This window comes from Vibrio sp. 1-1(7), from assembly GCF_013048485.1.
In the GTDB taxonomy this organism is placed as follows: domain Bacteria; phylum Pseudomonadota; class Gammaproteobacteria; order Enterobacterales; family Vibrionaceae; genus Vibrio; species Vibrio fujianensis.
Window position 1 is genome coordinate 57672 of the sequence record NZ_VHSP01000004.1, and the last position, 115343, is coordinate 173014.

Below are 115343 nucleotides of genomic sequence, written 5' to 3' on the forward strand. Positions count from 1 at the left end.
CTTGACCGGAATCCATATCAATCGGAGAAATGTCACCTTTCAGTTGTACATCGTTTAGTCCAATATGCCCTTGCACTTGTGGATGCAACATCGCGCCTTGTAGGACTAGATCCGCGGTGATGGTCGATTTTGCTTGGCTATACTCTCCAATTAAGGGAGCCAAAAAATCAATATTAAATGGGGTAAGCTTAATCACGGCTGCCAATTGCTTCTCTTCTTGAGTCACATCTGGAATGCTCATTTGGCCAGAAAAATCGCCATTATCTGTGATATTAAAATGCCAATCTGCCTTTAGGGTATTGCTCGCAAGTTGAGCATTGATGTCGATATTATCCCAAGCCAACCGGATCGGTTGTTCGAGCGTTTGCTGAATTTGTCCTGCCGGAAGCTGTAACGAGACATCCACTTGAGGGGGGGAATCTGGTGACCATTTAGCCGCCAGCCGTCCATTCACTTGCCCTTGAAGTTGTGTATCTTGAGGAAGATACACGGCTATTTGTGGAAATGAAAACTGCTTAATCGCTAAATCAACGTCCCCTTGTTGACCAACTGTTGCTGGCTGAGTGAGACACAAAGATGAATCCGCTTGTAACCAACAATGAGGTTCAATAATCACAGCTTGCTGTTCAAGATCAGCATGTATATCGGTCGCTTGATTCAACACCCAACGCCCTTGCTTGGAAGTGACATCCATCCGCTCCAATTGCCCTTGCCAGATCAGGTGAGGCTCCTCTTGCAACATGCCTTGGATAGCTAAGTGAGTTGAAACCTGTTCAGAATCAACCTCCAGCGTTAAGTGATGCTTTGGCAATAGGCCATTTACCGTCAGCCTGACGCTGTCTATCGTTTGATCTTGATAGTCGATCTCATTGACCGCTAAACGCAGATTCGCCTTAAGCTCTGGCATTGGCATCACATCACCGACTAAATGCACTTGTTTAATGCTTGCTTGATCTTGCCAAATCAGTTGATTCGCGTGTAACGCTAAATGAATATTCGGCTCAGAGATGGCTCCGCGCAGTGCGATATCGCCTTGAACTTGGCCAAAAAGCTCCGGGAACGTTTTATCCAGTGCTTGCAAGTTTAATGCGACATTCATATGCCATGCTTTATCCAACTGGCCTTTAGCCGTTAGTGAATTGGGGCCATGAGCTAGCGAAAGTCCTGAAGTGGCGATGCGAAATTCGCCACGCCCTGCCATATCATCCGCCGTTAGATCGCCTTTAATATCGAGAGGAAATCCTCGGACTTTTCCCTGAATATCTAAAAGCGGTAAATCAACTTTCCACCCGCCTTGCTCAGTCAGTTGTCCCGATGTAACGAATTGCCCCTGAATGACTCCCGGCAGTTCCGGCCATTGCATTTCAGGTTGAATATCACTCATATCAAGTTTGGCGTGCCACTCAATTAAATCAGCCCAATCCGCCGTCACCTGTCCTCGTATTTCACCGCCTAACGTTTTCAACTGTAATTGATGCAAAGCTAGGTGGCTCATTGAACCTTCACCTTGCAAAACAAATGCTGAATCAGGCAGATCGCGCCCAGAAAAAGTACTCTCTAACTCCAGTCGGTAAGCCGTCAATGAGCCTTTAGCGCCAATATGGGGAGCCGTAATAAAATATTCTCCATCACCATTCAATGGCCACTGAGCGTCAAGTTGTTCAATGCGAACCTCAAAAGGCAATTTAGTTTTCAGCGGTTGTAAATGGGCATACAGTTTGGCTTTTGCCCGACCTGACAATTGAGCAGCGAGAGTAAGATCGGCAACACTACCGGTTGCGTTTAATTGTAGAGTTTGCCCTTTTAGCGCTTGCTGTTTCAATAACGAACTCAGTGTCAGGTGGAGAGGATAATCGCCACTTAAGGTGGTTTTAGCCGCTAATGTTGCCGCTAACTGCGGCATATCTAGTGCTAAGTTTTTCACTTCCACTTCAGACTTAAAGGCACGAGCCTCTAACGACAACTGATTAATTTGTATTGGATTTTCTTGCTGTAGTATTGCATCTTTCAATTCAAAGCCGCTCAACTCAACCCGCAAAGGTATGCTCACCTCCGGCAATGTAAGTGGCATATTCGCCATTGAAGAGGGAAGCGTTTCATCGGATGGTGAGGCCTCGGCCAATGTGATACGAACGCCGTTCCATTGTGTTGGGTCAATTCTTAAGCGATTATTTTGCAGCATTCCCCCCGTTGCAAAATGTTGCCAAGCGATATGATGACCAAGCAAATTAAGCTCAACATTATTTAGCGTTAAGCGCCCAACTCTGATCGGAATCGGACTTGAAAAGTGAGTCATGGGATCAGGAGATGACGCTGTAGTACCGTGCTCTTCTGCCGTCGGTAATTGCGGTAGCTTGACCGCTAAACCAGAAACAATAACGTCATTAATACAGACCATGGGCTCAAGCAAACAATTGGCGTTTATCGCAAGCGTTAGCTGTTCAAGAGTGACCTGCAGCGACAAGGCCTTATCGTTGAACGTGACATTATGTAAGGTAAAACGGGGAAATAAAGCACCTTCACTCTCGCTAACAGAAAGTTCAGGTAACGCTTTATGTACTCCCCATAACACAACATTTAAGCCTGGATGAGTAAACAATATACCAGCCAGTAACAAAAGTAGCATGATCACCACTCCTGCGAGGCTGGCAGACAACCATTTGCTCCATTTGATTGCCCGCTTTATCATAGTTCAGGCCCTAAAGTGAAGTGGATCTTAAACTGGTCGCCAGGGTCAGCATCTAATCCCCAAGCAAAATCAAGCCGCAGCGGCCCCACGGGAGAAATCCAACGCAAGCCAAAACCGGTTCCGGTTTTCCAATCAGGATTGTCGTTAAAAGCATCCCCAGAGTCGACAAATAAAGCCCCCCACCAATTACCGGTTAAACGATATTGATACTCAAGTGAGCTGGTCGCCATGTATTTGGCTCCAGTTAATGAATTACTTTCATCACGTGGTGAGACGGACTGATATCCATAACCTCGCAAGTTATTATCCCCCCCGGCAAAAAATCGTAGCGAAGGCGGGAGTTTCTCGAATTCCTCGGCGAAATTCGCCCCCCCATTGACTCGTATTAAACCACGATGGTTATTACCGATACTGCGCAACCAAGAACTGCCAGCTTGAACTCGCGTAACCCGTGTTTCAGAAACAAATTCAGGATCACCATATTCAATCGTGATGCTCTGTTTATCTCCCCAGGTTAATAAAGCACGATCCATCCGAGTCCGAGTCCGTGTGTAAGTCAACCCTGGCAATACAAATTGTACGCTATCGTCAAGGACACCTTGCTCATAGTTTTCTATCAAATAACGAACAAACAAAGTTCGCTGCCAACCACTGTCTAATCGCCAATGTCGCTCGAGCGATAAGTTAGATTCAAGGCTTTTCGTATCTCGATTATCGACATGCTTCATCCCATATTGGATACGATAATACTGGTGTAACACATCTTGTAACGGGATTTTATAACCGGCAGTAATACTCTGCTCTGGATCGGAAATCGAAAAACTACTATCAAAACTGTGTCCTAAATCGTTCACCCACGGTTTTTTCCATTTCAAAGAACCGCGCACGCCAACATCAGTCGAATAACCTATCCCGGTTTCTAATTGATTACGTGCTTGAGGTGCTAAAGAAACGATCATGGGGAGTTGCCGTTGCCCCGAGTCAATGTGACTAAGATCGGGCTTAACAAAAACGGAAGAAAACCAATCGGTATTGGCTAAGTTAAGATTGAATTGACCGACTTGCGAGACTAAATAAGGATCGCCTTGCTTAAACGGTTGCAATGAATGCACGCGTACCTCTTCAATTTGACTGCCAGAAATTGTCGTGGCCCCAAAATGATAACGAATACCGCTATCAAAATGTAATCGTACAAAAGCCTGATGCAGGTCAGGAACGACTTCTAATCGACTCAATTGAAAGTCACCGTCAAAATAGCCTTTTTGTAGGGCCAAATTACGCAAGGATGACTTTAAACTCTCATATTGGCTATGGTTAAGTGGTTGACCAACCGTTAATCCACTTCGTTCAATTAAGCGCATAAAATCAGCATCTTGTTGTGCTTCACCGTCAACAGTAATCTCAACAAGCGCTAAACGAACCACCTCTCCAGGATCGACACGCACAGTCATCGCTTGATCAGGCTCTGTCACTTCAAAAATAAAGGTCGGTTGGTAATAACCCAACGCCTTTAATGCTTCGGCCATTCTTCGCTCTAAACGAGATTGAAAACGTAATTGAGTCGAATAATCACTGTCCGCTATCGAAGACAAATAGGCATCAACATTATCTTTTAGATCCCCACTCAAGCCTCGAATGGTTAAATCAACCTTCGCCAGCACAGTGCAAGAGAAGCATAAAGCAACGAATAGGATAGAGAATCGAAGTGATTTCATATTCAACAGTGATGAAGCGCCTTACCGCAAGCTAGGTTAATAGACATAAAATCATACCGACTCTAAGATAAGAAGTCTGTAGGATAACCCCTCATAAGCTTATCGATAACCATAAAAATCGTCATAAAGAGAGCGAACTTATCCAAACAATCATTGAATGATAAATGTTGATGATTGGATAAATCATTTCAGTTGATCTCACTACCGCAAGATGTTTTTATCCAACTCTGCCAGTGAGACACAGAATTTCACTCAACGTTCCATTGACTATAATGAATAAGGAATATCCCATGCTCAACAAATCTTCGCTTATTTCAGCGGATCAAGCCTTACCTGGCCGAGAGACTCCCATCGAGTTTGAAGACAAACACTTTATCCATCACACCCCTCTGCGCAGCCAACCTAGCGCGGGACAAGAGCAATTACTGATTGGGATGGGCTGCTTTTGGGGCGCTGAGCGACTATTTTGGCAACGCCATGGGGTCGTTTCGACGTCTGTCGGTTATGCGGGCGGCTTTACTCCAAATCCTACTTATCAAGAGGTTTGTACCGGCCAAACTGGCCATGCAGAAGTGGTCCGAGTGATCTACGATCCCGAGGTTCTACCTTTTAAAAAACTCCTGCAAACCTTTTGGGAAAATCACGATCCGACCCAAGGCATGCGGCAAGGTAATGATTTAGGCACTCAATATCGTTCGGTGATCTACACTTACACCGATGAACAACAAACGCTGGCCGAACAGAGCCGCGCAGAATATCAAGCATTGCTCAGCCAACACCATAAAGCGGCGATCACCACCGAGATTACTCCTGCTGGCGCTTATTATTTTGCGGAAAGTTCTCATCAACAATATCTAGCTAAAAACCCGCAAGGATATTGCGGCCTAGGTGGTACCGGGGTGTGCTTTTTATAAGTAATCATCCCTCGGACTAATGTAACGCTCGCTTCAGTAATACCAATGAAGCGGGTTTATCAATCGCTGGTTGAATGATAAAAGAGCCTTCTTGTATGAGCCATTATTTAAGTACGAGCATAATTTTTACTCTTTGCTATAGCCTGCCAGTTTGCGCTATTGAGCTCAATCTGGGTCTACAATTAACCACCAATAACATTGATGTGCGTGACGAGTCAGCTCAAAACATTGCACAAATGAGCAACAAGCTCGCTCTGTCTCCAACAGTCTCTCTCTTATCAAAAGGCTATTATCTTTCAGAGCAAAGTTCATTCGGTGTACAGTTTCAACTCGATGGCAACCTGATCAAAGTTGATCGACAAACGCTTCATCAAAACAATCAGCTAACCAATCTTGATACCAAAATATCTGGTTATGCTTTTTATGCCATGCCACTATTTTTTTACCATTTTAATCGCCATCAGCCAGATGAATGGCAAATAAAAACTGGAGTTGGGGTTGGTTTGGGATACCTTAATCTACGCGGTAATTATCAAATTACTCAACCATCTCATCCTGAATTTGGCGAAACAAAAAACATTCGATTTAGTAAATTTGGTGAGGCGATTGGGGTCTATTTGGAAGTCAAAAAAGGCAAACATGCGTTCTTGCTCTATAATTTTAGTCCTTACGTTAACAACAGTGATTACCAATTTCAGGAACATAATGCGGTTCTCGCTTACCGATATACCATTAACTTAAACCATTTATTGGTTAAAACGGACTCACCATGATAAAAAAAACATTGCTCACGCTACTGCTCTCTAGCTATACCTTAGTCACATCGGCACATAATTTAATGCTTGGCCAACCACTTCCACCCGTGAATGTCGAAAAATATGGCGAAGTAGTTTTAAAGGGAAAAGAGCCTCAGTTTGTGCCTTGGAGTAGTACACAATTAGCCGGTAAAGTCAGAGTGATTCAAGCCCTGGCTGGACGAAGTGCAGCAAAAGAGATGAATGCTCCGTTGATGGCAGCGCTGACAGCAGCACAATTTCCACCGCAACACTATCAAACAACCTCAATCATTAATCAAAATGATGCCATTTGGGGAACCGGATCATTTGTGAAATCATCAGCAGAAGAGAGTAAAAAATCATTTCCTTGGTCCTCTATTGTTCTCGATGCCTCTGGTGTTGTCGCACAAAGCTGGGCATTACCCGAAAAGTCATCAACGATTATTGTGTTAGATAAACAAGGGTTAGTCATATATATCAAACAAGGCGCTTTAAATGACGATCAAATTAACCAAGTGCTCACATTAATTCAAACGCATTTAACCTCATCATAACTCATCGCTGCCACTCTTTGCTTGCTTGCCAACAGAATTGTTATATTATAACAGTTCTGTTTTTCTTATACGGTGAATTATGAAGCTCAGCTTGCAACATTTGCGTCTTAATACTCAGGCTGTCGCTTTAGTTGCTGTCTTATTGAGTCTATGGCTAAATGTCGCTTCGATCATTCATCAATTGGATATCGACCCAAGCCATCATGAGCATCATCACTGTCAATTATTTTCAGTGGCTCAACATGGGTTAAGTCATGTGATGGCGACTCCTCCCATTTGGCCAAACCGGTACCCAACTGCCCGTTTTTTTCGTCTGTTTTCTAGCGTACTGAATCAGTTTGCTTATTTAGCACGCTCCCCGCCCAGGTCTGATTTTCTATTTTAATTTATGCTTTCCCCCTGATTATAGGGGCCAACTTATTTTATTATGATGGAATTGATGACTATGTTCACTAAACCTTTACTCGTGTTAAGTCTCTCTGCTGCTTTATCCGGCGGGGTTTTCGCTCAGGATTTTCGCCAACATGATGCCCATGTTCATGGACATGTTGAACTCAATATTGCACAAGATGGGCACGACTTATTGATTGAAGTCACTGCGCCAGGTGCTGATGTGGTTGGATTTGAACATCCACCAGAAACCGATCAAGAAAGACAAAGCCTAAACCGTGCCCTAGAAATTCTAGAGCAGGCCAATGGCTTATTTAACTTAACGACCCAAGCAAACTGTCAATTGGAAGAGGCACATATTACTCATTCACTCGATGGCGAAAAACATCATACTGATCAACATCACCATGAGCATGAACATCATCACGACCACGACCACGACCACGACCACGACCACCAGCATGGTGAATTTAACGCCCAATACCACTACCATTGTGAAAATATTTCTGACCTTCGTCACATCGACAGCCAGTGGTTTAAGTTATTTCCAAGCACAGAAAAAATGAGTGTAAATTTGCTGACAGATAAAGTACAAACCGCCTTAGCGTTGACGCCAAAACAAACACGTATTTCACTCTAACGTTTATTTGGGTAAGTAAATACTTACCCATTTTTCTGTAAAAGGAACCGTGATGAACGCAACCTTTCCCAATACCACCGCCGCAATCATTGAATTGGAGCGAGTCAAATTTCAGTGGCCAAATAACAACCAAGTGACTTTAGATATTGAAAAACTCTCTGTTTCAGCCGGAGAGCACTTATTTATTAAAGGGCCAAGTGGCTGTGGTAAATCTACCTTGTTAAGCTTACTGACAGGAATTCATGTTGCCAATCAAGGTCAAGTCCGTCTACTTGGACATGATCTTGCTCAATTGAAAGCGCAACAACGCGATCGTTTTCGAGCCGATCATATTGGCTACATATTTCAACAATTTAATTTATTGCCTTATCTCTCGCTGGTTGAAAATGTCATCCTTCCTTGTCAGTTTTCATTACCGCGCCGAAAAACCATCCAAGGCAGCCTGAAACATCGAGCCATTGAATTACTGACTCAATTACACTTACCAACATCGCTATTGCATAAACCAGTGTTGGAGTTAAGTATCGGTCAGCAGCAACGAGTCGCGGCAGCCAGAGCATTAATCGGGGAACCGGCTTTATTAATCGCAGACGAACCGACCTCCGCCTTAGATTACGATAACCGTACCGCTTTTATTGAACTGTTATTAGAAGAGGCTAATCGGATTGGTTCAACATTGGTATTTGTCAGTCATGACCCAAGTTTAGAAAAACTTTTCCAGCGTAGTGTGTACTTACCTTCCTTAAATCAGGCACGAGGTATCGAATGAATGTTATCTATAATTTAGCTTGGAAAAGCTTACTCAATAGAAAAGCAACGGCCTTATTAACGTTATTAACTGTTGCGATTTCCGTGATGCTTCTTGTGGGAGTTGAACGAATTCGAACTCAAGCTAAAGCAAGCTTTGCAAATACCATTTCAGGCACAGACCTCATTGTCGGCGGACGTTCAGGCCAAGTGAACTTACTACTTTATTCAGTCTTTCGTATCGGTAATGCGACCAATAATATTGACTGGAAAAGCTATCAAGAATTTAGTCAACACCGAGCCGTAAAATGGGCCATTCCAATTTCCTTAGGTGATTCTCATAAAGGATTCCGAGTGATGGGAACAAACCATAGTTACTTTGAACATTTTCGCTATGGACATAAGCAACCACTCACGCTTGCCAAAGGAAGAGCTTTTACTGGTTTATTTGAAACGGTTCTCGGTGCAGACGTTGCCAAACAACTCGGTTATCAATTAGGTAGCGAAATTATTATCGCTCATGGCATCAGTGATGTGGGTTTTAGTCGACATGATAACTTACCTTTTACCGTCGTCGGAATTTTAGCGCCAACAGGAACTCCAGTGGATAAAACCGTCCACGTTTCTCTTGAAGCCATTGAAGCCATCCATGTAGGCTGGGAATCGGGGGCCAACTTAGGCCACACCCCCAATAAGCAGCAATTAGAACAATATCAATTTACGCCAAAGCAAATTACCGCCATGCTACTTGGTCTAAATTCGAAAATTCAAACCTTTGCCTTACAAAGACAAATTAATCAATATCGGGATGAACCACTTAGTGCTATTTTACCTGGCGTCGCCCTGCATGAACTTTGGGGCATGATGTCGGTTGCAGAACAAGCGTTAAAGGCTGTTTCTATCTTTGTGGTCATTACCGGACTACTTGGAATGCTGAGTAGTTTACTCACTAGTCTACAAGAGCGACGAAGAGAAATGTCTATTTTACGTGCTATGGGCGCACAACCTAAGCATGTTTTTATGTTATTAATTAGTGAAGCAACGGTTTTGACTTTTTTCGGGATTCTGACCGGAATCATTGGCTTATATACTCTACTAGCCTTCGCCGCACCGATCATAGCCAGCCAGTATGGTATTCAGTTATCGTTGCAATCATTGACGACTTATGAATGGCAGCTACTGGCTTATGTGCAGATCGCGGGGACCATGATCGGCTTTATTCCGGCTCTGCGCGCCTATCGACAATCACTGAGTGATGGTATGACCATTAGACTTTAGGAGATCTTGATGTACAAAGGATTACTCAGCCTAACTTTAACGATACTGATGCTGTTTGTACCTCGCGCTTATAGCCATGGTGAGGTTCTCAAACTCGATTGGATTGATCTTATTCCAGAACATGAACGCCACCTAGTGGATAAAATAGGCATGCCCATGGTGGATCATAACCGTGAATTACCCGCCCAGCAGAATCAGATCGGCAGTGTTCGCTCTGAACTTAATGGCAGCAAAGTAAAAATACCAGGGTTTGTGATCCCTTTAGAAGGTGATGAAAATACTGTCACTGAATTTTTACTTGTCCCTTACTTTGGTGCCTGTATTCATGTCCCGCCACCTCCCCCGAATCAAATTGTTTATGTGAAATTCCCGCAAGGCGCTCCAGTACAACAATTATGGGATGTGGTTTACGTTATAGGCACGCTAAAAACACAGATCGTCAGCGTTGATATCGCAGAAACGGGCTACCTTATCGAAGGCGAGGCACTGGCCGATTATGATGATATGTAACTATTAGTTATAAAAATGATCACCTATCGAGCCATCTTATTTACACAAGATACTTGGCCAGATAACTAAGTAAGCCCAAGTAAACCATGAATAGTAATGTGGCCGATAGGTATTTAAACCAGCGACTTCCTTTATTGCACTTCATCATCACCCCACAAATATGATAACAATTTTAACAAATTATTATCATATTTGATAGGGCAAATTTGTGCGCTATCACCAAGAGTTTCACTAGTCCCCTAGCTCAATCCAAGGTACATTTTATTCTATTGTTTCGATGATGAAATTTGGTACCACATGGCCGAGCTAAAATCCTCTGTCGTGATTGAACACCCAACCACGACCGAATCTCATAAAGAAAAAAAATCCAGCTATCTCAAAGATAGCGCGAGCCGCATTTCTACCATTGCTAAGCAACATGGACTTGATGCGCTATTGCTCTCAGAAAAACCACAAAAAACCGCCTTAGATCGGGCACTAAAACGTGAGCGAGATCGTAAAGAGCAGCGCCAAAAAAATTTAGAGCACATTATTCAACTGGCACATGTGGCATGTCACAACGAAACGGCCGGTGATCCGGATCAAGATTGGTTATATCGCTTCTTCGATATGGCTCAGGACATTCATAACTCCTCCATGCAGCGTCTTTGGGCTCAAGTACTCAAGCGAGAAGTCACAAATCCAGGCTTTACCTCCATGAAAGCATTAACGGTACTGCAGAGTATGACACCAAAAGAAGCGCAAATTTTACAACGCGCAGCCACATTAGCATGTAGCTTTGGTAGTGATACCAGCTTGAAGGTACTGTTTGGATTAAAAATAAATAATGGTCTTTTTAGTTTAGGAAAGCGCAACTCGACCATTACACTAAATATTGGTAGCCACCAATTGCCTTATTCCAGCTTACTGGTGTTAATTGAACTCGGCTTATTGCACGCCACGGAACTAGAGTCCGGAGAAATTGAGCTCGACCCACCGCTTAGCTTCAATTATCAAAATAAGCACTTGACGCTTAATGCCACTTCGAAAGGCGTCCATTTACTGTATTATCGTTTCACTCCAACAGGCAATGAATTGTGTCGACTGCTTGGTAATAAACCCAACATGAGCTATTACGATCAACTGATTGCTCTACTTGGTCAGAAATTTGTTGTCCACAGCGATAGCGCCAATACCATCCATCATACAGTCTAACCATCACAAGCCGTAACAGTCGGTTGCTATTGTTGGGCGATCAAGGCTTAGTTCAGATGAATGACACCACGTTGATGCAAATAGTCTAAACAGGTTTCTACTAAGGTCTCAACGCCTGCTTCTCCTGCCGGTAAATCGAGTTCGGCTGCCAAAGGGGCTTCATAAACTGCATCAATACCAGTGAAGTGAGTTATTTGACCCGCACGAGCCTTTTTATATAATCCTTTAGGATCTCGTTGTTCACAGACCGCTAATTGAGTATTAACATACACTTCAAAAAATTCTCCTTCTGGTAATAGCGCTCGCACTAACTGCCGCTCTTCTCGATAAGGTGAAATAAATGCGGTCAATACAATTAATCCCGCATCCGCCATGAGTTTGGCTAACTCACCAATTCGGCGAATATTCTCTCTCCTATCTTGTACAGAAAAGCCTAAATCGCCACACAAACCATGACGCACATTATCGCCATCCAATAAATAGGTGTGGTAGCCTAATTGTGCAAGCCGGTTTTCTAAAGCCCCAGCAATGGTTGATTTTCCTGCACCAGACAGCCCAGTAAACCACAATACCGCAGGACGTTGATTTTTAAGCTCTGCCCGGTATATTTTATCAACCTCGTGATGATGCCAAACAATATTGTCCTTTATTTGACTCATAAACGCTCCTTCAACATTGAAAGATCACGAGCGTTCCAATGTGGGAAATGTTTACAAATCAGCGTATTGAGTTCTAACTCAAACGCTGAAATAGAATGGCGTTCTGGTAATATGCTAGTTAACGACTCACGAACCAATCCAGCTCCAACCGTGACATTGGTTAAGCGATCAATAATAATAAAGCCACCAGTATCGGCACAATCTAAGTAGTGATCCAACGCGATTGACTGATGAAATGTCCACTCACATCGACCAATACCATTCAGTGACAATGCTTCACTAGCAAAGGTCGAGAGCTGATTAATATCATATTGATAACGAATCGATTCCACCCGCCCAACCGTTTTCTTGCCGGCGATTTTAATATCGTATTCATATCCAACTTGTAACGGTTGCTCTGTCATCCAGACAACATCAGCCAATAAGTGCTGCGTACTCTGTAAAGAGGCATCGGCTAATACCAATAGATCACCACGGCTAATATCAATTTCATCGGCCAAGGTCAGAGTCACAGCCTGACCGGCACTCGCTTCTGATAAATCACCATCAAACGTCACGATACGAGTCACCGTTGACGTATTACCTGAAGGTAATACTTTGATCGTATCGCCCACTTTCAACGAACCAGAGGCAATGGTGCCAGCAAAGCCACGAAAATCAAGATTAGGTCGATTAACATACTGCACAGGAAAACGAAATTCACCGTTGCCTTTTTCCTGTTTAATATCAACGCGTTCAAGTAGTTCTAGCAAAGATGGGCCTTGATACCAGTCCATGTAGACACTTTTATCCACCACATTATCACCTTCAAGCGCCGAAAGTGGAATGATTTGAATAGTGACATCACCTTGCAGGTGCTTGGAAAACTCAAAGTATTCAGCTCGAATCTCTTCAAAACGCGCTTGGGAGTAATCGACCAAATCCATTTTATTGACCGCAACCACAAAGTGCTTCAATCCCAATAAATTAGAGATGAACGAATGTCGACGCGTTTGATCTAAAACACCTTTACGCGCATCAATCAGAATCACCGCCAGATCACAGGTTGATGCCCCCGTCGCCATGTTACGCGTGTACTGCTCATGCCCCGGAGTATCGGCGATAATGAACTTGCGCTTCTGGGTTGAAAAGTAACGATACGCCACATCAATGGTAATCCCCTGCTCGCGCTCGGCCTGCAAACCATCGACCAGCAGCGCTAGGTCTGGTCGCTCGCCCGTCGTCCCAACACGTTGACTGTCGCAATGCACCGCCGCAAGTTGATCTTCATAAATCTGTTTTGAGTCGTGAAGCAGGCGACCAATTAACGTACTTTTTCCGTCATCCACTGAGCCACAAGTGAGGAAGCGAAGTAGCGATTTGTGTTGGTGCTGATTGAGGTACCCTTCAATACCGAGCTCTGCAAGTTGAGCGTGAACTGCACTATTCATTTTCTTTCCTTAGATCAAAGGATCTATTGACCCTAAAAGTAACCTTGACGTTTTTTCAATTCCATCGATCCAGACTGATCATGGTCGATTGCTCGGCCTTGGCGCTCACTCGATGTCGCCACTAGCATCTCTTCGATAATTTCTGGCAACGTGTTGGCGTTCGATTCAATCGCACCGGTGAGTGGGTAACAGCCAAGCGTACGAAATCGTACACTCTTATACTCAACCTTTTCATTCGGTTGCAGCTTCATTCGGTCATCATCGACCATAATCAACATCCCCTCTCGCTCAACCACCGGACGAATATCTGCCAAGTACAATGGTACAATGTCGATCCCTTCTAGATAGATGTATTGCCAAATATCGAGTTCAGTCCAATTGGATAGTGGAAAAACACGAATACTTTCGCCTTTATTGATTTGACCATTGTAAGTTTTCCATAATTCAGGTCGCTGAGTTTTTGGATCCCAAGTGTGGTGCTTATCTCGAAAAGAGTAGACGCGCTCTTTAGCACGCGATTTTTCTTCATCACGGCGCGCACCACCAAAAGCCGCATCAAAACCATACTGATCCAGAGCCTGCTTCAATCCTTGGGTTTTCATAACATCAGTATGTTTGGCTGAACCGTGATCAAACGGATTGATCCCCATTGCCATTCCTTGTGGATTTTTGTGCACCAAGAGCTCAAAACCGTATTTCTTTGCCATCGCATCACGAAACGCGATCATATCGCGGAATTTCCAATTGGTATCAACGTGTAACAATGGGAATGGAATCTTTCCCGGATAAAATGCTTTACGCGCCAAATGAAGCATGACCGAAGAGTCTTTACCAATCGAATACATCATCACAGGATTGGCAAATTCCGCAGCCACTTCACGAATGATATGAATACTTTCAGCTTCAAGCTGTTGTAGATGAGTTAAGCGGGGTTGATCCATTGTCCGTGCTTCCTTTTCGCTACCTAATGGCCGGAAAGCCCCATCACTTGGGCTTTTCAATTTAAAGAATAAAATTACGCGTACTGGTATTGCATTGATGAGCAAGTCTCTCGACCAAACCAAGCTAATTTGTCGGCCAAAGCCACCACTTCACCAATCACGATCAGCGACGGTGACTGAGCTTGTGTCGCGAGTTGCGGTAAATCACTCAGTGCACCGCGAAACACTTTTTGTGCTGCCTGTGTACCACGTTCGATAATCGCAATCGGTGTATTAGCACTGCGACCATGTTCAATTAACTGCTGAGTCACGATACTCGACTTCATCAATCCCATATAAATGACCAACGTTTGTTGGCTGCGCGCTAAGGTTGACCAGTCCATATCATCCACGGCGTCATTTTTAAGATGACCGGTAATAAATACTGCTGATTGCGCGTAGTCTCGGTGAGTCAATGGAATCCCCGCATAAGCCGTTGCGCCTGCTGCCGCAGTAATCCCAGGAATAACCTGAAAGCGGATCCCGGCCTCAACCAAAACTTCTAGCTCTTCGCCTCCTCGTCCGAAAATAAAAGGGTCCCCCCCTTTGATACGGACAACTCGATAACCTGACCGAGCAAAATCGACCAATAGCTGATTGGTTTTTTCTTGTGGCACACTGTGATGACCAGCACGCTTACCAACACAAACCAATATCGCTTCAGCAGGAATTAAGCTCATAATTTCATCGGAAACCAAACAGTCATAAAGAATGACATCCGCTTGCTGGAGGTAATTTAAGGCTTTGACCGTTAATAATTCAGGGTCACCAGGTCCGGCCCCAACTAATGCGACTTCTCCGCTTTGTAATTGACTACGCGAAAGACGAGTAAAAGGATGAACCGATGCCCGTCCTTCTAATGCTACTAATGGGGTTGGGGAGTTGCCCCTTGTGTTAACACGCTTTGAACCCGCCATACTTGTTATCCATAACTCAACCGATGCACTGCATTATGAGCCGTTCTATTTATTACCTGAAATTCTAAAATTTCATTTTTTATACTAAAATATGATAAGAAAAAGACTAACAAGCAAAACCGTCGCTCACTTTGATGATCTGCCAGCAAATCCCTTCCTAACACTTAAGCGGTAATAAATCACACTTTGTGATGCGTTAAGCTTCTTGTTGCATTACTATTTGTTACCTTTGTCGAGAGACATCTTCACTCCCTTCAAATAGATAGGAACCTCATCATGAATTCAGCACTCAAGCCACTCTCAATCGCTCTCTTCGGTGGGCTATTGTGTCTGGCAAGCTCAGCGATAGCCGATACCATTCAATTGAGAATCATAGAAACAACCGATATTCATACTAATTTAATGGATTATGATTACTACAAAGACAAACCATCTCAGCAACTGGGGTTGGCTCGGGCAGCCAGCTTAGTCAAACAAGCGCGAGCTGAAGTGAATAATGCGGTGTTGGTCGATAATGGGGATTTAATCCAAGGTAGTCCAATGGGGGACTACATGGCTGCCAAAGGTATTAGCTCTGGCGAAATTCATCCAGCGTACAAAGCCATGAACCAATTGGGCTATGATGTGGGCAATATTGGTAACCATGAATTTAATTATGGTTTAACGTTTCTCCGCCGAGCCATTGAGGGGGCACAATTTCCTTATGTAAATGCTAACGTGTTTGATCAAGCAACCGGTAAACACTATTTCACGCCTTATCTCATCAAAAATCATACGGTTACAGATAATGATGGCAAACGACATACGATTAAGGTCGGATACATTGGTTTTGTCCCGCCTCAAATCATGATATGGGATAAAAAAAATTTACAAGGCAAGGTGTTCACTAAAGATATCAAACAAACCGCGCAACAGTTAATACCACAAATGAAACAAGAAGGTGCCGATGTCATTATCGCCATCCCTCACTCTGGGGTTTCCGCTGATCCTTATCAAGTTGGTGCTGAAAATTCAGTCTACTATCTCACGCAAATAGAAGATATTGATGCCATTACATTTGGCCATTCACATGCCGTTTTTCCAAGCAAAGACTTTGCTCAATTACCCGGAGCCGATATTGAACAAGGGACAATCAACGGTGTCGCTGCGGTCATGCCTGGACGATGGGGAAGTCATGTGGGAGTTATCGATCTCACATTAGACAATACACAAGGAAAATGGCAAGTCATCCAAAGCCACTCGCAAGCTCGCCCCATTTTTGATAAACAGAGCAAGACATCTCTCGCTAAAGCCGATGCAGGAATTGTGAAAGCACTGGCAACCGATCATCAAGCAACGCGTCAGTTTGTCAACCAACCAATCGGCCAAACTGATGATGTGATGTACAGTTTTTTAGCGCTTGTGCAAGATGATCCGACCGTACAAATCGTAAATTTTGCACAAAAAGATTATGTGGAACGCTTTATTCAAGGCGATCCAACTTTAGATGGTTTACCCGTTCTTTCGGCAGCAGCCCCCTTTAAAGTTGGTGGTCGTAAAGATGATCCCCAGGGTTTTACTGAAGTCGAAGCGGGTCAATTAACATTTCGCAACGCAGCAGACCTCTATCTGTATCCCAATACATTAGCCGCGTTAAAGATGACTGGAGCAGAGGTTAAAGAGTGGTTGGAATGTAGCGCCGGACAATTTAATCAAATTGATATCAATGATACCGCACCTCAATCGCTGATTAACTGGAGTGGCTTTCGTACCTATAATTTCGATGTCATGGAAGGGGTGAATTACCATATTGATGTCACTCAGCCAGCAAAATATGACGGTGATTGTAAAATCATCAATCCCGATGCCGAGCGAATTATTGACCTGACTTACCAAGGACAGCCAATAAATCCACAACAAATATTTTTAGTCGCAACGAATAATTACCGAGCGTACAGCAATAAATTTGCCGGAACGGGTAGCGAGCACATTGCTTTTGATTCTCCCGATGAAAATAGAACGATCGTCGCCAGCTATATTCAAAAAGTCAGCCAAGAACAGGGCAAAGTTCGCCCAAGTGCTGATAACAATTGGTCATTTGCTCCGATCAGCAGCAAAACCAAGCTGGATATTCGCTTTGAAACCTCACCAAGCGATAAAGCCACCCAATTTATTAAAAAATATGGTCAGTATCCGATGACCTATCTCAATACCGATGACATCGGATTTGCTGTTTATCGCATCGACTTACAAAAATAGGCACCGATAACCCAATATTGAAGCGGTAACCAACTCTACTGCGGCTTCAAGTCACTTGGGTTATCACGTAAAGTAGACAGCCACCTAGAGTGGCTGTCTACTTTTCTATGAGGCTTTTATGCAAGCACAGTTTCACGCTTATCTAAAACAGCATGGTTTTTCCGATGCCGAATGCACGCAATTACAAAATGTCGCTCAGCCACTTGAGCTGCCAACACGACATGTGTTAGTCGCACAAGGTGAAACCACTCTCTTTGCCTATTGGGTGCTCGCAGGGCTGTGCCACGCTTGCTATCTCACCGAAGAGGGCAAAAGTTTCAGTAAAGAGTTCTATTGGGAGCAAGACTGGGCGATTGGTTTTGAAAGCTTGCTGCGTGAGCAAGCCTCGCCCTTTATGCTGGAAAGCTTATCACCTGTACAGCTGATGGGCGTACCAATTGATGTATTGCGTGCATGGCGCACCAGCGGTCACCCGCTCTATCAACGTTTACTTGAGACGCAATTGTTGCACAAGGAGCAAAAAGAGCGCTTTATGCTGCTCTATCGCCCAGAACAGCGTTACCAAGTGATGTGCGCTCAGTTTCCAGATTTGATGGCGCGGCTTTGCGATCATCACATCGCCGCGTATTTGGGGATCACGCCAATTAGCCTCAGCCGCATCAAAGCTCGGCTAAGACAGGATGCATGAGATTATTTGAGTAAGCGAGCGCGGAACTGGCGTCCCTTCATCTTACCGTTGACGATCTTATTCAGTGCTTTGGTGGCGATTTTCTTGTGCACGGCTACATAAGCGCGCATCGGGAACAGGTTAATCTTGCCGATATGCTCCGCGGTCAGTTCGCCATCACCGGTCAGCGCGCCAAGAATATCACCGGGACGCACCTTGTCTTTCTTACCACCGTCAATTTGAATGGTGACCATATTCGCCGCGTAAGGACGTGCGCCTGCAGCAGATTGCGGCAAGGTTGAAGGTTCAATCGCGATGTCCATGTACTCATCAATTTGCGCCACACGGTAGCTCTCGTTGTCACTAAAGAAGCTAAACGCTAAGCCTTTACTTCCCGCTCGACCAGTACGGCCAATGCGGTGTACATGTACTTCAGGATCGCGAGACAGATCATAGTTAAACACAGCATCAAGGTTATCGACATCCAAACCACGTGCCGCGACATCGGTCGCCACCAGAATTGAGATGCTCTTATTAGCAAACTGCACTAAGGCTTGGTCGCGCTCACGCTGCTCCATATCACCATGCAGTTCAATCACACTAAAGCCACTTTGATGCAAGGCATCGGCAACATTTTGTACTTCACGTTTGGTATTACAAAACACCACCGAAGAAGTCGGTTGATGGTGTAAGAGCAACGTTTCCAGAGCCTGATCACGCGCAGCACTGCCTTCGACTTTGTAGAAGTATTGACGAATGCTTGAGGTATCGTGGGTCGCCTCAACTTTAATCATCAGCGCATTGCGAGTCACGCTTTGCGCAATCTGCTCAATACTGGCGGGGTAAGTTGCACTAAACAGCAAGGTTTGACGCTCGGCTGGCGCGGCAGCAATAATCGCCTCCAGCGCTTCTTGAAAACCCATTTCTAACATGCGATCCGCTTCATCCAACACCAAGGTATTGAGCTCACTGAGATCGATACGATCTTTGCTCAAGTGATCCAAAATTCGTCCCGGCGTTCCGACCAAAATATGCGCACCATGCTCTAGTGAACCAATTTGTGGGCCCATCGGCATACCGCCACATAGTGTTAACACTTTGATATTATGGATTGAGCGTCCAAGAGTGCGAATATCACTCGCGACTTGATCGGCCAATTCTCGGGTTGGGCACAGTACCAATGCTTGCACCCGAAAGCGCTTAACGTTTAGATTCTGCAACACCCCCAGACCAAACGCAGCGGTTTTTCCTGAACCCGTTTTCCCCTGACCGATCACATCTTGACCGTTGAGAATGGCTGGCAATGATTGAGCCTGAATAGGCGTCATATGAGTAAACCCCATCGTATCGAGGTTAGAAAGCAGTTCTGGCTTTAAATGCAAAACAGCAAAAGATGATGGATTCAAAGGAGTATCCTTAGGTCAGACGAAAAAGCGAGCAACTATTATCATTATTTTAATCGTCAGCACCAGTGAATATTGATTTAATTTTCTAGCAAAACTTAACCTTTGTTAATGATGATGCTCAAGTGCCCTGCTAAAGTGCATGGCAAATCATCTCAAGGAGTAATCTATGGTCACTTGGCAATGGCTTTCTTTTGCAGAACTTAATAATCACCAACTGTATGAACTACTCAAACTGCGGGTTGATGTTTTTGTGGTAGAGCAATCGTGTCCATATCCAGAACTGGATAACAAGGATAGAATTACCGGCGTCAAACATCTACTGGGTTATCGTGACGGACAACTGATCGCTTGTGCGCGCCTGTTACCACCCGGTATTAGTTATCCGAGCGTCAGTATCGGTCGCATAGCCACTCATCCATCTGTGCGCGGTGACGGTCTTGGCCACCTGTTACTCACGCAAGCACTGCAACAATGCCAAGCCTTGTGGCCAGAGCAAGCCATTGAAATCGGCGCGCAGCAATACCTCGCGAAATTTTATTGTCGATATGGATTTGTACCCACATCACAGCCCTACCTCGAAGATGGCATTTTACATATCGATATGAAACGCAGCGAATGAATACATATCGTATAGCACTTTGGTTGTTGATTCTCGGCAATCTAGCGGCATCCCTATCAGATGTCTCCGTTAAAATGCTTCATGGTGATGTCGGGCCATTTCAGTACATGTTTTTACGCCAATTCATTTCTTTTACTGCCATTTTACCACTATGGTGGCGACAACCACGCGCACAACGTGCGCTGCATAATCCTGGCATCACCGCACTACGCGGGCATCTAGTCTTAATGGGGAGTGGTTGCATGTTGATGGCAGTTACCTATTTGCCACTGGCAACGGCCAACGCCGTATTTTACGCTTCGCCCCTATTGATGCTCCCGCTGTCAATTATTCTCCTGAAAGAAAAACCTGGGCTCGGAAAAGTAGTCATGACGGTGTTAGGTTTTATTGGTGTATTAGTTGTCATTCGTCCTAGCCAATTCCATTGGGCAGTAATGTTTGCCCTCGGCACCGCCATAACACTGGCACTGTTTAATATTTTAGCGCGTCAAATTCCAGCCGAACAAACGGTAATTACGACACTCATGTGGACGTCACTTTTTTCGTTACCATGCTCTGGTACATTTGCGTTATGGCAATGGCAACCTATCGATCAGATACAATTGGGTTGGGTGATAAGCAGCGCATTGCTGATATTGACGTACAATGGATTAGCCGTCGCCGCCTACCAGCGCGCACCAGCAAGCCAGATCGCACTAGCAGAGTATTCTGGGCTAATCTTCGTGGCATTAATGGGGACTTGGTGGTTCAACGAGATGCCTGATACTCTCACCTGGCTAGGCATCACACTGATTATACTGCCACTCTTACCGGTCCGAGTATTGCAACGAGCAAACATAGCAAGAAACTATTTACTGCGCCCGAAATCACCATCGGACAAACGGAAAAACATAACCGACTGATTGTTTTTTTCCACTTGCAGAATATCGAGTTGGCCATCACTGGCAAGTTTAAAACGGATTAATTGGCCTTGTTGAATCTGACTAAGAGGCTTATCACTGCCTTCAATCTTGACTAATGCATTGAGATCTGACAGCGGTAAATCATTGCTACGAAAAACTTGTGATAATGTATCCCCCCGCTGAACAATATACTCATGCCAAACTTTTTCAGCGGTTGGTACAGAGAGCGGTTTATTCTGCTCACTTAACCCTTGAGTATTCACTGCGACAGGTACCCGGTGATGAGTCGATTTAGGCTGTTCGTTTTGAGCAGGGGATTCTTTTGATGGCCATGGTGCAACCAGTAAAATGACCACCAAAGGAATGAGCACCATTAACGCCCTTTGGTGATAAATAGGCAGCCGCAGCCACAAAGCTCGCGAGCGATTAACATTTTTATGCGCGGCGAAACGCTGAAATTTACTTTTCAACTTAATGGATGACCAGTGACGTACCATCAATGCAAAGTAATCCGTTTGCTTTTTCTTCTTATGTCGACGATTCATTTCTATCCGTCCCTCAAATGCTTGGTACAGTATAAAAACTCACGAGCCAAGAGTATAGAGTATGACCTTGCTTCTACCAAAGGTTGACACAATCTTGAAGTTTTTCGTCTTAGATCCTGCGTTGAGTCACACCTTAACACCTTTCTAATCTGTTTTCCTGGCAAGCATTTCATCCAAACGCTGAAACTGGTATTCTGTCGGCTTTCTTTTTGTGACAAAGAGTGACACTTATGTCTGACGTAAAATTTGAAACAGTAGAGCAAAAAGCCAGCTACGGCATTGGTCTACAAATGGGCCAGCAACTAGCAGGAAGCGGCTTAGAAGGTTTAAATGTAGACGCGATCGCTGCGGGGATTGCTACCGCTTTAGTCGGTGAAATGCCTGCAATTGAAGTGGATGAAATTAACCAAGCTCTACAAACTATTCACATGCGTGCGGAAGAAGCGCGCCAAGAAGCGGCCAAAATTGCCGCTGCAGAAGGGGATAGTTTTTTAAAAGATAATGCGCTACGTCCAGAAGTGACTGTCTTAGAATCTGGCCTACAATATGAAATCATCAATGTAGGGACAGGCGAAATACCAAGTGCTGATAAATCCGTTCGCGTACACTACCATGGTGAACTGACTGATGGTACGGTATTCGATAGTTCAGTTACTCGTGGCCAACCTGCCGAATTCCCAGTAACAGGCGTGATTAAAGGCTGGGTTGAAGCACTGCAACTGATGCCTGTCGGCTCAAAATGGAAATTATATGTTCCGCACGACCTTGCTTATGGCGAGCGTGGTGCTGGTGCAGCAATTCCACCTTTTGCTGCTCTAGTATTTGAAGTTGAGTTACTAGATATTCTGTAATCAAAAGCAATTCATTATTCTAATGTCAGCGGTGCTAATAAGCGCCGCTTTTTTATGCAATTGAGAAAATATCGCTTCCTCTCGATTTAAACACCACCAAGTCATATTAGACAGATCAAGGCGTAATCAAGAAAAAATAGTGAAAGAAAAAGGACTAAAACATATTACGACGTGATCGCAAAGCCAGATATTAAAGTTTCATAATATACGGCTAGCAAATATCAATAAAAAAGCCGAGCGTAATGCTCGGCTTTTTATTCGCGAACTGATTACTCAGCAGCTTCTTCAGCAGCTGGGCGATCAACAAGCTCAATGTAAGCCATTGGAGCTTTATCACCAGCACGGAAGCCAGCTTTTAGGATACGCGTGTAACCACCCTGACGAGCAGCAAAACGTGGACCAAGTTCGTTAAATAATTTTGCAACAACTTCGTTATCACGAGTACGTGCAAATGCTAGACGACGGTTAGCAACACTGTCAGTCTTAGCTAATGTAATCAAAGGCTCAACGACGCGACGCAGCTCTTTCGCTTTTGGCAAAGTAGTCTTGATAACTTCATGACGTACTAAAGAGCTAGCCATGTTGCTGAACATCGCTTTGCGATGACTGCTGTTGCGGTTGAGTTGACGACCACTCTTACGATGGCGCATGACCAAATCCTTCTAACTAATATCGATTAATCTTCAGCGATAGACGCTGGTGGCCAGTTTTCTAGGCGCATGCCCAGAGACAAGCCACGTGATGCAAGCACGTCTTTGATCTCAGTAAGAGATTTCTTACCAAGGTTAGGCGTTTTCAGTAGCTCAACCTCAGTGCGCTGTACTAGATCACCGATGTAGTGAATCGCTTCTGCTTTCAGACAGTTAGCAGAGCGAACTGTTAGTTCAAGATCGTCTACAGGACGCAGTAGGATCGGATCGAATTCAGGCTTCTCTTCCTTCTCCTCAGGAACACGTACATCGCGAAGATCTACAAACGCATCCAACTGTTCAGCAAGAATCGTTGCTGCTCGGCGGATAGCTTCCTCAGGTTCTAGAGTACCGTTCGTTTCCATATCGATAACGAGCTTGTCCAAGTCAGTACGTTGCTCAACACGAGCAGCATCAACCGAGTAGGCAATTTTGTCTACCGGGCTAAATGTTGCATCAACAAGCAAACGACCGATAGGACGTTCATCTTCTTCGGTATGAATACGAGCAGAAGCAGGAACATAACCACGACCACGTTCAACTTTAATACGCATAGCGATTTCAGCGTTATCACTGGTTAGGTGACAAATAACGTGTTCAGGGTTTACGATCTCTACATCACCGTCATGGGTGATGTCACCTGCAACCACAGGGCCCGAGCCTGATTTGTTTAATGTAATGAACACTTCATCTTTATTTTCGCCTAAGCGAACTGCCAGCCCTTTCAGGTTAAGGAGTATCTCTAGGATATCTTCCTGAACGCCTTCTTTAGTGCTGTACTCATGAAGTACGCCTTCAATTTCTACCTCTGTTACGGCACAACCCGGCATAGAAGATAGAAGAATTCGGCGAAGTGCATTACCAAGAGTATGGCCGAAACCACGCTCTAATGGCTCAAGAGTTACTTTTGCGTGTGTCGTGCTAATCTGTTCGATATCAACAAGACGTGGCTTAAGAAATTCTGTTACAGAACCCTGCATTGTGTCCTCTCTTTAGTTTAAACCTTACTTAGAGTAAAGCTCGACGATCAATTGTTCGTTGATGTCAGCTGATAGATCAGAACGTTCAGGCAAACGCTTGAATGTACCTTCCATCTGGCTTGCATCTACTTCAATCCAAGTTGGTTTTTCGCGTTGTTCTGCAACTTCAAGAGCTGCTTTAATGCGAGATTGCTTTTTCGCTTTCTCACGGATTGCAACAACGTCGTTAGCCGCAACATTGAAAGAAGGTACGTTTACAACGTTACCGTTTACTAGGATAGCTTTGTGGCTAACTAGCTGACGTGCTTCTGCGCGAGTTGCACCGAAGCCCATACGATAAACGACATTGTCTAGACGACCTTCAAGAAGCTGAAGTAGGTTTTCACCTGTGTTGCCTTTCAGGCGAGCAGCTTCTTTGTAGTAGTTACGGAATTGCTTTTCTAGAACGCCATAGATACGACGAACTTTTTGCTTCTCACGAAGCTGAACGCCATACTCAGATAGACGACCGCGACGAGCGCCGTGTACACCTGGTGCGTTATCGATTTTACACTTGGTATCAATCGCACGAACGCCCGACTTAAGGAACAAGTCAGTACCTTCGCGGCGGCTAAGCTTCAGCTTAGGACCCAAATATCTTGCCATGATCTTTCTCCAATGTTCCCAGAAACGTTAAACGCGACGTTTCTTAGGTGGACGACAACCGTTATGAGGGATTGGTGTCGCATCAACGATGTTTGTGATACGGAAACCAGCAGCGTTCAGTGCGCGAACAGTAGACTCACGACCTGGACCTGGACCCTTAACCATAACCTCAAGGTTCTTTAGGCCATATTCTTTAGCCATTTCAGCACAACGCTCAGCAGCAACCTGTGCAGCGAACGGTGTTGATTTACGAGAACCGCGGAAACCTGAACCACCAGCAGTAGCCCAAGCTAATGCGTTACCTTGACGGTCAGTGATGGTTACGATTGTGTTGTTGAAAGATGCGTGGATATGCGCTACGCCATCAGCAACTTGCTTGCGTACGCGCTTACGAGCGCGTGTTGGTTGTTTAGCCATTGTACTCTACCCTTCCCGACTATTTCTTGATCGGCTTACGCGGACCCTTACGGGTGCGAGCATTGGTTTTAGTACGCTGTCCACGTAGTGGTAGACTGCGACGATGACGAAGACCACGATAACAGCCAAGGTCCATTAGACGCTTAATGTTCATGGAAACTTCACGACGTAGATCACCCTCTACAGTGTATTTAGCTACACCATCACGCAGTTGATCGATCTGCTCTTCAGTTAGTTCACTGATCTTAACACTTTCAGCAATACCCACATCAGCTAGAATAGCTTGAGAGCGGGTTTTACCAATACCGTAAATTGCAGTTAGAGCGATTACAGCATGTTTTTGATCAGGAATGTTAATGCCTGCTATACGGGCCACTATGCACTCCTAGTACTTTCTATAAAGAATTATCCGCAGCAAAGCCCGTCGAGGATACGCTGCGGGATACTACTTCTTTTGCACGCAAAAGGTAGGCCGAGGAATATACTCGACCAACCTTTAATTTTCAAGTAAAAATTTCTGCTTATTAGCCTTGGCGCTGCTTATGCTTTGGCTCACTGCAAATCACGCGAACAACACCGTTACGCTTGATAACTTTACAGTTACGGCAGATTTTTTTAACGGAAGCACGAACTTTCATTGCTAAACTCCGTAAATCTAACTTAAATGGCGGCCATATTAACGGCCATAGCCTTTTAAATTTGCCTTTTTCAACACAGAATCATATTGATTTGACATCAAATGAGTCTGTACCTGTGCCATAAAGTCCATGATCACCACAACGACAATCAGTAATGATGTACCGCCGAAATAGAAACGTACGTTCCATGCGACCATCATGAACTCAGGGATCAGACAGATAAAGGTAATGTACAAAGCACCGGCTAAGGTTAACCGTGTCATTACTTTATCGATGTATTTTGCAGTCTGCTCACCTGGGCGGATACCGGGTACGAATGCACCAGACTTCTTCAGGTTATCTGCTGTTTCACGTGGGTTAAACACCAACGCGGTATAAAAGAAACAGAAGAAAATAATTGCTGCTGCATAAAGCATTACGTACAGGGGTTGGCCTGGACTTAAAGCCAAAGAGACATCAGTTAACCAACCGAATGTCTTACTTTCACCATTTTGACCAAACCACTGTGCCAATGTTCCAGGGAACAAAATAATACTTGATGCAAAAATTGCAGGAATCACACCAGCCATGTTGATTTTCAACGGCAAGTGTGTGCTTTGTGCTGCAAATACCTTACGTCCTTGCTGACGCTTCGCGTAATTAACGACGATACGACGCTGACCACGCTCCATGAAAACAACGAAATAGATAACAGCAAAAGCCAATACTGCAATTAACAGTAGAAGAAGCACATGCAGTTCACCTTGACGCGCTTGCTCTATCGTTTGTCCGATTGCTTTTGGCAAACCAGCAACAATACCTGCAAATATCAAAATGGAAATACCATTCCCAATTCCTCGCTCTGTAATTTGTTCACCTAACCACATTAAGAACATGGTACCGGTTACTAAACTCACGGTCGCAATCAGGGTAAACATGGTTTGGTCGATAACGACCAGATTATTGACCATATTTGGTAAACCTGTTGCAATACCTATTGCTTGAAATGTTGCAAGTACAAGCGTGCCGTAGCGTGTATATTGGCTAATCTTACGACGGCCTGCTTCACCCTCTTTCTTGAGCTCGGCTAACGCTGGATGAACTACAGTCAACAACTGGACAACAATCGAAGCCGAAATATACGGCATGATGCCCAGTGCGAATATAGATGCACGCTCAAGAGCACCACCAGAGAACATGTTAAACATTTCAATGATGGTGCCTTTTTGCTGTTCGAACAAATCGGCAAGTACAGCTGCGTCAATACCAGGGATCGGCACAAAAGAGCCCGCTCGGAATACTAAAAGTGCACCAATTACGAATAATAAGCGCGACTTTAACTCACCTAAGCCGCTCTGAGCACTGCGAAAATCTTGTCCTGGTTTCTTAGCCATCTGTACCTCAATCCTCGAGATTATTCCTCGATTTTACCGCCTGCAGCTTCGATTGCAGCTTTAGCGCCTTTCGTCACGCGTAGACCTTTAACAGTCACTGCTTTGTTGATCTCGCCAGAAAGAACAATTTTTGCAAACTCAATGTTTTTAGTCACAACGTTTGCTGCTTTCAAGCTGTTAAGATCAATAACGTCACCGGTTACTTTCGCTAGCTCAGCTAGACGAACTTCTGCACTCACTAGGCTCTTGCGAGAAGTGAAACCGAATTTTGGTAGACGCTGTTTCAGAGGCATTTGACCGCCTTCAAAACCTGGACGAACGCTGCCGCCAGAACGTGACTTTTGACCTTTGTGGCCACGGCCACCTGTTTTACCAAGGCCAGAACCGATACCACGACCTAAACGCTTCTTAGAAGGCTTAGAACCCGCAGCCGGCGATAGAGTATTCAAAAACATTATGATTACTCCTCAACTTTAACCATGTAGTGAACCTTGTTGATCATACCGCGTACACACGCTGTATCTTCAAGTTCCACTGTATGGTTGATTTTACGAAGACCTAAACCGCGCAAAGTAGCTTTATGCTTTGGCAGGCGACCAATTGAGCTTTTAGTTTGAGTTACTTTAATAGTTGCCATGTGTTCTTACTCCGAAATCGCTTCAACAGTTAGACCACGTTTAGCTGCAACCATTTCAGGTGACTTAACGTCAACTAAAGCGTCGATCGTTGCACGAACGATATTAATAGGGTTTGTTGAACCGTATGCTTTAGATAAAACGTTATGTACACCAGCAACTTCAAGTACTGAACGCATCGCACCACCGGCGATAACACCCGTACCTTCTGCAGCTGGCTGCATGTAAACTTTAGAGCCCGAGTGGCGACCTTTCACTGGATGGTGAAGAGTGCCTTCGTTAAGCGCGATAGTAACCATGTTACGACGTGCTTTTTCCATTGCTTTTTGAATCGCAGCAGGTACTTCACGAGCTTTGCCGTAACCGAAACCTACACGACCATTACCGTCACCAACCACAGTTAGTGCAGTGAAGCTCATGATTCGACCACCTTTAACCGTCTTAGAAACACGGTTAACGGCGATTAATTTTTCTTGCAAATCATTCGCTTGAACTTGTTGTTCTTTAGCCATCTTCCAACCCTACCTTAGAATTTCAGACCAGCTTCGCGAGCAGATTCTGCTAGCGCGGCTACTCGACCGTGGTATTGGAAACCAGAACGATCAAATGCAACTGATGCTACGCCTTTTTCTAGCGCGCGCTCAGCAACAGCTTTACCCACTGCTTTTGCTGCATCGATGTTTCCAGTATTCTTCACTTGCTCACGGATCGCTTTTTCTACAGTAGAAGCTGCGGCGATAACCTCAGAGCCATTAGCTGCAATCACTTGAGCGTACACGTGACGAGGAGTACGGTGTACTACTAGGCGAGTTGCACCCAGTTCTGCAATCTTACGACGTGCGCGTGTAGCACGACGGATGCGAGATGCTTTCTTATCCATAGTGTTACCTTACTTCTTCTTAGCTTCTTTAGTACGCACATTTTCATCTGCGTAACGAATACCTTTACCTTTATAAGGCTCAGGTGCGCGGTAAGAACGAATGTCAGCCGCAACTTGACCAACAACTTGCTTATCGCAACCAGTTAGGACAATTTCAGTTTGGCTTGGACATTCGGCTTTAACACCCGCTGGCAACTCGTGCTCAACTGGATGAGAGAAGCCTAGAGTTAAGCCTACAGCGTTGCCTTTCATAGCAGCACGGTAACCTACACCCTTAAGAACGAGCTTCTTAGTAAAGCCTTCAGTAACACCAACAACCATGTTGTTCACTAGAGCACGGGCAGTACCTGCTTGTGCCCAAGCGTTTGCGATACCCTCACGAGGACCGAACGTTAGGTTGTTTTCTTCCTGAGCGATCACGACGCCAGTATGAACTACACGAGATAGCTCACCTTTAGGACCTTTAACCGTGATCTCTTGGCCGTTTAGTTTCACCTCTACGCCAGCTGGAATAGCGACAGGTGCTTTAGCAACACGAGACATGTTCTACTCCTATTAAATTAAGCTACGTAGCAAATGATTTCACCACCAAGACCTGCTTTACGAGCAGCGCGGTCTGACATCAGACCCTTGGAAGTGGAAATAACAGCAACACCAAGACCGCCCATCACTGATGGAAGCTCATCTTTCTTCTTATAAACACGAAGACCTGGACGAGAAACGCGTTTGATTTGCTCAATTACTGGTTTTGCTTGGAAATACTTAAGTGTGATTTCCAGCTCAGGTTTTGCTTCGCCTTCAACAGCGAAGTCTGCGATATAACCTTCAGCTTTAAGTAGTGCAGCAATTGCAACTTTCAGCTTTGAAGAAGGCATTTTTACAGCAACTTTATTTGCTGCCTGACCGTTACGAATACGGGTCAGCATATCCGAAATCGGATCTTGCATGCTCATAGACTATACTCCAAATGATTAAGTGGCAATTACCAGCTAGCCTTACGAAGTCCAGGAATCTCGCCTTTCATGCAAGCTTCACGAACTTTGATACGGCTTAGACCGAATTTACGTAGGTAACCGTGTGGACGACCAGTTTGGTTGCAACGGTTGCGCTGACGTGATGCACTTGAATCACGTGGAAGAGTTTGCAGTTTCAGAACTGCATTCCAACGATCTTCTTCTGATGCGTTTACATCGCTGATGATAGCTTTAAGCGCTGCACGCTTTTCTGCGTACTGAGCTACGAGCTTGGCACGTTTAACTTCACGTGCTTTCATTGATTGTTTAGCCATAACAGTAACCCTTCACCTTACTTACGGAATGGGAAGTTAAAGGCAGCCAGCAGAGCACGGCCTTCCTCATCGGTACTAGCAGACGTCGTGATAGTGATATCAAGACCGCGTACACGATCGACTTTATCGTAGTCGATTTCCGGAAAGATGATTTGCTCGCGAACGCCCATGCTGTAGTTACCGCGTCCATCAAAAGACTTAGCGCTAACACCGCGGAAATCGCGTACACGTGGTAGAGCGATAGCAATCAAACGCTCTAGAAAATCCCACATGCGTTCGCCACGCAAGGTTACTTTACAACCGATTGGGTAGCCTTCACGGATTTTGAAACCAGCTACAGATTTGCGTGCTTTCGTGATAAGTGGCTTTTGACCAGAGATCGTTGCCATATCAGACGCTGCATTTTCAAGTAGTTTCTTATCGTTGATAGCTTCACCAACGCCCATATTGAGGGTGATTTTCTCAATTCTAGGGACTTGCATGACGCTTGTGTAACCGAACTGTTTGGTCAGTTCAGCGACTACAGACGACTTGTAGTAATCATGCAGTTTCGCCATAGTAGAACTCCAAATTACTCTATTAGTTAGAAACGATTTCGTTATTAGACTTAAAGAAACGAACTTTCTTACCATCTTCGAAACGGAAACCGATACGGTCCGCTTTGCCAGTTGCTGCGTTAAAGATTGCAACGTTAGAAGCATCAATTGCTGCTTCTTGTTCAACGATGCCACCTTGTTGACCTAGAGCCGGAACTGGCTTTTGGTGTTTTTTAACAAGGTTGATACCTTCAACGATAACTTTACCGGTTGCGAGAACCTTAGTTACTTTACCTTTCTTGCCTTTGTCTTTCCCAGCAAGAACGATCACTTCGTCATTACGACGGATTTTAGCTGCCATTGTTTGCCGCTCCTTACAGAACTTCAGGTGCTAGTGACACAATCTTCATGAATTTCGCATTACGAAGTTCACGAGTCACTGGACCAAAGATACGTGTACCGATTGGTTGCTCAGTATTATTGTTAAGCAATACGCAAGCATTTCGGTCGAAGCGAATGACAGAACCGTCTGGACGACGTACGCCTTTACGGGTGCGAACTACCACTGCCTTCAATACATCACCTTTTTTTACTTTACCGCGAGGAATTGCTTCCTTAACAGTAACTTTGATGATGTCGCCCACATGGGCGTAACGACGGTGAGAGCCACCCAGAACCTTAATACACATTACGCTGCGAGCGCCTGAGTTATCAGCTGCGTCCAGCATACTTTGCATTTGGATCATGTTAGTGCTCCGCTAAATATTAAAAAAACTAGACCCATCTCGGGTCGGGCTGCCTCTTTAAAGGGACGCGAATTGTACCACCCTTTTTTGTGATTGGGTAGTCAAAAAACAAGCGGCCCCAAAAATAATTGGGGCCGCTGTATTCGCATCAAAAGCTCAATTAAATTTTGGCTTTTTCTACTACTTTAACCAATGTCCAAGACTTAGTCTTAGACAGAGGACGACACTCACAGATTTCAACGGTGTCGCCAATGCCACACTGGTTGTTTTCATCATGTGCGTGTACTTTAGTCGTGCGACGAACGAATTTACCGTAAATTGGGTGCTTCACGAAACGCTCGATAGCAACAACAATAGACTTATCCATCTTGTCACTAACAACACGACCTTGTTGGGTACGAATTTTGTCGCTCATTATGCGCCTGCCTTCTCAGTCAAAACAGTTTTCACACGTGCGATATCACGGCGGACAGCTTTCAGAGTATGAGTCTGTTGCAGTTGACCAGTTGCCGCTTGCATGCGCAAGTTGAACTGTTCTTTTAGCAAACTCAGTAGCTCAGAGTTAAGCTCTTCAACGCTTTTTTCGCGTAGATCTTGTGCTTTCATCACATCACCTGCTTAGTTACAAATGTAGTCTTGAATGGCAGTTTACGCGCCGCTAGGCGGAACGCTTCACGAGCCAATTCTTCAGGTACACCATCAACTTCGTACATCACCTTGCCAGGTTGGATTTGGGCTACCCAGTACTCAACGTTACCTTTACCCTTACCTTGACGAACTTCAAGTGGTTTTTCTGTGATTGGTTTGTCTGGGAACACACGGATCCAGATTTTACCTTGACGCTTAATATGACGCGTCATCGCACGACGTGCCGCTTCGATTTGACGAGCAGTTAGACGACCACGGCCTACAGCTTTCAAACCAAAGGTGCCGAAGCTGACTTCAGTACCTTTTGCTAGGCCACGGTTACGACCTGTATGAACCTTGCGGAACTTAGTACGTTTAGGTTGTAGCATCTGTCTACTCCTTACTTACGGCCTTTACGCTGCTTCTTAGGCTTGTCAGCCTTTGGCTCTACTGCGTTAGCAGCTGGCATACCGCCTAGAATCTCACCTTTGAAGATCCAAACTTTAACGCCGATTACACCGTAGGTGGTGTGAGCCGAAGAAGTTGCGTAATCAATGTCAGCACGAAGAGTGTGTAGAGGCACACGGCCTTCACGATACCACTCAGAACGTGCAATTTCAGCACCGCCTAGACGGCCACTTACTTCCACTTTGATACCTTTAGCGCCTAGGCGCATTGCGTTTTGTACTGCGCGCTTCATCGCACGACGGAACATAACGCGACGCTCTAGTTGAGACGCGATGCTATCAGCCACTAATTGACCGTCTAGCTCAGGTTTACGCACCTCAGAAATATTGATCTGAGCTGGTACACCTGCGATTTTAGCCACAGCTGCGCGTAGCTTCTCAACGTCTTCACCTTTTTTACCGATAACCACGCCTGGACGAGCAGTGTGAATAGTCACACGAATGCTTTTCGCAGGACGCTCAATAACGATGCGTGATAAAGACGCTTTTGCCAATTCCTTAGTGAGGTATTGACGTACCTTGAAGTCGCCGTCTAGGTTGTCAGCGAAATCTTTGGTATTAGCAAACCAGGTAGCATTCCAAGGCTTAACGATGCCTAGACGAATACCATTTGGATGTACTTTCTGACCCATTGCTTACTCTCCTAGTCTCTTAGCGATCTGCGACAACCACAGTAATGTGGCTTGAACGCTTCAAGATACGGTCCGCACGGCCTTTAGCACGAGGCATAATACGCTTCATGATTGGGCCCTCATCTACGAAGATTTTAGCGACACATAGATCGTCGATGTCAGCACCTTCGTTGTGCTCCGCGTTAGCGATTGCTGACTCAAGAACTTTCTTGATCAATTCAGCTGCTTTTTTGTTGCTGAATGTTAGAAGTTCTAGAGCTTGGTCTACTGACTTACCACGAATTTGATCTGCAACTAAGCGAGCTTTCTGAGGCGAAATGCGAGCAAAGTTATGTTTAGCGAATGCTTCCATCATCTACTCCTTAACGCTTCTTAGCTTTCTTATCCGCAGCATGGCCACGGTAAGTGCGAGTTGGGGCAAATTCACCCAGTTTGTGACCGATCATCTCGTCAGTTACGAAAACTGGAACGTGTTGACGACCATTATGGACAGCGATGGTCAAACCGATCATTGTAGGAATGATCATTGAACGACGGGACCAAGTCTTAATAGGCTTTTTGTCTCCGCTTTCCACCGCTTTCTCTACCTTCTTCAGCAAGTGTAGGTCAATAAATGGACCTTTCTTGAGAGAACGTGGCATGGCTTATCCTCTTAAATAGATTACTTAGTGCGACGACGTACGATGTACTTGTCGGTGCGTTTGTTTTTACGGGTCTTGAAGCCTTTCGTTGGCATACCCCATGGAGATACTGGATGACGGCCACCAGAAGTACGACCTTCACCACCACCATGTGGGTGATCAACTGGGTTCATTACCACACCGCGAACGGTAGGGCGAACACCACGCCAACGGCTAGCACCCGCTTTACCTAGTTCACGCAGCATGTGTTCAGCATTGCCAACTTCACCGATTGTTGCACGGCCTTCAGCAAGTACTTTACGCGTTTCACCAGAGCGTAGACGGATAGTGACATAAGCACCATCACGCGCTACAAGTTGTGCATATGCACCCGCAGAGCGAGCGATCTGCGCACCTTTACCAGGCGTTAATTCAACGTTATGAATGGTTGAACCCACTGGGATATTGCGCATTGGCAAAGCATTACCTGCTTTGATTGGCGCATCAACACCAGACTGGATAGTATCACCAGCTTTGATGCCTTTAGGTGCAATGATGTAACGACGCTCACCGTCTGCATACAGAACTAGAGCAATATTTGCGCTACGGTTTGGATCGTATTCTAGACGCTCAACTTTCGCTGGGATACCGTCTTTAGTACGTTTGAAATCAATCAAACGATAGTGTTGTTTGTGACCACCACCGATGTGACGTACTGTGATACGACCGTTGTTATTACGACCACCATTCTTAGAGTTTTTCTCTAGAAGAGGGGCGTAAGGCTTACCCTTGTGCAGGTCAGCGTTAACAACTTTAACAACGTGACGACGACCAGCCGAAGTCGGCTTACATTTAACAATAGCCATTTTTCAACTACTCCTGTTATTCCGCGCCGCCAACAAAGTCAAGATCTTGACCTTCTTTCAAAGTAACGTACGCTTTCTTCACGTCTGAACGACGGCCTTGGCGTAGACCTTGACGCTTGGTCTTACCCTTAAGAATAAGAGTATTTACAGACTTAACTTCAACTTCAAATAGCTTTTCTACAGCTGCTTTGATCTCTTTTTTAGTGGCATCTTTTGCTACTTTAAAAACGATAGTGTTCGCTTTTTCAGCAGCCATGGTTGCTTTTTCAGAGATGTGCGGTGCACGTAGAACTTTTAGTAGACGCTCTTCACGAATCATGCCAGCATCTCCTCAACTTGCTTAACTGCAGCAGCAGTCATAAGAACCTTGTCAAATGCGATGAGGCTCACTGGATCAATCCCAGCAACGTCACGCACGTCAACTTTGTACAGGTTACGAGCAGCTAAGAATAGATTTTCGTCTACTTCGCCAGTAACGATAAGCACATCGTTAAGCTCAAGTTCTTTAAGCTTAGCTACTAGCTCTTTTGTTTTTGGTGCTTCAACTGAGAAGTTATCAACAACGATCAAACGCTCTTGACGAACAAGCTCAGAAAGAATGCTTTTCATAGCACCACGGTACATTTTTTTGTTTACTTTAACGCTGTGATCTTGTGGTTTCGCAGCAAAAGTAACACCACCTGTACGCCAGATTGGGCTACGGATTGTACCAGCACGTGCACGGCCAGTACCTTTTTGACGCCATGGCTTAGCGCCACCGCCAGAAACTTCTGAACGTGTCTTTTGAGCACGAGTACCTTGACGAGCACCTGCTGCATAAGCAACAACTACTTGGTGTACAAGAGCTTCGTTGAACTCACGTCCGAAAGTAGTTTCGGAAACAGTTAGTGCGTTAGCACCTTTAACCATCAATTCCATTACTTACTCCTAGACGTTATGCTTTAACAGCTGGTTTGACGATCACGTTAGCGCCAGTTGCACCTGGGACTGCACCTTTAATAAGAAGCAGATTGCGCTCAGCGTCAACACGTACGATCTCTAGGTTTTGAGTCGTTACACGCTCAGCACCCATGTGACCTGCCATTTTTTTGCCTTTAAATACGCGACCTGGAGTTTGACATTGGCCAATTGAACCCGGTGCACGGTGAGACAAAGAGTTACCGTGAGTCATATCTTGAGTGCGGAAGTTCCAGCGCTTAACAGCACCTTGGAAACCTTTACCCTTAGATGTACCAGTAACGTCTACTTTTTTAACTTCGTTGAACAGTTCAACCGTTAGTTCAGCACCAACTTCGAACTCTTCGCCGTTTTCTAAACGGAATTCCCAAAGACCGCGACCAGCCTCAACACCTGCTTTCGCAAAGTGACCAGCTTCTGGTTTAGTTACGCGGCTAGCTTTCTTTGTACCAGCAGTTACCTGGATTGCTGCGTAGCCGTCAGTCTCAAGCGTTTTCACTTGAGAAATACGGTTCGCTTCAACCTCAACAACAGTTACTGGGATAGAAACGCCTTCTTCAGTAAATACGCGGGTCATACCCACTTTACGTCCGACTAGACCAATCATTATTCTAATCTCCCTTAACCTAGGCTGATTTGCACATCAACACCAGCCGCAAGATCAAGACGCATTAACGCATCTACCGTCTTGTCAGTGGGTTCGACGATGTCGATCAGACGCTTGTGAGTACGAATTTCGTACTGATCACGTGCATCTTTGTTTACGTGTGGAGAGATAAGAACAGTGAAACGCTCTTTACGAGTAGGTAGTGGGATTGGACCACGAACCTGTGCGCCGGTACGCTTAGCTGTTTCAACGATTTCCGCAGTAGAAGCATCGATCAATTTGTAATCGAAAGCTTTAAGGCGGATACGGATGCGTTGGTTCTGCATGAGACAGAGCTCCAATAAGTAAAAATTACACAAACAATATCGCCATTCGAACCTGCTAATGCGGGTGAATGCCGATTGATTTATGTGAAACCGTAGTACCCAGATTGGGCACATTGTCAGCTAATTAAATTAACCAAAGCTAATCATATTAACTGCGAACATAAGCTGAGTATACGTTACCTCACTTGTGTTGCCACAAGCTTGCTCCTCGCTGCTCATTGGTTCACAACTGGCTTAACCAGTGGGAGTGCATTATACAGATCACAGATTCTCTTGCAAGGGGTGTTTGAAAAATAAACGAATAATCGTGTAAAAGGCGCTAGAACCTCGCTTCTAGGTTCTAGCTAAAATTATAGCCTAGACTAGCTATGACCACGTTGGCGGACTGCTTCAAATAGGCAAATGCCTGTAGCAACCGAGACATTGAGGCTCGACACGCTACCCGCCATTGGAATTTTGATCAAATCATCACAAGTTTCACGCGTTAAACGGCGCATACCATCCCCTTCTGCGCCCATGACAATCGCTAAAGGGCCAGTGAGTTTGCTCTGGTAAATATCATGCGTAGCTTCACCTGCGGTACCAACAAACCAAACCCCTTGCTCTTGTAGAGCACGCATCGTGCGTGCCAAATTGGTCACTCGAACTAAAGGGACAGTTTCTGCTGCGCCACAAGCCACCTTGCTTACGGTTGCCGTCATTGGAGCGGATTTATCTTTAGGGACAATCACCGCTGCAACGCCTGCGGCATCAGCATTACGTAAGCAAGCCCCCAAGTTGTGTGGGTCGGTTACGCCATCCAGCACTAATAACAAAGGCTGCTCATGCTGGCTCAAAATTTCTTCTAAGTCATGTTCATTGAGCGCTTTTGCCGGGCGAACTTTGGCGATCACACCCTGATGATTTGCCCCTTGTGCTTTGTCATCTAAGGCTTTACGCCCCATTTCCTGAATAGACACACCTAAACGCAACAATTCATTCAGTACAGGCAATAACCGGTCATCTTGGCGACCTTTTAATACATACGCTTCGATGATGCGCGCAGGGTCACGCTGCATCACAGCGCTGACCGAGTGAATACCATAAATTAATTCGTTACTCATGACTTACCTATTTCGATTTCGAGCGACTTTTTGCCGTTTTAGGGCCCGATTTAGCTTTCTGAGATTTAGCTTTCTGAGATTTATTCGGTTTAGCTCGTTTTCCTTTCGGGCTTTTTCCCGTTTCTTGTTCATCTGGGCGTTTAATAGGCTCTATCATCGGAACCGCTTTTGCACCACGATTAGCCGCCGCTTTTTTTCCTTTTGCTTTGGCTTTCGCTTCCACTGCGCGTTTTTTGGCAGTTTTTCCTTCGCCGCGTAGCTTACGACTAGTCTCGATTAATTCAAAATCAATTTGTCGATCATCTAAATTAACCGATAATACTTTGACCTTAACGGCGTCACCCAAGCGATAAATATTACCAAAAGATTCTCCGATGAGTCGTTGTCCTATTGGATCAAATTGATAGTAATCATTGGCCAATGTTGAGATATGTACCAAACCATCGATATGTAATTCAGTGAGTCGAACAAAAAAACCAAATCCAGTCACATTCGCGATCACGCCATCGAGTTCTTCTCCGACATGATCTTGCATATACTCACATTTAAGCCAGTCAGACACTTCTCGCGTTGCATCATCAGCGCGACGCTCAGTGGTCGAGCATTGTTCGCCGTAAAAATCCATATCATCAAAAGAATAATGATAACCACCAGTCGGTGTCCAACGATCCTGATTGCGTCCTTCTTCTTTGGCAATCAAGTACTTAATAGCTCGGTGCAGTAATAGATCAGGATAACGACGAATGGGTGAAGTAAAGTGTGCATAGCGTTTTAGTGCTAAGCCAAAGTGACCGGCATTGTCTGCATTATAAACGGCTTGTTTCATTGAGCGAAGCAACATAGTTTGAATCAATTCTTTATCTTGCCGCTCACCGATTTGCTTCATGAGATGCGCATAATCGGTCGGCGATGGCTCAAGCCCTCCTCCCAAATCTAAGCCAAGTTCGCCTAAGAAGTCTCTAAAGCCCATTAAGCGTTCTTCACCCGGAGACTCGTGAACTCGGAAAAGAGCAGGCTCTTTGGCTTTTTCAACCAAAGAAGCCGAGGCAATATTGGCCATGATCATACATTCTTCAATCAGCTTATGGGCCTCATTACGAATGACAGGTTCAATGCTCTCGATCTTACGTTGAGCATTAAAGATAAATTTGGTCTCAACCGTTTCAAACTCAATCGCCCCTCGCTGATCTCTTGCCTCTTTAAGTACAAGATACATCTTATGCAGCTCTTCAAGATGGGGGACTACCGCTTGATAACGTTCACGTAGCTCTTCATCCCCTTGCAAAATCTCATGCACTTTGGTGTAGGTGAGGCGGGCATGTGAATTCATGACGGCTTCGTAGTGTTTATAACCCGAGAGCTTTCCAGTGTCTGAAATCGTCATTTCACAAACCATACACAAACGATCAACTTGCGGGTTAAGTGAGCACAGCCCGTTGGAAAGAACCTCAGGTAACATAGGTACCACTTGTGAAGGGAAATAAACCGAGTTGCCTCGATTAATGGCTTCTTTGTCTAACGCACTATCTGGACGAACGTAGTAACTGACATCAGCAATCGCCACCCATAAACGCCATCCACCCCCTTTTTTCGCTTCACAATACACGGCGTCATCAAAATCTCGCGCATCTTCACCATCGATCGTCACCAGTGGTAAATCGCGTAAATCGACTCGCCCTTGTTTAGCTTCTTCTGGCACCTCTTCGCTAAAGTTTTCAACCTGCTTAAGCACTTCTTCAGGCCACTCGTGAGGGATCTGGTGAGTTCGAATAGCGATTTGGGTTTCCATGCCGGGTGCCATATTTTCACCGAGCACTTCAACCACTTTCCCCATCATGCCTCGACTACGTGAGCCGCGATCGGTAATTTCAATTACCACCACGTTACCCATCCGAGCGCCTTCGCGATGTTCGTTAGGGATTAAAATATCTTTATGGATACGAGAGTCATCCGGCACCACATATGAATAGCCATGTTCCAAGAAAAACCGACCAACAATCTGAGTCGTACGCGCTTCCAAAATACGCACCAAGCGCCCTTCTTTTCTTCCTCGTTTATCGGTGCCCGTTGGTTGAACTAAAACAAAATCGCCATGGATCAAGGTACGCATTTGGTGATGAGGTAGTAAAATGTCGTTTTCTTTATTAAGGCTACCTTCCGGGCGAACCCAACCATGGCCATCTTTGTGACCGATAACGACCCCTTTTACCATTTCTAGTTTTTCGGGTAAGGCATAACATTGACGACGGGTAAAAACCAATTGGCCATCGCGTTCCATCGCGCGCAAGCGACGACGCAGGCCTTCGTATTGATCTTCACCATTAAGTTCAAGCGCGGCAAATAAGTCATTACGATTCATCGGTACATTGGCTTGAGTAAGAAATTCTAAAATGTATTCTCGGCTTGGAATAGGGTTTTCGTAGTTATCAGCTTCACGATCCGCAAAAGGATCATTATGGGTATTATCAGACATAGGCAGACCTGCTATTTTAGGAAGGTACATAAAGTATATCCTACTGTGTTCTTAAGCTTAATAGCTAATCCCAACCGGCAGAAGCGTAACAACTTTGTGTATTACGTGACCGGAATCAAGTTGTCACTATAAATAACGAAACCTTGAATCGTGAGTATGATGACAGGATGTTGAGAGAAAGTGGTAAAGCGAGCGTTAGACGCTAAGTAGGAAATAATAAGATAGGATTGAGTATTAATAATATTCTATTTCTATCACTTACTGCATGGCAATCATCCAGTAAGCGGAAGAATCATAGAGTTAAAAGCTAAGATAAACAAGCTTTATTTACCAGAAGCTGCCACGCCGCTTAGCACGAGCAATAATATTTTCTGGCATTCTCATTTCTAATCCCTGTCGCAGCAAGGTAATCCGGTTGTGGGTTCGTTGATCAGCGGTGACAGAATTATACAGCCAACGATAGGCATCTTCGTAATCGAGCGGGCTACCATGATCTCGGAGTAAAAGTTCAGCCAAATGAATACGAGCATTTAAATTTCCCATCGCCGCGGCTTCGCGTAAATAGGGAATCGCACGTTCTTTGTCTTGCTGTACTAAAGTTCCTCGCGAATAGTAACGACCAAGTTGCTCTAGAGCCGTAGGTAAACCTTGATGCGCCGCGCTTTCCATATAATATAAACCGAGCTCAACGTCTTGCTCGACACAAACCCCCCATGCCAGCATATCACCATAAAGAAATTCATAAGCAGGCAGGCTAATCCGTGTTGCCCGAGCAACAATGTCTTCAACTAACTGGCAATGATCTGCTTTAACTCGCGTTAAATGTTTATTTTGTTCAATCAGTTTGATTAGCTCAGCTTCAGAATAAATCGGCACGGGCTCTCCGACATCCGCCACGTTAGCGTGACTGAACGCAGAATGTAATGCAAAAAATAATGAAGCAACTACCGTACGTAGTTTCATACAGGCACTCTTAGTTAACTTCGATAGCCACCATAATAGTATAGTGTGGCTACGCACAAAGATTTAGTTTGATCCTTATATCGGCCAGTCGATAGCAGGCTTTAACAAAAGTTTCCTTTAGGCGGCAATTTTTTGCCTCTCAATAAAACTCGTTCTACGGCCTATAAAAAAAGCTGACTCATTGGCCAGCTTTTATGTTTTAAAACGGAGTTACACGTTAAATGGGTGCACTTTGATAATAGTTTCGTTGCGATCTGGGCCGGTGGAAATAATATCAATCGGTACGCCAGTCAACTCTTCAATACGCTTAATGTAGTTAAGTGCTGCTTGCGGAAGATCCGCCAATGATTGCGCACCGAAGGTATTTTCTGACCAACCTGGCATGGTTTCATAAATAGGCGTCACCGCTTCAAAAGCGTCCGCCGCCATTGGCGAAACCTGAGCGACAGAGCCATCTGGCATTTGATAGCCGGTACAGATTTTTAGCTCTTCAAGCCCATCCAACACGTCAAGTTTAGTCAAACAAAAGCCAGTCACTGAGTTAATTTGAATGGCACGTCGCATAGCGACCGCATCAAACCAACCGCAACGACGCTTACGCCCGGTAGTGGCACCAAATTCATGGCCTTTCGTGCCCAGATGATTACCGATATCATCATCTAATTCTGTTGGGAATGGGCCCGCACCAACACGAGTACAATAAGCCTTAGCAATACCAAGAATATAGCCTAAATGACGAGGGCCAAAACCAGAACCTGCCGCGACACCACCAGCCGTCGTATTAGAAGAGGTTACATAGGGATAAGTACCATGGTCGATGTCCAGCAATGTACCTTGAGCACCTTCAAACATGATTTTATCACCACGCTTACGAGCAGCATCAAGTTCATCAGTAACATCAATCACCATAGCAGTGAGTAGCGCTGCGTAAGATTCAACTTGCGCTAACACATCATCATAACTCACTGGTTCTGCTTTGTAGAAATGCTCTAATTGGAAGTTATGGAAATCCATCACCTCTTTGAGTTTTTCAGCAAAGGAAACCATATTGAACAAATCACCAACACGCAAGCCACGACGCGCGACTTTATCTTCATAAGCCGGGCCAATACCACGACCTGTGGTACCGATGGCTTTTTTACCACGAGCCGCTTCACGAGCTTGGTCAAGCGCAATGTGGTAAGGGAGAATCAAAGGACAAGCTTCAGAAATGAAAAGGCGTTCACGAACGGGAATGCCACGCTCTTCGAGAGGTTTCATTTCCTTGATGAGTGCATCCGGTGAAAGTACGACCCCGTTACCGATAATGCATTTTACATTATCACGGAGAATACCGGATGGAATTAAATGAAGAACGGTTTTTTCACCGTCGATAACCAGAGTGTGCCCAGCATTATGACCGCCTTGGTAGCGAACCACATATTTAGCATCTTCTGTTAAAAGGTCTACGATCTTACCTTTACCTTCGTCACCCCATTGGGTGCCTAGAACGACAACGTTATTTCCCATCTTTCCAAATCTGATTGCTAGTTAAAAAAGGATTCTAGCACCGAATTTCCTTTCTTGCAGTCCTTTTTTAGACGTATTCCTACCCAGTTCAAAGAACATAAGTCACCGGCGAAAGTAACGGCTTATTTGCTATGATTTTGTCTTGATACCTCATTCATCCGGATCAATGTGAATACGACATTCACCTTGTCGGTTAATACTCGCGCGATACATTGTCGGCCCATTCACTGCAAAATAAATCTCTCCTTGTCGATCCAACCCAACCACTCCTGCTTGAGGCTGTAAATCTCTTTGCATCACGCTTGCACACGCTGTTGCCATATCCTCCTTTAAATAACGCATTCTGGCAGCAATTTCACTGGTGGTTCGGTATTTGACTAACTCCTCCCGTGCACCAAAAGCCGATAAAGCAACCTCGTTGTTATCGACCAAAGCACCAACACCGAGCATCGCCGCTCCCCCAACTTGACCACACGCTTTATCACAAACACCACCAGTACTGGTGGCCGCCGCTAAATCACCGAATTGATCAAGAGCGACTGCGCCAACAGCGCCAATGGTTTGCTCACTAGGCAGGAATGGTGCGGCATTTTTAATAGCGAATAATTGCTGGTAACGAGGTTCCGTAAAAAAGTAGTCTTGTTCGGTATAATGATGCCCGAGCTTAAAAGCAAATGCTTCTGCCCCTTCACCAATCAAAAACTGCTTACCCTTTTTCAACACATCACAGGCAAGGGTTATCGGATTTTTGATATGTCTAAGTCCAGCGACAGCGCCTACAGCATGAGATTTTCCATACATCACCATCGCCTCCATTTCGACCATTTCTTGGTGAGTAAGTACCGAACCTTTACCCGCATTGAAGAGGGGAATATCTTCCAAAACTTTCACCGCTTCGACCACCGCATTTAACGCATGATGACCGTCTAACAACTGTTGGTAACCTGCTTGCACGGCACGCTCTAAACCGTTAGTGATCTCTTGTCTAACTCGCTCATCCATCTTCGCCTTTACCAACGTTCCGGCACCCGCATGAATAGCAATAGCAAAAGGTTGGCTCATTCAAACCTCCAGATAAAAACAAAGCGTTAATCGCTTTGGCAATTAACGCTTTTTACATCAGTCCACCACACTTATCGACATGATGATATGGGATAAGATAGTTTGATAATGTTGATTAATGGGAACCGCAGTTACCGCCGCCACAACAACCATCGTTTTTACCATGATGATGTCCGTGACCATGGCCTTCACCACCACAACAACCACCTTCATGGTCGTGATCGTGGTCATGACCACAACCGCCTGATTGGTGGATATGACCATGAGCTACTTCATCTTCAGTAGCAGCACGTAAAGCAACGACTTCAACATCAAACGTCAATGTGTGGCCAGCGAGCATATGGTTACCATCAACCACGACTTCATCACCATCTACTTCAGTAATTTCAACTGGGATTGGACCTTGATCAGTATCCGCTAAGAAACGCATACCAACTTCAATTTCATCGACGCCTTGGAATACTTCGGCAGGAACACGCTGTACAAGCTCGTCACTGTGTTCACCATAAGCGTCTTCAGGAGCCACTGTTGCGCTGAATTTATCACCGGCAACTTTGCCTTCTAATTCACGCTCAAGGCCTGTGATTAGGTTGTTGTGACCATGTAAGTACTCCAGCGGGGCTTCCGCTGTGGATTGGTCTACCACAATGCCATCTTCAAGTTTGACTTGGTAGGCAATGCTAACAACCACGTTTTTTTCAATTTTCATAACGGCTCCAAGGAGGTTGGTTTGGTTCTCTCACATCAGTTGGAAAAAGAGTGAGTTAAGCAATATTATGGCGATTATACACAGAAACTCAATTATTCTGGCTTAAAAATCCCGATCATTTGTCCATCTGCGTGCACAGTTTTAGTCACCGATTGCGGTTTTCTCTGTTCTATGTAGTGGCACTCGACACACTCAACCCATTCAATGTTATTTTCTATCCACCAACGGAGGGTGTCTTGCATTTGACATTGCGGGCAATTCGCGCCAGCAATAAAGCGTTTTTTTTCTTTCACGGCTTAGTCCTACTTTTTTCCCAATCATCTCGGGTTTGGCGATCATTCGCCATTTCACGGCTAAAAATCTCTTCTAATTCTTTTCGAGCCTCTTTGGTTCTTAACGTTAAGGCTTTGTCGTTGTTATGTTGAGGTAATAATTCTTTTAACATCACGGTATCTAAACGACAAAAATGAGCTTGCGCACGCTTGGCTTGATAAGGATGCATGCCAAGTTTTATCAACACTTGACGCCCTAAATCTAATGCACCTAAAAACGTTTCTCTTGAGTAGCCTTGGATACCTTGATTCAGTAACTGATACGCCTCAACCCGGCTACGGGCTCGAGCGAGAATGCTCAACTGAGGAAAATGTTGCTGACATAACTGGGTAATGCGCATCACTTCATCGGGATCATCGGTACAAATTACTATCGCCTGTGCTTGTTCTGCCCCTGCCGAACGCAGTAGTTCTAGATGAGTTGCATCTCCATAGAACACCTTATAACCGTACTTGCGTAGTAGTTTGATTTGACTGGCATCATTCTCTAATACAGTGATTTTAATTTTATTGGCATACATTAATCGACCCACAATCTGACCAAAGCGGCCAAAACCGGCCACAATAACTTGCGGAGTCTGGTTATCAATCGTGCTCTCTGGCTCTTCTTCCGGGCCATTTAAGGTCTGATGATAGTAAAAGGTTTGGAGTTTGAGCAGCAATGGGGTAGTCATCATCGAGACACTGATCACTAAAATCAGTAATGCTGATTGATCAGCCGTTAATAAAGCCCCCTCCGTAGCTGATGTTAAAATCACAAAACCAATTTCTCCACCTTGACTTAAGATTAAAGCACTACGGCTACGCGCTTTAGAACGTACTTTAGCCATTCGAGCTAAACCATACATGATCGTCATTTTGATACTGATTAGCCCCGTCACCAGTAGACCAACCAGCCACCACTCTTGCCATAAAAGGGTCATATTCACCGACATCCCCACCGCGATAAAAAATAACCCCAAGAGCAAGCCTTTGAAAGGCTCAATTGCTGTGCTGAGTTCATGACGAAATTCACTTTCAGCCAGTAGCATGCCCGCTAAAAAAGCGCCTAATGCCATTGATAAACCGAGCTTTTCCATCAATAAGGCCATCGCTATCACTAACAATAGCGAAGCGACGGTAAATAGTTCGCGCACTTGACTATTGACGACCCAACGAAATAAAGGCTGTAATAAAAAATGTCCTGCGATTAATAACCCAATTACCCCCGTTAACATCCAAACTAATGGTAGGCTTTCGCCGGTTTGTTGCCCTGAAAATATGGTGACTAAAGCTAAGGTGGGTATAACCGCTAAGTCTTGAAATAAAGAGACGGCAAAGACCGTGCGTCCTGTGTCACTCAAGGTTAAACGCATTTCATCAATGGTACGCAGTGCGATTGCGGTCGATGATTGAGCGAGGATCAGCCCAATACAAAGACTCACAGGCCAAGGGAAACCGTATACCCACAAGCCACTCGCCAGTATGACGCTAGACACTAGCATCTGTGAGCCACCTAGCCCGAGGATCGGCCCTTTCATACGCCACAATCGCTTAGGGTTCAGCTCTAACCCAACTAAAAATAGCAATAGCACCACACCAAATTCGGCAAAGTGTAAAATTGCATTCACGTCATTAATGAGTTTTAAGCCCCAAGGTCCAATCACTATCCCAGCAAGTAAATACCCTAAAATCGCCCCAAGGCCTAGCCGCTGAGCAATCGGCACCGCGACCACAGCGGCCATCAAAAAAATCACCGAACTAGATAGCCAATCAGTCATCATGACATAACCCTTCTAGCCAAGAGACATATTGTGCGGCATGTTGTCGGCGTTCAGCATCACTGATATGCCTTGCCCAATAGATCACCAATGGGTCAATCCACTGCATACGACATAATGCTGCGGTTAATTCAAACGGCTGCAAAATGTCACTCAATGGATAACGATTGTAACCTTGCTCACTAAAAGCCTCTTGTTGTCCTCCGACGGTAATCACACTGCGCCAATATTTACCCCGCAACGCACTTTCAGGCCCAAAAGCGAAACCTTTGCCTAACACCATATCCATCCACTCTTTCAGTAAAGCTGGGCAAGAATAAAGATAGAGTGGATGCTGAAATACAATGACATCGTGAGCAAGTAGTCTCTGATGTTCGCGGTGAACATCAATGAAGAAATCAGGATATGTTGCATAAAGATCAATAAGTGTGACATGTGGTAACGTCGCGATGTGCTCGATCATCACCTGATTAGCCACCGAATGATCCGGATCAGGGTGAGCATAAATAACTAAAACCTTTGGCTTAACATCAGCCTCGCTCATTCTTAACTCCCTCGATAAGCAAATGAAGCGTAAAATACAGCACTCTCTTCCTAGAGCCTGTTCTTCCTAAGGTCTGTTGACCTTTCTCGATTAAATTTTGTTCAAGATAAAAACCACACGTTTTAATAAAAAGAATACATTAATTAATCACTTTTTATTAACAAACTATATATCAAAACAACTTAAAGTTGCAGATTAACCGCAAGTAAATCATGGCTCATAAAGATAGATAAGGGGGAGCATTGGGATAAAAACCATCGCCAATAATATTGAGATTCAAATACAAAAGCGATAAGCATCATAAGGACATACGAATGTATAATGTTCGACATTTATCCTGATTGCCCCTACTATTCGCGACGACACAATCACGGCTAACTAGATACGATTTATTATGATTACCTTCTCTGACATTCAGTTACTTCGCGGTGGGAAACCTCTCCTTGACCAAGCTTCTGCTACCATTCATCCTGGCGATAAAGTCGGACTAGTCGGAAAAAATGGCTGCGGTAAATCGACATTATTCGCTCTGCTCAAAGACGAACTATCCATTGATGCTGGATCGTTTAGCCTGCCTGCACATTGGGAAATGGCTTGGGTTGCTCAAGAAACACCAGCGCTTGAGCGTCAAGCCTTAGAGTATGTGATTGATGGCGATAGAGAATACCGTCAACTGGAAAAACAACTCAGTGAGGCTGAACGATTAGATAACGGCACACGAGTGGCTGAACTACATGGGCAAATCGAAACCATCGGTGGCTATAGTATTAAAGCTCGAGCTTCAGAACTGCTTGATGGATTGGGCTTTAACCAAGAGCAGATGGGGTGGAACCTCACTCAATTTTCTGGTGGCTGGCGTATGCGTCTTAACCTTGCTCAAGCTCTTATTTGCCGCTCTGACTTACTATTACTTGACGAGCCCACTAACCACTTAGATTTAGATGCCGTGATGTGGTTAGAACGTTGGCTACAAAGTTATCCCGGTACCTTATTATTAATCTCTCATGATCGTGATTTTCTAGATCCAATCATTAATCGCATTATTCATATCGAAAATCAGCAGCTTAATGAATACACCGGAAACTATTCCTCTTTTGAAGTCCAACGTGCTCAAAAACTGATGCAGCAGCAAGCACAATTTCAAAAACAACAAAAACAGATGGCTCATATGCAGAGCTATATTGATCGTTTTCGTTATAAAGCATCTAAAGCACGCCAAGCCCAAAGCCGAATTAAAGCACTAGAAAAAATGGAAAAAGTGCTGCCAGCACAATTTGATAACCCCTTTAGTTTTGAATTTCGAGAGCCCAGCGCCTTACCCAATCCTATTTTAATGATGGATAACGTCAGTGCAGGTTATGGCGATCATCTTATTTTAGAAAAAATTCGTCTTAACTTGGTTCCCGGTAGTCGCATTGGTCTGCTTGGCCGTAACGGTGCGGGGAAATCCACGCTAATTAAACTGCTATCAAGCGAGCTAACCGCTCTAGGGGGCGATCTCACTTATTCTCAAGGAGTCAAAATTGGTTATTTTGCTCAGCACCAACTCGAGACCTTACACCCAGAAGAAACGCCACTACAACATATGATGCAGCTTGCGCCTGAGAAAACCGAATTAGAACTACGTAATTATCTTGGTAGCTTTGGATTCCATGGCGATAAAGCACTCGAAAAAGTTGCCCCTTTCTCGGGGGGTGAAAAAGCACGCTTGGTGCTGGCGTTAGTGGTATGGCAAAAGCCAAATCTGCTACTGCTTGATGAACCAACCAACCACTTAGATCTAGATATGCGCCAAGCTCTCACACTGGCTTTACAAAGTTTTGAAGGCGCGATGGTGATCGTCAGTCACGATCGTTATTTACTACGAGCCACCACCGATGATCTTTATCTGGTTCATGATCGACAAGTCGCACCTTTTGATGGCGATCTGACCGATTACTATAAATGGCTCACTGATCAACAAAAAGCTGCACGTAAAGAAGCACAAGTAGCTCAACCCAATAAAGACAGCAGCAATAGTGCGGCCGCCAAAAAAGAACAAAAGCGTCGAGAAGCCGATTTTCGTAAGCAAACGGCACCAATTCGCAAAAAACTGACACAGCTCGAAGAAAAAATGGATACGTTGAATGCAATTTTAGCTCAAATGGAATTCACGTTATCTGATACCACCTTATATGACGCGGAAAATAAGGCTAAACTGACAGAGGTACTCGCCACACAAGCCAGTAGTAAATCTGAATTAGAATCGGTTGAAAGCGAATGGATGAGCGCACAAGAAAACCTCGAACAGATGGAACAGGAATTCAACAGTCAATGAATGATATGCACGCCACGTCTTTACTGACCCTGGAAAGCCTATGGCAATTCAGTTTACGCTATTACAGTGTTCGAGAAGTCAAAGAGGCGTGCTTATGCTTGCAAAATCAGTTTCATGGCAATGTAAATTTACTATTGTTGCTCAAATGGTTAGATGAGAAACAACTGACCTTCCCTGAATCGGCTTGGGCAACAATTGCCAGCGCATTAGCGCAAACTGAAGATCTTATCGAACATTACCGAGAACTGCGTCGTAAGCTAAAGTCTCACCTACCCGATACACTATATCGCGAAGCCCTACAATTTGAATTGCAGATAGAAAAACAGCAGCAAGCCGATCTCATCGCCTGTATTCATCAGCTCCCAATGACCACATCAAGCGAGATACCCCTCACTACAAACTACTGTCAGCAGCTAGGAGCATCACATTTGAGCCAACGATTCTCGTCCCCCGTCAACATCGGCTAAAGCAAAGCAAGCCGAACATCATGGTTCTCGTTAGGAAGGGCATATGACTTCGGTGTATACTGGCGCGATAAATTATGAGTTAGGGTCAAATAATGCATCCATTCGTTGCCGCCAGCGGTTTACAAAACCCACACTTACAAACACTGCTCCCCCGTTTCATTCGCAAAAAGGCACGGTTTGAACCCACGTGGCAAACACTCGATACCCCCGATGGTGATTTTCTCGATCTCGCTTGGAGTGAAGCGCCGGGCACAAAAAAGGCGCAAAGCAAACCTATTTTTATTCTATTCCACGGTTTGGAAGGCTCTTTTTATAGCCCTTATGCCAATGGATTAATGGATGCCTTTGCCAAACAGGGCTGGCTTTCGGTCATGATGCATTTTCGCGGCTGTAGTGGTAAACCGAATCACTTAGCTCGTGCTTATCATTCTGGAGAAACTGCAGATGCCCGCTGGGTACTTGAATATTTACGCCAACAATTTCCCCAACAACCGATTGTCGCTACCGGAGTATCCTTAGGCGGTAATATGTTGATCAATTACCTTGCGGATTATCAAACGGATCCCATTGTTACCGCTGCCACGGCCATTTCAGCTCCTTTGGACTTAGCCGCTTGCTCACAACGTATTGAACAAGGTTTTTCCAAACTCTATTGTCGTTATTTGCTCTCATCATTAAAACGCAACGCGTTGAAAAAGCATCGCTTACTCCAAGACACACTCGGACTTTCAGAAAACGGTATTCAACGAATCACAAAACTGTATGACTTTGATCAGCTCATTACCGCCCCACTGCATGGTTTTAAAAATGCGCATGATTACTATCAACGCTGTTCTGGTATGCAGCGATTGAAAGAAATCCGCACCCCAACCCAGATCATCCATGCCAAAGATGATCCATTTATGACCGATGCCGTCATTCCTAAATTTTCGCTGCCCGACAATATAGATTATCGACTATTTACCAATGGTGGCCATGTCGGATTTATCTCCGGCACCCTCACACAACCGGAGTTTTGGTTAGAAAAGGCCCTCCCCAACTACTACGCAGGGCTGTAAGCCTTTTCATTCGCCTGACCACAAAGCTCGCTGTTTATCACTTTTATCATTCTAAAACTGTGGCTCACCGATTGATCTTCGAACATAAAATAAATTGAGGTATTTATGATCGTACCTTGGCAACAGATCGCCAATGAAACCTTAGAGAATTTAATCCGAGAATTTGTATTAAGAGAAGGGACAGACTACGGTGAAACAGAGGTGAGCTTGCAAGATAAAATCGAGCAAGTAAAGCACCAACTGGAAACAGGAGATGCGGTGATCGTCTATTCAGAATTACATGAAACGATCGATATCAAAAGTAAAATTCGCTAATTGAGTATGAATCTGCCATTTTCTGCGGCGAATTTTCCATGATATAGTGAAAACTAACAACACGGTCACTGTGGCCTGTTGAGGATTTTAGACAAGGTTTGTCATGTCAGCAAAGTACCCTATTATTGCCGTCACTGGCTCTTCAGGCGCAGGAACCACCACGACATCAGAAGCATTTCGGAAAATGTTCAATATGATGAACATTAAACCCGCTTGGGTCGAAGGAGACAGTTTTCATCGTTTTACCCGCCCAGAAATGGATATTGAAATTCGAAAAGCGCGTGAACAAGGTCGCCACATCAGTTATTTTGGCCCACAAGCGAATGATTTTCCCGCGCTACAAGAATTTTTTCGGGAATATGGTAAATCAGGTACGGGTCAAATTCGCCGTTACCTGCATACGTTTGATGAAGCCGTTCCCTATAATCAAATGCCCGGTACCTTTACCCCGTGGCAACAGCTGCCTGAAGATACTGATGTATTGTTTTATGAAGGACTTCATGGCGGAGTTGTCGATGGCGAAATCAATGTTGCGCAGCATGTTGACTTTTTGATAGGCATGGTACCGATTGTCAATTTAGAATGGATTCAAAAATACGTTCGAGATACCCGTGATAGAGGTCATTCGCGAGAAGCGGTCATGGACTCCATCGTTCGCTCAATGGATGATTACCTTAATTACATCACGCCACAATTTTCTCGCACGCACATTAACTTTCAACGTGTTCCAACGGTTGACACGTCTAATCCACTGAACGCCAAAGGCATTCCTAGCTTAGATGAAAGTTTTGTGGTGATTCGACTGCGAGGGATCAAGAATGTCGATTATCCTTATCTATTAGCGATGATAGACGGTTCATTTATGTCTCGCCACAACACCATCGTTGTCCCCGGTGGAAAAATGAGCTTTACCATGGAGTTAATCGTTCGACCACTACTGCAACAGTTGATTGAATCGGGCAAAATTGGTTAATCATTCCGTGCTAATGACGATTACTTTTCATACCGTGATCATGTGCACACTTTTGCTTAGATTATCCGTACTTTGATACGATTAAAATCAAGAAATCGCCTGAGAAAAAGGATACTATTCCATACCGAACACAAGATAGCTTGCAGCAATTAGGAAGTCCTCTTATTCTAGTTAACCCATTAAGGCTTCGCTAAAATATATGGACAGCAGCGAGCATACCCTGCAGAGGAAGTGAGATATTATGGTTCTAGGTAAACCTCAAACCGACCCAACACTAGAGTGGTTTCTTTCACATTGTCATATTCATAAGTACCCTTCTAAAAGCACGCTGATTCATGCGGGCGAAAAGGCAGAAACTTTGTACTACATTGTCAAAGGGTCTGTTGCGGTACTGATTAAAGATGAAGAAGGTAAAGAGATGATTCTTTCTTACCTTAATCAAGGTGATTTCATCGGCGAGCTTGGTTTGTTCGAAGAAGATCAAGAACGTACCGCTTGGGTTCGAGCTAAATCGCCTTGTGAAGTGGCAGAGATCTCATTTAAAAAATTCCGCCAATTGATTCAAGTTAACCCTGATATTCTGATGCGTTTGTCAGGCCAAATGGCCCGTCGTCTGCAAGTCACCAGCCAAAAAGTTGGCGACCTTGCCTTCTTAGACGTGACTGGTCGTATTGCGCAAACGCTTCTCAACCTAGCAAAACAACCTGATGCAATGACTCATCCTGATGGGATGCAAATCAAAATCACTCGTCAGGAAATTGGCCAAATCGTCGGTTGTTCACGTGAAACTGTGGGTCGTATTTTAAAAATGCTGGAAGAGCAAAACTTAATTTCAGCACACGGCAAAACCATTGTCGTTTACGGTACCCGCTAGCGATATTAAATAACAGATGCACAAAGCTACTTTATTCATTTTAAAGTAGCTTTTTATTTGGTCACGACTTTCTATCTGTGCTCTCAAAAATTTTATCGGCAGAAGCGGCAACAAAGCCTTGATAGAGTTGTCCATTTACCATTGGATAACGTTTAGCAAATTCATAAAAACCACCAGGAATCACTTCAACACCTTCGTGAAACGATACTGGCACCTTATCGGCCATGGTCGAGGACTGTTCTAGTAATACTTCTGGGGTTCCTTTCACTTCACCGCCATGTTCGTTAATGGTGAAGCCTGCCTGACGTAAATGGTCATTGACCGCTTTAACCTGATTGAATGCCTTGAGCTGATTCACACTGACCGTAAAGTGATTTGCCCCATAGCCATGAGCCGCTAACCATGCCGCATATTCGCTCTCTTTGGCTAAGATTTGATAATCAGCAAACGAGAGATCCCATAGACGGCCTACGTAAAGAAAGTCAACATGATCAAAACGAGACATATCCACTTGAGCCACTAACTTAGCGACTATCGCTTGTAACTCAGCTGAACACGCTTCAACTTTTAATTCACTAATAAACACTTTCGGCTGCTTAGGATCTGAGTGCTCGTAATGCTTAGCGACTAACTTTTTGCTCTCAAACAAATAATCACCACACGCTTGATAACCTAAGGCTAGAAAAGGCTGAGCTAAAGTATTCATGCCCAGCGGTGCGATATTAAAGGTTCGTAAAGCAATATGGTCATTGATTAGCGGAAAACCTTCTTGTAGTAACTGATGCACTTGCTGCGCAGAAGGACAAAGTCGTGTGGTGTAATCAGCCCATAAGGCTTGGAATAATTCATCAACAGTCATAGCGTCTCCTTATTTTTACCCAACCATTTACTCGTTTATAGGATAAGCTCGATCCCAGGCGCTAAAGTCGCGGGCAATTGTGTGCTTTCCCCTTCCATCGAAGCCATAGGATAAGCGCAATAATCTGCCGCATAATACGCACTAGGACGTAAGTTTCCAGAAGCACCGGGGCCACCAAAAGGCGCATCACCACTGGCTCCGGTCAATGGGCGGTTACGGTTGACAATTCCGGCACGAATATGATCGATAAAATAGCGCCACTCTGTATCGTCGGTAGAAATCAGCCCCGCAGACAACCCAAAACGAGTCTGATTCGCAAATGCGACAGCTTGCTCGAACGTCTGATAACGGACCACTTGCAGCAATGGGCCAAAATATTCTTCATCGGGTAAATTATCGATCTCCGTCACATCAAGAATGGCGGGAGTAACAAACGCAAAATGAGACAGCTGAGCCGCCAACAATGGCTTAGCTCCGAGCGAACATAAATGTTCCTGTGCTTGAATCATTGCCCGTGCTGCGGCAACCGAGATTAACGGCCCCATAAAAGGAGCAGGCTCGGCAAACGGTTCATCAATGATTAAATTGGCCGCAGTACTAACCAACTTCGCTAGCAGTCGATCGCCAGATTCATCAGCAGGAAGATACAAGCGACGAGCACAAGTACAACGCTGCCCTGCACTAATAAAGGCAGATTGAATAATAGTATAAACGGTGGCATCAATCTCACCATACTGCTTCGACACCACCAACGGGTTGTTACCACCCATTTCTAATGCCAACATTTTCTCAGGTTGACCAGCAAACTGACGGTGTAAGAGGTGGCCAGTATTGGCGCTCCCCGTGAACAGTAATCCATCAATATTCGCAGAACTTGCTAGCGCAATGCCCGTCTCTTTACCACCTTGCACAAGGTTCAGCACACCATCGGGTAATCCCGCTTGTTGCCAAAGCTTGGCCGCTAATTCGCCACACCAAGGTGTTTGTTCTGAAGGTTTAAACACGACCGTATTACCCGCCAATAAAGCCGGAACAATATGTCCATTCGGTAGATGAACAGGAAAGTTATAAGGGCCAAATACCGCCATGACTCCCAGCGGGCGATGACGTAACACTAGTTGACTTCCCGCAGTTGCACGGTGTTGTTCCCCTGTGCGATCTTGATAAGCCCGAATGGAAATGGCAATTTTTCCCGCCATCGCTGCAGCTTCAGTGCGTGCTTCCCATAACGGTTTTCCGGTCTCTTTAGCGATGATTTCTGCGATATTTTCACTATTGGCTTGAACAAGATCAGCAAAGCGGAGCAGGATTTGCTCTCGCTCATGATAGGGACAATTTTTCCAACGAATAAAGGCCGAACGGGCCGCTGCAATCGCTTGCTCTACTTGAACTTGACTCGCACTATTTCCTTGCCAAATTACGCAACCGTTATATGAACTGAGTGAGGAAAAAACCTCTCCATCACCAGCTAACCATTGCCCATTAATCCATTGTGTCATGATCTTGCCCCTTTATTTTATTGCGCTAGAATCCGCAACCAGTCTCCTTGCTCGACCTCTAGTACTTTCGCGACGTCAGGTGTAATGATCACCACCTCACGTTCTCGGTTATAGCCCGCCTTGGCTGCCGTTGCCCGAAAATTCTCAAAGGTACAATTACACATTAAGTAATCTTGCCCACTAGCATGGCGAGCCACTTCAACTCGAGCCCGTACGGAGTGACGCACAGACTCAATGTGACGAAGGTCACATTCTACTGTTGGGCCGGCATCAAAAATGTCGACATAATTACGACAAGTAAACCCCTCTTGTTCAAGCAAAGCTAATGCTGGTCGAGTATTGTCATGCACTTGCCCGATCACCGCTTGCGCTTCTGGACTGAGCAAGTTGATATAAATCGGTAGCTTTGGCATCAAATCAGCAATAAAACCTTTTTTACCAATACCGGTCAGATAGTCAGCCAGTGTAAAGTCAATCGAGAAAAAGTGCTGTTGTAACCACTGCCAGAAGGGAGAGTTACCCTTGTCATCCGAAACGCCGCGCATTTCCGCAAAAATAGTTTGCGAGAAGCGCTCTGGATGCTCTGCCATCATTAAAAAACGGCTTTTCGATAATAAACGGCCATTTAAGCCTTGGCGGTAAGGCTCACGTAGGAATAATGTACATATTTCACTGCACCCAGTGTAATTATTGCCAAACGTCAACAGTTTAACCGTATTATGCACCCCCAACTTATGAGATGAATGGACAATGGTACTGATATGATAGGAATAACTCGGGCGATCCCAACCAACAGCCGCTTCAATTCCGGTTGTCCCCACCACCTCACCCGTCTCTGAATCCACCCCAACCATCAGATAGCCTTCATCACTCGGATATAACACCTCTGCTTTGGCAAAGCTATATTCTGAGTGTTCGATGCGTTTCGTTAGCAGTTCTTGATTGACCGGCAATGAAGTAAAGCCATAACCGGACTCTACCGCACAAGTATGTAAAGCGTCGAAGTCTGAGATGGCAATTGGACGAATAACTAGCATCAATATTCCCTCCTGACGCATGAAGAATCTAGGGTTTGTTGACCTTTCGCGATTAAACTTTGTTCGAAAGGTCAACTGCCCCTAGGGAGAGAGATGAAACCTAGAGGCACACCCACCGGCTCCATGGTGGATGTAGTGAATCAAGCGATCTAAACCAGTGAAGCAATCGCTTGATCCAATTTTTCCAAACCAAGTTCGATCTCTTGCTGACTAATAATCAGCGATGGGGTAATGCGTATTACACTGGCTCCCGCCACCAAGATCATTAAACCTTGCTGACCGGCTGCGACAAGAATCTCTCTTGCTCGGCCTTGCCATTGCTCATTAAGCTCGGCACCAACCAATAGACCTTTCCCTCGAATTTCTTTAAAAACTTGATACTTATCGTTTATTTTAGCCAAACCTTGACGGATCCATTCGCCACGCTTAACAACCCCCGCTAGCGTCTCTGGCTGACTCACAATCTGCACGACCGCTTCTGCAACGGCACATGCTAATGGATTTCCACCATAAGTTGACCCATGCGTACCGACACTTAAATGTTTTGCCAGCTTATCGGTCGTCAACATTGCGCCAATGGGGAAACCTCCTCCGAGCGATTTGGCCGTACTAAGAATATCAGGTTTCACACCGATACCTTGGTAGGCATAGAAATCTCCCGTACGTCCATTGCCCGTTTGAACCTCATCAAAAATCAGCAATGCATGGTGTTTATCACAAAGCTCTCGTACGGCTTGAATAAATGGAGCAGAGGGTGAAATTAGACCACCTTCACCTTGTAAGGGTTCCATCATCACCGCACAGGTACGATCAGAGATCTGCGCTTGTAATGCACTGATATCATTATAAGGAAGATGGGTGACATTGCCCGGCTTCGGGCCAAAACCATCGGAGTATGCGGCTTGCCCCCCAACCGTGACGGTAAAAAAGGTTCGGCCATGAAATCCCTGAGTAAAGGCAATAATTTCTGATTTTTCCGGGCCAAAGTTATCCGCCGCATAACGGCGAGCCAACTTTAAGGCGGCTTCATTCGCTTCCGCGCCTGAATTAGCAAAAAAAACTTTTTCAGCAAAGCTGAGCTCAGTTAACCGCTTCGCTAAGCGTAAAGCTGGCTCATTAGTCATTACATTACTCAAATGCCATAACTTATTGGCTTGGTCTGTCAATGCTTGAACCAAAACGGGATGACAATGGCCCAAGCAACTGACCGCAATACCGCCAGCAAAATCGATATATTCACGCCCTTGCTGATCCCAGACTCGGGAGCCTTGACCTTTGACTGGAATAAATTCCATCGGGCTATAGCAAGGTACCATCACCTCATCAAATAAAGCACGATCCACATGTTTTTCTACCGTCATCACAGATTCCTTCTCGATACTACATGCCAAGCAGCGCAACGATGGCGTGACAAAATCCCCATAAAAGATTTTGTATTGCATTCTAGCCTACCAAGCATTTTATTTACAAAATATTAACCAATTCAATAGTGAATTATGCTTTTTAACTGTCTATCAAACAGACTAGTATGACCCAATGTGATTATTTATGCATTAAATCACAAATTTTATGAAGCTTTTTTTCTCTTTAACAAAAAACAGTTCCCAAAGGACAATAAATTCAGAGAATGGATAGAACAGCAGAAAATCTGGCGCATAAGTTGTCAAAACTTAAAATGGCTTATAAAAGAAGGATAAATGTAAAAAAAGTGATCAAACAGAGGATTAGCGACGTAAAAAATTGGCCAATAATTGGTGGCCTTGCTCGGTTTTTATCGATTCGGGATGAAACTGAACCGCATCAATTGGCCAAGTTTTATGGTGATACCCCATAATCTCATCCATTGCTCCATTCGCATGCTCAGTCCAAGCGGTCAATTCAAACTGATCGGATAAGGTGTCTGGTGCTACGACGAGAGAGTGATAACGAGTTACGGTCAGTGGATTATTTAATCCAGCAAACACACCGCTTCCCGTATGGCGAATTCGCGAGGTTTTACCATGCATGACTTGTCGAGCGCGAACAATATCGGCCCCAAAGACTTGTGCAATCGCTTGATGACCGAGACAAACCCCCAAAATCGGTAATTTCCCAGCAAAATGTTCAATCGCGGCGAGAGAGATCCCAGCTTCATTCGGTGTACCAGGCCCGGGGGAAATCACTAAATGGCTAGGTGCTAAGGCCTCGATTTGCTGAATATTGATTGCATCGTTACGCACAACATCAACCTTTACCCCCAATTGGCAAAAGTACTGGTATAAGTTATAGGTGAATGAGTCGTAATTATCGATAATCAGTAACATAGATGGCGATGAGCAAACGAATGATGAGAAAAAAAGAAAACAGGCCAGTTACACTGACCTGCCAAACCATTAAACGCGAGCAACAAAGCCAACCGCATCAAATACCTTTTTCAAGGTTGTTAATGCTTGGGCTGACGCTTTCTCGGCCCCTTGACTCATCACACTGTTAAGATAACTGCGGTCATCACGAATTCGATGATATTCTGCCTGGACGGGTTCGAGCATCGCAACCAGTGCTTCTCCGACATCTTTCTTAAATGGGCCATACATTTCAACCCCAGCATACTGGGCTTCAATATCTGCAAAAGATTGACCCGTTGCCGCAGAGAATAAGCCCATTAAGTTAGAAATACCGGCCTTATTTTCCACATCGTAAGCGATACGTGGTGGTGTCTCGGTATCAGTTTGTGCTTTGTTGATCTTTTTAATGATAGATTTAGGATCTTCCAACAAAGTGATCACGTTTTTGCGATTATCATCCGACTTCGACATTTTCTTCGTCGCATCCTGTAAGCTCATCACTCGCGCATTCACTTTGGGTATATACGGCTCTGGAATAGTAAAAATTGGCGTTTCAGAATCTGGACAATATATATTATTGAATCGTGTTGCAATATCGCGGGCCAATTCCAAATGCTGTTTTTGATCGCTACCGACCGGCACCTGATGCGCGCCATACAATAAAATATCCGCAGCCATAAGTACCGGATAGTCAAATAGCCCAGCATTGACATCGTTAGCGTAACGCGCTGATTTATCTTTGAATTGAGTCATACGGCTCAATTCGCCCATTTGCGTGTAACAGTTAAGAATCCAACCCAATTGAGCATGTTCTGGTACATGAGACTGAACGAATAATGTGCTCTTTTGAGGATCAACACCAACCGCTAAGCAGATTGCCAATGCATCTAAGGTTGCTTCACGCAATGCTTTCGGATCTTGACGAACCGTGATCGCATGGAGATCAACCACACAATAGTGACAATCATAATCGTCTTGCATCTGTTGCCATTGACGTAGAGCACCCAAGTAATTACCGATACTTAGTTCACCAGACGGTTGAACACCACTCAATACGATGGGTTTGCTCATGGGTATGATTCCTTGTTACTGAATACGAAATAAGACAGAAAACTCTGTGAAAAACAGTGCCCGCCGATTGCGGGCACAAGATAGCAGTGTACTCATTGATGAGTATTTTACTAGTGGCAAGTGATAATTTTTAAGCGCAAACCATAACGACATCAATGAGCTGAGCAATATCATCTGCCACCACATCAGGTTCAGCAGCCGAGATAGGCTCACCGTGGTTGTAGCCATAAGTCAAACCAAACGATGCGCATCCGGCATTTTTCGCAGCTAGAATATCATTTTTAGAATCACCTACCATTAACATCTGTTGCGGAGCTAGTCGATATTTAGCTAATAACCACTCTAATGCCATCGGATTCGGTTTTTTCTCAGCAAATGTATCACCACCAATGATATCGCGGAAAAATTCACGGATTCCATGTTGGGTTAATACATCTGGGACAAATTTACTCGGTTTATTGGTTACTAACGCTAAGATAAACCCCGCTTGATGAAGTTCGGCTAAGGTTTGCTTTACATGTGGGTAAAGGTGACTCTGTTGATGGCCGGTTTTTGCGTAATAATCATCAAATAACTCGCGAGCTTGATGACAGATAGCCGGATCTAATGCTGAATCAACCTGTAAACCTTGGCTCAAACAGCGAGCAATGAGTATATCTGCACCATTACCGACATAATCACGCACTTGCTGTTCAGAAACGCTAGGAAACCCTAACGCTTGCACTGCTTGATCCGCAGCAATGGCTAAATCAGGTACGCTATCGAGTAAGGTGCCGTCGAGATCAAAGGCAATTAACTTTATTGGTTGCAAAACTTATTCCTAATGAGTGAATGAGGGATTACTTAACCTTGGCCAATTCCGCACGCATGGCATTAAGTACCGCTTGATAATCTGGCTGACCAAAAATAGCCGATCCGGCGACAAACATATCGGCACCAGCTTGGGCAATTTCAGCAATGTTATCTACCTTCACACCACCGTCAATTTCCAAACGAATAGAGCGACCACTTTGTTCAATTCGTTCCCGAACAGCACGCAATTTGTCTAACGTGTGCGGTATAAATGATTGACCACCAAACCCTGGGTTTACCGACATCAGTAGAATAAGGTCAACTTTATCCATAATATAGTCAAGATGACTGAGCGGAGTGGCTGGGTTTAATACCACTCCGGCTTGACAGCCGTGTTCTTTGATCAGCTGTAAAGTACGATCGACATGATCTGAGGCTTCAACATGAAAGGTAATCATTGATGCCCCCGCTTTGGCAAAATCAGGAATAATTCGGTCAACGGGTTTTACCATCAAATGAACGTCGATAGGCGCGGTAATTCCATAATCACGTAGTGCTTGACAGATTGGAGCACCAAAGGTGAGGTTCGGCACATAATGATTATCCATCACATCAAAGTGAATAACATCTGCCCCAGCTGCCAGAACTTTTTCAACATCGTCGCCTAGACGAGCAAAATCTGCCGAGAGAATGGATGGAGCAATAAGGAAATCTTTCATGGCTAACCTCTTTGGTGATGGAATGCACAGAACGGCGGTAACGCATTCTACCCTAAGGAAGCGATGAGATCCTAGGATCTGTTGCCGAAAAATAATTGATCAATCAGCAAACAAACCCTTTGTTCGGGGTAAACAATGCGAGCAATTCGTCCACTTTATTGCGTCCAGCACCATTACGGCTAATGGTGCGTTTCACTTGAACGGCATTCAGTTGGGCACCATGATAGAGGCGACGAGTTAAAATTGTGTCATGGTTAGAGATAAGCACAGGAATACCTCGTTCTTGCGCGGTTTTTTCTGCAATATCAGCCAATGCAGCTTGATCATCAAGTGAAAAACCATTCCCCGCATACGAGGTAAAATTTGCGGTCATAGACAAGGGGGCATAAGGGGGATCACAGTAAATAACACTCTCTTGCGTCGCTTGACTGAATGTTTGATGATAACCGGCACAAATAAAGGTTGCTCGCTGTGCTTTTTCAGCAAAAAACTCTAACTCAGCTTCAGGAAAGTACGGTTTTTTATACGAACCAAAAGGCACATTAAACCCTCCTTTTTTGTTATAACGGCATAAACCATTAAACCCAAAACGATTCATATAAAGGAAGGCCAATGAGCGGTACATGATGTCATCACAGCTGTTGAACTGTTTACGGACATCCAAATAAGCTTCTTTGCGATTATTCTCCGGTGTAAACCAACGTTTTGCTTCGCGAATGTAATGATCCGGTTCCGTTTTTAACAGGTTATATAAATTGATTAAGTCAGGATTAATATCCGCCAACAAATAATGCTCAAAATCACTATTGAGAAAAATTGACCCAGCCCCGACAAAGGGTTCAACCAACTCTCGGGCGGATGGCAAATGGCGTTGGATCTCTTCGACTAGGCCAAACTTACCCCCAGCCCATTTCAAAAAGGCACGCTGCTTTTTCATCTACCGCTCTAATCAATCACCGAAAAAAATAAGGAGCGGAATGTAACATATTTTCCGCCCAAACTCAGCGTTATTTCGCACGTTCAATCTCTCGGTGTACTTGACTGAGTGATTTAGCCCATGGACCTAACGTTTGAATAGCGGTAGGCAAGGTAGCAACGGCGTCACGCGCTAACTGAATGGTTGGATAATTCTGGTAAGTCACGATATACCAATCAACGTCATTGCGTAAGGTAGGATAAACATTCACCTGCCCCTCTAGCTGGTATTGATCGATAAACGCTTGAACTTCTTGTAATGAGTTAACTGCGGCCAATTGCAAAGTGTAGCTGCGAGGTGACATGTCAAGCAACACTTCTCTAGCAAACGAAAAACGAATCAACCCAGGTTGCTCGGGAGGCTCAGTTAAAGCAACGGGCTCCAGTGGCATATCGGCATTATCCGCCTGAATATTGACTGCAGGCTGTACCTCACTGGCACTTGTCTCAACGAGCTGCTGAGGCTTTCCTTCTAACAAGGCATCGACCACATCAGAGCTAATGACCACTCGTTGATGAGCAGAATCAGCAATCCCCACTGCTTCTGAACTTTCTTTCACATCCGGAGGTAGTGCTGCTGAATCATCATCCATACCAGTGAAATCGGGCTGGGATGAGGCCGCATTCTCGACAAGTTCTGGTTGGCTCAACTCGATGTCATGTGGGGGTAGTGTCGGAATCACCGTTTGCTCGATGGTTTTTTGGCTGTCAATGAATTGCTGACTTTTTTCATCCGCAGAGGGTTGCAACCACATCCACCAATACCCCCCACCAATCATGAGTAGCAGCAAAACAGTCACCAGAGCAATATTTATTGGTGAGGCAATAATAGAACGAATAATGATCCGTTTTTCATTTTTCTGTTCAGTTAAAGCCATAATCTCCCCCGGAAGCAGTTTTACTTTTTTATAGGCGGCGCGAACCTGACGTTCGAGTTCAGGCTCGATATAGCGCATGACTCGTTGTTCAAATAACCGATCAGCCTCATATTGACTCAGAGGTTCAATGTCTAATTCTATCGGCTTATGCTCTTGCCCGTAGGTTAAGCGTGTTAACAAGGCATCAAGACGGTTTGCCTGAGCAAATAGCACAACATTAATCGTCCAACGAGGATGACTTTGCGCTTCCAACACCCACATCCATAATTCGGAAAGTAAAGCATCCGATAATAGATGAGCATCATCAATCGCAATCACCATATCGCATTCATCTTCACCAATCAGATAGCAAAAGCTATCGAGCAACGCATCACTCGGATTGAAGAGAGGCTCAGAGACCAATTGATTCAAAATGGTGGTTCTACGTTGCTCATCGCTTTGACTAGGATGACAAAGCAATAAGGATTGGTTCTTGTCTTCAGCCCAATGCTCTAGATAGCGCTGCGCAAGCCAAGACTTCCCGGCACCCAGTCCACCATAAACGTTAACAAAATTAGAACCAAAACGAGTAAGAAGCTGCAAACGTTCAAGCAGCTCGGTCTGAGAATCTAACTCTAATTCATGTGCTAAACTCATCAACTATCCTAATGATCCCAATCAATTGATTATTAATTACGACACGCTTCAATGGCTTGCTTTATCACCGCTTGAGGAACGCCTTTCACCACTTCTGCACGGCCAATGGCGGTTGGTAATACCAAGCGCAACTCTCCCGCCAATACTTTTTTATCTCGCATCATATGCTGAATAAAATTCTCAAACGTCATGCTCTCAGGGGTGTGTACTGGCAGATGTGCTCTTTCCAGTATGGCACGGATACGCGCTTGCTGCTGCTCAGTAATCAACCCTTGTAATTGTGCTGTCACGGTCGCCATCATGGTACCAGCAGCAACGGCTTCACCATGTAACCAACACCCATAGCCCAGCTCGGCTTCAATCGCATGACCAAAGGTATGGCCTAAATTAAGTAACGCGCGAATGCCTGATTCTTTTTCATCCAAAGCCACCACTTCCGCTTTAATTTGGCAGCAGCGAGCAATGGCATAGGATAGTGCTTGCTCATCTAACGCATATAAGGCTTCCATATGCTCTTCTAACCAGACGAAGAAATCGTGATCATAAATAATGCCATATTTGATCACCTCAGCCATTCCAGCAGCAAATTCACGTGCTGGTAGCGTGCTTAAGCACTGAGTATCAATAATGACAGCTTTGGGTTGATAAAACGCGCCTATCATATTTTTACCCAAAGGGTGGTTTACCGCGGTTTTTCCACCAACAGAAGAGTCTACTTGAGCCAATAATGTGGTAGGTATTTGAATAAAGTCGATCCCTCGCTGATAACAGGCCGCAGCAAAACCGACCAAATCCCCTATCACGCCTCCACCCAACGCAATAACCGTTACATCACGGCTATAATTATGCTCCAGCAAATAACTCATGATGGTATTAAACGTTGCTAGACTTTTATACTGCTCACCATCAGGCAATTCTAACACTGCGGATAAACAGCCTCGCTGTTCAAGTAACGAAAGAATACGTTTTGCATATAACGGAGCAACCGTGTGGTTAGTGATCACCAACACGTGTTGTTTTGCAGAAAGAGGAAGAAGGGCCGGATTATTAAATAATCCGGCACCAATTGAGATGGGGTAGCTACGCTCACCTAAACTGACCGTAATCCGTTCCATGGTTTGCACTCCAAATAAAAGAACTGGTTAATGTTCTTCTAGCATTTTTACGATCTGGTTGGCTACCACTTTTGCACTTTGATCGTCGGTACGTACAGTAATATCCGCAATTTCTTCATACAGCGGATTACGTTCACCAGCCAGTGCTTCTAAAACTTCACGAGGGTTATCCGTTTGCAGCAACGGACGTTTTTTATCACGGTTAGTCCGTGCTAATTGTTTTTCGATCGTGGTTTCTAAGTAAACAACCACACCACGAGCAGAAAGGCGATTGCGATTTTCTTTGCTCATCACCGAACCGCCACCCGTGGCGAGAACAATACCTTGTTCTTCAGTGAGATCATTGATCACCGCTTCTTCACGTTTACGGAAGCCTTCTTCACCTTCAACATCAAATACCCAAGCGATATCTGCGCCGGTGCGCTCTTCAATGACAGTATCAGAATCAACAAACTCCATATGCAGTTGTTGAGCTAAGTGTCTACCAATTGTACTTTTGCCAGCACCCATTGGGCCGACAAGAAAAATATTGCGTTTCTCAGCCATGTTTAGCAGTAATTTACAACGTTAATTCAATGACATCGCCACAAAGTTCGCCATACTAATGTTAGCGATGGGAATGCTTGTGGCACCGATTCCTCACAGATAATTCGTGATAAGACCCGAAATTATCTAGATAAGGTGCCACTAATGCAACTTTAATTTCACTTTAGCGAGAACAATGACGCTAAGTCATTGAATTACCACCTTGGGTGTCACGAAAATGAGTAACTCACTTTTGCCCAATTGCTGATAACTACGACGAAATAGCGCACCAAGAAACGGTAAGTCTCCCAATAATGGCACTTTATCTATGGTATTAGTCAGACTATGTTGAAAAATACCACCAAGCACAACCGTTTCTCCATTATTGACTAAAACTTGCGTGCCAATCCGTTGGGTATTAATCGCCACGGCCTCCCCCGTTCCAGTTTTAACCACATCACCAGGACGGTCTTGTGTGACACTTAAATCCAGCACCAACCGGTTATCCGGAGTAATTTGCGGTGTAACTTTTAAACTGAGCACCGCTTTTTTAAACGCCACTGTCGTTGCGCCACTGGAAGATGATTCTAAATAGGGTATTTCTGTCCCTTGTTCAATGTAAGCTGGTTTTTTATTGGTAGTGATCAAGCGTGGGCTAGAAATGATCTCCGCTTTCGATTCACGTTGCATCGCCGATAGTTCGAGATCCAGCAAAGTACCAGAGCCAAGTTTAGCAACCTGAAAAGCAATGCTTGAGGCGTTAGCAGCCGTGGCTCCCAAATTCACGTTCAAGAAATTATTGATCCCTTCGGTACCATCTTCCGGTTCATATAAACCTATCGTGTTCATATTTCCTTCAATTGATCCGCCCACCGTATGGCTACCGTTTTTCGATGACATCCCCCATCGGATCCCTAATTCGTCCAAATTACCCTCATTCACCGTAACAATTCGGGCTTCAATCTGAACCTGTTTGACCGGGATATCGAGCGATGCAATGATTTCACGAATCACTTTAATATTTTCCGGCAACTCACGGATCAACAGTGCGTTGGTTCGCTCATCGATACTAATCGAACCGCGCTCAGAGAGCATATTTACCGCGCCACTTCCACCTATCATTTCCGCGATATCGGAGGCTTTGGCAAAATGCACTTTAATAATATCGGACTGTAAATCACCTAATTCTTCCGCCAACCGCGCTTTTTCTAATTGCTGCTTCTCTCTTAAATCTAACTCTTCTTTCGGTGCCACAAGAATAACACTGCCATCGACTCGCTTATCGAGCCCTTTAACTTGCAAAATAATATCCAGCACTTGCTGCCAAGGCACACCATCTAAGCGAAGGGTTAAGTTTCCTGTGACCGAATCGGAAACAACCAAATTGAATTGGTTATAATCCGCAATCAACTGTAAAACATTTCGTACTGGAATGTCTTGAAAGTTAATGGAAATCAGCTTGCCTTGCTTTTCCATCAAGCTTGGAGGTGGTGTTGGTTCTGCTTGTTTGAGTTCAGTAATAACAACCTCTAAGTATTTTCCTCGTAAGGCATAATCATACTTAAACGGCCCTTGAATAGTCACTTGCAGTAAAGTACTCGGCTCTTGACGAAAAACCTCAACACTCTCAACAGCGGTCGCAAAGTCTTTCACATCTAGTAGGTAGAGTTGATCATCTGCGACATCGGTTTTAAGCAGTTCAATCGCTAGCCCTGGCTCTGTTTTTTGTACATCCACCACAGTAGAGGGAGAAGCCAGCTCAACCACTAAAACGGCCGCTTTATCTTTATTTAAACGAAAATCAATATTTTTTAACTGATTTGCTTGTGATAATTCGCTAGCCACAACACTGGTTGCTAACAGCATCCATATCCCAATACACAGATAACGCATATTACGTACCATGGTTGAATTTAATCCTTTAATCATAGTTAGGTCTCTACACTGAAAAACTTACTTTAAAGCCAATTTGACATTGCGCTGATTCCAACACCCTAGGCCATCTGGCAAGGTTTCTTTTATCAGCAAATAATTATCGGCAACCCGAGTAATTCGGCCATTATTTAAACCGATATACTGCCCAGCTTTTACATTGACGACGGTACCATTCGGCGTCTGAATGAGAGCGGAAATATGACCGCCACTACTGATCACACCTCTTAAACGCAACTGATTAAGAGGATAACGTTCTAAAGCGCCACTCTTATTGCGAGCGGCAGGTTGCCAACAATCAGACTTGGTTACCGACTGATTTTGTACTAGCGCTTCTTGTGGCAAGACAAATGGCTCTCGCTTACCGTGTTGTCCATAATGAAAAGCTTGAAAATGAACGGCGGGCGCAAGCTGAGTGACTTGTTTTTGCGTCTCTAGCTCAACCATGCGTAAATAATCATCGAGGGAGTCATCATTCGCCTGGCATCCAACCAATAACCAAGCACATACCCCACCTAGAAGAAAACAGAACCTATTTTTCATCGCTCACCTCCGCTTTAAACTGGTAAGTGTATGCGCGAACCCTGAAGTGTAATGTGCTACTTTCTTGGCTGACTCTTTGCCAATCAACATCTTCAAAGCTAATTATTCTCGGTAGTTTGGCAATGGCTTCCGAAAAATCGCCAATGTTATGATAATTTCCGGTCAACTCAATATTGAGTGGAAGCCGATAAAGAAATTCTTGGTTGAGTTTTTCCCCCCAATCAATTCGAGTGAAGGTGAGCGAATTTTGCAGACCTAACTCATTCACCGACGCCAACATACTGGCTAACTCTTGTTGAACGGGTAATTGACGTAATAAATAATCGTAACGCTCGCTCAATTCATTGAGTTGTGCCTGTAATTGGGGTAAGGCAGCGACTTTACTGGCCTTGATTCGAACAGTCGATTTTAGTGTTTGCTCTTGCTGCTTTAATCCCTCTAACGTTTCTTGTTTCGGTAAGAGATAAAACCAATATCCCACCGCTTGAATGACGATGATCAGTAATGCGATAACCACCAACTGAGCCGTTCTAGGCCATTCCATTAACTCGTCAAAATCGAGGTCACGCGCCTTAGTCATGAGTTCCTACCTCCTTGACCGGTTTTAAAGCCACTTGCTCGGAAGCATGGAATAAGAAAGAGACTTTGAAGCTCTGAAACTGTTTACCAAAACGACGGTTGCCCGATACAATCGAATGCATGCCCACTTCCGATAACTGTGGCGATTTTTCCAAATGATCTAACATGGTGGCTAAACGAGCCGTACTATCGCTGATGCCGCTCATTTCCACTTCTTGCCCATTCATTTTGATTTTATCGACATAGACACCTTCTGGAATTAAATCAGGCATCAGGTGCATAAACTCAGTACTTTTATTGCGCTTTTGCTGTAACGCCTCTACCACGTTTAAGCGCGTTAGTAAGGCCTTATGTTCTTGCTCGGTTACCTTTAATGCATTGAGGCGCTGATCTAATTGCCGGATATGTTGATTCAGAAAATCGAGCCGCCCCTGTTGTTGCTGGTTTTGTTGTTCAAAATAGCTACCGGCCAGCCATTGTGCTCCCAATGCGAGCAGTACACCCAGAATCAATAAATGGATAAAATGCTGACGATAGTTTTCTCGCTGCGTTTCTCGCCACGGCAATAAATTAATGGTATGCAGCATGTTCACCCTCCAGCCATTCAATGCCTCGTAACGCTAATCCCGCCGCGGTACTAAACTTTTGTTGTTCATCAAGTGCTCGCCTACGCTTACTCAATTTATGGCTAAATACCGAGAGCGGCATAAAAATCTCACAGGGTAGATTCAACCGCTCAGTAATGGCATCCGTTAACCCAGAGATTGTCGCACCCCCTCCAGACAGCCATATGCCGGCCAGACTTTGCGGGCCATGCACTGAAGTTAAGAGCTGAATTTGACGAGCCAACCGATCGATAAACTCTTGAGTAAAGGTATCAATTCCGCTTATGCCTTGCTCATGTTGCCGAGTTTGATCAAACCAACGCGTTCCTAATGGAATATCCTTACAAAATGGATCCTTATCGCTAAAGTCGAGGCATAAAGAACTTTGGCTATAGCCGATATCCAATAGCATCCAGTTTGTTCTTTGCTGGGTCTTACTCACTTGCTGCCAAATACGAACAAGACTATGCATCTGCACGTCTAACAAGACAGGCTCAAGGCCAGCTTTTTCTGTCGCGGCAACCCGACTGTCAACCACTTCACGACGCGTAGCATAAACTTGATAGGTCGCACTGCTGCTTCTTGTTAGTGCTTTTTCCGTTACTTTGACAAAATCTAAACTGAGTTCTTCAATCGGCAATGGCGATTGATGAGAAAATGTCTGATAAATAGCAAACTCCTGCTCTACCGGATCCAGATCACTCTCGATCTGCAAAATCTTGCTGATCACCGCATTATCAGGGACTGCGATCGAAACCTTACGGCTAAACAGGGGTAAGCTCTTTTTTAGTTCTTTGAGTTTCTTTACAATTTTCTGATAATCAAGTGTGTAGTTATCGGCGAAAATATCGTCCGTTACGACGATTTCCTTATAACTAACCAGCGAATATGTTTCGCCGCTTAGTTTTAACACCACAGCTTTAATACTGTGATGTCCGATATCCACACCTGTAACTAATGATTGACTCATGCGATTAACTCCAGTAACAACACCAGCATCGAGCGATAATTTAAAAAAATACTCGCTCATTATTTTTAAGTGTTGAGGTTTTAGTCTAGAGTACAGGGGTTTGCATCAAGACAGCCTCTACTAAACAGGGATTCTCCGGTGAAGTTCATAAAGCGTTTACTTATATTTTCATTGATTTGCATTATTCTTGGAGTCACTACAATTTTTGGCTTCTACTTTTATGTGAAATCTGATTTGCCCGATGTGGCGACACTCAGAGACGTCAAACTGCAAACCCCCATGCAGGTCTTTAGCCAAGATGGTCAATTGATGGCGCAATTTGGTGAGAAACGACGTATTCCGCTGAAACTAGACGAGATGCCAAACGAATTACTTGAGGCGATTATTGCAACCGAAGACTCTCGCTTTTACGAACACTATGGATTTGACCCCATTGGAATTACTCGTGCCGCTTTTGCTGTTGCCGCCTCTGGCAGTGCCTCACAAGGTGCCAGTACCATTACTCAGCAATTGGCGCGAAACTTCTTTTTATCTAATGAAAAGAAGATTATGAGAAAAATCAAAGAGATATTTATCGCCATCCACATAGAACAGCTCTTAACAAAAGATGAAATTCTAGAACTTTACCTTAACAAAATTTATCTCGGTTACCGTTCTTATGGGGTAGGCGCAGCCGCTCAAACCTATTTTGGTAAAGAGGCAAAAGATTTGACTTTAGGTGAAATCGCGATGATTGCCGGATTACCCAAAGCCCCCTCAACCATGAATCCGATCTATTCAGTAGAACGAGCAACCCAACGTCGCAATGTGGTACTACTGCGTATGTTGTCTGAAAAGTACATCAGCGAACAAGAATATGAACAAGCACGCAACGAAGTGCTTGACGGCAAGTTTCATGGTGCAGAAATCGAACTACACGCACCTTATGTCGCCGAAATTGCCCGCGCTTGGATGGTTGAACGTTATGGTGAAGAAGAAGCCTATACTTCAGGAATGAATATCTACACCACTATCGATTCCACACAACAACAAGCCGCGAATCAAGCGGCGATCAATAACTTACTTGCCTACGATGAACGCCATGGTTACCGTGGAGCCGAGAAAGTACTATGGAAAACCGGACAAACCGCTTGGGAAGAAAATAAACTCAATACCCATCTTCGTAATCAACCAATATATGGCGATCTTTTCCCCGCGGTAGTCCTACAGGTTGCAGAGCAATCGGCACAGGTGTGGGTAAGAAATCATCAGTTAAACACCATCGCTTGGGAAGATATGAATTGGGCCAGACGCTTTATTACTGACAATAAGCAAGGGCCATTACCCAATAAAGCGAGTGAAATTTTAAGTGAAGGCGAACAAATTTGGGTCCGACGGATGACCGATCCTGAAACGCAAGAGATACATTGGAAACTAAGCCAAGTCCCGAATGCTAATACCGCCTTTGTGGCGATGAATCCAGACAATGGGGCAATTTTAGCGCTAGTAGGTGGGTTTAACTTTGTACACAGCAATTTCAACCGAGCCACACAATCTATTCGACAAGTTGGCTCTAGCATTAAACCATTTATTTACTCCGCTGCCCTTAATAAAGGTCTGACCTTAGCCACTCTTATTAACGATGCTCCGATTAACCAATGGGATGAAAGCCAAGGAACCGCATGGCGACCTAAAAACTCCCCTCCAACCTATGTCGGCCCAACTCGCCTACGAGTTGGCTTAGCACAATCGAAAAACGTCATGGCTGTTCGGGTACTACGTGAAGTCGGTTTAGATGAAACTCGCCAATACCTAACTCGCTTTGGTTTTGAATTAAGCCAAGTTCCTCGCTCTGAAACGATTGCACTCGGTGCGGGGAGTTTAACCCCAGTGAAAATGGCTCAGGGTTACTCAGTTTTTGCCAATGGTGGTTACTATGTTGAGCCATTCTATATCAGTAAAGTCGAAGACGCCTATGGACAACTTGAGTTTACTGCGACCCCAAAAATCGTTTGTCATCATGACTGCCAAACCGCTGATCACGGATTTGATGAACAAGATCTAGACTCACATTATGCCCCCCAAGTCATCTCCGAACAAAATGCCTTTTTAGTTCGCGAAATGCTTTATAGCAATATATGGGGAGGTGGCAACTGGCGAGAAGGGACGGGTTGGAATGGAACAGGCTGGCGTGCTCAGGTTTTAAAGCGGCGCGATATTGGTGGAAAAACCGGCACCACGAATGATTCGAAAGATGCTTGGTATAATGGTTTTGGGCCTGGAATCGTGGCAACGGCCTGGGTTGGTTTTGATGATCACACCCGGAATCTAGGGCGAAGTGTTCCAAATCCGAATACTGAAGATGATATCTCTGGTGCAGAGGCTGGCGCTAAAACAGCTCAGCCCGCTTGGATTGATTTTATGCGTTCTGCGTTAGAAAACATTGCGGTAGAAAAGCCGTCCATCCCCGACAACATCGTGCGTGTCCGAATTGATCGTGAAACTGGGCTACTCACCAACAAACTTGATGGAAGCTCGATGTTTGAATACTTTATTCAAGGTACCGAACCGACTGAATATGTAGTAGAAGAGGCACAAAGCCTCTACTCCACTGACAGTGAAAGCGAACTGTTTTAAGTAAACAAATAGCCATCCTCATGGGGATGGCTATTGAGCAAACCAGCGGATTATCGCCCATTGAGACAGTTTTTCATCGCTTGGGCTAACTGTTCAAAACGTTGTCGTAAAGGAGAGCCGGGACGATAGACTAATACTATCCGGCGTGAAGGCTCTGGATTGACCGCTTTGATGTAGCAAACGCCATCTTTCACCTTCTCTTCAGGCAATGAAAGCTGAGGCAGTAACGTAATACCAGAGCCCGCAGCAACCATATTACGTAAAGTTTCTAAGCTCGTAGCTTTGAATCGTTCATCATCCTTTGCGCCAGCAGCAAAACAGAATCCCAATGCTTGATCTCGCAAACAATGCCCATCCCCTAGAGCCAATACCGTTTTCCCATTGAGTTCCAACATGTCAATTTCATTCCGATTGGCCCACTCATGATCACATGGCACAGCAATACTCATTGGTTCACAAAAAATATCAATCGCTTTAAAAGACTCGGTCTCTTCTACTGCTGCAAGCACTAAGCAGTCCAACTTTCCTTCTTCTAATTGTTGCACTAATTGATGGGTCTGTGCTTCATATAAATACAACTCTAGTTCAGGGAAGTTTTCTTTCAGGCCCGGAATGATCCGAGGTAGAAGATATGGGCCTAAGGTTGGAATAAAACCGATATGCATAGGGCCATTCATAGCACCACCTTGCTCACTGGCCATATCTTTAAACGTTTTAATTTCCATTAAAATGCGTTTCGCTTGCTCAACCAGCTGTAATCCCGAGTCGGTAAACAAAACGCGCCGACTGCTTCGTTCAAGCAATACCGCACCTAATTCATCTTCCAACTTACGAATTTGGCCGCTGAGGGTCGGCTGACTGACAAAACAGGCTTCTGCCGCTTTACGAAAATGCTTATGTTCCGCAAGAGCGACTAAGTATTCAAAGTCTCGAATATTCATTTTCTTTCCAGATAGGGGTTACCTATTAAAACCATAACATCTTACGATTATGACTATCAAAGTTTTTCTTTTCTTCCCATTCTTCTCGTATACTGTCGACAGATATTTTTACTGCAAATATGACACAAACGATGACTTGTAATGATTGTCGAGAGCACTGGTTTTGGAAAAAAATAGGCCGTTGTCAGCGCTGCATGGATCAACTCACTTTATTCTCCGTCGCTTGCTGGGTAATTTGGTTTTGGTTATTTAGAGATGAGCCGCGTAGCATTGGGTCAATTAGCCTTCTCTTTGCCGGTTTCGCATTTAACGGTTTACTCTTCCTACACTTGTGGATGAAGTTTGTGGTATTGCCTTGGCGTAAACGACAAACAAAAAAGCCCTAAAACGAAAGGAGTTTTAGGGCTCTCTTAGATCATTCTAAGAAAAAGCAGTGGTACAGTTATAGACTCAGCTTTTTCTTAATGGTTCCCAAAAAAATCGATCTTTATTGATCTTTTTTATCTATACGTCTTTTATACCCACGTTGTTTTTATTAGTCGCTGTTCAACTAAGTTCACTTCTAATGCCACTTCATCGCAGGCATGCTGGCGTGGACACTGGCCACAATCTTTGAGGACTTTCTCCGGCAACAAGGTTTTTGAGGTAGGAATGAAATCCAACTTCATAAAAAATTCTGGGGTACGCGTGAGCACAAAAACTTTTTTGATTGCCATTTGCCGAGCTTTTCTTACTAAATATTCAACAATGGCAGAACCCTGCCCTTGGCCTTGCCAGCCCGCCTCCACACCTAACGAGCGAATTTCCGCTAATCCAGAGTCATACACATATAATGAAGCACATCCGGTGATCTCACCGTTATGTTCAGCAACGACAAAAGAACCAATATCTCGAACAATTTCATTGCGTGAACGCGGAAGATTTTCGCCCATATTGGCCCAATAAGCGACCATGCCTTCTAAGGTTTCAATATCGGTCAAACGAGCTGAGCGTACCTTGACTGAGGTCGCATCTCGTTTTGCTAGCCGTTTTTCTGCCGCCCCTACAGCGTAAGCGACTTGATGAGGTGCGACCCCACCTAAAGCACTGCGCTTTTCTAAACAAGAGTCGATAGTTAAAATTGCGTATACATCCTCTTCAATAACCGCAGAGAACGCTTTTAACTCTTCCAGAGATAGTTCTTCTAATGCACAGCCTTTGCCTATCGCGCCTACAACTGCGACACCGACGATATGATGAGCTTCACGGAATGGGATACCTTTGGCAACTAAATAATCGGCTAACTCTGTCGCGTTCGCGTACCCTTGTTTGGCCGCTTCTAAGGTGCGCTCGCCATTAACTTTGATGCCATCAAAACACAAGGCTGCCATTTCCATACAGTCATTCCAAGTATCCAACGCATCAAATAGGCCTTCTTTGTCCTCTTGCATGTCCTTGTTATAAGCAAGAGGCAATGCTTTTACGGTCATCATCATACCAGCCAACGCGCCATAGACTCGGCCTGTTTTTCCTCTAATCAACTCTAATGCATCTGGGTTTTTCTTTTGCGGCATTAAAGATGAGCCTGATGTCACAGTATCTGCCAATTCAATAAAACCAGCTTCGCCGGAATTATAGAAAATCATGTCTTCTGCTAAGCGAGAAAGGTGCAACATAGAAATAGAAGCAATCGACATCAGTTCCATCACATGATCACGATCTGACACTGAATCGAGTGAATTTCGCGTTGCGCGACGAAAACCTAAGTTATAAGCTAATTTATTACGATCAATAGCATAAGCCGTACCTGCCAATGCGCCTGAGCCGAGCGGGCAAGTATCTAAACGCTCAATCGCATCGTTGAGCCGTGAATAATCCCGTTCAAACATTTCAACATAAGCGAGACACCAGTGAGCAAAGGTCACCGGCTGAGCACGCTGTAAATGAGTATAGCCAGGCAATACGGTACCTTGATGTTGCCGGGCAACCATCACCATCTGACTCTGTAACCGATCAAGCGTCAACAACAACTGCTGCCCTTGTTGACGGCACCAAAGTTTTAAATCGGTTGCGACTTGATCATTACGCGAACGCCCGGTATGTAACTTTTTACCTAAATCGCCAACTTTGTTAATTAACTGCTGCTCAACCCACGAGTGAATATCTTCTGCATCAGATTGTAAAATTTGCTGAGGATCTTCCATCACAGCTAATTTTAACTCATTCAATGCCAGCTCTAATTTTTGTTGTTCTTGTTCGGTCAACACGTTAACCGATAACAGAGCTTTAGACCAAGCAATGGAACCAACAATATCTTGTTCAGCCAATCGATAGTCAAAGCGCAATGAATCATTAAACTGTTTGAATCTTGTATCTGCCGCTTGGGTAAACCTTCCGCCCCACAATGCCATTGCGTTTCTCCTAATGCTCACTATTGACTTGCTACACCACTGCATTATCTAGCCTGAATCAGGCAAGGATTGCTTCTTGCAAAGTTACGGTAAGTGGAGCAAAAAATAAAGTAAAAATTCACTTTTAAAACATATTTATTCAAATGAGTTTGAATTTATTTACAAAAACAAAACCCGCATGCAAAGCAATACGGGTCATAATTATCACATGATGCGGCTGATTGATTGTTAATACGCTTTTTTGTTTCCTGCATTGAGCGCTTTAATACGGCTGGATAACGAGTAAAGGCGAATAAACCCAGCGGCATGACTTTGGTCATAAACATCATCAGCACCAAAAGTCGCAAATTCTTCCGAATATAAGCTATTTTCTGAACGTTTTTGCGTTGCTATCGCTTGCCCCTTATAAAGTTTAATGACCACCTCACCATTGACATCTTGTGCTAGCGTTTCCGCTGCGGCAAAAACGGACTGACGTAGCGGCGTAAACCAGCGACCATCATAAACCAGATGTGACGCTTTAATTCCGAGTTCCTCGCGGAATTCAAACGAGGCTTTATCTAACACTAATTGTTCAACGGCACGAAGCGCTTCCATCATAATGGTACCTCCCGGAGTTTCATAACACCCGCGAGACTTCATTCCGACTAAGCGGTTTTCGACGATATCAATACGCCCAACCCCGTGTTTCGCTCCTTTTTCATTCAAACAGACTAAAGCTTGATAGGGAGAAAGTGGCTGGCCATCCACGGCGACCACTTCACCTTTTGCGACTTTTAGTGTGACATATTCAGCCTCATTGGGTGCTTGCTCAGGATCCACCGTCCATACCCAGCAATCGTCATTCGGTGCATTCCATGTACTTTCTAATACTCCCCCTTCGGTCGAGATGTGCCAAGCATTGGCGTCACGTGAATAAATTTTAGTCAAAGAAGCCGCACAAGGAATATTACGCTCGGCAAGATAATCAAGACACGCTTCACGGCTAACAAGGTCCCATTCCCGCCATGGCGCAATCACATGGAGATCAGGGGCAAGCGCTGCAAACGCGCCTTCAAAACGAACTTGGTCATTACCCTTACCGGTACAACCATGTGCCAGAGCATCAGCCCCCACTTTACGTGCAACGTCTACTTGTGCTTTGGCAATCACAGGGCGAGCCATCGAAGTACCCAACAGGTATTTACCTTCGTAATAAGCGCCCGTTTTCAAAGTCGGATAAATATACTCTTTGACCAACTCGTCTTTTAGATCCACCACATAACATTCTGAGGCACCAGAGGCGATGGCTTTTTCTTCAATACCGACTAATTCTTCCGCGCCTTGCCCAACATCCGCGACAAAAGCAACCACATCACAGTGATAGTTTTCTTTCAGCCATGGAATGATCACTGAAGTATCTAAACCGCCAGAATAGGCAACAACGACTTTTTTGACTTGTACTTTACTCATTTTATCTCTCCAAATCCTGGCGCTGCGCTTGGCGGTTAGTGCTCAGGGTGACGTCCATTAATTGATAATCTCTTTCTTTACTCAATTCTTTTCTTAGCCAAAAGTTAACAGGGCAAGAAACGCGTTCCAATACTTTGCCCAGCAAACAATTTGCTCAGCTTGTCAGGATATCGCCAACTCGCGACTTCAATCGGGCGACCAAGATCGTTGGCCGCACTCAATGCCGCTTTCACTTTAACGATCATGCCATCGGTAATCACTTGCTGGGTAATCAGCGCACTCGCTTGTGGCTCATCGAGGCTAGTAAGCAGATGTCCTTTTCCATCCAGCACACCACTGACATCGGAGAGCAACACTAATTCCGCATCCAATGCTCCAGCGACGGCAACGGCAGCTTGGTCAGCATTGACATTCATCATCTCACCGTCATTAGTTAAGCCAATCGAGCTGATGATTGGCAGGCCACCAAGGTTAAACAGCGCTTGAAGTAGCGCTGGATTACCCGGCGTGGCCAGACCTACCGCCCCCAATTCAGGGTCTAGCTGCTCTATATGACATAACCCGCCATCCGCTAAACACAAACCAATGGCATTAAGCCCATTTTTGATCGCCTGCCCTTGCAACATCTTATTCGCCGTTCCAGCCAGCGCGCCGGCAATAAAAGAAATCTGCTCATGGGGTGTTACGCGTAGGCCATCTTTTTTTATGGTCGTTAACTGTAGCTTTGCCATCAGCTCATCCACTAGATAGCCTCCCCCATGGACGATAACAATCGGCCGCTGGGCTTGCTCCTGGTACTGAGCGATAGCGCCAAATAACTTACTCAATGTTTCACTGCAAGAAAGCGCAGCGCCGCCTAATTTAACCACCAATGGACTTTGCTGATTCGTCATGTTTATTCCCTCACACTAGAGCAGTGAACTGATCAAAACCATAATGAATATTTAAACACTGCATGGCTTGGCTCGACGCACCTTTCAACAGGTTATCGATCGCAGCAACCACCACAATGTGCTCTCCACTAACCTTCCAGCCGACATCACAAAACGGTGTGAACACGACATCCTGAATACGAGGCAGGGTTGTCTTATGTAATCGAACTGCAGGTTTATCCTGATAAGCATGGATAAAGGCTTCTGCCACCTGCTGTTCGCTGACACCTTGAGCCAACTTCATGGTAATCGTGGCCAAAATTCCTCGTTTGAAATTACCTAAATGAGGGGTAAATATCACCTCACAGCCTAGGTGAACGGCAATTTCCGGCTGGTGTCGATGAGTAAAAACACCGTAAGGTTGTAAACTGACTTCACAAAAACTATTCGTCATGGTTGCTTTGCGCCCAGCACCGGAGACACCACTCACCGCATTAATCACCGGCCACTGAGACGGATCAACCATTCCTGCAACCAATAAAGGTTTAATCGCCAGTTGGCAGGCCGTCGGATAACATCCAGCAACTGCCACTAGCTGACTTTCCGTAATAGCAGCAGCATGCCATTCAGCTAAGCCATAAGCCGCTTTTGCTAGCCATGTAGGATGCTGATGTTTAAAACCATAAAATTGTGTATAGAACCCCTCATCTTGAACACGATAAGCGCCTGATAAATCAAACACCTGACAGCCTTGCTCTAGAAACAATGGTGCAAGATCATGGCTCACCTCATGAGCAGTCGCTAAAAAAACGACATCACACGATTTCGCCACAGCTGCAACATCCACGAGAGGCTGTACTGGCATGTCAAGTAAGCCCGCTAATTTGCCATGTAACTGACTGATCGGTTTTCCTGCATCAACACTATTGGCGGAAACATATAAACCTGATAGCGTGAGCTTTGGATGTTTTTTTACCATCAGTGCGAGTTCAGCTCCGGTATAACCACTGGCACCGATAATTGTCGTTTTTAGCATCTCAACACGTCCAACATTAGAATAAAAACACCATCAGAAAATGATTATTAATTTAAACAAATAGAGCTTTAAATGGTTTTTTATTCATAAAAAGTGATTTAATATGTGTTTTACATTCTTAGCGTTATTCTGTCAATAGTAGGAGCAAAGATAATATGTCATTACCCAGTTTCCTTGAGGTCTATGAAGGTCTCATTTCAACCTCATCGATCAGCTCCACCGATCCTCAGTGGGATCAAAGTAACGAGTTAGTTATCGCTAAATTGGCGGATTGGTTGTCGGCGCTCGGATTTCAGGTTGAAATCAATGAAGTTGCTCCTGGTAAATACAACTTACTGGGAAAAAAAGGGCAAGGTGAGGGAGGATTACTACTGTCTGGCCATAGCGATACTGTTCCTTTTGACGAAGGGCGTTGGAACTTCAACCCTCACGCTCTGACAGAAGCTAATAATCGTTTTTACGGCTTAGGAACGGCTGACATGAAAGGTTTTTTTGCTTTTATTTTTGAAGCCGTCAAAACACTCGATTGGAGCCAACAACAAAAGCCATTGTATGTGTTAGCAACCTGTGATGAAGAAACGACAATGCTGGGTGCGCGCCATTTTACCCAACACACGCCTTGCCATCCCGATTACTGTATTATTGGTGAACCTACCGGTTTAATCCCGGTTTATGGTCATAAAGGCCATGTTGCTAATGCGATTCGAGTTACCGGTCAATCGGGCCATTCCTCCAATCCCGCACTGGGCGTTAACGCTATAGAGATCATGTATGAGGTGATGTTTGCATTAATGCAACTGCGCGATAAGTTAATTAAAACGTATCATCACCCAGGCTTTGAAATTCCCCACCCAACGCTAAACCTCGGCCATATTCATGGTGGCGATAGCCCTAATCGGATTTGTGGCTGTTGTGAACTCCACTACGACGTGCGACCGCTACCTGGCATCAGTTTAGATGGATTAGACAACCTACTGCGTGGCGCACTCAAAGAGGTGCAAGAAAAATGGCCGGGACGAATTGCTATTGAGCCGCTGCATGATGCCATTCCCGGTTATGAATGTCCGCATGACCATCCATTTATTCATGCCGTCAGTGAACTTTGTCAGCAACCCTCTCAAACCGTGAATTACTGTACCGAAGCCCCATTTTTACAGCAGGTCTGTCCCACCTTGGTATTAGGCCCGGGTTCGATCGATCAAGCGCATCAGCCAGATGAGTTCTTAGCGTTTGAATTTATCGAACCCACCATCCACATTCTTCGTCAAGCGATGCGCAAGTACTGCTTTTAATGGCTAAAATTGATATTGCAGCGGCGTGTCCAGTCGTCACAAAGCTGCAATACGTAAGAAAATTTCAACAAATTTCGATATTTTATTACATATTGTTCAATGTTCATTCCTTACTGATAAATGAAATCTTAGTCTACTTTGTTTGACTCTACTGGACAAACTTAGCTAGATTGTGTAATAAAACACAAGAACATTGGATGTAATTTTTTTACAAGGCAGGATGACAATGAACGAAAAGTACGCCGCTCTGAAAAGTAATGTGAGCATGTTAGGTCGACTACTGGGCCAAACCATCCGAGATGCCGATGGTGAGGTTATTTTGCAGAAAGTAGAGACCATCCGACAACTTTCCAAATCGGCTCGTGCAGGTAATCAAGCTGACCGTGAACAGCTGATTGAAGAAATTAAGAATCTCAATAACGATCAATTAACCCCCGTTGCTCGTGCATTCAATCAATTTCTCAATCTGACCAATATTGCCGATCAATACCATACCATTTCTCGTCATGGAGATGAGCACTCAAATGAGCCTGATCCACTGCAAAGCTTATTCACAAAGTTAGCCACTCATAACATTAGTCAATCAGAGAGCGCACAAGCGATTCGCGATCTGAATATTGAACTGGTTCTTACCGCCCATCCGACCGAAATTACTCGTCGAACCATGATCAACAATTTGGTTAAGATCAACGAATGTCTCTCCGAATTAGAATTAACCGACCTTTCCACGAAAGAACGCCATAAAACTGAGCGCCGCTTAGAACAACTTATCGCTCAAGGTTGGCATTCAGATGTCATTCGTAAGCAACGCCCAACTCCGCTTGATGAAGCGAAATGGGGGTTTGCTGTGGTTGAGAACTCGTTATGGCAAGCGGTACCCGAGTTTTTGCGTGAGTTAGATGAAAGCGTAAAAGGCTACCTTGGTGAAGGGCTTCCTGTTGATGCGCGACCTGTGCACTTCACATCTTGGATGGGAGGCGACCGGGATGGCAATCCATATGTGACCCATACCATTACTCGTGAAGTGTTACTACTGTCTCGTTGGAAAGCCGCTGATTTATATCTTGCGGACATTAATGAGTTGATCAGTGAACTTTCCATGGTCAAATGTAATGATGCATTGCGAGCATTAGCAGGGAAAGATGTTCACGAGCCTTATCGTGCCGTTCTCAAAGAGGTACGCACACTACTACAAGAAACGTTGACGATTTTAGACAGTAAAATCCATGGTCAAAAACTTGCGGTCAAGGCACCACTACAAAACATTAGCCAACTTTGGGATCCCCTTTACACTTGTTACCGTTCATTACATGAATGTGGCATGGGGGTCATTGCCGATGGCTCATTGCTTGACACTTTGCGCCGAGTGAAAGCATTTGGAATTCATCTAGTGCGTCTTGATATTCGTCAGGAAAGTACCCGCCACTCTGATGTGCTCTCTGAATTAACCCGTTATCTGGGCATTGGCGATTATGACCAATGGAGTGAACAAGATAAAGTCGCCTTCTTAGTTAATGAACTCAGCTCTAAGCGCCCACTGTTGCCTCTTGATTGGCAACCATCAGAGCCTGTAAAAGAAGTATTAGACACCTGTAAAATTATCGCGGCTCAATCGCGTGATGCCTTTGGTGCTTATGTCATCTCGATGGCAAGAACCGCCTCCGATGTGTTAGCCGTTCATTTATTATTGCAAGAATCTGGCTGCCCTTATCGTATGGACGTCTGCCCTTTATTTGAAACATTAGACGATTTAAATAACGCAGAAAGCGTCATTAAGCAATTAATGGGCATCGACCTTTACCGTGGTTTTATTCAAAACCATCAGATGGTGATGATTGGCTATTCTGACTCGGCAAAAGATGCGGGAGTGATGTCTGCTGGCTGGGCGCAATACAGCGCCATGGAAGCCTTAGTGAAAGTCGCAGAAGATGAAGGGGTTGAGCTGACCCTCTTCCATGGTCGCGGAGGTAGCATTGGTCGCGGTGGAGCCCCAGCTCATGCGGCTCTGCTCTCTCAGCCACCCAAAAGCTTACACGGCGGGCTGCGAGTAACCGAGCAAGGTGAGATGATTCGCTTTAAACTTGGTTTGCCTGAAGTGGCAATTAATAGCCTTAATCTCTATGCCAGTGCGGTGTTAGAGGCAAACCTACTGCCGCCACCCGAGCCAAAACAAGAATGGCGAGATCTCATGGACGTGCTATCTGAAGTCTCTTGTGAAGCCTACCGAGCCGTAGTCCGCGAAGAACCAGACTTTGTCCCATACTTCCGCCAAGCCACACCAGAACAAGAGCTTGGCAAACTACCGCTTGGCTCTCGCCCTGCCAAACGCAACCCGAAAGGGGGGGTAGAAAGTTTACGTGCTATTCCGTGGATCTTCTCATGGAGTCAAAATCGATTAGTCTTGCCGGCTTGGCTGGGTGCTGGAGAAGCCATTCAGTACTCCATTGATAAAGGACACCAAGCATTACTCGAAGAAATGTGCCGTGAATGGCCCTTCTTCTCAACCCGGTTAGGTATGCTGGAGATGGTTTACACCAAGTGTAATATCGATATTTCTCGCTACTACGATGAACGTTTAGTGGATCTCTCTTTACGTCCATTGGGTGAACGCTTACGTGCTCAGCTACAAAAAGATATTCAAGCTGTTTTAAACGTCGAAAATAATGAAAACCTAATGCAAAGTGATCCTTGGGGACATGAATCGATCCGATTGCGCAATATTTATATTGAGCCACTCAATATGCTACAAGCCGAGTTACTCTATCGAACTCGTCAATCGGAAACCTCTGGCCCTGAATTGGAAGAAGCTTTGATGGTCACCATCGCAGGGATTGCAGCAGGGATGCGCAACACAGGCTAGCAAAGCCAGCATAAAAAACTAAAAAATTAAAAATGGCCACCTTGTTGTGGCCATTTATTTTAACTTACTTACCTTACTGAGAATAATATCAGCTTTTTAAGTTAAATAATTTTTTTATTCCACTTTATGCTTATTATTTAGATATACTACTGCGCTATTGCGATATTCTTTTAAATACTCCAAATCGCAGTCAGATATGCAAAGACATATTAATTCTAGGTGATAACGGCTTTAAAGGTGACATAACCCCAGTACTGATGTCTGGGAAAAGACTGATACCTTACGTCACAGTGTGCCAATAAGAAGCCCACGAGATGGTTAAGTCTATTTGTGCAGTTTATTAACCATTTGGATTGAAGACATGTCATTACCACACGTTATACTCACCGTCCTTAGTACCCGTGATGCCACTGGATACGATATTACTAAAGAATTCTCAGCCAGTATTGGCTATTTTTGGAAAGCAAGCCATCAGCAAGTTTATCGTGAGCTAAATAAAATGGCTCAACAAGGTCTGGTCACTTGTGTCCTAGAACCTCAAGAAGGTAAACCCGATCGGAAAGTTTACTCTATCACTGATACTGGTCGAGTGGCTTTGGGAGAATGGTTTGATCAGCCAACCGCTCACCCAACCGTGAGAGATGAATTTAGTGCAAAACTGATGGCTTGCTCCGTGCAATCTGCCACGCCTTATATTAATCAACTACATGAATTAATCGAAGAATCACGCAAGCTGGTTACTCATTACCAAGACATTGAAGCGGCTTATTATGCCAACCCAGCAAAAATGAACAAACAACAACGTTTGGAACGTTTAACCCTACGCCGAAATCTGCTGGCTCGCCAAGCTTGGATTAGTTGGGCGCAAGAAGTCATTGATGAATTTGAAAATATGGCCTAAATACCATGATAAAAAAAGATGATGTCATTAAGGCATCATCTTTTTTATATAATGGACAAAAAGACTTAAATGCCATCTCCCCCGATAAAGGTTTGTGAACGGCCATTAAAATTTTGATCCATCTCCAGCGAGGGTTTATCTGTTTTCGGTCGCCCAACAATTCGTGCCGGAACCCCAGCAACAGTGGTATGAGCAGGAACAGGTTGTAATACCACAGAACAAGAACCTATTTTAGCGCCTTCTCCAACTTCAATATTACCGAGTATTTTCGCTCCAGCGCCAATCATTACCCCTTCGCGAATTTTAGGATGACGATCACCACTTTCTTTGCCTGTCCCGCCCAAAGTTACATCTTGTAAAATAGAAACATCATTGCCAACGACTGCCGTTTCACCAATAACAATACCGGTGGCATGGTCAAGCATTATGCCACGACCGATCTTAGCCGCGGGATGAATATCCACCTGACACGCGACTGAAATCTGGTTTTGTAAATACGTGGCCAAGGCAATTCGCCCTTGCTTCCATAACCAGTTAGCCACTCGATATCCCTGTAATGCGTGGTAACCTTTTAAATAAAGTAACGGCATAGAATACATAGAGACGGCTGGGTCACGATTAACCGTTGCACAAATATCGCAAGCGGCAAATTCAGCAATCGTAGGATCAGAAGAAAAGGCTTCCTCAACCACTTCACGCACGGCCATCGCAGGCATCGAGGCCGTGCTGAGTTTATTGGCCAAAATATAACTTAATGCGGCAGGTAAGCTGTCGTGCTTAATGATCGTCGCATGATAAAAGCTCGCGAGCATGGGCTCTTGATCCGATTGATCTCGCGCCTCTTTAATAATGGTTTGCCAAACTTTGACTTGTGCGCAATGTTTCATTTTTCTCTGCCTTTACTAAGCTTCATCACAGCTTATGATTAACCTTGGCCGAACCCTTCGCTTTAAATTCGTCCGTCACGGATAGACTGACATATCTGCCGTTACCGCTCCGCTTTTTTATCTCGTGCAAGTAAATCTTGCGCCGCTAAGCGAGTCGCTTTTCCTTGATACAATACTTGATAAATTTGTTCAACAATAGGCATCTCAACGCCGACGCGCTGGGCCAGCAACCACACCTCTTTGGTATTGCGGTAGCCTTCCACCACTTGGCCAATATCTTGCTGCGCTGATTCAACATCTTGACCTTGCCCTAACGCTAAGCCAAAACGTCGATTACGCGATTGGTTATCAGTACAAGTAAGCACTAAGTCACCCAATCCTGCCATTCCCATGAACGTTTCCGCTTGTGCACCTAATGCAGCGCCTAGGCGAGACATTTCAGCTAACCCTCGAGTAATCAGTGCGGTACGAGCATTGGCACCAAAGCCGATCCCGTCTGATATTCCGGCACCAATAGCAATGACATTTTTTACCGCTCCACCAAGTTGCATCCCAATAAAATCATGGTTGGCATACACGCGGAAGGTTTTACTACAGTGGATTTTTTCTTGTAGATCTTCTACAAATTGTGCATCAGGCGAAGCAACCGAAATCGCCGTTGGCATTCCCATCGCTAACTCTTTAGCAAACGTTGGCCCAGAAAGTACCGCGAGAGGAATATGCCGCCCCACTACGTCATAAGCGACTTCCTGCAACAGTCGCCCTGTTTCAGGCTCTAGCCCTTTGGTCGCCCAACAAATCCGGCTATCTTCACGCAAATGTGGCTGCAAGCTACGCAACACCATACCAAATACATGGCTGGGAACAACCACGAGTAGATCTCGACTCGCTTTTACCGCACTAGCAAGGTCTGACTCAACCATTAAGCTGGGGGGAAATTCAATACCAGGAAGAAACTCATGGTTTGCTCTATCGGCTTGTAGCCGGGCCATATGCTCAGGTTCATGCCCCCATAGTACAATATTGGCACCATTACGAGCCAAAGAAATAGCAAGAGAGGTTCCATAAGAGCCTGCACCGATCACCGTCATGCTAATTGCGTTTGCATTGAGATTATTTGCCGTTGGAGTTGTCATTTTTCCACCTGATAGATAGCCATCGTGTGATTACCGATATCGGGTTACTGCGCATATCGATAAGGGTAAAGGGGAATCGTCATTTGATTCTAGAAAAAATAAAAAATGCACATCGCATCGCTCAATGAGCTGCTCTGTGCATTCTATTTTACCTTACATTAGACAAGAAATCGTAGTGGATTACGCCTCGCTTGGCGTCTCACTTGCAGCTTGTTGCTGTAGGTAGTTCATAAATAGCGCGTCAAAATTAACTGGAGCCAAGTTAAGCTGCGGGAAAGTTCCTTTTACTACTAGGCTAGAAATGGTTTCACGAGCATAAGGGAACAAAATGTTAGGACAAAATGCGCCAAGGCAATGGGCTAATTGACCGGCTTCCATCTGTTCTGCAGTGAAAATACCGCCCTGTTGCACTTCGCATAGAAACGCAGTTTCTTCTGCATTTTTCACAGTAACCGTCAAGCGTAAAACCACTTCATAAACGCCTTCGCCAAGTTCACGGCTTTGAGTGTCAAGATCCAATTTTACATCAGGGTTCCACTCTTTTTGGAACATGGTTGGTGAATTTGGTGCTTCAAAAGAAACATCTTTTAGGAAAATGCGTTGAATCGCAAAATTTTGCTGTGGTGCTTGTTGTTGTGCGGCTTCAGCCATGATTTCATCCTTAATACTGATCAATTCGGATATAAAAATTAATGTCCTGAGGAGACTAAACGAGTGTGAAGCAAATCACTAGATGAAAAACCGAATACGTGGCAAACATCACAACTCGAGTCAAATAGGTGCCGATTTATTGATCACCTAACCAGAACTGGCGGCAAGAACTATTTCTTGCCACGGACAAGAGGTAACTTAGCATCGCTCCATGCGACTAAACCATTTTTTAGTAAGCTAACGTTCTCAAACCCTGCTTTAACGAGAGCAAGAGCAACGTCACGAGCCGCATGACCAGTTTTACATACCACAATAATGGGGTCAGCTTTATGCTTTTCAATCCCTGCGAGATTTCCCGCTTTGATGTCGGACGGTAAAATATGAACAGCATCCGTGATATGACCCTGTTTAAACTCATCTTTAGTGCGAATATCAATCACAATACCGTTCTCACGGTTCATCAAATGAGTCAGTTGAGACGGGCTAATTTCTTTAAAAGCTGCTGTTGAAGACTTATAAATATTAAGAATTAATGCAACCAAAACGCCTACCCAAGCGAGAGATAAGATCATATTTTGTTGGAAAAATTGTATGTACTCTTGCATATTGTGTGCTCTTGCAATGGTGGTTCAAAATAGTGATGAAGTATAACGAGGTTACCCGCCTGACGCGAGTGCTAAGCTCGAGGAAACGCAAAAGCCGTGACCTTATCGATATGATCTTCTGCTAAAGCAAGCATAATAAGACGATCAACCCCCAAAGCAACCCCAGCACACGCCGGTAACCCCGCGGCTAATGCCGCAATAAAGTGCTCATCAATCGGTTGCTCAGCTAACCCCATTATCCGACGTTTGGCATTATCCTGTTCAAAACGGATGCGTTGCTCTTGTGGATTATCTAGCTCATGGAAGCCATTGGCTAATTCAAGCCCCTTAAAATAAACTTCGAAGCGATCCGCTACACGAGGGTCGCGTGGATTAACTTTAGCTAGCGCTGCCTGTGATGCCGGAAAATCGTACACAAAAATCGGCTTCTGCTGACCAATGTGCGGTTCAATACCAAGACTAAACAACAATTGCAATAAGGTATCTCTATCTTGCTCTGGCTGAGCAATATCACTTAGTCCGAGAACTTGAGCAGCTTGCTTAAGTTTGGTCATGCTACTTTCCAAAGGACAAATGCCTAAGATACGTTGAAAAACCTGTTGATAAGTCATTATTTCCGCAGAAGGCGTAGCAAGAATAGCTTGTAACAGCGCATCAACCTCCGCCATTAAGTCATGGTGATCAAAGCCCACTCGATACCACTCCAACATAGTAAATTCAGGGTTATGGTATCGACCATGCTCTTCATTGCGAAAAGCCTTCCCTAATTGATAAATCGACCCACTACCGGCCGCTAGCAACCGCTTCATATGAAATTCAGGGCTGGTCATTAAGTAGAGTTTTTTCCCTTTCGCATAACCTGGACCAACAAACTCCGTTTGAAACGTTTGTAAATGAACATCGGTTACCGTTGCGTGGCTAATTGCTGGAGTTTCAACCTCAAACACCTCTCGCTCGGCAAAAAATTGGCGGATACGCTGCAATAAGCGAGCACGTTGCTGAAGTTGGTGAATTGATGCGCTAGGCATCCATGATGACTGGTTCATAAAACTGGCTACACATCTCAAAGAAAAGGCATTTTACTCGCTTAAAAAGAAAAACCCAACCAACCTACCCGCCCATTTTTTTCGTGATTAGCATCACACAAAGGATAATAAGTATGCTTGCTCTTGCACTACCGGAGTAAAAGCCTAACAAAATCAATTTTTTCTTTTCCTCACTCTTCTAAACTAGCCACTACCACTTTGGTACAAGTAGCGAGAGCCAACAGAAGACCCTCTTCGAATTGAATCACGCTGCAAATCATAATCAGGGACAACAACTGATCCCCATAATAATCACTACACTGGAGGATAACTGTGCAAACGATTACCACAGATATCGCAGTCATCGGCGCTGGTGGCGCTGGTCTTCGTACTGCTATTGCAGCGGCTGAAGCAAACCCAAACTTGGAAGTCGCGCTTATTTCCAAAGTTTATCCAATGCGTTCTCATACGGTCGCTGCCGAAGGTGGCTCCGCAGCAGTTATCAAGGAAGAAGACAGCTTAGATAATCACTTCAACGATACCGTTGGTGGTGGTGACTGGTTGTGTGAACAGGATGTCGTAGAATATTTCGTTGCGAATTCAACACGCGAAATGATCCAAATGGAGCAATGGGGTTGCCCTTGGAGTCGTAAAGACAACGGGGAAGTCAACGTACGCCGTTTTGGTGGCATGAAAGTCGAACGGACTTGGTTTGCTGCCGATAAAACGGGTTTCCATATGCTACATACCCTATTCCAAACTTCAATGAAGTACCCACAAATCAACCGCTTTGACGAATATTTTGTGGTTGATTTGTTGGTCGTCGAGGGTGAAGTCCAAGGCCTGATCGCTATCCACATGGCGGAAGGCGAGTTGGTTACGATTAAGGCCAAATCGGTTGTCCTCGCCACCGGAGGTGCGGGTCGTGTTTATCACTGTAACACCAACGGCGGTATCGTTACGGGTGACGGTATGGCAATGGCCTATCGCCATGGTGTACCACTACGTGATATGGAATTTGTTCAGTATCATCCAACGGGTCTACCCGGTACTGGCATCTTGATGACCGAAGGTTGTCGTGGAGAAGGTGGGATTATCGTTAATAAAAACGGTTACCGTTACCTGCAAGATTATGGCATGGGACCGGAAACACCGGTTGGACAGCCTAAAAATAAATACATGGAGCTGGGTCCTCGTGACAAAGTGTCTCAAGCTTTCTGGCACGAACAACAGAAAGGCAACACCATTAAACACCCATTAGGTGATGTGGTACACCTTGACCTGCGTCATCTTGGCGAAGAATACCTGCAAGAGCGTTTACCGTTTATCTGTGAGCTAGCAAAAGCTTATGTGAACGTTGACCCTGCCAAAGAGCCGATCCCAATTCGCCCAACCGTGCACTACACCATGGGCGGAATCGAAACCAATGGTCAATGTGAAACTCGCATCCAAGGCCTCTTTGCGGTCGGTGAATGTGCGTCAGTGGGCTTGCACGGTGCTAACCGTTTAGGCTCCAATTCATTGGCTGAATTTGTCGTTTTTGGTCGTGTCGCCGGTGAGCACGCAGTACAACGTGCTGAAGCGTTCAAAGGCTGGAATGACCAAGCCATCGCAGAACAAGTCAAAGCGGTAGAAGCTCGCCTTCAGGCTCTGATGAACCAAGAAGGTGACGAAAATTGGGCCACCATCCGCACTGAAATGGGTCACACCATGGAAGCGGGTTGTGGGATCTACCGTCAACAAGACTTAATGGAAACCACCATTGCTAAACTGACTGAGTTAAAAGAACGCTATAAGCGCATCAGCATTAAAGATAAAGGCAAAGTCTTCAATACTGACCTACTCTATGCGATCGAAGTCGGCTATGGCCTAGAAGTGGCGGAAGCTATGGCTCATTCAGCATTATTACGTAAAGAGTCTCGTGGGGCTCACCAGCGTCTTGATGAAGGGTGTACTGAGCGTGATGATGTAAACTTCCTGAAACACTCATTGGCATTCTATCAAGAAGATCAAGCACCAAGGATCGATTACAGCCCAGTTACGATTACTAAATCTCAGCCTAAAGCGCGCTTGTACGGCGAAGCAGCAGAGCAAGCTGCCGCAGCAGAGGCGAAGCAAAGCGCAGAGGAGCAAAAATAATGTCAGCGAATCGAATTCAGAAAGTAGAAATTCTACGCTACGACCCAGCAAAAGATGCCGAGCCGCATCTTCAAATGTTTGAAGTGCCCTTTGATGACACCATGTCGGTACTCGATGCTCTGGGCTACGTGAAGGATCATTTGGATAAAGATCTTTCTTACCGTTGGTCATGCCGAATGGCGATCTGTGGCTCGTGCGGTATGATGGTAAACGGTGTGCCAAAACTGGCGTGTAAGAGCTTCTTGCGCGACTATCCAGATGGCGTGAAAATTGAGCCGTTGGCGAACTTCCCGATCGAAAAAGATTTGATTGTTGATATGACACCGTTTATCGAGCGTCTCGAGGCAATCAAACCTTATATCATTGGTAATGATCGTAAACCCGAAGACGGAACAAACCTACAAACCCCAGAACAGATGGCTCGCTATAAACAATTTGCCGCCTGCATTAACTGTGGTTTGTGCTATGCCGCATGCCCTCAATTTGGCTTAAACCCTGAGTTTATTGGCCCTGCCGCCTTAACTCTAGCGCACCGTTATAACCTTGATAGCCGTGATAACGGTAAAGCTGAACGTATGAAACTGATCAACGGAGAAAATGGCGCTTGGGGTTGTACCTTTGTCGGTTATTGCTCTGAAGTGTGTCCAAAACACGTTGATCCGGCATCAGCGGTTAACCAAGGCAAAGTAGAATCGTCAATGGACTTTGTCATTGCCATGTTGAAACCTGACGGTTCACCAAAGAAAGTGGAGGCATAAGGATGACTAATCGTAAACCGTATGTCCGTGAAATGAAACGTACTTGGTGGAAAGATCACCCCTTCTACCGTTTCTATATGGTGCGTGAAGCAACAGTACTTCCGCTCATTTTATTCACGTTATTTTTAACCGTAGGCTTGGGCGCTCTAGTCAAAGGACCAGAAGCTTGGAATAGTTGGCTTGCCTTTATGGCTAATCCATTAGTTGTGGCCATTAATATTGTGGCTCTCGCGGGTAGTTTATTCCACGCCCAAACCTTCTTCAGCATGATGCCACAAGTGGTACCGATTCGTATCAAAGGAAAATTGCTGGATAAAAGAATCATCGTTTTGACTCAGTGGGCGGCAGTGGCCATTATTTCACTGATCGTTCTCATTGTGGTGTAAGGAGCTTATTGTGATTAATACCAATCCAAAACGTTCAGATGAACCGGTATGGTGGAGCCTATTTGGGGCCGGCGGCACTTGGTTTGCCATGATTACGCCAGTCACTATTCTGGTGCTGGGCATTCTTGTACCGTTAGGCATTATTGATGCCGAAACCATGAGCTATAAGCGAGTCGCTGAATTTGCCACCAGTATTATTGGCGCGTTGTTTATCATTGCAACTCTCGCATTACCAATGTGGCATGCGATGCATCGTGTGCACCATGGTATGCACGACCTGAAATTCCATACTGGGCTGGCAGGTAAAATTATATGTTATGCTTTTGCTGCATTGATCTCGATCCTATCAGTCGTGTTTATCTTCCTGATTTAAAACACTCTTGAATGGATAGAAAGCAAAAGAGCCAGCATACGCTGGCTCTTTTTAATTCTGCTATTGAACTATCAAGCCCCTATAGGGTTAGGCACTCATTCAATTATTTTACGCGGCTAACATATTCACTGCTACGAGTGTCCACTTTGATCACTTCACCAATTGCAATAAAGAGAGGCACACGCACGACAGCACCCGTTGATAACGTCGCCGGTTTGCCCCCAGTTCCTTGTGTATCGCCTTTCAAGCCGGGATCCGTTTCAGTGACTTCTAATTCAACGAAGTTTGGCGGTGTTACCGAAATTGGGTTACCATTCCACAAGGTCAATGTACAGGTGGTATTTTCAACCAGCCACTTGGCATTATCACCAACCGCTTTGAGGTCTGCTGCAATTTGCTCAAAGGTTTCGTTGTTCATAAAGTGATAGAATTCACCATCGTTGTATAGATAGTCAAGGTCGATATCGATAACATCAGCAACTTCTACGCTATCACCTGACTTAAAGGTTTTTTCGAGCACTTTACCAGAAAGCAATTTACGGATTCGTACTCGGTTGAATGCTTGACCTTTACCTGGTTTAACAAACTCGTTTTCGAGAATGACACAAGGCTCGTTATCAAGCATAATTTTGAGACCGCCTTTAAATTCATTCGTGCTAACAGTAGCCATTATTTCCTCTTACATTCTTCGAGTTAAATTCAATGCCGCACATAATAACCCGAAAAGTCCAATCTGTTGAGCAAAACTGGCTACAACAGCTAGCAAATGGGATATCCGATCCGAGTCAACTACTGACCCAGCTTGATATTGACCCAACACCTTGGCAAGCCGGCTTCAAAGCGCGTGAAATGTTTGCGCAGCGAGTGCCGCTTAGTTTTGTTCATCGGATGGAGAAAGGAAATCCCAACGATCCCCTTCTGCGCCAAGTCTTACCGCTCAGTGAAGAGTTTGAGCTGTATCCAGGCTACTCAACAGACCCTTTAGCTGAGCAAAACAATGCCATTCCTGGTCTACTGCATAAATACCACAACCGTTGCTTATTGATCGTCAAAGGCGGATGTGCCATTAACTGCCGCTACTGTTTTCGGCGTCATTTCCCTTACCAAGATAACAAAGGCAATAAGCAGACATGGCAGCGCAGTATCGATTATATTGCGCAGCAACCGCCATTAAATGAAGTGATCCTTTCTGGGGGTGATCCTTTAATGGCAAAAGATCATGAACTGAGCTGGCTCATCGAACAGATTGCCGCTATTCCACACATTAAACGCCTAAGAATTCACTCTCGCTTACCCGTCGTGATCCCAGCTCGTATTACCGATGAGTTAGTCGACTTATGCGCAAAAACCCGCTTGCAAGTTCTTCTGGTGACACACATCAACCACGCCAATGAAATCAATCTCGAACTGCAACAACAGATGGCGCGCTTACGCGCCGTCAATGTCACCTTACTCAATCAAAGTGTGCTGCTCAAAGGGGTAAATGATTCGGTTGACGCTCAGGTAGCCTTAAGCGAAGCTCTCTTTGATGCTGACATTTTACCTTACTACTTGCATGTGCTGGATAAGGTGCAAGGCGCAGCGCACTTTTTTGTTAGTGATGATGAAGCAAGACTTATTATGGCAGGCTTAATTGAACGAGTTTCCGGCTATCTGGTACCGAAATTGACCCGTGAAATTGGTGGACGACCCAGTAAAACACCGTTGGATTTACACTTAGAGTAACCCGTTTTTATTGACCTATCGTTTTGTTAAAAACGTTTATTGGCCTTATTGAGCCATTAACGACGGAATGACTTGGGTAACAAGAGTACGCTATCGGTTAAATAAGCTTGAAAAGACCTAACAAAGCTTGCGCTAATACAGTCACCAACAGCGACGCCCTGATGATGAGATAAAGAACAGCTTACACTTATCGTATTAATATAAATGCAAATGTATATAAAAAAACCGGAGGTTACACTCCGGTTTTTATTAATTAGCGCATTAGGCTAGCATGTCGGGTAGCAGCGACGCATTACTGCGCCACCGCCCCCTAAGAACCGTACGTGCGAGTTTCCCCGCATACGGCTCAAGCCTTTATAAACCCACACTTGCGTGTGGGCCGACAACACTACCCCTTAGGCGGGAATGGGTCGTTACCATAAGAGTCTTTATCTCTTATTTGACCATTAGGTCTGTGAATTACAACTTCACTTTGCTGATTCTTCGCTATCTCGCGAGCGGCCTGTCTAGCTTCCTCTTGAGTGCGATGGTGTGAAGTGTCGCGTGAGTTATTCTCTCCGCGCACAGCCCACCCGTCGGGGCGCTTTACAACGTGTTGGTTCTTACCCATTGATCACCTCCTTAGTATAGGATTTGGACAAATACTATATAAGGGCAAAAACGATAATTTTCAACCCAACATGTTGTATTATTTCTAGTTAAAGACATTACTTAAAACGACCTGATAACCAGAAGACCACTCCAACACAGGCTATGGTTGTTATTAAACCTAATAGCCATACCCATAGATAAAGCTCATTGTTCATAACGACTAACTCCTTTGTTGTTGTGGATCTGCCGATGACAGTTAATATGCAACATCATCAAATTCGAGCTAATGTCTGTGCCTCCATCCACTCTTCTGACGATATGGTGAATATCCCATTCATCCTCTGAGCCGAACTGCTGGTGGCAAACTGCACATTTGTAGTCTTGTCTCTCGACAATTTTCCATAGCTTCCAGTTACCCGACAAAGATTTCTTCAATCTTTGCATCTTCAGACGCTCAAAGTATTGTTCGTCCTCCGGTAGGTAACAGTTCGCTGTTGCCCGAATTTTCACATGTTTATCGACTTTCACTTTCGCTGCACTCAACAAGCGATAGTGACCATCTTCCCCTTTCGGTTTCGGTGCACTGAATACCCAGTTTCTATCACCCACTGTTTTAAAGTATTTTTCTTTAATCCAGCGTTTACGGCGATTCAAATGGATTCGGCGACACCACTGCCATAACATTTTCCAGATACGATAATCGATATACTTGAATGTCTCACTCGCACATACCCAGCGGTGGTAGTTGCACCATCCTCTGAGCATCGGGTTCAACTTCGCTATCACCGCTGAAGCTGGCACCGTTTTATGGCTGTTGAGATAATCTCGTATACCGCGCAGAAAATTCTTCACGTTTTTCTTTGACGGCTTAATCAACATCTTGCCGTCGTATTTACGCAAATTTTGCCCGAGAAAATCGAACCCGTCGTCTATATGCGTGATCAGCGTTTTTTCTGCTGACAATTGCAACCCACGTTCTGCCATAAAAGCTTCAACTATTGGTAAGACCTTATCTTCTAGTAGCTCTTTCGATATCCCAGTGACGATGAAGTCATCTGCATAACGCACATAGTTGACCTTAGTTTTGTAACTGGCTTTTGTGTTCTTCTTCCCGAAGTGGGATTCGAGCACCGTTTCCAGTCCGTCTAAGGCCATATTGGCGAGTACAGGTGAGATAATCCCACCTTGCGGTGTACCCGCCTCCGTCGAGTTAAACTTCCCAGATTCCATGAATCCGGCTTTCAGCCATTTCTTAAGTATCGCCTTATCCATAGGAATATTGGCGATAAGCCAGTCATGGCTGATAAAGTCAAAACACCCTTTGATATCACCCTCCAGTACCCAACGGGCACTGGCCTTGCGACTGAGGTTCACGAAACATTGTTCGATAGCATCAGCACAACAGCGATTCGGGCGAAAGCCATAGCTGTTTCGATCCGCCGTGGTTTCCGATATGGGTTCAAGAGCTAACAGGTATAGTGCCTGCATTGCTCTATCACGCATGGTTGGTATTCCCAGCGGCCTACGCTTGCCATTAGCTTTAGGAATATAGACTCGCCTCAGCGGACTTGGCTTATAGCCTTTACGCATCAGTTGGTCTATAGCTCCCCATTTCAAGGCAGGAGTGTTCCAGATTTCTCCATCAACACCCGGTGTGTTTTTCCCTCTGTTTTCAGTGACCCGCCGAATGGCTATCACCTTGGCAGCAAACGAACGAGTTAACATGCGTTGCAGTCTTTTGACCTGTCGCCAGTCAGACTTTTTCGTTGCCTTTGCGATCCGTACCTGTAGCCCTCTCACCGTACGATACATTAGTGACCAGTCGATGCTGTGCCACTGCTGTGTCTGGTGGGAGGATGCAGATACGTCAATTTGCATTGAAGTATGCACCTTGCTTTCCTCCATTAACGATAAGTTAAACAAGCAACACAAGGCGCATCTGTGCCCCATAGGGCAGAGATTTACCCTATGAGGCTTGAACTTGTTGCTGACAGTACCCTAGATCCTCAAATAGGAAAGGTAACGCCCACAATTGGACTCTGACAGTTTCAACTACCGTAAACTTGACGGCTTTACTGATTTTCACGCAATTAAAGACCAAGCAGACGTGGGCCCCGTTTCCGGTGAAAGCACGTTGGCTTTCTATCCAGCTCATTACAAGCTGGCTTTCGCTTTTTCTGCTCTCCTGTGCCCGCATCCTCAACAGCGCCTCTTACGAGTTGCCTGCCCTATTGGGGCAAAGATACGGGGTTTCCGAGTTCCGTTTTCATTACACGAGTTACTTAGGTTCTACCTATCCACCGATGGCGCATGAGTCAGCGTATCCCCAGATGTAAAAGAGATAACCGGCCATATACCTTTTGGTCAGAGCGTTAGTGACGACTAATCCTCCCAAAGGGATAATTAATCGACACGACAATAGCGTTACGCTCGTCGCGGCTGACGGTGTTTATCAGTAGTTCACTTACGTTAACCATATAACCCAGCCTAGCCCCTAAACCGCCTGCTATTGGCGATTGTCTTAACCTTCACTTCGCAGCAAGGATTAACCACTTGCGTGGGGGTACATTATCAGGAAGCTCCGCACACCGCGTTACCGCAGATGCACTATCCCTAGGCTACTATTGGCTGAACAACAGGTCTTACTATCCAATAACCTACCCGTCCGAGTAAGAGATTGACTAAGACAATAATGAAAACAGCTTCGCACCGTGCAGGTGGCTCAAGCTTAAATAAGACACGAATATTCCCGTTACTTCACAGACACTGATAGCGCTGCTTCAACGTATATCATTCGCCTAAAGCGAGGGACATAGACTTTCGCCCATGCCTAAAATCGGACCTCTTACGAGGACCGATATTCGGGCTTGGGTTAAGCCCGAATATCGGGTTTTATTTGTTTGCTATTTCGGCGGGTGGGATAGTAACCACAACATGAAGTTAGTGATTACTATGGACGTAGCCCGCTCGGCTAGCTACCTACGCGACTCTCGTCGCACTACATCATGCCGCCCATGCCACCCATTCCGCCCATGTCAGGCATCGCTGGGGCATCTTTCTTTGGTAGGTCAGTGACCATCGCTTCTGTTGTGATCATCAAACCTGCAATTGATGCTGCAAATTGTAGCGCGCTACGAGTTACTTTCGTAGGATCTAAAATACCCATGTCGATCATATCGCCATATTCGCCCGTTGCAGCGTTATAGCCATAGTTACCGTCACCCGCTCTCACATTGTTAGCCACCACTGAGTCTTCATCACCGGCGTTTTTGGCAATTTGACGAATTGGCGCCTCCATTGCACGTAGTGCCAAGCGGATACCCACGGTTTGATCTTCGTTGTCACCTTCAAGGCCAGCAACTTTAGCCGCTGCACGAATTAAGGCAACGCCACCACCGGCAACAACGCCTTCTTCAACAGCAGCACGAGTCGCGTGCAGTGCATCTTCTACGCGATCTTTTTTCTCTTTCATTTCAACTTCAGTTGCTGCACCGACCTTGATAACCGCAACGCCGCCAGCCAGTTTAGCAACACGTTCTTGCAGTTTTTCTTTATCATAGTCTGAAGTTGCTTCTTCGATTTGTTGACGAATCTGAGCCACACGACCTTTGATCGCCTCTTCTTCGCCAGCACCATCGATAATGGTGGTATTTTCTTTGGTAATCGTCACGCGTTTTGCTTGGCCTAGATCTTCTAGAGCGGCTTTTTCTAGCTCTAGACCGATCTCTTCAGAAATTACCGTACCACCAGTTAAGATAGCGATATCCTGTAGCATTGCTTTACGACGATCACCAAAGCCTGGGGCTTTCACCGCAGCAACTTTTACGATACCACGCATATTATTGACAACTAATGTCGCTAAAGCTTCGCCTTCAACGTCTTCAGCAACGATCAGTAGTGGACGAGAAGCTTTCGCTACACCTTCAAGTACTGGTAGTAGTTCACGGATGTTGGAAACTTTTTTATCAACCAATAGGATGAATGGGTTTTCTAAATCCACACTTCCTGCTTCTTGATTGTTAATGAAGTAAGGTGATAGATAGCCACGGTCAAATTGCATACCTTCAACCACGTCTAACTCATCTTGTAATGCTTGACCTTCTTCAACCGTAATAACACCATCACGACCTACTTTTTCCATTGCTTCAGCAATGATGTTACCCACACTTGAATCAGAGTTAGCAGAGATAGTCCCCACTTGAGCAATCGCTTTGGTGTCTGCACAAGGTACAGAGAGTGTTTTTAACTCTTCCACTGCAGCTACAACAGCTTTATCAATACCGCGTTTTAGATCCATTGGATTCATGCCCGCCGCTACTGCTTTTAGGCCTTCATTAACAATAGATTGAGCTAAAACCGTTGCTGTTGTGGTTCCGTCACCGGCAGCATCGTTCGCTTGTGAAGCGACTTCTTTAACCATTTGTGCGCCCATGTTCTGGAATTTATCTTCCAGTTCAATTTCACGAGCCACAGAAACACCATCTTTGGTGATCACTGGTGCACCAAAAGATTTATCTAATACCACGTTGCGACCTTTAGGCCCCAATGTCACTTTTACTGCATCCGCTAGAACGTTAACCCCTTCCAGCATTTTTACTCGAGCGTCATTACCAAATTTTACGTCTTTAGCAGCCATTTTGCATTTCCTCTAGAATTCATTTTTTATCGGTTAGTTTGCTGTGAGCAATTACTCAACGATTGCCAAAATATCGTTCTCAGACAAGATTAGTACTTCCTTGCCGTCAATTTTTTCAGTCTTAGTACCGTAACCTTCAGCAAAAATTACCGTATCACCAATTTTTACATCCAAAGGTGATACAGTGCCGTTTTCAAGAATACGGCCTTTGCCAACAGCAAGTACGGTACCACGAGTGGATTTCTCAGCCGCAGAACCAGTGAGAACGATGCCACCAGCAGATTTTGATTCAACTTCTTGGCGTTCAACGATAACTCGATCATGTAATGGACGAATATTCATCGGTCCTCTCTCCTGAATAGATTTTCGTTTGGTTAATAAAACGCTGATTAAACAGCTTGTGAGTGATATGTGGGGGAGCCAAACACATAACCCAAGGGGGAAACACAAAAAAAACGTGATCTTGATAACAAATTTATTGAGAAGTTCACTGAGAGGCGATGGTTTCGTTTGGCCATAAGATTGTAAATTCTTTGCTTTATTAAACGGTTTATCCATAATAGTTGCTAGGGTCTGTTGGCCCTAGATTAAGAGGAAAACCATGAAGACCATCGAGCGAATATTACACACCATCAAACGTGAAGGGGCAGTAACAGCCAAACAACTCGCTAATGATCTGGGAATAACAACCATGGGCGCTCGTCAACATCTACAAAGCTTAGAGCAAGACGGGATTCTCGATTTCTATGATGTAAAAGTAAAAGTAGGACGTCCAACTCGTCACTGGGCACTGACGCAAAAAGGTCATCACCAATTTGCCGATCGTCATGGTGAATTAACGATTCAAGTCATTGAGGCTGTCGAACATCTATTTGGCCGAGCAGGGTTAGCCAAAGTAACGGCCGAGCGAGAGGCTCAAACACTGGCTTATTATCAGTCAGCGTTAGAAAACTGTGATTCATTAGCGAGTAAATTGGCCACCTTGGTTGCTTTACGAGAGCAGGAAGGCTACATGGCTGAACTTGAGCACACAGATTCAGGCTTCTTACTGCTTGAAAATCATTGTCCTATTTGTAAAGCAGCGAAGCGCTGCCCTGCTTTGTGTCAGTCAGAATTAAACATTTTTCAACACTTATTAGGCAACGACTGTACCATCGAACGACATGAGCACATCATTGCTGGTCAGCATCGCTGCGCTTATCGTATCACGCCTCATTAATAGCTAATGCCGCTCCCGTGCGGCTCCCTTTCTCAATATCAAGACAAATGTGATGCTTTTTTGTTCGTTCGAGTGATCTCACCTATACTCGTATCATGTCTAAACCATGACTCAAACGAGGAAACGCCGATGACTCCTCCAGACACCTCACCCGCACTTCCTTCATTTGATGAACTGGTATTGCTCGCCCAACAAGATTCTCAAGCCTTTGTCCAATTGAAACAAAACTTATGCAATGCGTTGATAGAGGCTTCATCATCAGCAATGCAAGAGAGGTTACGAGCCCAACAAAGCCACATTGATCGTGTGCTCAGCCAATGCAAAAATCCAACCCATGCCAATGTCATTTTAATGCGAGAACTCAGGTTACAAATGGTTCGATTTCGGGATGTGTTAGAAGGTGAAGTAGACAATAGTACCCCGGCAGATATTATCCCCTTTCGTCCTCGTCCAACGCAGTGGCGTTAGCGCGATAACGGATCGCGCCCAAATCGGTTATCACCTTGCGTGCCCATCAAAAAACCACACTCAACTAAGATCCAACTGCCACAGCCCAGCGCGGCAAAAGCAAGAAAGCTATCAAACCAACTCGGTGAGGTTGCCAGACTTGCCTCCCCCACAGGTACGCTCATTCTCCCTAAGATGAGAGGAAGGTTGAGTAATAGCCACCAACTGGATTTATCTCTGTCATGCCAACGTTTTGCCGTGATTGCGAGATCTGGTAGCAAAATAATCAGCATCACAACGGGTAATAGGGAGGCCGCCCAGTTTGGAAAAAAGCGATTTGCGATAACAATAAAGACGGCGATAAATAGATAGTAACAACCATTCCAAACCCAAAACGTTTGGCGGCTAATTCGCCCCTGAAAAGAAAAAAGTAATGATTGTAATGGCATAATTTATGTTACCTACCGCAGATGTGACAAGACATTAACTCGCTCGATGTTACTTTTTGCCTAGAATAACTAGGCTACAAACCTCTCGCCGCGATTAAAACACTTTTATCTCGAACAAAATTTAACCGCGAAAGATAAACAGACCCTAGCCTTAGTCATGGGTTATTTTTTGAAAATACGCACGATCCATGTCACGCAGGTTGACGGTTAAAGAATAGACTTGACCAGCCTGCTCCGAAAGAACACTGATCAGCTGTTGCGCGAGAATTGTTTTTTGCATTTCCGTTCGTCCATCCAGCAACTCAAGGTTTAGATGAATAAAATCAACACTGTTTCCTTGTTCACCAATCAACCAATGATGGCAACGTAGCGTACGAGATTTAACTGACGAGGCTTCAAACAAGCCACTTTGCAGGGCAACTTGGTGTAAATCTTCTAATAAACCTTGAATATTCACTCGTTCTTCGACCGAGTTGGAATACTCCAATACGAGATTCGGCATCACTGATTCCTTGTTTACTTATCTTACTTCACTATACCGAAATCAAGCATAAAGTTAGAGCCTTGGCTACCGATTCTGTCTAACACGTCACTGCTTAGTATCCGACATACAGAGCCTCGGATTCCAGAAAGTCATGACCATAATCATGATCTACGTAGTTTTATCTGTTATATTCTTTGCCAGTCGATTTTTTTTATCAATTGAAATTGGAGATATTCCTATGCGTCGTCCTGTAGTGATGGGTAACTGGAAACTTAACGGTAGCAAAGCTATGGTTACTGAGCTGCTAACTGGTCTTAATACTGAATTGGAAGGTGTCACTGGCGTTGATGTTGCGGTTGCACCACCAGCACTCTACCTAGACCTAGCTGAGCGCCTCATTAAAGAAGGCGGTCACAAGATGATTCTTGGTGCACAAAACACTGACCTACACAACAGCGGTGCCTTTACCGGTGATATGTCACCAGCAATGCTAAAAGATTTTGGTGCTTCTCACATCATCATCGGCCACTCTGAGCGTCGTGATTACCACAAGGAATCCGATGAATTTGTTGCGAAAAAATTCGCTTTCCTCAAAGAAAATGGCTTAACTCCTGTTTTTTGTATCGGTGAAACTGAGGCACAAAACGAAGCCGGTGAAACCGAAGCTGTATGTGCTCGTCAAATCAATGCTGTGATCGACGCCTGTGGTGTTGCAGCATTTAATGGCGCGATCATCGCTTATGAACCAATCTGGGCTATCGGTACAGGTAAAGCGGCAACGGCTGATGATGCACAACGCATTCATGCCTCTATCCGTGCTCTTATTGCGGATAAAGATGCCGCTGTCGCAGAACAAGTGATCATCCAGTATGGCGGTAGCGTGAAACCTGAAAATGCTGAAGCCTATTTCTCACAACCAGATATCGATGGTGCATTGGTTGGTGGTGCGTCTCTTGATGCGAAAAGCTTCGCTGCTATTGCTAAAGCGGCAGCAAAAATGAAAAACGCATAATTTTCCCTCGATTATGCGATAAAGGCCAGCCTTGCTGGTCTTTATTTTTTCTCTTATTTCAAACTTAAAGCAGCCTCTTACCAACCCAAAGTGAAAAGTAGCTCACCCCTAGTCCCTCTGCACAAGATCAAGTATCCTTAACTTCTTCATCCTTTACCTTGTTGTCCGCTATGCATGATAAACACGGCTTACTATCAGCGCCTATCCCTCAAGTATTACGTCAAATGACGCTTCCTATGACGGTCGGTATGGTCGCTGTGCTGATGTTTAATCTGGTGGATACATTTTTTATCTCGCTGCTTGGCACTCAATCGCTGGCAGCCATCAGCTATACTTTCCCGGTCACATTTGGTTTGAATTGCATCACTATGGGCATCGGGGTTGGTTTATCAACCTGTATCGGACGCTGTTTGGGAGAAGGGAGAACGCAGCAAGCCGCTCGATTAAGTAGTCATGGGCTATTACTGGCCGTTAGTTTAATGGTTTTGGCAGCCATATTGGGCCTCACAACCATGGATAAACTGTTCCCATTACTCGGTGCAAACGCCGATCTGATTCCTCTTATCCAACAATATATGCGCATTTGGTATTGTTCGATCCCATTGTTGGTGATTCCTATGGCGGGAAGTAGTGCTATCCGAGCAACGGGGGATACGAAAACGCCAGCAAAAATCATGTTATTAGCAGGGATCATCAATGGCGGATTAGATCCTGTACTGATTTTTGGCTATGGCCCCATCCCAGGGTTAGGCATCCAAGGTGCAGCGATTGCTAGCGCATGCTCCTGGTTTGGCGCTCTAGTCTGCTCACTCTACTTATTAATCAAACGGGAAAAACTACTGATATTTCCCAAGCTCTCTCTCATTTACCAAGATTGGCGACACATTTTACGCATTGCAACGCCTGCCGCTTTCTCCAGTGCGATGACCCCGATAAGCGGTGCACTATTAATGGTCATCTTGTCTCAACATGGAACCGCAGCGGTGGCGGCTTTTGGTGCTGCACAGCGCATTGAGTCGATCTTACTTTTAGTGCTTATGTCTCTTACATCAGCGCTTACACCGTTTATGGCGCAGAATTTAGGGGCCAAACAGCCTAAACGCAGCTTTGCTGGCTTATTTCTCGGGATGCGTTTTTCCATCTTATTTCAATTGATGATCTTTATTATGATGGTGCCACTGAGTATTCCTTTGGCCGCGATGTTTTCACAAGAACAAACGGTGCGTGACTTGCTTTGGCACTATTTACTGGTCGTGCCGATCAGCTATGGGTTTCAAGGTATTGTCATGATGCTAGTCTCAGCACTGAATGCTTTGCACTTGCCCATCAAAGCATTCCAATGGAGTTTTATGCGGCTTTTTGCCTTTACTTTACCATCCGCTTGGCTTGGCTCATATTGGTATGGTGTCGAAGGATTATTTATCGGTATTGCTCTGGGTAATATTTGTGGTGGTGTATTGGGATACATTTATGCGTTGTGGCTAAAACGTCGATACCTGATCAGTTAAAAAACAAAAAGCCAATGCGCAACGCATCGGCTTTTACCTTCAGCAAACTCGACAGAACATCTCAATGAGAGGATTAAAGCTCTGCTAGCTCTTCCTCGATGTCAACGTCTAAATCGACATTAAGAGGCTCAGGAGAAAGGATGATGCCCGTATTATCAGCATACAAGTAATCTTCCGGTAGGAAAGTCACTCCAGCAAAGTTGACCGCGACATCGACTTCACCCATGCCTTGTGAGCTGGCACCAACAGGAATAGAAGCTAATGCCTGAATACCAATGCTCATCTCTTCTAATTCATCGACTTCACGCACACTGCCGTAAACGACCATCCCTTCCCATTCGTTTTCTTCCGCTATGGCCGCCAACTCCGCATCAATTAACGCTCGGCGTAAAGAACCGCCACCGTCGATCAATAGAATACGTCCCGCTCCATCTTGTTCCAATACTTCACGGATTAAGCCGTTGTCCTCAAAACATTTGATCGTCGTTACTTGTCCAGCGAAGGATGCGCAGCCTCCAAAATTGCTAAACATGGGTTCTACCACATCAACTTGCTCGAGATAGATATCACATAGCGCAGAGGTGTTGTATTCCATAGCTTTACTCTCTCAACAAACGGTTATCCCACGAGTATATAGTGTCAGTAAGCCAATGCAATGACAGAGCGCAAATTAACTGGTGAGAGTTTGAGCAATGACGACGCCGACGAATAAAAGATTAGTGATCAGCGAACATTTCACCACCACAGGAAGCATAGGAGCGATTTGGGCAGGTTTATCGGTAGCACAAACAGCACGACCATGTTGCAAGACAAAAATAGCACTCAATAAAAATGGCAAACTAATCCACAACGGCTTATCTTGCATAACTAAATAACTAGCAAAAGAGAGCACTGCGCCCAGCAACAGTAAAAAATGGTACGTTTTAGCACGTTGCTGTCCCAAACGAACAGCGATAGTCCGTTTACCACACTCTGCATCGTTTTCAATATCCCGCATATTATTGATATTAAGTACAGCAACGGCCATTAATCCACAGCCTAATGACGGTAAGAAAAGCCCCCATTCAATGTGACCTGTTTGCAGAAAATAACTGCCAGAAACGCCCAGTAAACCAAAGAACAGAAAAACAGAGAGATCGCCAAGCCCGACATAACCATACGGTTTATTTCCCACGGTATAAGCCACCGCGGCCAGCATGGCTAAAATACCTAAGCCGATAAAAGCAAGAATACTGTGCAAACTCTCCAACGAATAAAAGACTAACGCTAAGCCGGCCGCAATCGTCAATACAATATTAATCACCATGGCTTGCTTCATATCCACCAGTGAGACGGCTCCGGATTGAATGGCTCGCATTGGGCCCAGCCGTTTTTCGTTATCGGTTCCTTTCATCGCATCGCCGTAGTCATTAGCTAAATTGGAAAGAATTTGCAGTAAGGTCGCCGTTAATAACGCCAACAAAGTAACAGGCACAGAAAAAGATCCTGACGAAAAAGCCAAGGCGGAACCAGTAAAAATGGAAACCAGCGCAAGAGGCAGTGTTTTTGGTCTTGCTGCATCAACCCAAATACGTAAAGAGTTATTCATAGCGATAAAATATGACTGAACATGGGCGCTCAGTATACGCATAAATGGGGGGGAGAAAAAAGCCCACCAGATCAAGGTGGGCGCAGATATTACAAGATAAAGCGGCTTAAATCTTCGTCTTCGACGAATTCGCTTAGGCGACTACGGACATAATCACCATCAATGGTATACTCACTGCCTGACTGTTCTGTCGCATCATAAGAAATGTCATCCATTAAGCGCTCCATGACGGTATGTAAACGGCGCGCTCCGATATTCTCGGTGGTTTCGTTCACTTGCCAAGCCGCTTCCGCGATTTGCTTTATACCATCTTCGGTAAACGTAATCTGTACATTTTCCGTTTTCATCAAGGCAATATATTGCTCGGTCAATGACGCTTTGGGTTCTGTTAAAATACGTTTGAAATCATCGCTTGATAATGCTTCTAGCTCAACCCGGATCGGTAAGCGCCCTTGCAATTCAGGGATCAGATCGGAGGGTTTCGCCACTTGGAAGGCTCCCGAGGCAATAAATAAAATGTGATCGGTTTTAACCATGCCGTGTTTGGTGGAAACCGTACTGCCTTCAATTAAAGGTAGCAGATCACGCTGCACTCCTTCACGAGAGACATCAGGGCCTGAGCTTTCACCACGTTTACAGATTTTATCGATTTCATCAATAAAGACGATACCATTATTTTCTACGTTATAGATGGCTTGATCTTTCAACTCTTCTTGATTGACCAATTTGGCTGCTTCTTCTTCCACTAATGCTTTTAACGCATCTTTGATTTTCAGTTTGCGTTTTTTCTTAGTATCTCCCGCTAAATTCTGGAATAACCCCTGCAACTGATTGGTCATTTCTTCCATTCCGGGAGGAGCCATGATCTCAACTCCCATTTGCGGCACCGCTACGTTGATTTCAATCTCTTTGTCATCAAGCTTACCTTCCCGCAACTTTTTGCGAAAAACTTGCCGTGTCGAAGAAGACTCATCATTCTGCTCTGACTGCCCCCACGCATCACGAGCGGGTGGTAATAAGGCATCTAAAACTCGCTCTTCTGCCAACTCTTCTGCGCGAAATTTCACTTTTTCCATCGCTTGTTGGTGAGTCAGCTTAACCGCAACATCAGTTAAATCACGAATAATGGTTTCAACTTCCTTACCCACATAGCCCACTTCAGTGAATTTGGTCGCTTCTACTTTAATAAAAGGGGCGTTGGCTAATTTCGCCAAACGACGGGCAATCTCGGTTTTTCCGACCCCTGTTGGCCCTATCATTAAAATATTTTTTGGTGTCACTTCAACACGTAAGCTTTCATCAAGCTGCATACGACGCCAGCGGTTACGCAGAGCAATGGCTACCGCACGTTTAGCTTTATCTTGACCGATAATATGACGGTTTAATTCGTGAACAATTTCACGAGGAGTCATTTCTGACATGATCGATTCCTTAACATTCGCTTTCGGTAGGCACCGAGTTATTGGTTTTCCTGAGCGATCAACGCTTGAGGGATTTCCAGCTCTTCAATGGTGTGCTGATGGTTAGTAAACACACAAATATCACCGGCAATACTGAGTGCTTTTTCGGCGATATCTCTTGCGTCCAGCTCGGTATTTTCTAATAAAGCAATCGCAGCCGCCTGGGCGAAATTACCGCCAGAACCGATCGCAATCAAATCGTGTTCCGGCTGAAGCACATCACCATTGCCGGTAATAATTAACGATGCTGTTTCATCCGCAACGGCTAAAATCGCTTCTAAACGGCGTAAAGCACGATCGCTGCGCCAATCTTTTGCAAGCTCAACCGCGGCTTTAGTTAAGTGCCCTTGGTGCATTTGTAATTTACTTTCAAAACGTTCAAATAAAGTAAAAGCATCCGCAGTGCCACCAGCGAATCCTGCAAGAACCTTATTGTTATATAACCGGCGGACTTTACGCGCATTGCCTTTCATGACGGTATTGCCCAGTGAGACTTGCCCATCTCCGGCAATCACCACTTTGTTATTACGACGTACAGATACGATGGTAGTCACGTGAGGACCTCTTTATGCTTTTCACTAGGATGTTAGAGACTATATGAGGATAGAGAGAAAATATTTCAAGGGAAAGCCCTTGCATCTCGTGATGATAAAATAGGTTTAACGGTTTTTCATTCACAGATGGTGGTGAGTATTTGCTGAATGGCATGATCAGCACCAAAGGCGAGAAGGCATAACGTTAAGGCCTGCCCTCTCATTCGTCACTTTATTGCGCATCTTTCCAAATGGCACAAGGCTCGATTTTAGCACGCTGTAATTTATGTCGGTCACGCTCTGCGTCACGTTTAAAGGTATAAGGGCCCAAAACGACTCGATACCAACTACTATTTTCTTTCTTACGAATTTTGCTACTCAAACCCTGAAAGGCAATATCTAATTTTCGAGTTTCTGCTTGTTGCAGCGTCTTATAAGCGCCACACTGCATGATGTAAGGGATTTCGGAAATGACTTGCTCTTTGGCGATCACCTCAATCTCACGATTCGGTAACGACTCAACATAATCCCACTTTTCTGTTGGCCGGGGCGGTATAGTTTGAGTCTGAGTTTTACTCGATTGACTTTGCTGTCTACCAGCACTTTGGGGAGCCGGTGACTCGGGTGCTAAGCTTAACCGATAGAGACCATAAATAAAGCCACTCAGTAAAATAAGTGCCAATAACCCGCTCCGCCAGGGTTTACGACCACGTGCTGTTTTTTTGGTCGGCTTTTTGGGGCTACGACCACGCCTTACATAATCTTTATTCGCCACAGACAAATTCAAAAGTTGACAGTTTGACTCATATGTTAATGCAGTTTAAGGACAGATAACAGCAGCAAAGTATCCGTAAACCAGTCAGTCATATGACTCAAGCCAATCCACCATCCGCCATTATCATGTTCTCGGTGGCGCAGTGCTGTCTCTAATCACTAAGTGCGTCTCTAGCAGTCGAGAGCCCGCCTGTACATCATGACCACGTAAGAGTTCTAACATCATAAACATCGCTTGGCGGCCAATTTCATAACGTGGTTGAGAAATCGTGGTTAACGGTGGATCGCAATATTGTGCGAATTGAATATCATCAAACCCTACCACTGATAAATCTTGCGGAACTCGTAATCCGAGCCGTTTGGCTTCTTGCATGGCACCGATCGCCATTGCATCGTTATGGCAAAAAATTGCGGTCGGCGGCTCAGATAAAGCCAATAATTGACGAACGGCTCTAGCACCAGAATCAAAGGTAAAATCACCTACAACATGATAGGTTGGGTTTTTCGTCAAACCGGCTCGACGCAAAGCCTGCTGATAACCTTGCTGGCGAAATTCGCACAGCACCGCACCTTCAGGGCCGCTGATTTGAGCGACTCGCTTATGTCCCATTTGGGTCAAATAGTTAACGGCTTCAAATGCAGAGGTCAGGTTATCAATATGGACTGTTGGTAGTTCAAGCTCAGGTGCATATTCACACGCCATCACCATAGGCGGCAGATTTTTTTGCTCTGACTTACTGACATCAAAAGGCAAATCGGCTCCCAGTAATAGCATACCATCCGCTTGTTTAGTAAAAACTAAATTGACAAAAGAGCTTTCCCGTTTTCGCTGTTGGCCACTATCGCCCAATAATACCAGATAACCGTGTTCCATCGCCGCATCTTCAATGCCGCGAATGATCTCGGTGTAGTAGGGATCACAAATATCCGGCACAATCGCCACAATGGTTTTGGATTCATTACGTCGTAGATTACGTGCTAAAGAATTGGGGGAATAGCCAGCTTCTAACACCGCCTCTTCCACCCGTTTGCGGGTCGAAGTGGAGACCTTTTCAGGGTTCATCAACGCACGAGATACCGTTGCGGTAGATACGCCTGCAAGCTGGGCAACATCCTTCATTGTCGCCATGTTAAGTTTATCCTCTCTTTCTCTTAATCTTGGGGCCAGCGTTTCGCGGTTGTTCCAGCACAAGCCAACCACAAGCTGATTAATTCAGCTTTAGTGCACTGAACGAAAACGATTCACTGACGCTATCGTGTTGATAGTGTATTGTTTTCTGTAGAGAAAGTTACGGCTTAATTAACAAAATTTGCATTGTAAGTGTGACCGCTATCACGAACAAAGAGTTTTCAGTTTCTTCTTCACCACGGTACGCGTCACATTGGTCAACTTAAATCTTGAGGCTCAATATCCATGCTCCAACGTACTTTACTGGCTAAGGGTAATGACTGAATAGCTGATTTGGCGCTGGTCAATAGACGTTGCATAACGCTACGCGTTGGAGCTTGCAGCAAAAGTTGCCAGCGATATTTGCCCGCTCGCTTGGCCAGTGGTGCTGGCGTTGGCCCCAACACCACCGCCCCTTGTGCAAAAAGAGGATGAACTTGTAACGTTTCACGCACTTGCCTTAAAAAGGTTTCCACCCGCGCCGATTGATTAGCCTCTGCACGAAATAACGTTAAATAGGTGTAAGGAGGCAGTTGTGCTACCTGCCGCTCAGCTAATGCGGTATGCGCAAAATCATCATACCCTTTGTGTAGTAAAGCTTGTAATAAACGATGCTCTGGATGATGCGTCTGTAAAACCACCTCTCCTGGTTTACTAGCACGCCCAGCCCGGCCGGCAACTTGGATAAACAACTGCGCTAAACGCTCGGCGGCCCGAAAATCACTACTGTATAGCGAGCCATCAACATCCAGTAAGGCGACTAAGGTGACATTGGGGAAGTGATGACCTTTCGCCAACATCTGAGTGCCAATCAAAATCTGATACCGATTATCACGAATAGCCGTTAAGGCTGATTCTAAACTGCCTTTGCGACGCGTGCTGTCTCGATCAATACGAATGGTTCGATAGTCAGGAAAAAGGTGAGCAAGTTGTTGCTCTAGTTGCTCGGTTCCTACCCCAACCGTGACCAGCTGCGTAGAACCACAATGCTGGCAATGTTGAATAACAGCCCGTTGTGAACCACAATGGTGACAACGAATTTCGTTACTGTTTTGATGATAAGTATAATAAGCATCGCAACGCTGACAGTCGGCAATCCAACCACACTCATGACACATAAGTGCCGGAGAATAACCTCGCCGATTCAAAAACAACAGCACCTGACTCCCTTGCGCTAAATGACGACGCATTTCGGCAATCAAAGGCGCAGATAAGCCACTTTCGAGATACTCTCCCTTAATGTCCAGCACTCGGTTTTTCGTCGGCAGTGCCACGCCTGCCCGCTGAGTTAATTGTAAATGGTGATATTTACCAATTAATGCATTATGCAAGGTTTCTAATGCGGGAGTCGCACTACCTAACACAATCGCTACTTGCTCAAGATTTGCTCGCATCACAGCAACATCTCGCGCATGGTAACGTAAGCTATCTTGTTGTTTATAAGAGCTATCATGCTCTTCATCGACAATAATAATGCCCAGATCAGCAAAGGGAGTCAGCAACGCTGAACGCGTACCAATGATGATCCCAGCCACCTTATCTCGTGCCGCCAACCAGGCATTCAAACGCTCAGTTTCATTTAACCCAGAGTGGATAACCACCACAGGAACGGTAAACCGCTCCCGAAAACGCTGAATCGTTTGTGGTGTTAACCCGATTTCAGGGACAAGAACCAACGCTTGCTTACCCTGCTCCAAAACCGGTTTAATCAAATTAAGATAGACTTCCGTTTTGCCCGATCCCGTCACGCCTTGCAACAGATAGCAAGCAAAACCGCTTTGGCTATTCACGGTGGCAATGGCGATCGCCTGCTCTTGATTGACTTGCGGTTTATCCACCTTAGCTTCAATGTGTTCAGGCCAAGGCTCAACGTATGGCGCTTGCTCTTTCACATCAATCCACTGCTTGTCGCGAAGGGCATTGAGCGTACTACTGATGACGCCTTCATCCAGCAACCTTTGATGAGATAACGGGCCCGCTTGCAATAACTTGATCACTTGTGCTTGCTTGATCGCTCGTCCAAACCCCTGCATAAGTTGGTTTCGTCCCAGCTCAGTCAAGCACCACTCTTTACTCACTGCAAACTCGGCCACCTTGCCTTTACGTAAAGCACTCGGTAAAGCATTGGCTAACGTTTCGCCAAGCGGGTATTGGTAAAACTGACTGCACCACTGAAGTAATGTGTACAGTTTATCTGGCCACAATGGTTGAGTATCCAATACTGATTGAATCGATTTTAACTGCGTGAGTGGAAAATCAGACTCTGACACCAAGGCCGTGACCACGCCCACTAGCGTTTGTCGCCGAAAAGGCACCAACACTCGCCCTCCAATTAATGGGAACAGGTGAGAGGGAATCAAATAGTCAAATTGCTTATCAAGAGGAACAGGTAAAGCAACACGAGCAATGGTTGGGCGCATAACTATCGTCAGCCGTCAAAAAGGAGCAGAAAGCACAGTCTACTGGATGATGCTAAGAAATTCGACTAACAAAAGTGGTGAAAATAGCGTCGAAACCTGTTGATCCTGTAGCGAGGATTCATTACTATATCGCGCCTTAAAGATGCGTAGTATCTTACTGGCATCTGAACAGTATCATTAACATTACGTGTGGTGTCCGGCAATGATTCGGATAGCGACACGGCCTACATTTGAGGTTATCCCATGAAAGCTGGTATCCACCCAGAATATAAAGAAGTTAGCGCAACTTGCTCTTGCGGCAACGCTTTCACTTTCCAATCAACTCTTGGTAAAGAAAGCATCTATCTTGACGTTTGTGACAAATGCCACCCATTCTATACTGGTAAACAACGTATCGTTGATACTGGTGGCCGTGTTGATCGCTTTAACAAACGTTTTGGCGCACTATCAAGCAAAAAGTAATCGCCAAGCAAAAAGTAATCGCGACTTTAAGCAAAGATTACCCAAGGACGCTACGGCGTCCTTTTTGTTTGTTTTGTAGCGCGGTTTCTTATGCCATGGGCTCCCTTTCCGCCGCCACCGATTGCCAGATACCACAACGAATATAGCGGGTAAGCTGGTCTTATCAGATTAAATCAAACCAGCTTTGCTCGGTTTAAGCACAATCCTACCTAGGCAGTTTGTCTGACATCCTTTAGAATGAGTCGTTCGTTAACAAAACCATAAGAGAACCTCCCTATGTCAGAAGACCAGCAAGACCTTTCTCCAGAAGACGCATTTCGCCAAAGCGCCCTTGATTATCACGCGTTCCCAACGCCGGGAAAAATTGCGATTGCTTTAACTAAGCCAGCCGATTCGGCTGCCGATCTTGCGCTGGCTTACAGTCCAGGTGTTGCTGAACCTGTCCGTGAAATTGCACAGAATGCTGACAATGTCTACAAATACACCGGGAAAGGCAATATGGTTGCCGTCATTTCGAATGGCACCGCCATCTTAGGATTAGGAAACCTTGGCCCAATGGCTTCCAAACCGGTTATGGAAGGGAAAGCGCTCCTGTTTAAGCGTTTTGCTAATCTTGATTCGATTGATATTGAAGTCAAACACCGCACCATTGATGAATTTGTCGATACTGTCGCCAATATCGCCGACTCTTTTGGTGGCATCAACTTAGAAGATATTAAAGCACCAGACTGCTTTGAAATCGAACGTCGCCTAATCGAACGCTGTGACGTGCCCGTATTTCATGATGATCAACACGGAACCGCGATTGTGACCGCAGCAGGCATGCTCAATGCCATTGAACTGCAAGGGAAACAACTCAAAGATTGCATCATTGTCTGCTTAGGGGCTGGCGCAGCGGCTGTTGCTTGTATGGAGCTACTGATTAAATGTGGTGCGATGCGTGAAAAAATTTATATGTTGGATCGCAAAGGAGTGATTCATACTCGCCGAGACGATCTCAATCAATATAAAGCCTTATTTGCCAACAACACTGATAAACGGACTCTGGAAGATGTGATTGCGGGTGCCGATTTATTCCTTGGCGTATCTGGCCCGAATTTACTGCCACCTGAAGCATTAAAATTAATGGCAGACAACCCCGTCATCTTTGCTTGTTCTAACCCAGATCCAGAAATTAAACCGCAATTAGCCCATCAAGTTCGCGATGATTTGATCATGGGTACCGGCCGCAGTGATTATCCAAACCAAGTGAATAACGTACTCTGCTTCCCGTTCATTTTCCGAGGTGCACTGGATGTACGAGCCAGCGAGATTAATGATGAGATGAAATTAGCGGCTGTGGAGGCCATTCGTCAATTAGCCAAAGAACCTGTACCAGACGCAGTCCTACAAGCGGCGGGAGTCAAAAAACTCAGCTTTGGTGCTGAATACATCATTCCTAAACCCATGGATCCACGTTTATTGTCTCGCGTAGCAAGAGCCGTTGCACAAGCCGCCATCGATTCCGGTGTGGCCCGCATCGCAATGCCAGAAAACTATATGCAAGACTAAAACTATCTGCAAGACGAAAACTGAACTGGATCTTCTGACTACAATAAAAAACCTAGCGCTGCTAGGTTTTTTATTGTGACTGGTTTATTCGTCATAGGCTTCAAATTCAATCCCCATCGCGGTCATTAATGCTTTAGCTTCAGTGGGAATATCATCTGGACGATCTTTTCGCAAGTCTTCATCAGTAGGCAGCGGCTGACCTGTGTAGGCATGCAAAAAAGCTTCACACAACAATTCACTGTTAGTTGCATGACGCAAGTTATTGATTTGACGTCGAGTACGTTCATCAGTGAGGACTTTCAATACCTTTAGTGGAATTGATACCGTAATTTTTTTTACCTGTTCACTTTTTTTTCCATGCTCAGCATATGGGCTAATATACTCGCCATTCCAGTCTGCCATTGCGCACCTTCGTTGTTTGAATTCGAATCTAAATAATCAAAGACCCTAATTTTAGCGGGATTTACCGCCATAAGCAAAGACATATAGACATCTAGAAGTGTTGACGTCTCAATTAGTGATGAGTAAAGTGTCAACTTATCTAAAAGATCAAATAGCGTTATTTATCGTCATCAGTGTGATGATAGGTTGTGTGAATGAACCTATTCATTCCAATATCGGACGATCATCAGGAAAGGAAATCGTTATGACCACTCGTCAGTCAGCCACCATTGCCGCTCGAACCGGTATTGAATCAGATACTCAATACCATGCTGTTGTTCCCCCCATTTATTTATCAACTAACTATGGATTTCCTGCTTTTGGTGAAGTCCCCACCTATGACTATACACGCTCGGGTAACCCAAACCGAGGGCTACTTGAACAGGCCTTATCTGAATTAGAAGGGGGAGAAGGGGCCATTGTGACCAACTGTGGAACCTCCGCCATTAACCTGTGGATCTCCACCTTTCTAACCCCTAAAGAGTGG

At 44.9% G+C, this 115343-nt stretch carries 122 protein-coding genes and 3 pseudogenes (2 of these 125 cut by a window edge); 37 read left to right on the top strand and 88 right to left on the bottom strand.

Translation table 11 applies throughout. The annotated features are described in order from the left end of the window. Together tamB and tamA are read right to left on the bottom strand one after the other, a co-directional pair. Nucleotides 1-2689 carry the 5' portion of an autotransporter assembly complex protein TamB gene (tamB, locus tag FKN05_RS13010; protein ID WP_170887728.1) on the bottom strand. 1067 nt of this gene lie to the left of the window's left edge, so only the first 2689 of its 3756 coding nucleotides appear in the window; the start codon lies at nucleotides 2687-2689; the stop codon falls past the left edge of the window. Then, nucleotides 2686-4404 carry an autotransporter assembly complex protein TamA gene (gene tamA / locus FKN05_RS13015; RefSeq protein ID WP_099610442.1) on the bottom strand — a complete coding sequence of 573 codons (1719 nt, stop codon included), beginning with the start codon at nucleotides 4402-4404 and terminating at the stop codon, nucleotides 2686-2688. The genes tamB and tamA overlap by 4 nt, the downstream gene beginning before the upstream one ends. Nucleotides 4405-4694: 290 nt before the next feature. Here tamA and msrA point away from each other — a divergent pair, with 290 nt between their 5' ends. The 9 genes from msrA to FKN05_RS13060 all read left to right on the top strand — a co-directional run bounded on the left by msrA (nucleotide 4695) and on the right by FKN05_RS13060 (nucleotide 11407). Then, nucleotides 4695-5318, top strand: a complete 624-nt coding sequence (msrA, locus tag FKN05_RS13020) for a peptide-methionine (S)-S-oxide reductase MsrA (RefSeq protein WP_099610443.1) — start codon at nucleotides 4695-4697, stop codon at nucleotides 5316-5318. 95 nt (nucleotides 5319-5413) lie between these two features. After that, nucleotides 5414-6091 (top strand): hypothetical protein, encoded by a 678-nt coding sequence (locus FKN05_RS13025; protein ID WP_170887729.1) that lies wholly within the window; start codon nucleotides 5414-5416, stop codon nucleotides 6089-6091. Next, nucleotides 6088-6648, top strand: a complete 561-nt coding sequence (locus FKN05_RS13030; protein ID WP_170887730.1) for a YtfJ family protein — start codon at nucleotides 6088-6090, stop codon at nucleotides 6646-6648. The genes FKN05_RS13025 and FKN05_RS13030 overlap by 4 nt, the downstream gene beginning before the upstream one ends. A gap of 79 nt (nucleotides 6649-6727) precedes the next feature. After that, a complete protein-coding gene (locus tag FKN05_RS13035) occupies nucleotides 6728-7033 on the top strand; it encodes a DUF2607 family protein (protein ID WP_099610446.1) in 306 nt (101 codons plus the stop codon). Nucleotides 7034-7093: 60 nt separating this feature from the next. Next, entirely contained in the window at nucleotides 7094-7678 is a 585-nt protein-coding gene (gene zrgA, locus FKN05_RS13040; protein ID WP_170887731.1) for a zinc uptake protein ZrgA, read from the top strand. A gap of 52 nt (nucleotides 7679-7730) precedes the next feature. After that, nucleotides 7731-8447, top strand: a complete 717-nt coding sequence (locus FKN05_RS13045) for an ABC transporter ATP-binding protein (protein ID WP_161428085.1) — start codon at nucleotides 7731-7733, stop codon at nucleotides 8445-8447. Then, complete coding sequence (locus FKN05_RS13050; RefSeq protein WP_099610449.1) at nucleotides 8444-9703, top strand: ABC transporter permease; 1260 nt, start codon at nucleotides 8444-8446, stop codon at nucleotides 9701-9703. The genes FKN05_RS13045 and FKN05_RS13050 overlap by 4 nt, the downstream gene beginning before the upstream one ends. A 48-nt stretch (nucleotides 9704-9751) precedes the next feature. Next, the gene (locus tag FKN05_RS13055; RefSeq protein WP_237665822.1) at nucleotides 9752-10213 is read left to right on the top strand and encodes a DUF3299 domain-containing protein; all 462 of its coding nucleotides are present in this window, start codon (nucleotides 9752-9754) and stop codon (nucleotides 10211-10213) included. A gap of 297 nt (nucleotides 10214-10510) precedes the next feature. Beyond that, nucleotides 10511-11407: a TIGR03899 family protein gene (locus FKN05_RS13060; protein ID WP_099610451.1), complete on the top strand. Its 897-nt coding sequence runs from the start codon at nucleotides 10511-10513 to the stop codon at nucleotides 11405-11407. A gap of 47 nt (nucleotides 11408-11454) precedes the next feature. On the opposite strand, the gene cysC is transcribed toward FKN05_RS13060, so the two are convergent. The 4 genes and pseudogenes from cysC to cobA form a co-directional block, all read right to left on the bottom strand. Next, a complete protein-coding gene (cysC, locus tag FKN05_RS13065) occupies nucleotides 11455-12066 on the bottom strand; it encodes an adenylyl-sulfate kinase (protein ID WP_099610452.1) in 612 nt (203 codons plus the stop codon). After that, nucleotides 12063-13496, bottom strand: a complete 1434-nt coding sequence (gene cysN / locus FKN05_RS13070) for a sulfate adenylyltransferase subunit CysN (protein WP_099610453.1) — start codon at nucleotides 13494-13496, stop codon at nucleotides 12063-12065. The genes cysC and cysN overlap by 4 nt, the downstream gene beginning before the upstream one ends. A 32-nt stretch (nucleotides 13497-13528) precedes the next feature. Next, entirely contained in the window at nucleotides 13529-14497 is a 969-nt protein-coding gene (cysD, locus tag FKN05_RS13075) for a sulfate adenylyltransferase subunit CysD (protein ID WP_170887779.1), read from the bottom strand. Nucleotides 14498-14511: 14 nt separating this feature from the next. Continuing rightward, nucleotides 14512-15309 (bottom strand): annotated as a pseudogene (cobA, locus tag FKN05_RS13080) (uroporphyrinogen-III C-methyltransferase); the annotation flags it as partial. A 360-nt stretch (nucleotides 15310-15669) separates the two neighbouring features. Between cobA and cpdB the strand changes: the two are divergent. Further along, nucleotides 15670-17631 carry a 2',3'-cyclic-nucleotide 2'-phosphodiesterase gene (gene cpdB, locus FKN05_RS13085; protein WP_099610455.1) on the top strand — a complete coding sequence of 654 codons (1962 nt, stop codon included), beginning with the start codon at nucleotides 15670-15672 and terminating at the stop codon, nucleotides 17629-17631. Nucleotides 17632-17749: 118 nt separating this feature from the next. Continuing rightward, complete coding sequence (locus FKN05_RS13090; protein ID WP_170887733.1) at nucleotides 17750-18319, top strand: Crp/Fnr family transcriptional regulator; 570 nt, start codon at nucleotides 17750-17752, stop codon at nucleotides 18317-18319. Between the two features lie 2 nt (nucleotides 18320-18321). Here the strand turns inward: FKN05_RS13090 and dbpA are convergent, their stop codons facing one another. Then, nucleotides 18322-19704 carry an ATP-dependent RNA helicase DbpA gene (gene dbpA, locus FKN05_RS13095; RefSeq protein ID WP_170887734.1) on the bottom strand — a complete coding sequence of 461 codons (1383 nt, stop codon included), beginning with the start codon at nucleotides 19702-19704 and terminating at the stop codon, nucleotides 18322-18324. Nucleotides 19705-19870: 166 nt separating this feature from the next. Here dbpA and FKN05_RS13100 point away from each other — a divergent pair, with 166 nt between their 5' ends. Beyond that, the gene (locus FKN05_RS13100; RefSeq protein ID WP_099610457.1) at nucleotides 19871-20323 is read left to right on the top strand and encodes a GNAT family N-acetyltransferase; all 453 of its coding nucleotides are present in this window, start codon (nucleotides 19871-19873) and stop codon (nucleotides 20321-20323) included. Then, complete coding sequence (locus FKN05_RS13105; protein ID WP_170887735.1) at nucleotides 20320-21225, top strand: DMT family transporter; 906 nt, start codon at nucleotides 20320-20322, stop codon at nucleotides 21223-21225. Before FKN05_RS13100 ends, FKN05_RS13105 begins: the two co-directional genes overlap by 4 nt. Here the strand turns inward: FKN05_RS13105 and FKN05_RS13110 are convergent. Further along, nucleotides 21171-21770, bottom strand: coding sequence for a LysM-like peptidoglycan-binding domain-containing protein (locus tag FKN05_RS13110; RefSeq protein ID WP_170887736.1), 600 nt, complete (start codon nucleotides 21768-21770; stop codon nucleotides 21171-21173). The two genes, FKN05_RS13105 and FKN05_RS13110, sit on opposite strands and share 55 nt — an antisense overlap. A gap of 230 nt (nucleotides 21771-22000) precedes the next feature. On the opposite strand from FKN05_RS13110, the gene FKN05_RS13115 reads away from it, so the two are divergent. Then, entirely contained in the window at nucleotides 22001-22621 is a 621-nt protein-coding gene (locus FKN05_RS13115) for an FKBP-type peptidyl-prolyl cis-trans isomerase (protein ID WP_099610460.1), read from the top strand. 269 nt (nucleotides 22622-22890) lie between these two features. Here the strand turns inward: FKN05_RS13115 and rplQ are convergent, their stop codons facing one another. The 37 genes from rplQ to kefG all read right to left on the bottom strand — a co-directional run bounded on the left by rplQ (nucleotide 22891) and on the right by kefG (nucleotide 47005). Further along, entirely contained in the window at nucleotides 22891-23271 is a 381-nt protein-coding gene (gene rplQ, locus FKN05_RS13120) for a 50S ribosomal protein L17 (protein WP_005383141.1), read from the bottom strand. Nucleotides 23272-23297: 26 nt separating this feature from the next. Next, a complete protein-coding gene (locus FKN05_RS13125) occupies nucleotides 23298-24290 on the bottom strand; it encodes a DNA-directed RNA polymerase subunit alpha (protein ID WP_078926675.1) in 993 nt (330 codons plus the stop codon). A 24-nt stretch (nucleotides 24291-24314) separates the two neighbouring features. After that, nucleotides 24315-24935 (bottom strand): 30S ribosomal protein S4, encoded by a 621-nt coding sequence (rpsD, locus tag FKN05_RS13130; RefSeq protein ID WP_099610461.1) that lies wholly within the window; start codon nucleotides 24933-24935, stop codon nucleotides 24315-24317. A 27-nt stretch (nucleotides 24936-24962) separates the two neighbouring features. Further along, nucleotides 24963-25352: a 30S ribosomal protein S11 gene (gene rpsK / locus FKN05_RS13135; protein ID WP_001118870.1), complete on the bottom strand. Its 390-nt coding sequence runs from the start codon at nucleotides 25350-25352 to the stop codon at nucleotides 24963-24965. 19 nt (nucleotides 25353-25371) lie between these two features. Then, complete coding sequence (rpsM, locus tag FKN05_RS13140) at nucleotides 25372-25728, bottom strand: 30S ribosomal protein S13 (protein WP_099610462.1); 357 nt, start codon at nucleotides 25726-25728, stop codon at nucleotides 25372-25374. 148 nt (nucleotides 25729-25876) lie between these two features. Further along, the gene (gene rpmJ, locus FKN05_RS13145; protein ID WP_000868186.1) at nucleotides 25877-25990 is read right to left on the bottom strand and encodes a 50S ribosomal protein L36; all 114 of its coding nucleotides are present in this window, start codon (nucleotides 25988-25990) and stop codon (nucleotides 25877-25879) included. 38 nt (nucleotides 25991-26028) lie between these two features. Further along, nucleotides 26029-27363 carry a preprotein translocase subunit SecY gene (gene secY, locus FKN05_RS13150; protein ID WP_099610463.1) on the bottom strand — a complete coding sequence of 445 codons (1335 nt, stop codon included), beginning with the start codon at nucleotides 27361-27363 and terminating at the stop codon, nucleotides 26029-26031. 20 nt (nucleotides 27364-27383) lie between these two features. Next, the gene (rplO, locus tag FKN05_RS13155; protein WP_099610464.1) at nucleotides 27384-27818 is read right to left on the bottom strand and encodes a 50S ribosomal protein L15; all 435 of its coding nucleotides are present in this window, start codon (nucleotides 27816-27818) and stop codon (nucleotides 27384-27386) included. A gap of 5 nt (nucleotides 27819-27823) precedes the next feature. After that, nucleotides 27824-28000, bottom strand: a complete 177-nt coding sequence (rpmD, locus tag FKN05_RS13160; RefSeq protein WP_078926679.1) for a 50S ribosomal protein L30 — start codon at nucleotides 27998-28000, stop codon at nucleotides 27824-27826. A gap of 6 nt (nucleotides 28001-28006) precedes the next feature. Beyond that, a complete protein-coding gene (gene rpsE / locus FKN05_RS13165; protein ID WP_078926680.1) occupies nucleotides 28007-28510 on the bottom strand; it encodes a 30S ribosomal protein S5 in 504 nt (167 codons plus the stop codon). 14 nt (nucleotides 28511-28524) lie between these two features. Continuing rightward, the gene (gene rplR, locus FKN05_RS13170; protein WP_008072351.1) at nucleotides 28525-28878 is read right to left on the bottom strand and encodes a 50S ribosomal protein L18; all 354 of its coding nucleotides are present in this window, start codon (nucleotides 28876-28878) and stop codon (nucleotides 28525-28527) included. Nucleotides 28879-28887: 9 nt separating this feature from the next. After that, nucleotides 28888-29421 (bottom strand): 50S ribosomal protein L6, encoded by a 534-nt coding sequence (gene rplF, locus FKN05_RS13175; protein WP_099610465.1) that lies wholly within the window; start codon nucleotides 29419-29421, stop codon nucleotides 28888-28890. Nucleotides 29422-29438: 17 nt separating this feature from the next. Next, nucleotides 29439-29831: a 30S ribosomal protein S8 gene (gene rpsH, locus FKN05_RS13180; RefSeq protein ID WP_099610466.1), complete on the bottom strand. Its 393-nt coding sequence runs from the start codon at nucleotides 29829-29831 to the stop codon at nucleotides 29439-29441. 29 nt (nucleotides 29832-29860) lie between these two features. Further along, the gene (rpsN, locus tag FKN05_RS13185) at nucleotides 29861-30166 is read right to left on the bottom strand and encodes a 30S ribosomal protein S14 (protein ID WP_099610467.1); all 306 of its coding nucleotides are present in this window, start codon (nucleotides 30164-30166) and stop codon (nucleotides 29861-29863) included. A 17-nt stretch (nucleotides 30167-30183) separates the two neighbouring features. After that, the gene (gene rplE, locus FKN05_RS13190; RefSeq protein WP_099610468.1) at nucleotides 30184-30723 is read right to left on the bottom strand and encodes a 50S ribosomal protein L5; all 540 of its coding nucleotides are present in this window, start codon (nucleotides 30721-30723) and stop codon (nucleotides 30184-30186) included. A gap of 22 nt (nucleotides 30724-30745) precedes the next feature. Beyond that, nucleotides 30746-31063 carry a 50S ribosomal protein L24 gene (gene rplX, locus FKN05_RS13195; protein ID WP_004745885.1) on the bottom strand — a complete coding sequence of 106 codons (318 nt, stop codon included), beginning with the start codon at nucleotides 31061-31063 and terminating at the stop codon, nucleotides 30746-30748. Between the two features lie 13 nt (nucleotides 31064-31076). Next, nucleotides 31077-31448 (bottom strand): 50S ribosomal protein L14, encoded by a 372-nt coding sequence (gene rplN, locus FKN05_RS13200; protein WP_004394532.1) that lies wholly within the window; start codon nucleotides 31446-31448, stop codon nucleotides 31077-31079. Nucleotides 31449-31608: 160 nt separating this feature from the next. After that, nucleotides 31609-31863, bottom strand: coding sequence for a 30S ribosomal protein S17 (gene rpsQ / locus FKN05_RS13205; RefSeq protein WP_099610469.1), 255 nt, complete (start codon nucleotides 31861-31863; stop codon nucleotides 31609-31611). Then, on the bottom strand, nucleotides 31863-32054 hold the full coding sequence (gene rpmC / locus FKN05_RS13210; RefSeq protein ID WP_099610470.1) for a 50S ribosomal protein L29: 192 nt from the start codon (nucleotides 32052-32054) through the stop codon (nucleotides 31863-31865). The genes rpsQ and rpmC overlap by 1 nt, the downstream gene beginning before the upstream one ends. Then, on the bottom strand, nucleotides 32054-32464 hold the full coding sequence (gene rplP / locus FKN05_RS13215) for a 50S ribosomal protein L16 (protein ID WP_004394529.1): 411 nt from the start codon (nucleotides 32462-32464) through the stop codon (nucleotides 32054-32056). Before rplP ends, rpmC begins: the two co-directional genes overlap by 1 nt. 11 nt (nucleotides 32465-32475) lie before the next feature. Next, a complete protein-coding gene (rpsC, locus tag FKN05_RS13220) occupies nucleotides 32476-33174 on the bottom strand; it encodes a 30S ribosomal protein S3 (protein ID WP_004394527.1) in 699 nt (232 codons plus the stop codon). A 19-nt stretch (nucleotides 33175-33193) separates the two neighbouring features. Beyond that, nucleotides 33194-33526: a 50S ribosomal protein L22 gene (gene rplV / locus FKN05_RS13225; protein ID WP_078926689.1), complete on the bottom strand. Its 333-nt coding sequence runs from the start codon at nucleotides 33524-33526 to the stop codon at nucleotides 33194-33196. 10 nt (nucleotides 33527-33536) lie between these two features. After that, the gene (rpsS, locus tag FKN05_RS13230) at nucleotides 33537-33815 is read right to left on the bottom strand and encodes a 30S ribosomal protein S19 (protein WP_004394525.1); all 279 of its coding nucleotides are present in this window, start codon (nucleotides 33813-33815) and stop codon (nucleotides 33537-33539) included. 20 nt (nucleotides 33816-33835) lie between these two features. After that, a complete protein-coding gene (gene rplB / locus FKN05_RS13235) occupies nucleotides 33836-34660 on the bottom strand; it encodes a 50S ribosomal protein L2 (protein ID WP_099610471.1) in 825 nt (274 codons plus the stop codon). Nucleotides 34661-34676: 16 nt separating this feature from the next. Then, complete coding sequence (rplW, locus tag FKN05_RS13240) at nucleotides 34677-34979, bottom strand: 50S ribosomal protein L23 (protein WP_004394523.1); 303 nt, start codon at nucleotides 34977-34979, stop codon at nucleotides 34677-34679. Then, complete coding sequence (gene rplD / locus FKN05_RS13245; RefSeq protein WP_078926691.1) at nucleotides 34976-35578, bottom strand: 50S ribosomal protein L4; 603 nt, start codon at nucleotides 35576-35578, stop codon at nucleotides 34976-34978. Before rplD ends, rplW begins: the two co-directional genes overlap by 4 nt. A gap of 16 nt (nucleotides 35579-35594) precedes the next feature. Next, a complete protein-coding gene (gene rplC, locus FKN05_RS13250) occupies nucleotides 35595-36224 on the bottom strand; it encodes a 50S ribosomal protein L3 (protein WP_099610472.1) in 630 nt (209 codons plus the stop codon). A gap of 14 nt (nucleotides 36225-36238) precedes the next feature. Continuing rightward, nucleotides 36239-36550 carry a 30S ribosomal protein S10 gene (rpsJ, locus tag FKN05_RS13255; RefSeq protein WP_001181007.1) on the bottom strand — a complete coding sequence of 104 codons (312 nt, stop codon included), beginning with the start codon at nucleotides 36548-36550 and terminating at the stop codon, nucleotides 36239-36241. Between the two features lie 362 nt (nucleotides 36551-36912). Continuing rightward, nucleotides 36913-37653: a 23S rRNA (guanosine(2251)-2'-O)-methyltransferase RlmB gene (rlmB, locus tag FKN05_RS13260; protein WP_099610473.1), complete on the bottom strand. Its 741-nt coding sequence runs from the start codon at nucleotides 37651-37653 to the stop codon at nucleotides 36913-36915. A gap of 7 nt (nucleotides 37654-37660) precedes the next feature. After that, nucleotides 37661-40126, bottom strand: coding sequence for a ribonuclease R (gene rnr / locus FKN05_RS13265; RefSeq protein WP_170887780.1), 2466 nt, complete (start codon nucleotides 40124-40126; stop codon nucleotides 37661-37663). Nucleotides 40127-40453: 327 nt separating this feature from the next. Next, nucleotides 40454-41089, bottom strand: coding sequence for a flagellar protein MotX (gene motX / locus FKN05_RS13270; protein WP_170887737.1), 636 nt, complete (start codon nucleotides 41087-41089; stop codon nucleotides 40454-40456). A 210-nt stretch (nucleotides 41090-41299) separates the two neighbouring features. Continuing rightward, complete coding sequence (locus FKN05_RS13275) at nucleotides 41300-42598, bottom strand: adenylosuccinate synthase (protein WP_099610475.1); 1299 nt, start codon at nucleotides 42596-42598, stop codon at nucleotides 41300-41302. Between the two features lie 150 nt (nucleotides 42599-42748). Beyond that, nucleotides 42749-43660: an isoaspartyl peptidase/L-asparaginase family protein gene (locus FKN05_RS13280; protein ID WP_099610476.1), complete on the bottom strand. Its 912-nt coding sequence runs from the start codon at nucleotides 43658-43660 to the stop codon at nucleotides 42749-42751. Nucleotides 43661-43775: 115 nt separating this feature from the next. Further along, entirely contained in the window at nucleotides 43776-44369 is a 594-nt protein-coding gene (gene slyD, locus FKN05_RS13285; RefSeq protein ID WP_099610477.1) for a peptidylprolyl isomerase, read from the bottom strand. 92 nt (nucleotides 44370-44461) lie between these two features. Then, nucleotides 44462-44662: a YheV family putative zinc ribbon protein gene (locus tag FKN05_RS13290; RefSeq protein WP_099610478.1), complete on the bottom strand. Its 201-nt coding sequence runs from the start codon at nucleotides 44660-44662 to the stop codon at nucleotides 44462-44464. Beyond that, entirely contained in the window at nucleotides 44659-46464 is a 1806-nt protein-coding gene (kefB, locus tag FKN05_RS13295; RefSeq protein ID WP_524540901.1) for a glutathione-regulated potassium-efflux system protein KefB, read from the bottom strand. Before kefB ends, FKN05_RS13290 begins: the two co-directional genes overlap by 4 nt. Continuing rightward, nucleotides 46454-47005 (bottom strand): glutathione-regulated potassium-efflux system ancillary protein KefG, encoded by a 552-nt coding sequence (gene kefG, locus FKN05_RS13300; protein ID WP_099610479.1) that lies wholly within the window; start codon nucleotides 47003-47005, stop codon nucleotides 46454-46456. Before kefG ends, kefB begins: the two co-directional genes overlap by 11 nt. Before the next feature lie 394 nt (nucleotides 47006-47399). Here kefG and FKN05_RS13305 point away from each other — a divergent pair, with 394 nt between their 5' ends. From FKN05_RS13305 to crp, 6 genes are all read left to right on the top strand, one after another. Then, nucleotides 47400-49322 carry an ABC transporter ATP-binding protein gene (locus tag FKN05_RS13305; protein WP_170887738.1) on the top strand — a complete coding sequence of 641 codons (1923 nt, stop codon included), beginning with the start codon at nucleotides 47400-47402 and terminating at the stop codon, nucleotides 49320-49322. Then, nucleotides 49319-49789: a TIGR02444 family protein gene (locus FKN05_RS13310; RefSeq protein ID WP_099610481.1), complete on the top strand. Its 471-nt coding sequence runs from the start codon at nucleotides 49319-49321 to the stop codon at nucleotides 49787-49789. The genes FKN05_RS13305 and FKN05_RS13310 overlap by 4 nt, the downstream gene beginning before the upstream one ends. A gap of 92 nt (nucleotides 49790-49881) precedes the next feature. Then, nucleotides 49882-50847: a hydrolase gene (locus FKN05_RS13315; protein WP_170887739.1), complete on the top strand. Its 966-nt coding sequence runs from the start codon at nucleotides 49882-49884 to the stop codon at nucleotides 50845-50847. Between the two features lie 105 nt (nucleotides 50848-50952). Beyond that, a complete protein-coding gene (locus FKN05_RS13320) occupies nucleotides 50953-51162 on the top strand; it encodes a YheU family protein (RefSeq protein ID WP_099610483.1) in 210 nt (69 codons plus the stop codon). 103 nt (nucleotides 51163-51265) lie between these two features. Next, a complete protein-coding gene (locus tag FKN05_RS13325; RefSeq protein WP_099610484.1) occupies nucleotides 51266-52135 on the top strand; it encodes a phosphoribulokinase in 870 nt (289 codons plus the stop codon). A gap of 241 nt (nucleotides 52136-52376) precedes the next feature. Continuing rightward, nucleotides 52377-53009 carry a cAMP-activated global transcriptional regulator CRP gene (crp, locus tag FKN05_RS13330; RefSeq protein WP_004394497.1) on the top strand — a complete coding sequence of 211 codons (633 nt, stop codon included), beginning with the start codon at nucleotides 52377-52379 and terminating at the stop codon, nucleotides 53007-53009. Nucleotides 53010-53070: 61 nt separating this feature from the next. Here crp and FKN05_RS13335 read toward each other — a convergent pair whose 3' ends face one another. From FKN05_RS13335 to pilM, 18 genes and pseudogenes are all read right to left on the bottom strand, one after another. Continuing rightward, nucleotides 53071-53868 (bottom strand): DUF1338 domain-containing protein, encoded by a 798-nt coding sequence (locus FKN05_RS13335; protein ID WP_170887740.1) that lies wholly within the window; start codon nucleotides 53866-53868, stop codon nucleotides 53071-53073. Nucleotides 53869-53903: 35 nt separating this feature from the next. Continuing rightward, nucleotides 53904-55367 carry a succinylglutamate-semialdehyde dehydrogenase gene (astD, locus tag FKN05_RS13340; protein WP_170887741.1) on the bottom strand — a complete coding sequence of 488 codons (1464 nt, stop codon included), beginning with the start codon at nucleotides 55365-55367 and terminating at the stop codon, nucleotides 53904-53906. A 17-nt stretch (nucleotides 55368-55384) separates the two neighbouring features. Further along, nucleotides 55385-56404 carry an arginine N-succinyltransferase gene (gene astA / locus FKN05_RS13345; RefSeq protein WP_099610487.1) on the bottom strand — a complete coding sequence of 340 codons (1020 nt, stop codon included), beginning with the start codon at nucleotides 56402-56404 and terminating at the stop codon, nucleotides 55385-55387. Nucleotides 56405-56553: 149 nt separating this feature from the next. Next, on the bottom strand, nucleotides 56554-57765 hold the full coding sequence (locus FKN05_RS13350) for an aspartate aminotransferase family protein (protein ID WP_099610488.1): 1212 nt from the start codon (nucleotides 57763-57765) through the stop codon (nucleotides 56554-56556). Between the two features lie 363 nt (nucleotides 57766-58128). Then, nucleotides 58129-58707: an aminodeoxychorismate/anthranilate synthase component II gene (locus FKN05_RS13355; RefSeq protein ID WP_099610489.1), complete on the bottom strand. Its 579-nt coding sequence runs from the start codon at nucleotides 58705-58707 to the stop codon at nucleotides 58129-58131. A gap of 69 nt (nucleotides 58708-58776) precedes the next feature. Further along, the gene (gene trpS, locus FKN05_RS13360) at nucleotides 58777-59799 is read right to left on the bottom strand and encodes a tryptophan--tRNA ligase (protein WP_099610490.1); all 1023 of its coding nucleotides are present in this window, start codon (nucleotides 59797-59799) and stop codon (nucleotides 58777-58779) included. 130 nt (nucleotides 59800-59929) lie between these two features. Then, nucleotides 59930-60610, bottom strand: coding sequence for a phosphoglycolate phosphatase (locus tag FKN05_RS13365; protein ID WP_099610491.1), 681 nt, complete (start codon nucleotides 60608-60610; stop codon nucleotides 59930-59932). 28 nt (nucleotides 60611-60638) lie between these two features. Next, nucleotides 60639-61310 (bottom strand): ribulose-phosphate 3-epimerase, encoded by a 672-nt coding sequence (gene rpe / locus FKN05_RS13370; protein ID WP_099610492.1) that lies wholly within the window; start codon nucleotides 61308-61310, stop codon nucleotides 60639-60641. A 103-nt stretch (nucleotides 61311-61413) separates the two neighbouring features. Next, a complete protein-coding gene (locus FKN05_RS13375; protein ID WP_099610493.1) occupies nucleotides 61414-62247 on the bottom strand; it encodes a Dam family site-specific DNA-(adenine-N6)-methyltransferase in 834 nt (277 codons plus the stop codon). 70 nt (nucleotides 62248-62317) lie between these two features. Further along, nucleotides 62318-62677: an SPOR domain-containing protein gene (locus tag FKN05_RS16930; RefSeq protein ID WP_425445493.1), complete on the bottom strand. Its 360-nt coding sequence runs from the start codon at nucleotides 62675-62677 to the stop codon at nucleotides 62318-62320. A gap of 74 nt (nucleotides 62678-62751) precedes the next feature. Next, nucleotides 62752-63799 (bottom strand): annotated as a pseudogene (locus FKN05_RS13380) (ATP-binding protein); the annotation flags it as partial. Between the two features lie 32 nt (nucleotides 63800-63831). Further along, nucleotides 63832-64914 carry a 3-dehydroquinate synthase gene (gene aroB / locus FKN05_RS13385; protein WP_170887743.1) on the bottom strand — a complete coding sequence of 361 codons (1083 nt, stop codon included), beginning with the start codon at nucleotides 64912-64914 and terminating at the stop codon, nucleotides 63832-63834. 27 nt (nucleotides 64915-64941) lie between these two features. Then, nucleotides 64942-65460, bottom strand: a complete 519-nt coding sequence (gene aroK, locus FKN05_RS13390) for a shikimate kinase AroK (protein WP_099610495.1) — start codon at nucleotides 65458-65460, stop codon at nucleotides 64942-64944. A gap of 186 nt (nucleotides 65461-65646) precedes the next feature. Then, a pseudogene (locus FKN05_RS13395) lies at nucleotides 65647-67269 on the bottom strand (type IV pilus secretin PilQ family protein); the annotation flags it as partial. 123 nt (nucleotides 67270-67392) lie between these two features. Beyond that, nucleotides 67393-67914: a pilus assembly protein PilP gene (locus FKN05_RS13400; RefSeq protein ID WP_099610497.1), complete on the bottom strand. Its 522-nt coding sequence runs from the start codon at nucleotides 67912-67914 to the stop codon at nucleotides 67393-67395. Next, on the bottom strand, nucleotides 67904-68494 hold the full coding sequence (pilO, locus tag FKN05_RS13405; protein ID WP_099610498.1) for a type IV pilus inner membrane component PilO: 591 nt from the start codon (nucleotides 68492-68494) through the stop codon (nucleotides 67904-67906). The genes FKN05_RS13400 and pilO overlap by 11 nt, the downstream gene beginning before the upstream one ends. After that, entirely contained in the window at nucleotides 68487-69080 is a 594-nt protein-coding gene (locus tag FKN05_RS13410; protein WP_170887744.1) for a PilN domain-containing protein, read from the bottom strand. The genes pilO and FKN05_RS13410 overlap by 8 nt, the downstream gene beginning before the upstream one ends. Then, the gene (gene pilM, locus FKN05_RS13415) at nucleotides 69064-70068 is read right to left on the bottom strand and encodes a type IV pilus assembly protein PilM (RefSeq protein WP_099610499.1); all 1005 of its coding nucleotides are present in this window, start codon (nucleotides 70066-70068) and stop codon (nucleotides 69064-69066) included. Before pilM ends, FKN05_RS13410 begins: the two co-directional genes overlap by 17 nt. Nucleotides 70069-70206: 138 nt before the next feature. Here pilM and FKN05_RS13420 point away from each other — a divergent pair, with 138 nt between their 5' ends. After that, entirely contained in the window at nucleotides 70207-72684 is a 2478-nt protein-coding gene (locus FKN05_RS13420) for a PBP1A family penicillin-binding protein (protein ID WP_170887745.1), read from the top strand. Between the two features lie 50 nt (nucleotides 72685-72734). On the opposite strand, the gene oxyR is transcribed toward FKN05_RS13420, so the two are convergent. Continuing rightward, a complete protein-coding gene (gene oxyR / locus FKN05_RS13425; RefSeq protein WP_099610501.1) occupies nucleotides 72735-73625 on the bottom strand; it encodes a DNA-binding transcriptional regulator OxyR in 891 nt (296 codons plus the stop codon). A gap of 131 nt (nucleotides 73626-73756) precedes the next feature. Here oxyR and FKN05_RS13430 point away from each other — a divergent pair, with 131 nt between their 5' ends. Then, on the top strand, nucleotides 73757-74011 hold the full coding sequence (locus tag FKN05_RS13430) for a DUF3624 domain-containing protein (protein WP_099610502.1): 255 nt from the start codon (nucleotides 73757-73759) through the stop codon (nucleotides 74009-74011). Nucleotides 74012-74140: 129 nt separating this feature from the next. Here FKN05_RS13430 and argH read toward each other — a convergent pair whose 3' ends face one another. The 4 genes from argH to argC all read right to left on the bottom strand — a co-directional run bounded on the left by argH (nucleotide 74141) and on the right by argC (nucleotide 79375). Then, entirely contained in the window at nucleotides 74141-76015 is a 1875-nt protein-coding gene (gene argH, locus FKN05_RS13435) for an argininosuccinate lyase (protein ID WP_170887746.1), read from the bottom strand. A 228-nt stretch (nucleotides 76016-76243) separates the two neighbouring features. Beyond that, entirely contained in the window at nucleotides 76244-77467 is a 1224-nt protein-coding gene (locus tag FKN05_RS13440) for an argininosuccinate synthase (protein WP_099610504.1), read from the bottom strand. Nucleotides 77468-77571: 104 nt separating this feature from the next. After that, the gene (gene argB / locus FKN05_RS13445; protein WP_161427384.1) at nucleotides 77572-78360 is read right to left on the bottom strand and encodes an acetylglutamate kinase; all 789 of its coding nucleotides are present in this window, start codon (nucleotides 78358-78360) and stop codon (nucleotides 77572-77574) included. A gap of 10 nt (nucleotides 78361-78370) precedes the next feature. Then, nucleotides 78371-79375, bottom strand: coding sequence for an N-acetyl-gamma-glutamyl-phosphate reductase (argC, locus tag FKN05_RS13450; protein ID WP_170887747.1), 1005 nt, complete (start codon nucleotides 79373-79375; stop codon nucleotides 78371-78373). Nucleotides 79376-79530: 155 nt separating this feature from the next. Between argC and argE the strand changes: the two genes are divergently transcribed. The 3 genes from argE to FKN05_RS13465 all read left to right on the top strand — a co-directional run bounded on the left by argE (nucleotide 79531) and on the right by FKN05_RS13465 (nucleotide 84428). Then, nucleotides 79531-80667: an acetylornithine deacetylase gene (gene argE / locus FKN05_RS13455; RefSeq protein WP_170887748.1), complete on the top strand. Its 1137-nt coding sequence runs from the start codon at nucleotides 79531-79533 to the stop codon at nucleotides 80665-80667. Nucleotides 80668-80893: 226 nt separating this feature from the next. Further along, nucleotides 80894-83527, top strand: a complete 2634-nt coding sequence (ppc, locus tag FKN05_RS13460; protein WP_170887749.1) for a phosphoenolpyruvate carboxylase — start codon at nucleotides 80894-80896, stop codon at nucleotides 83525-83527. 361 nt (nucleotides 83528-83888) lie between these two features. Beyond that, a complete protein-coding gene (locus FKN05_RS13465) occupies nucleotides 83889-84428 on the top strand; it encodes a PadR family transcriptional regulator (RefSeq protein WP_161434098.1) in 540 nt (179 codons plus the stop codon). A gap of 65 nt (nucleotides 84429-84493) precedes the next feature. Here the strand turns inward: FKN05_RS13465 and cysE are convergent, their stop codons facing one another. The 5 genes from cysE to epmA form a co-directional block, all read right to left on the bottom strand. Next, nucleotides 84494-85315: a serine O-acetyltransferase gene (gene cysE / locus FKN05_RS13470; protein ID WP_099610510.1), complete on the bottom strand. Its 822-nt coding sequence runs from the start codon at nucleotides 85313-85315 to the stop codon at nucleotides 84494-84496. 101 nt (nucleotides 85316-85416) lie between these two features. Beyond that, a complete protein-coding gene (gene gpsA / locus FKN05_RS13475; protein WP_099610511.1) occupies nucleotides 85417-86451 on the bottom strand; it encodes an NAD(P)H-dependent glycerol-3-phosphate dehydrogenase in 1035 nt (344 codons plus the stop codon). A gap of 180 nt (nucleotides 86452-86631) precedes the next feature. Beyond that, the gene (gene secB / locus FKN05_RS13480; RefSeq protein ID WP_099610512.1) at nucleotides 86632-87102 is read right to left on the bottom strand and encodes a protein-export chaperone SecB; all 471 of its coding nucleotides are present in this window, start codon (nucleotides 87100-87102) and stop codon (nucleotides 86632-86634) included. A 170-nt stretch (nucleotides 87103-87272) separates the two neighbouring features. Next, the gene (locus tag FKN05_RS13485; protein ID WP_170887750.1) at nucleotides 87273-87707 is read right to left on the bottom strand and encodes a rhodanese-like domain-containing protein; all 435 of its coding nucleotides are present in this window, start codon (nucleotides 87705-87707) and stop codon (nucleotides 87273-87275) included. 71 nt (nucleotides 87708-87778) lie between these two features. Then, nucleotides 87779-88753 (bottom strand): elongation factor P--(R)-beta-lysine ligase, encoded by a 975-nt coding sequence (epmA, locus tag FKN05_RS13490; RefSeq protein ID WP_161428392.1) that lies wholly within the window; start codon nucleotides 88751-88753, stop codon nucleotides 87779-87781. Between the two features lie 312 nt (nucleotides 88754-89065). Between epmA and frdA the strand changes: the two genes are divergently transcribed. The 4 genes from frdA to frdD are packed head-to-tail and all read left to right on the top strand — an operon-like array spanning nucleotide 89066 to nucleotide 92388. After that, entirely contained in the window at nucleotides 89066-90871 is a 1806-nt protein-coding gene (gene frdA, locus FKN05_RS13495; RefSeq protein WP_099610515.1) for a fumarate reductase (quinol) flavoprotein subunit, read from the top strand. Continuing rightward, nucleotides 90871-91629, top strand: coding sequence for a succinate dehydrogenase/fumarate reductase iron-sulfur subunit (locus FKN05_RS13500; protein ID WP_161428391.1), 759 nt, complete (start codon nucleotides 90871-90873; stop codon nucleotides 91627-91629). Before frdA ends, FKN05_RS13500 begins: the two co-directional genes overlap by 1 nt. 2 nt (nucleotides 91630-91631) lie before the next feature. After that, on the top strand, nucleotides 91632-92015 hold the full coding sequence (frdC, locus tag FKN05_RS13505) for a fumarate reductase subunit FrdC (protein WP_099610516.1): 384 nt from the start codon (nucleotides 91632-91634) through the stop codon (nucleotides 92013-92015). A 10-nt stretch (nucleotides 92016-92025) separates the two neighbouring features. After that, nucleotides 92026-92388: a fumarate reductase subunit FrdD gene (frdD, locus tag FKN05_RS13510; RefSeq protein WP_099610517.1), complete on the top strand. Its 363-nt coding sequence runs from the start codon at nucleotides 92026-92028 to the stop codon at nucleotides 92386-92388. 103 nt (nucleotides 92389-92491) lie between these two features. On the opposite strand, the gene efp is transcribed toward frdD, so the two are convergent. Continuing rightward, nucleotides 92492-93058: an elongation factor P gene (gene efp / locus FKN05_RS13515; protein ID WP_099610518.1), complete on the bottom strand. Its 567-nt coding sequence runs from the start codon at nucleotides 93056-93058 to the stop codon at nucleotides 92492-92494. A gap of 32 nt (nucleotides 93059-93090) precedes the next feature. On the opposite strand from efp, the gene epmB reads away from it, so the two are divergent. Further along, entirely contained in the window at nucleotides 93091-94113 is a 1023-nt protein-coding gene (gene epmB / locus FKN05_RS13520) for an EF-P beta-lysylation protein EpmB (RefSeq protein ID WP_099610519.1), read from the top strand. Nucleotides 94114-94501: 388 nt separating this feature from the next. Here epmB and FKN05_RS13525 read toward each other — a convergent pair whose 3' ends face one another. The 4 genes from FKN05_RS13525 to FKN05_RS13540 form a co-directional block, all read right to left on the bottom strand. Further along, complete coding sequence (locus tag FKN05_RS13525; RefSeq protein WP_000517703.1) at nucleotides 94502-94723, bottom strand: DUF2188 domain-containing protein; 222 nt, start codon at nucleotides 94721-94723, stop codon at nucleotides 94502-94504. Between the two features lie 185 nt (nucleotides 94724-94908). Continuing rightward, entirely contained in the window at nucleotides 94909-96582 is a 1674-nt protein-coding gene (ltrA, locus tag FKN05_RS13530; protein WP_144163952.1) for a group II intron reverse transcriptase/maturase, read from the bottom strand. A gap of 1120 nt (nucleotides 96583-97702) precedes the next feature. Continuing rightward, nucleotides 97703-99340, bottom strand: a complete 1638-nt coding sequence (gene groL, locus FKN05_RS13535) for a chaperonin GroEL (protein WP_161428389.1) — start codon at nucleotides 99338-99340, stop codon at nucleotides 97703-97705. 51 nt (nucleotides 99341-99391) lie between these two features. Next, complete coding sequence (locus FKN05_RS13540; RefSeq protein WP_170887751.1) at nucleotides 99392-99682, bottom strand: co-chaperone GroES; 291 nt, start codon at nucleotides 99680-99682, stop codon at nucleotides 99392-99394. A 259-nt stretch (nucleotides 99683-99941) separates the two neighbouring features. On the opposite strand from FKN05_RS13540, the gene FKN05_RS13545 reads away from it, so the two are divergent. Beyond that, nucleotides 99942-100559, top strand: a complete 618-nt coding sequence (locus FKN05_RS13545; protein ID WP_099610521.1) for a helix-turn-helix transcriptional regulator — start codon at nucleotides 99942-99944, stop codon at nucleotides 100557-100559. Between the two features lie 129 nt (nucleotides 100560-100688). After that, nucleotides 100689-101027 carry a DUF3135 domain-containing protein gene (locus FKN05_RS13550; protein WP_099610522.1) on the top strand — a complete coding sequence of 113 codons (339 nt, stop codon included), beginning with the start codon at nucleotides 100689-100691 and terminating at the stop codon, nucleotides 101025-101027. Here FKN05_RS13550 and FKN05_RS13555 read toward each other — a convergent pair. Both FKN05_RS13555 and FKN05_RS13560 read right to left on the bottom strand, forming a co-directional pair. Beyond that, a complete protein-coding gene (locus FKN05_RS13555; protein ID WP_099610523.1) occupies nucleotides 101024-101455 on the bottom strand; it encodes a DUF805 domain-containing protein in 432 nt (143 codons plus the stop codon). The genes FKN05_RS13550 and FKN05_RS13555 overlap by 4 nt on opposite strands. 151 nt (nucleotides 101456-101606) lie before the next feature. Continuing rightward, nucleotides 101607-101957, bottom strand: coding sequence for a 5-carboxymethyl-2-hydroxymuconate Delta-isomerase (locus FKN05_RS13560; protein WP_099610524.1), 351 nt, complete (start codon nucleotides 101955-101957; stop codon nucleotides 101607-101609). Between the two features lie 220 nt (nucleotides 101958-102177). Between FKN05_RS13560 and tpiA the strand changes: the two genes are divergently transcribed. Together tpiA and FKN05_RS13570 are read left to right on the top strand one after the other, a co-directional pair. Then, the gene (tpiA, locus tag FKN05_RS13565; RefSeq protein ID WP_099610525.1) at nucleotides 102178-102951 is read left to right on the top strand and encodes a triose-phosphate isomerase; all 774 of its coding nucleotides are present in this window, start codon (nucleotides 102178-102180) and stop codon (nucleotides 102949-102951) included. A gap of 170 nt (nucleotides 102952-103121) precedes the next feature. After that, nucleotides 103122-104459, top strand: a complete 1338-nt coding sequence (locus FKN05_RS13570; protein WP_161428387.1) for an MATE family efflux transporter — start codon at nucleotides 103122-103124, stop codon at nucleotides 104457-104459. A 73-nt stretch (nucleotides 104460-104532) separates the two neighbouring features. Here FKN05_RS13570 and rraA read toward each other — a convergent pair whose 3' ends face one another. The 7 genes from rraA to priA form a co-directional block, all read right to left on the bottom strand. After that, a complete protein-coding gene (gene rraA, locus FKN05_RS13575) occupies nucleotides 104533-105054 on the bottom strand; it encodes a ribonuclease E activity regulator RraA (RefSeq protein ID WP_161428386.1) in 522 nt (173 codons plus the stop codon). A 75-nt stretch (nucleotides 105055-105129) separates the two neighbouring features. After that, nucleotides 105130-106047, bottom strand: a complete 918-nt coding sequence (locus FKN05_RS13580; protein WP_099610277.1) for a 1,4-dihydroxy-2-naphthoate polyprenyltransferase — start codon at nucleotides 106045-106047, stop codon at nucleotides 105130-105132. Between the two features lie 89 nt (nucleotides 106048-106136). Continuing rightward, nucleotides 106137-107468 carry an ATP-dependent protease ATPase subunit HslU gene (gene hslU, locus FKN05_RS13585; protein WP_170887752.1) on the bottom strand — a complete coding sequence of 444 codons (1332 nt, stop codon included), beginning with the start codon at nucleotides 107466-107468 and terminating at the stop codon, nucleotides 106137-106139. A gap of 38 nt (nucleotides 107469-107506) precedes the next feature. Continuing rightward, on the bottom strand, nucleotides 107507-108061 hold the full coding sequence (gene hslV / locus FKN05_RS13590; RefSeq protein WP_099610275.1) for an ATP-dependent protease subunit HslV: 555 nt from the start codon (nucleotides 108059-108061) through the stop codon (nucleotides 107507-107509). Nucleotides 108062-108272: 211 nt separating this feature from the next. Beyond that, the gene (locus FKN05_RS13595) at nucleotides 108273-108815 is read right to left on the bottom strand and encodes an SPOR domain-containing protein (RefSeq protein ID WP_161428385.1); all 543 of its coding nucleotides are present in this window, start codon (nucleotides 108813-108815) and stop codon (nucleotides 108273-108275) included. Nucleotides 108816-108938: 123 nt separating this feature from the next. Next, the gene (gene cytR, locus FKN05_RS13600) at nucleotides 108939-109982 is read right to left on the bottom strand and encodes a DNA-binding transcriptional regulator CytR (RefSeq protein WP_272870161.1); all 1044 of its coding nucleotides are present in this window, start codon (nucleotides 109980-109982) and stop codon (nucleotides 108939-108941) included. A 218-nt stretch (nucleotides 109983-110200) separates the two neighbouring features. Then, nucleotides 110201-112402, bottom strand: coding sequence for a primosomal protein N' (priA, locus tag FKN05_RS13605; protein WP_099610272.1), 2202 nt, complete (start codon nucleotides 112400-112402; stop codon nucleotides 110201-110203). A 243-nt stretch (nucleotides 112403-112645) separates the two neighbouring features. Between priA and rpmE the strand changes: the two genes are divergently transcribed. After that, nucleotides 112646-112864 carry a 50S ribosomal protein L31 gene (rpmE, locus tag FKN05_RS13610; protein WP_078927111.1) on the top strand — a complete coding sequence of 73 codons (219 nt, stop codon included), beginning with the start codon at nucleotides 112646-112648 and terminating at the stop codon, nucleotides 112862-112864. A 276-nt stretch (nucleotides 112865-113140) separates the two neighbouring features. Continuing rightward, complete coding sequence (locus FKN05_RS13615; RefSeq protein WP_099610271.1) at nucleotides 113141-114415, top strand: malic enzyme-like NAD(P)-binding protein; 1275 nt, start codon at nucleotides 113141-113143, stop codon at nucleotides 114413-114415. Nucleotides 114416-114499: 84 nt separating this feature from the next. Here FKN05_RS13615 and metJ read toward each other — a convergent pair whose 3' ends face one another. Next, entirely contained in the window at nucleotides 114500-114817 is a 318-nt protein-coding gene (gene metJ, locus FKN05_RS13620) for a met regulon transcriptional regulator MetJ (RefSeq protein ID WP_078927113.1), read from the bottom strand. Between the two features lie 244 nt (nucleotides 114818-115061). Between metJ and FKN05_RS13625 the strand changes: the two genes are divergently transcribed. Further along, nucleotides 115062-115343: the start of an O-succinylhomoserine (thiol)-lyase gene (locus tag FKN05_RS13625; protein WP_170887782.1), read on the top strand. 885 nt of this gene lie beyond the right edge of the window; the window shows 282 of its 1167 coding nt (coding positions 1-282); its start codon is at nucleotides 115062-115064; its stop codon lies off the right edge, out of view.

Bases quoted from the DNA above. Each gene is read 5' to 3' on its own strand.
- rpmE (WP_078927111.1), top strand. From the start codon at position 112,646: ATGAAAGCTGGTATCCACCCAGAATATAAAGAAGTTAGCGCAACTTGC.
- FKN05_RS13035 (WP_099610446.1), top strand. From the start codon at position 6,728: ATGAAGCTCAGCTTGCAACATTTGCGTCTTAATACTCAGGCTGTCGCT.
- FKN05_RS13320 (WP_099610483.1), top strand. From the start codon at position 50,953: ATGATCGTACCTTGGCAACAGATCGCCAATGAAACCTTAGAGAATTTA.
- tpiA (WP_099610525.1), top strand. From the start codon at position 102,178: ATGCGTCGTCCTGTAGTGATGGGTAACTGGAAACTTAACGGTAGCAAA.
- FKN05_RS13100 (WP_099610457.1), top strand. From the start codon at position 19,871: ATGGTCACTTGGCAATGGCTTTCTTTTGCAGAACTTAATAATCACCAA.
- argB (WP_161427384.1), bottom strand. From the start codon at position 78,360: ATGACGAATCAGCAAAGTCCATTGGTGGTTAAATTAGGCGGCGCTGCG.
- secY (WP_099610463.1), bottom strand. From the start codon at position 27,363: ATGGCTAAGAAACCAGGACAAGATTTTCGCAGTGCTCAGAGCGGCTTA.
- rplQ (WP_005383141.1), bottom strand. From the start codon at position 23,271: ATGCGCCATCGTAAGAGTGGTCGTCAACTCAACCGCAACAGCAGTCAT.
- FKN05_RS13375 (WP_099610493.1), bottom strand. From the start codon at position 62,247: ATGAAAAAGCAGCGTGCCTTTTTGAAATGGGCTGGGGGTAAGTTTGGC.
- aroB (WP_170887743.1), bottom strand. From the start codon at position 64,914: ATGGAACGGATTACGGTCAGTTTAGGTGAGCGTAGCTACCCCATCTCA.
- rpsH (WP_099610466.1), bottom strand. From the start codon at position 29,831: ATGAGCATGCAAGATCCGATTTCGGATATGCTGACCCGTATTCGTAAC.
- oxyR (WP_099610501.1), bottom strand. From the start codon at position 73,625: ATGAATATTCGAGACTTTGAATACTTAGTCGCTCTTGCGGAACATAAG.
- tamA (WP_099610442.1), bottom strand. From the start codon at position 4,404: ATGAAATCACTTCGATTCTCTATCCTATTCGTTGCTTTATGCTTCTCT.
- FKN05_RS13335 (WP_170887740.1), bottom strand. From the start codon at position 53,868: ATGACTGTTGATGAATTATTCCAAGCCTTATGGGCTGATTACACCACA.
- cysE (WP_099610510.1), bottom strand. From the start codon at position 85,315: ATGAAACATTGCGCACAAGTCAAAGTTTGGCAAACCATTATTAAAGAG.
- FKN05_RS13350 (WP_099610488.1), bottom strand. From the start codon at position 57,765: ATGACGGTAGAAAAACATGTGGATCGTGCTTTATTTGATGAGGTGATG.
- FKN05_RS13060 (WP_099610451.1), top strand. From the start codon at position 10,511: ATGGCCGAGCTAAAATCCTCTGTCGTGATTGAACACCCAACCACGACC.
- rpe (WP_099610492.1), bottom strand. From the start codon at position 61,310: ATGAAAGATTTCCTTATTGCTCCATCCATTCTCTCGGCAGATTTTGCT.
- rplR (WP_008072351.1), bottom strand. From the start codon at position 28,878: ATGGATAAGAAAGCATCTCGCATCCGTCGTGCTACACGCGCACGTCGT.
- epmA (WP_161428392.1), bottom strand. From the start codon at position 88,753: ATGAACCAGTCATCATGGATGCCTAGCGCATCAATTCACCAACTTCAG.
- rplN (WP_004394532.1), bottom strand. From the start codon at position 31,448: ATGATCCAAATGCAAAGTATGCTGGACGCAGCTGATAACTCAGGCGCT.
- rpsN (WP_099610467.1), bottom strand. From the start codon at position 30,166: ATGGCTAAACAATCAATGAAAGCACGTGAAGTTAAACGTGCCAAGCTC.
- ltrA (WP_144163952.1), bottom strand. From the start codon at position 96,582: ATGCAAATTGACGTATCTGCATCCTCCCACCAGACACAGCAGTGGCAC.
- metJ (WP_078927113.1), bottom strand. From the start codon at position 114,817: ATGGCAGACTGGAATGGCGAGTATATTAGCCCATATGCTGAGCATGGA.
- FKN05_RS13110 (WP_170887736.1), bottom strand. From the start codon at position 21,770: ATGAATCGTCGACATAAGAAGAAAAAGCAAACGGATTACTTTGCATTG.
- FKN05_RS13570 (WP_161428387.1), top strand. From the start codon at position 103,122: ATGCATGATAAACACGGCTTACTATCAGCGCCTATCCCTCAAGTATTA.
- FKN05_RS13355 (WP_099610489.1), bottom strand. From the start codon at position 58,707: ATGTTACTGATTATCGATAATTACGACTCATTCACCTATAACTTATAC.
- FKN05_RS13125 (WP_078926675.1), bottom strand. From the start codon at position 24,290: ATGCAGGGTTCTGTAACAGAATTTCTTAAGCCACGTCTTGTTGATATC.
- FKN05_RS13550 (WP_099610522.1), top strand. From the start codon at position 100,689: ATGACTCCTCCAGACACCTCACCCGCACTTCCTTCATTTGATGAACTG.
- rplF (WP_099610465.1), bottom strand. From the start codon at position 29,421: ATGTCTCGTGTTGCTAAAGCACCTGTCGCTATTCCAGCTGGCGTAGAG.
- rpsQ (WP_099610469.1), bottom strand. From the start codon at position 31,863: ATGAGCGACAAAATTCGTACCCAACAAGGTCGTGTTGTTAGTGACAAG.
- FKN05_RS13525 (WP_000517703.1), bottom strand. From the start codon at position 94,723: ATGGGTAAGAACCAACACGTTGTAAAGCGCCCCGACGGGTGGGCTGTG.
- rplD (WP_078926691.1), bottom strand. From the start codon at position 35,578: ATGGAATTGATGGTTAAAGGTGCTAACGCACTAACTGTTTCCGAAACT.
- rpmC (WP_099610470.1), bottom strand. From the start codon at position 32,054: ATGAAAGCACAAGATCTACGCGAAAAAAGCGTTGAAGAGCTTAACTCT.
- FKN05_RS13280 (WP_099610476.1), bottom strand. From the start codon at position 43,660: ATGAGCCAACCTTTTGCTATTGCTATTCATGCGGGTGCCGGAACGTTG.
- FKN05_RS13555 (WP_099610523.1), bottom strand. From the start codon at position 101,455: ATGCCATTACAATCATTACTTTTTTCTTTTCAGGGGCGAATTAGCCGC.
- FKN05_RS13050 (WP_099610449.1), top strand. From the start codon at position 8,444: ATGAATGTTATCTATAATTTAGCTTGGAAAAGCTTACTCAATAGAAAA.
- motX (WP_170887737.1), bottom strand. From the start codon at position 41,089: ATGAAACTACGTACGGTAGTTGCTTCATTATTTTTTGCATTACATTCT.
- FKN05_RS16930 (WP_425445493.1), bottom strand. From the start codon at position 62,677: ATGCCACTGGAGCCCGTTGCTTTAACTGAGCCTCCCGAGCAACCTGGG.
- kefG (WP_099610479.1), bottom strand. From the start codon at position 47,005: ATGAGCGAGGCTGATGTTAAGCCAAAGGTTTTAGTTATTTATGCTCAC.
- FKN05_RS13315 (WP_170887739.1), top strand. From the start codon at position 49,882: ATGCATCCATTCGTTGCCGCCAGCGGTTTACAAAACCCACACTTACAA.
- rpsK (WP_001118870.1), bottom strand. From the start codon at position 25,352: ATGGCTAAACAACCAACACGCGCTCGTAAGCGCGTACGCAAGCAAGTT.
- frdC (WP_099610516.1), top strand. From the start codon at position 91,632: ATGACTAATCGTAAACCGTATGTCCGTGAAATGAAACGTACTTGGTGG.
- FKN05_RS13325 (WP_099610484.1), top strand. From the start codon at position 51,266: ATGTCAGCAAAGTACCCTATTATTGCCGTCACTGGCTCTTCAGGCGCA.
- FKN05_RS13025 (WP_170887729.1), top strand. From the start codon at position 5,414: ATGAGCCATTATTTAAGTACGAGCATAATTTTTACTCTTTGCTATAGC.
- pilM (WP_099610499.1), bottom strand. From the start codon at position 70,068: ATGAGTCAATCATTAGTTACAGGTGTGGATATCGGACATCACAGTATT.
- pilO (WP_099610498.1), bottom strand. From the start codon at position 68,494: ATGACTAAGGCGCGTGACCTCGATTTTGACGAGTTAATGGAATGGCCT.
- rpsS (WP_004394525.1), bottom strand. From the start codon at position 33,815: ATGCCACGTTCTCTCAAGAAAGGTCCATTTATTGACCTACACTTGCTG.
- msrA (WP_099610443.1), top strand. From the start codon at position 4,695: ATGCTCAACAAATCTTCGCTTATTTCAGCGGATCAAGCCTTACCTGGC.
- FKN05_RS13400 (WP_099610497.1), bottom strand. From the start codon at position 67,914: ATGAAAAATAGGTTCTGTTTTCTTCTAGGTGGGGTATGTGCTTGGTTA.
- rraA (WP_161428386.1), bottom strand. From the start codon at position 105,054: ATGGAATACAACACCTCTGCGCTATGTGATATCTATCTCGAGCAAGTT.
- hslU (WP_170887752.1), bottom strand. From the start codon at position 107,468: ATGTCAGAAATGACTCCTCGTGAAATTGTTCACGAATTAAACCGTCAT.
- astD (WP_170887741.1), bottom strand. From the start codon at position 55,367: ATGACACAATGGATTAATGGGCAATGGTTAGCTGGTGATGGAGAGGTT.
- FKN05_RS13615 (WP_099610271.1), top strand. From the start codon at position 113,141: ATGTCAGAAGACCAGCAAGACCTTTCTCCAGAAGACGCATTTCGCCAA.
- priA (WP_099610272.1), bottom strand. From the start codon at position 112,402: ATGCGCCCAACCATTGCTCGTGTTGCTTTACCTGTTCCTCTTGATAAG.
- rplX (WP_004745885.1), bottom strand. From the start codon at position 31,063: ATGGCAGCTAAAATCCGTCGTAATGACGAAGTGATCGTTCTTGCTGGG.
- gpsA (WP_099610511.1), bottom strand. From the start codon at position 86,451: ATGACAACTCCAACGGCAAATAATCTCAATGCAAACGCAATTAGCATG.
- rpsE (WP_078926680.1), bottom strand. From the start codon at position 28,510: ATGGCTAAAGAACAACAAGTTCAAGCGAATGATTTGCAAGAAAAATTA.
- rplC (WP_099610472.1), bottom strand. From the start codon at position 36,224: ATGATTGGTCTAGTCGGACGTAAAGTGGGTATGACCCGCGTATTTACT.
- groL (WP_161428389.1), bottom strand. From the start codon at position 99,340: ATGGCTGCTAAAGACGTAAAATTTGGTAATGACGCTCGAGTAAAAATG.
- slyD (WP_099610477.1), bottom strand. From the start codon at position 44,369: ATGAAAATTGAAAAAAACGTGGTTGTTAGCATTGCCTACCAAGTCAAA.
- rpsC (WP_004394527.1), bottom strand. From the start codon at position 33,174: ATGGGTCAGAAAGTACATCCAAATGGTATTCGTCTAGGCATCGTTAAG.
- trpS (WP_099610490.1), bottom strand. From the start codon at position 59,799: ATGAGCAAACCCATCGTATTGAGTGGTGTTCAACCGTCTGGTGAACTA.
- FKN05_RS13105 (WP_170887735.1), top strand. From the start codon at position 20,320: ATGAATACATATCGTATAGCACTTTGGTTGTTGATTCTCGGCAATCTA.
- kefB (WP_524540901.1), bottom strand. From the start codon at position 46,464: ATGATGACTGATTGGCTATCTAGTTCGGTGATTTTTTTGATGGCCGCT.
- FKN05_RS13310 (WP_099610481.1), top strand. From the start codon at position 49,319: ATGAATGATATGCACGCCACGTCTTTACTGACCCTGGAAAGCCTATGG.
- crp (WP_004394497.1), top strand. From the start codon at position 52,377: ATGGTTCTAGGTAAACCTCAAACCGACCCAACACTAGAGTGGTTTCTT.
- FKN05_RS13545 (WP_099610521.1), top strand. From the start codon at position 99,942: ATGAAGACCATCGAGCGAATATTACACACCATCAAACGTGAAGGGGCA.
- argE (WP_170887748.1), top strand. From the start codon at position 79,531: ATGTCATTACCCAGTTTCCTTGAGGTCTATGAAGGTCTCATTTCAACC.
- epmB (WP_099610519.1), top strand. From the start codon at position 93,091: ATGCCGCACATAATAACCCGAAAAGTCCAATCTGTTGAGCAAAACTGG.
- FKN05_RS13485 (WP_170887750.1), bottom strand. From the start codon at position 87,707: ATGCAAGAGTACATACAATTTTTCCAACAAAATATGATCTTATCTCTC.
- FKN05_RS13090 (WP_170887733.1), top strand. From the start codon at position 17,750: ATGCAAGCACAGTTTCACGCTTATCTAAAACAGCATGGTTTTTCCGAT.
- FKN05_RS13580 (WP_099610277.1), bottom strand. From the start codon at position 106,047: ATGAATAACTCTTTACGTATTTGGGTTGATGCAGCAAGACCAAAAACA.
- FKN05_RS13045 (WP_161428085.1), top strand. From the start codon at position 7,731: ATGAACGCAACCTTTCCCAATACCACCGCCGCAATCATTGAATTGGAG.
- FKN05_RS13440 (WP_099610504.1), bottom strand. From the start codon at position 77,467: ATGAGTAAAGTACAAGTCAAAAAAGTCGTTGTTGCCTATTCTGGCGGT.
- rplO (WP_099610464.1), bottom strand. From the start codon at position 27,818: ATGTTTTTGAATACTCTATCGCCGGCTGCGGGTTCTAAGCCTTCTAAG.
- FKN05_RS13305 (WP_170887738.1), top strand. From the start codon at position 47,400: ATGATTACCTTCTCTGACATTCAGTTACTTCGCGGTGGGAAACCTCTC.
- rpsD (WP_099610461.1), bottom strand. From the start codon at position 24,935: ATGGCAAGATATTTGGGTCCTAAGCTGAAGCTTAGCCGCCGCGAAGGT.
- rplW (WP_004394523.1), bottom strand. From the start codon at position 34,979: ATGATTCGTGAAGAGCGTCTACTAAAAGTTCTACGTGCACCGCACATC.
- cysC (WP_099610452.1), bottom strand. From the start codon at position 12,066: ATGAGTCAAATAAAGGACAATATTGTTTGGCATCATCACGAGGTTGAT.
- FKN05_RS13500 (WP_161428391.1), top strand. From the start codon at position 90,871: ATGTCAGCGAATCGAATTCAGAAAGTAGAAATTCTACGCTACGACCCA.
- rplE (WP_099610468.1), bottom strand. From the start codon at position 30,723: ATGGCGAAACTGCATGATTACTACAAGTCGTCTGTAGTCGCTGAACTG.
- FKN05_RS13430 (WP_099610502.1), top strand. From the start codon at position 73,757: ATGACTTGTAATGATTGTCGAGAGCACTGGTTTTGGAAAAAAATAGGC.
- cpdB (WP_099610455.1), top strand. From the start codon at position 15,670: ATGAATTCAGCACTCAAGCCACTCTCAATCGCTCTCTTCGGTGGGCTA.
- rpmJ (WP_000868186.1), bottom strand. From the start codon at position 25,990: ATGAAAGTTCGTGCTTCCGTTAAAAAAATCTGCCGTAACTGTAAAGTT.
- argH (WP_170887746.1), bottom strand. From the start codon at position 76,015: ATGGCATTGTGGGGCGGAAGGTTTACCCAAGCGGCAGATACAAGATTC.
- FKN05_RS13465 (WP_161434098.1), top strand. From the start codon at position 83,889: ATGTCATTACCACACGTTATACTCACCGTCCTTAGTACCCGTGATGCC.
- rpmD (WP_078926679.1), bottom strand. From the start codon at position 28,000: ATGGCAACTATTAAAGTAACTCAAACTAAAAGCTCAATTGGTCGCCTG.
- FKN05_RS13055 (WP_237665822.1), top strand. From the start codon at position 9,752: ATGCTGTTTGTACCTCGCGCTTATAGCCATGGTGAGGTTCTCAAACTC.
- ppc (WP_170887749.1), top strand. From the start codon at position 80,894: ATGAACGAAAAGTACGCCGCTCTGAAAAGTAATGTGAGCATGTTAGGT.
- FKN05_RS13540 (WP_170887751.1), bottom strand. From the start codon at position 99,682: ATGAATATTCGTCCATTACATGATCGAGTTATCGTTGAACGCCAAGAA.
- rplV (WP_078926689.1), bottom strand. From the start codon at position 33,526: ATGGAAGCATTCGCTAAACATAACTTTGCTCGCATTTCGCCTCAGAAA.
- efp (WP_099610518.1), bottom strand. From the start codon at position 93,058: ATGGCTACTGTTAGCACGAATGAATTTAAAGGCGGTCTCAAAATTATG.
- aroK (WP_099610495.1), bottom strand. From the start codon at position 65,460: ATGGCTGAGAAACGCAATATTTTTCTTGTCGGCCCAATGGGTGCTGGC.
- rpsJ (WP_001181007.1), bottom strand. From the start codon at position 36,550: ATGCAGAACCAACGCATCCGTATCCGCCTTAAAGCTTTCGATTACAAA.
- rplB (WP_099610471.1), bottom strand. From the start codon at position 34,660: ATGGCTATTGTTAAATGTAAGCCGACTTCGGCTGGTCGTCGTCACGTT.
- FKN05_RS13410 (WP_170887744.1), bottom strand. From the start codon at position 69,080: ATGCTGCATACCATTAATTTATTGCCGTGGCGAGAAACGCAGCGAGAA.
- FKN05_RS13275 (WP_099610475.1), bottom strand. From the start codon at position 42,598: ATGGGAAATAACGTTGTCGTTCTAGGCACCCAATGGGGTGACGAAGGT.
- secB (WP_099610512.1), bottom strand. From the start codon at position 87,102: ATGGCTGAAGCCGCACAACAACAAGCACCACAGCAAAATTTTGCGATT.
- astA (WP_099610487.1), bottom strand. From the start codon at position 56,404: ATGCTAGTTATTCGTCCAATTGCCATCTCAGACTTCGACGCTTTACAT.
- FKN05_RS13115 (WP_099610460.1), top strand. From the start codon at position 22,001: ATGTCTGACGTAAAATTTGAAACAGTAGAGCAAAAAGCCAGCTACGGC.
- FKN05_RS13030 (WP_170887730.1), top strand. From the start codon at position 6,088: ATGATAAAAAAAACATTGCTCACGCTACTGCTCTCTAGCTATACCTTA.
- argC (WP_170887747.1), bottom strand. From the start codon at position 79,375: ATGCTAAAAACGACAATTATCGGTGCCAGTGGTTATACCGGAGCTGAA.
- rnr (WP_170887780.1), bottom strand. From the start codon at position 40,126: ATGTCTGATAATACCCATAATGATCCTTTTGCGGATCGTGAAGCTGAT.
- FKN05_RS13560 (WP_099610524.1), bottom strand. From the start codon at position 101,957: ATGCCGAATCTCGTATTGGAGTATTCCAACTCGGTCGAAGAACGAGTG.
- rlmB (WP_099610473.1), bottom strand. From the start codon at position 37,653: ATGAGTAACGAATTAATTTATGGTATTCACTCGGTCAGCGCTGTGATG.
- cysN (WP_099610453.1), bottom strand. From the start codon at position 13,496: ATGAATAGTGCAGTTCACGCTCAACTTGCAGAGCTCGGTATTGAAGGG.
- zrgA (WP_170887731.1), top strand. From the start codon at position 7,094: ATGTTCACTAAACCTTTACTCGTGTTAAGTCTCTCTGCTGCTTTATCC.
- rplP (WP_004394529.1), bottom strand. From the start codon at position 32,464: ATGCTACAACCTAAACGTACTAAGTTCCGCAAGGTTCATACAGGTCGT.